The following is a 115343-nucleotide window of genomic DNA, read 5'->3' on the forward strand; positions in this document are numbered from 1 at the left end:
CACGATGTTCCTCGCGCACAGCCCTGTCGCAACGATGTCCGCGAGACTCACCTGGCCTGCCTCGTCCACGAAGAGATAATCGAGCTTCCTTTCAAGCTCCGGTCGAGCAAAGAGCCAGGCAGTGCCGCCGATGATTCCGTGATCGCCGCCGGCAACTTCGGCGTTGTCTGTCGAGTCCCGGATCACATTGCCGTTCAGACGATCATCGTTGCCGGTCGAGCGCTTGATCCCGGTGAAAGTCACGCCGCGTTCGAGCGCAACCTCCTCGACTTTCTTCAGCAGGTTGTTGATCGCCTTGTGCGACTGAGACGTAACGCCTATTCGCTTGCCATCGGCGAGCAACGACACGATCGCGTGGGCCGAAGTGAACGTCTTCCCGCTTCCCGGAGGACCCTGGATCACGAGGTGCGTGCGATCCATTCTCGCTATTGCATCGGTTGTCCCGGCAAGGAGATCGCGATCCCCCTTGAGAATCACTGAGCCCTCAAGCCGCGGAAGATCCCGGCGCAGAATACTCGTCACGGCCGGGTACTCGTCGGCGTGACCGGCGATCACAGCTTCTGAATAGCGCCTGATCGCTTCGCGCATTGCCGGGTTCGGTATGGGCCCGCTCGGAATCAGCGACGTTATGGCGCCGAAGGGAGGCTGCCCATTGCCGGCACTCAGCTCGAGCCACAATTCCGTGTCATTCAGCTCGACGATCTCGCCCGCACCCTTCCTTGTGTCGCTGCGTGCGGGTTTGTTCCCAACGCCAAGCTTGAAGTCCTGCTCGGGGAATCTGAGTCGCCAGATCTTCGACCGCCTGATCGGCCTTGGCTCACATAAGGGGTCCACCGTGAGACCACCCATGCAGTCAATGTCCTCTATCGCATCGTATGCCACATCGCAGCGCTCAAAAAACTTCCACCACTCGCTGCGCGCCTCGCGCCGGTGATACTCGAGCAGAAACCCAAGCAGCTCGCGCCACTCCCGCTCATCGCCATCCACGCCGGCTACAAGTGCTTCACGAAGTGCGAGAATCCGGGCGTCGTCATCACGACGCTTCTTTTCACGCTCGGCTTCTGCGGCGTCCTCGGCCGCCTTCTCCGCCTCCGGATCGAACCATTTAGTCCCGGCCGGGCGAAGCGAGACCAGCCAGTCGCGACAAAGGCGCGTGGAGAGACAATCGAACTCGTTGTAAACCTCGATCTGGCTCAGCAGCGAGTCGTCGCCCGTCTTGAGCCATCGCTCAAAGGCAACGATGCTGTCACCGCCGCTCGTGATCTCCTGGGTTCGCGTCTCCGCGAAGAACACTTCCAGATTCTTGAGCGAGTACGCGGGCTCGGAAGTCCTCACGGCTTCGCGCACTACCTTGTACAAGTCGACGAACTTTCGAGCGCGGAGAAGATCGTCCACCTCGTTCTCACGCGTTCCGTACGACTGCGCAAGACGCTTTATCGCGCTCTCGTGCCTGCTCGACCCTCCATACTCGCGCGCCAGACGCTTGAGCGCGGTCTGCTCGTACGACGCGTAGTGATACACGAACGCGTTGGGATACTTCTCGAGCCGCACGGTGATGAAGTCGAGCGCGTCCTCGAACGCCTTTCTTTCGGAGTCGCGGTCGCGGGCCCAGAATGCTTTATAGCGATCCTCGCCCGCCTCTTTGAAGTGAAAGCCGAAGAGGTACTCCAGCGAACCTTTCGCGGAGAAAACCGGATCGCCTTCCATGTCGAAGAAGAGGTCGCCCTCATTCGGCTCGGGAAGGCGCGCAAATCCGCGTCGCTCCAGGGGAGGCAGGACCTCGACGCGATTCTCGCCGGTGGTGCGATTCACCATCTGAAGACGTGCCTGCGAGCGGAGTCGTTCGAGTGTCGACTCCTGCATTCTTGTTATGGTGACACTAGGATCGAGGTCACCCAATGCATTGATCGTAGTGATGCCCGCGGCGCGAAGCTTCTTCGCTTGTGCACCACTGAGTGCCGCAACGAGTCGCAGGTTTCCTGTTTTGTCCCATTCGTCGTCGCATCGCTCCGACCAGTGGCAGAGCTGGCACTGAGGACATCGCTCGGCCGTCGTGACGCGCTCGTTGCCTGAAACGAAGAGATCGAATCGCTCGCGCGCGCGGTTGCAGTAGTAGAGGTAGTCGTGCAGTCTGAGCGTGACTTGAGATCCGTCGCCGAGCATCACATGTGCGTGCGTGGGACGGACGCCCTGCTCGCGCGAGATCATCTCCGAGTAAATGCAGAGCTGGACGACGTGCTTCGGTTTGGTGGACCGCGCGAGCTTGGTGTCGGCGACTTCGTATGAGTAGTCGCCGAGGTCGGAGGGTGTGTCGACCTTGAGAAGGAAGTCCGAGTATCCGTGCCAGCCGGGTGCGGTGAGCGCTCCTTGATAGATCACGTCCGCGCCGTCGCGCATGGCCTTGCGTGTCGCATCGACCATGGCTTGTATCGAAGGGTCGTGTGCGATCTCAACAACCACTCTGCCTTCGGCTTTCAGTTTCACGAGATAGAGGTGTTCGTGATCGAGGCCTTTTTCCTTGAGTATCTCGAGGTATGCGTCGTCCTCACTCGTCGGCGCCGCGAGCGCGCCGCCCATCAGCTGGAAGTCGAGGGCGGTCGCATGCGTGCAGCCGAGGAAGTTGAGGAGGTCAGTGGCGGAGTAGAGGGGATGCTTGAGGTGCAGCTTCATTCGGAGGGTGGCGGCGGGTTCGATCCGGACGTTCTGACCGGTATGCTAGTCGATGGTTCTGAGCATCCGCGATTCGCGCGGCTCGGCGAGCGTGATCGCGGTGCCTTCGCGATCGGCGCGACCTGTCCGCCCGATTCGATGGACATAGGCATCGGCCGCGGAAGGAACGTCGAAGTTGAAGATGTGCGACAGGTGACCGATGTCGAGCCCTCGTGTCGCGACGTCGGTTGCGACGAGGAGGTCGAGGCCTCCTTCGCGAAGGCGGCGCATCACGCGGTCGCGCTGCTCCTGCGACAAGCCGCCGTGTATCGTTTCCGCGCGGTAGCCTCGGGAATTCAGTGTTTCGGTGAGCTCGTCGACTTCCGTCCGTGTGCGGCAGAACACGATCGACGATGTGGAATTCTCGATGTCGAGGATTCTGCCGAGTGCCGCGGCTTTCTGCTGTCGCTGAACGATGTAGGCGACCTGTCGAATTCGCGGGAGCTTTCCCGCCTGCGTTTTCTCCGCGGCGATGCGAATGCTCACCGGATCCTTCAGGTGACGCTTCGCGATCGATCGTATGCGTGGAGGGAGAGTCGCCGAGAAGAGGGCGGTCTGGCGTGAAGCGGGAGCGGCCTCGAGAATCGCCTCGAGGTCTTCGGCGAATCCCATGTCGAGCATCTCATCGGCTTCGTCGAGGACAACGGTGCGGACGTGGCCGAGGTCGAGGGTCTTTCTGCGAACGTGGTCGAGCGCGCGGCCCGGTGTGGCGACGACGATGTCGACGCCGCGGCGGAGGACTACGAGCTGCTGATGAATGGACTGACCGCCGTAGATCGGGAGGACTCGCGCGCCGATGGATCGGCCGTACTTGTGAATGGCCTGGGCGACCTGCATCGCTAGCTCTCGTGTCGGGACCAGAATAAGTGCGCGCACGCGTTGCTTGTCGCGGCGGCGGTCGGGATCATCGGTCAGCTGTTGAATCAGTGGGAGGGCGAAGGCAGCGGTCTTTCCGGTTCCGGTAGCTGCCTGACCTAAGAGGTCTCTGCCGCCGAGGAGCGGGGGGATCGCCTCCCGCTGGATTGGAGTTGGCTCCTCGTATCCCAATGCAACGAGAGTCGCTGCTATTTGTCCGCTTACTCCAAGAGCTTCAAAGCCCTCGCTGGCCGGTAGCGCTTCACCAACCACTCCGCCCTCGTTGAACTATGATCGTCAACATAGCCGGTTCTTGGGTTTCAAGCCGCCTTAAATCGATCGTGTCGCCACTGCAGGTAATCACGGTTCGGTCTCAAGTCCTCGGATCGAGGTAGGTGAATGATCTGACCGTTCATTTCCTGGAGACCGTGTCTTAGCATCGGACCGTCGCGCTCTTCCAAAATGTCTCTGCGGATCTCGATGCGGTAATCGGGATTTATTCCTAGGATGTAGGCATCTAACGCATCGTGATGTACGCCACAAAGCGAAAGGCCGTTCGGGACCTCCGCGACGCCTCGCTCGTCCCGATCCTCAATAATGTGCGCAGCGCTCAAAAGCGGGCGATGGCGCAGCCTGCACACCGCGCATCGCTCGGCGTAAGCAGTCAGGACGAGCTCGCGAAAACGGCGCTGATGAAGGCGCACTTTCACAGCAGCGGTCGCGTACTCTCTCTGAAGTTGAACTGCGTGTCGAGGAAATAGCGATTCGGCACGGACCGCATCGGTGCCTGCCCGAACGTGAAAAGCAAGCTCAGCGGGCTCCTCGCTCTCGATGTAGCAGGGGAACACTGGATCATAAACGGCAGAAGTTAAGCCATAGAAGTAGATAATTGGGCGTTGTAGTTCCATTGCCCGCCTGAGAGCTCTATTCGTCCAATAGTTAGGATCCTCGCCCTCATATCGATACACGAAAAAGTTCGCATCAGATGCAACTTGATCGTCATATGGTCGTTCACGTCCAGCTCTTGGGACGACGGTCACAATGGTAAGTGCGGCGCCTTCTGGTCCTAACTGACGAGGACGCCAAATTCCTTTCTGGGGATTTCTGAAAGCAATTCGCTGGCCTTCAAACTCAAATCCTTCGCTGATCTGTTGGCTGCTGACAACGCCGCCGCCTTCAGTTCGAAGCCCACGAAGGCGGTCAAAGCTGGCGAGTCGGATCCGCCAATCGAGATCTAGATTCAGGTCGGCGTTCGTCACGATGAAAACCTAGGTGTCAGTTTTCAATTCTGGGAGATCGCTTTGATCGCATATAATAGAACGCATTCGCCGCGGAACATCCTGCGCCGGAAAACGGCAACACATTCGCAAATCAAAGCTGGATGAATGAGATAACATGAGGTAGTACTCATCGCTACGACTATCGGGGTAAATTGACTATCTAGCGAGCGCTAGTATCTGCCATCCTTTCTGTACTGACCATGGCACAACCGTTCTTTCGCATGCCGACGCCTGTCAGCATTGCAGCGCGGTCGTCGAGTATTACGAACTCCTTCATCAATGCGATCATTCCAGCAGTCGTGCCGACAGAAGCTGAGGTGCTCGAGGCGCTCGGCGTGCTCGGTATTGATCCGGAGAACGTTTGTTGCGCATACTGCGGCGATGGCGCCACCGAATGGGACCATCTACGGCCGCTGGTAGTCAAACAGAAACCCACAGGCTACATCTCCGAGATCGGCAACCTTATTCCCGCGTGTGGTAGATGCAATCAATCAAAAGGCAACAAATCGTGGCGCAGTTGGATCGAGAGCAACGCTCCGAGGTCACCGAAGCGCCGCGGTATTCCCAACCTAGCCGATCGAATCGCTCATATTGAGGCATACGAGAGATGGCGGGAGCCTGTCCCTCTCGACTTTGCTTCCGTCATTGAGCCAGACATTTGGGCAAAACATTGGGAGAACTGGGAACGCGTCCTTGCTGAGATGCGCGAAAGCCAGAAGCTGGCAGCGAAGATTCGAGTGCAGCTCAAGTCTTGGCATTCTACCTAAAGCGTCCGGCGAAACTCGTGCGGTAGACAGTCAGAAAAATGCCGACCGGACGTCTTTTCAGCGCGCGCCTCTCACTTCCCGCGCTCGTTTCAGCCGCCAACTCAATCGGCGCGCATCTCGCGGCAAAGCTTGGTGAGTTTGCTAGTGACGAGCGGACGTTAACCGACGAGCTGTGCGATATGTTCTGCATCTGGTCACAGTTAACCCCCAACCTTGGATCGCTTCTACCGGCCGATGCCGCTTTTCTCAGAGCTCTTCCTAAGTCCCAGTTCCGTCTAGATCTTCGGAAGACCACAGCCCCTGAGGAAGCGAACATTGGCGCGGATCTCGAACTCGCTATCACTACGCCAGCAGGAACCAAAACGGCCCTCCTGCAAGCGAAAGTGTTTGACGACGCTACTTCGTCTCTTAGGGGCAGCCGCCGAAAAGACTGGGACAAGCTCCGCACACAGCTTCGGGATGCACGGGGGATGTCGGGTGACCTCGCCTTCTTACTGCTCTATGTCCCCTCGTCCCTATTACGCGATGACTATCAAGGCTATGGGACGTGGGAACAACGTTTTCGGACAAAGAACGCTTCAACGGGCCGCAGTTCAAGGTATGGGACCATGTTTTTTCCTGTGAATGACCTTTTGGACGGTCGGGATAGATGGTATTCGCGTAGTTTCGCAAATCGTGTAAATCCTCTTAAGATTTCTCCGGCTCCGCTTTGCTTTTCTGAGGTTGTTCTTGAAATGCTGGCTTGCCGGCGAGGAAGGTGGGTTGGCGGAGGCCGAAGTCCGATGCACTACTCGGAATCGACTGTCGAGCCAGTACGCCAGTTCCCCTATCGGCGGTTGGATCTTCGCGTGGGTGAATTCGAGGATACGACGTTCGAGCGCTTTTCGGGGCAACTAGCTTAGCGCTTTATTGAGTTCACTTTCACCGGGTTAGCGTTGGGATAACCGCTTACTTAGGGGACAAACTACATTTGCGCGACTATGTTCGTTTTCCTGCGTCGGACGACGACTTTAACGCATTTCTCTCCGAGTTCCAGCAAGAATCTGATCGCGCCGCCGCGGTACTCGGTGCAGCATACGCAGATGATTTGCTGAAGACTCTCCTCATGCGTTCCTTTGTGAACGAAGGCCGCACGGTGAGGGAATTGATGCGACCTGAGAGTGCTGGCGGTACGTTCAGTTCACGAATATCGCTAGCATATGCGATTGGACTGATAAGCGAAGACGACGCGAAAGATCTGCATCGACTGCGAGAAATTCGAAATAAGTTTGCGCATCGACTTCATGGTCTCTCGTTCGAAGATCAGAGCATAGCTGCCAACTCATGGAACTTTCGCTGTATGGAGCGTGTCTTCACAAAATTTCCAAGGTTGCGAGAAGAGTATCCCCCAGACGCACGCAAGTGGTTTGACCTGGCAGTGGGGATTCTATGCTATCAACTACGCCGTAGTCTTCGTAACGCCTCACGCTTTACTTTCGTGGAGTCGCCCTTGGCGATTGAAGCGCCAGAGGTTTAACTCAGTTCCCGCGACTCTTCAATCCGTTGCCGCCTCGCATCGCTCACTTCTCTGACAACTCGCTCGCGGAACCTTAGCGTCGGGCATTAAAACCAAGCTCCTGAAAAACAAGTGAGTGAGAATTCGGTAAAGGGCTCGGAGCTATACAAAAAGCTGCCGGAGTTCGCCGCTATGCGTAGCGCCGAACTTCAGCGTTCGTTGCAACCGGTCGTCGCTTTGATCGATGCCTACGGCAAACTCGTGTCGCGAGTTGTGGTGGCACTCGGGTCCTCCAAACCAGAATCGAGACAGGCTTCGATCGTTCGGGATTTGATCGCCGACGTCTTTGATTTCCTGTATGAGTGGCGTCGCCCGCTCTTCGAGGGTCGGGCGCATGTCGCATTTCCGCTTGGGCGCCGTGCATACGAGTCGCTGTCTCTGTTGAGTGTTTGTTGTCAAGATGAAGCGTTTGCGTTGCGCTGGGACTCAGGCAGTCAGATTGGGAATAGGGAGATTCGTGAAGCTCTTGCGACACTCCCGGTGAGTGAAGAAAAAGACGGACTTCAGGAGCTTTACAAGCTGTTCAGCAAGGGCGCACACCCCAATCGGGAACTTGTCGGCGAGCGCCACCTCGGAGATGATAACGAGTACGTATTGGGATCGATTGCCGTGCCAGAACTTGTGCTTGTGGTTGATCAATCCATTACGATGGTGGACCTGTGGTTCTGGTTCGGAGCCTTGACGGGGCACGTAGCCAAGGATGCGCTCGCCAAGAGTGACCCAGGCTTTGGTCACGACTATCTCGAGGTCGCCGCCAATGCGAAGGATGTTAAGACGTGGTTGGTCGCTAGCTTTAACAACCTCCTGGAACTCCGCCAAGCTGAAATGCGCGAGGAGTTGAAGCGCCGTTCTAAATCCGGTGACCGTGGAGCTTAACGAAGCGCTTAGCTGCCGAGCGATTTATCCAAGCATGCTTCGCGCGATTGGCTGGATTCGTCTCACGTTGGCGCATGTTAACCTCGCTCGCTAAAATGCCTATCGTCTTTCCGTCGCCGTCTGTTGACGACCACCGACGCTTTCTGATCAGCTTCCTTTTTTCTGGATGTCTGATCCCAGGCCCGAAAGAGTGCGTCGAACGAGCGTACCGAGATTTCTCTCGTACGGCTAAGGGGATTACCAAAGACGATGAAGGTAAAGAAAGGAAGCGATCCGCCCATGCTCTCGTTGAGACGTTTCTGCGAGAGGCCATCAGCACTGAATGGGTGAGAGACGGTTTTGATGAGTGGCACCAGCGCTGCTGCGGCAAAATCTGCGAACACTACGCGCGAAACGGATTCGCAAATTTCCGCATCGGCCAAGCGCAGAAGTGGCTCAATATGTCCGTTAAATACATCCTCAGCCTTTCGGAGGCTGGTCTTTACTCGGCGCTTCCAAGTTCAAGTCTTCGCGATGTAGCGCATGTACCGCTAGACGACTTCATTCTTACAGTTACGGATGCCTATCTTCGAGTGCCGTTGCGATGCCCATGGAGTCAGATCTCCGAATACAACATCTACATGAATGTTCAACAATGGATCCACGGCATCTATCCAGATAGCGCTCCGATCGATATTGAGTTCCACCTCTACAATAAGGAGGCGGCGCGCCGGCGCGAAGCGCGTTCCTGACTGAGTCCGGACCCTTTCTCGCAGGCGAGATACTCGGGGTTCAGCCGTTTGCCCAAGCTGAGTGGTCGCCTTACGTTTGCTCGGATGCCAGAGGTGGGTCATAGTGTTCGTCTCAAGCGGATCTTGGAGCAGATCGAAGCAGATGAAGACGAAAAATGTCACGCGCGACCGCAGCAACCGAGCGCTCGTGTGTCGGATGTAGTGTGTAGCGTAGACGGTTTCATACTTCCGGACACGCGACGTCGGGGGGCCGTCGACTTTGCGCTCTCAAGGCGATGACGCGGCTATAGATCGCTCTCCCATCGCCGCTCCGGACTGACATGGGCCGCATTACACTATTTCCGCCGAGGAGCAGCACACGAAATGAGCCCGAAAATCACAACCCAACGTCAGGACGGTCTAGACTGATGGTGCCTCTGACTGAATCTGAGAAGAGCGAATTCCTCCGACTCCTCAGCACTGGCCAGCCGCTTCCTGAGCAATGGCGGTATCGACTCTTTCCAAGGGACTACCCTACGCAGGAAACCAGTAAAGAATACCGACTGGTTTACGATGGGAAGCTCAAGCGCGAGGAAGTGTTGGCGCAGACACCTGCAGCTCCGTGGCAATTGGTGCGAGAGTTTTGCGCTAAGCGACCGCATAATGACGGCTGGCGAAATCTGCTCGTGTGGGGCGACAACCTACTAGCCCTGCGGGAACTACTGTCCGACCAACAGGGACCGAATCACTTCGGGACACTTGGGAAAATCAAGCTCATTTACATCGATCCGCCGTTTGCAGCGAGTCGGGACTTCATGAAGGATGAGGAGAAGGCGTATCGCGACAGAGTATTCGGTGCGCAGTACATCGAGTTTCTCCGCAGGCGCCTCATCCTTCTTCGCGAACTCTTGGCGGCCGATGGTAGCATCTACGTGCACCTCGATTGGAAAAAGGGGCATTACATCAAGACCGTTTTGGATGAGCTATTCGGCGAGACGAGATTCCAGAACGAAATCGTTTGGTACTACTACAACAAGTTTCAAGGCAACGTGGATCGGTTCGCTTCCAATCACGACGTGATCTTCGCGTATAGCAAAGGCCCAGATCCGATCTTCCACAGACAGCGGGAAAAACGCGCCAGAGTTATCAGCCAAATCAAGCGAGTCTGGGACAAGGACAAGGGCTCAATCGTGAATGCGAAGGGGCCTGACGGGAAGGTCGTTTACCAGGAAGTTGACGCGCGCACCGTCGATGACGTTTGGCGGATGCCGATGATTCAACCGGCCGACCGGACACAGCGGACGGAATATCCAACGCAAAAACCGGAACAACTTCTTGAGCGCATTATCCGCGCATCGTCGAACGAAGACGATATTGTACTCGACTGTTTCGCCGGCAGCGGCACTACGGCGGCCGTGGCGGAAAAGTTGGGCCGGCGTTGGATAGCGATGGATTGCGGCAAATTGGCCATTTACACCACGCAGAAGCGTCTGTTTTCGCTCACCACTTCCATCGGAGCGGCAAAGAAAGACGACCGCACCGAAGCTGAGCGGACAGAGGATTGGAACGAGCACTTGAAAGGCGCGCCGGGCGTGCTGCTGATCACCGAGAAGGCGCGCAAAGGTGAGTGCGAAGTGACTCTGAATTTACTCCACGATCTTGCTGGTCTCGCGAAGCAGCACGAGCTCGTAAAGAAGGACGCGACCTTGTCGCTGGTCTGCCCGGTGCACAAGCTGCTGATTCCGGGGGATCGGTTGGAAGAACCTGAGGATGGCCCCGGTGTCTATTGCATCAAAGTGGAAGGGGTTGAGTTCCGCATCTCGGTCATCACGCCGAAGGACAAGGCCGAAATGGAGCAACCGGTGCCAGCGAAAGGGTTCGCGCTTTATCGCGCGGGCGTCTATGACATGGCAACGATCAAGGCGTTGCCGTGGGCGGACTACCGGCCGTTTGTCTTGAAGCTCTTTGGGGTTCGTGCGCACCAGCACGCGCGGTACGGGTTCGAGCTGGACGGTTACATCGGCACGCATTCGGCCCTCGTTTGGAATTACCCGGACCACAAGAGGTTCACGCTGGATTACGGCTATGTTGACGACATGCACCGTACGTTACGCGGCAAGCCAGGCGAGTGCTTCTACGTAATCGCCCCGGTCGTAGCGATGGCTTTCGTAGAGGACGAGGTGATGCGGGACGAGACAACGTATGTCTTTCTCAAAGTGCCGCTGTCAGTTCTCCTCCGGCTTATCGAGCGCAAGGTGCCAGCCGCTCTCATACAGCCTGCAAAGGAGGAGGACGTAAACGAAGTAATTGACGCGGTGGGATTCGACTTCATCTCGCAGCCGCAGGTAGTGTGGAAAGCTAAGAAGGAGGCCCGACCGGGTGAGCTGTTCGCAGATTACCTACTAGAGCTATCCGAGTTCCGGGCGCAGACTCTGGCAACGGATCCAGAGGATTTTCGGAATTTTGAAACGTTCTCAATGGCGATGGTCGACTTGGACTACGACGGTGAGGTGTTCCAGTTAAGCCGAGTGTTTTGGGGGGAAGACGTTCTCAAGGATGCGGGTGGATTGGAGAAGGCCGAGCGCTTGGAGTTGCGCATCGCGGAGGCGGAATTCGTAGGTAAGCAAATGATGGTGATCCTCTGCGACCGTTATGGGAACGAGAAAACTTTGTTGGTGGCAAAGACCGAGTTTGAAGGAAAACCCGCGCGGTCTAATAAGAAGGCCGGTAGAAAGGCGAGGAAAACAAAATGAGCCTCCAACTACGCATCGCCGAACAGGTGCTGAAAGTCGATGACGCGCGAGAGGCTACTGAGGCAGTCGTTCACAAATACGACGCGTTCCTTAACCTGCTCTGTCCGGACCACTATTCCTTCCAACGTGATGCCGTGCGAGAGTCGCTTCGATTTCTCGTTTCAGACAAGTATCCGGACCTCGAGCGACTTGCACGAGAAAACTGGAACGCCTACGAAGCCATTCAGCAGCGACACGAGCGCATCGACGCCTACTTCGCAAAGATGCCGCTGCGAGATAGGAAATCGGCTTCGATAGATCTGGCCACGGGCACAGGCAAGAGCTTCGTGATGTACGCGCTGGCAGCGATTGCGCTGGCCGAACGCGTAGCAGAACGAGTGTTGGTGCTCTGCCCGTCGTTGACTATCGAGGAGGCACTACTCGAGAAGTTCGTCGCATTAGCCGGCAATAGTGAGCTGGCTGGGATTATGAATGAATTGGGCGCCGCAGTCACGATTCCCGCAATCAAACGCGGCAACGAGACCATTCTATCGGGTGACATCTGTGTTGAGAACATTCACGCGGTGTACGAAAACACTGGCTCGTCCATCCGTGACAGCTTTCGGGGCCACGGTGGTCGAACGCTAGTGCTGAACGACGAGGCGCATCACTTATTCAGTCCTCCGGACCGCGCGCTAACGGAGTGGATGAAATTCCTCCAACACACGGATTTCGGCTTTCGGCTGATCGTAAACGTCACTGGGACACCGTATGTGGCCAACGACTACTTTCCGGACGTGGTGTTTCGTTATGGGCTCAAGCAGGCGGTCGCCGACAAAGTAGTCAAGAAACCGAACTACAAATTGAAAGACACCCATACAGCGCATGATTGGGAGAAGACTTACGCGATCCACCGCCAGAATAAGGAGGTCTACGGTGCGGAAGTGAAGCCAATATCCATCGTCGTAACCCAAGAAATCGCGCGTTGTGTGGAGGTGTGGCGCGAACTTGTGGACTTTCTTTGTTCCAAAGAGAGGCTTGACCACGAAGCGGCACAGAGGAAGGCAATTTGGGTGACTTCAGGAGTACCGTCGAGCGGCCCGGCCAAAGCAAGAGTAGAATCAGCCTATTCCCCACGAGAGGATAAGGATTCACCAGAAAAGCGTCGAAAGGAGAACTTGGCATCGCTGAAGCATGTGGACGATGCCAGTAGCTCCGTGGAGTGGATCGTCTCGGTAAGCATGCTAACGGAAGGCTGGGACGTGAAAAATGTTTTCCAGGTGGTGCCACACGAGTCACGAGCATTTTCGTCGAAATTGCTCATCGCGCAGGTGCTCGGCCGCGGGCTTCGAGTGCCGCCTGGGTTATCCGAACAGCCGCTGCTGACAATCAACAATCATGAAGCATGGTCGGAGGAAGTCGGCAACATGCTCAAGGAAGTGTTGGAGGTCGAGAACACGCTGTCATGGGGTTACGACCCTCGTCGGAGCAAGTTTGTCTTCCCATTGCACAATCTGAATTACGAACCGGAGCAGCGTGGCGTGGAAGTGAAGCGCGAGAAGGCACGCGCGCCAGAGGTGAACTTTCTCCCTCAAGAACGGAAAACAACGGAGTACTCGACGTTCTCGGAGACCGGGACGCTGGCAGTAGAGATACAACATCATGATCTCTACGAGATTGAGGACGCAGCGAGCCTCGTCCGCCTCTTCCTCCGGGAGAAGGACGAGGCGCTTGCACTAGCATGGCCAAAGAAGCGGCTGAAGGACCTTATTGTATCGCAGCTCAAGGCCGCTGGCCAGCATGAGGACTTCCTTAGCAAAGAGAATCTATTGCTGCTTCAACAGGGCTTTGGGCCGATGCTCCGCGAACTCGACAAGCAACATCCGCGTGTGAGCCAAACAGCAAAGAAGATCATTAAAGTCGATCTGACAACGGTGGCGAGGCAGTCGTTCTCCGAAAGCACGCTAACGGACCACGGCTCGATATGGACCGTGAGGGAAGAACCTCCTCCCTACGGCGGCCACGAACTGCACCTATGGGAGCAATATCAGCGGCTCCGTAAACAGTTCTCCGAATATGGCGATGAGGCGTCTGATCAGGCCAAGGCCATTGGTTCCAGGATTCAAGAAGTTGAGGGCGCGCGGTTCAAGCTACCGTGGAATGTGCATTTCGTCACGCACGAGCCAGAGCGAAGGTTTTCTGATCTGCTATTCGAGAACGCCAGCCTGTTTGACTCGTTCGCGAAGATGCCTAACACAGGGGGCTATGCGTTTCCGTATTCATACAAACCTGCCAAATCAGCCAAGACCCATGTGGCAAACGAGAGCTTCAACCCAGACTTTTTCATCAAAATGAAGACTGAACGCGATATCCTTGTTGTCGAGATTAAGGCGGAAGGAGACGACTCCAATCGAAATCGAGCCAAGTGCCGAGACGGCCTAAGGCACTTCGAGACTCTGAATGACCGGCTGACGAGATCGAGCGAGCCGTGGCGCTACCACTTCTACTTCCTTTCACCGGACGACTACACCAGCTTCTTCGAGCGCGTCCGGAACGGGAACTACGCCGGCTGGCGGTCTGGATTAATGCAAGAGTTGAACGCCTCAGCGTAGTAGCGTCGGTCACTACAGCGAAATAGGTAACACAACTGACAAGGACGCTTCGGCGTGGCTACGCTACTCGAAAAGACGTCTCCAATGCTCGAAGATAAGTACCATACTCAGCGTATCGAGCCGACAGTACTGCCTGAGCAGCGACGCCCACTGCTCTCGCACAAAGGGATCGTTCTTGTCCGCACCATACATCATCTCTTGATACGCCATCATCGCGCCGGTCCCCTCGTGCACGTCCTCCATAGTTCCGTTGATCTCGACAGGAGGTAGCGCCGCGTAGGGGTCGCGTGAAGCATCCGCTCGCAGTCCGGTCCACGTCTCGAACTGCTGGTGCATCGTCGCGTCCGTCTGCCAGATCGCGTCGAGCACCACTTTGATCGATGTTCGCCCTTTCATTCCCGGATGGTAGTAGTCGCGCCGAGCCCATTCGTGGAGGTCGACAATCCGCCGACCGAACACGTCGGTCATCCAATCCACCAACTCTGGAACATTTCGTCCGAATGTTTTGAGATCCGCAACGATCTGCTTGAGTGTTGTCGCTTCGAAGTGCGACCAAGTGAGCACTGAGCCCTCGTCGCCGATAGCGGCCCGGAGCGACTCAGCGAATGACTGATTCGGCCAGACGTCGACGTTGTTCAACCACTCTGCGTGCATGGGCGTGTCACCCGGTGCCGGCACAGTGTGACTGCTCCATTGGAACGTCACCAGACCGTACGGCCGCATGCCCGCATGATACGGCAGCGCGAGCCGCGAGGTCTCGAAATCGATGAAGTGCAGACGGCCGCTCATCGCCTGGAGCTTCTTGGTCAGTTCAGGCGCACCGTACACGGTATTCGCGCGCGTGTATTCGATCTGTCGCCGCTGGCGTTTGGCGTTCTCCCCGATTTCTCCGTTCGCTTTCACCAGCGCGTCTTGCGGAATGTCGAATAGCGAGGTCGTGCCGGCCTTGAACATCGTGTCGACGAGTGACTCCCGGTTTTGCGTCTTCACGGTGCCCACGGAAAATAACTCGAGCATGTGCGGGCGCGGTTCGGCGAGCGCGCCCCAGCAGTCGGCAAACCCGTTCGGCGCGCCGGGATCGTCGTGACGAAACTCACACTTCACACATTTTGACCCCCGCTCGAGACCAGCGGTGAACGACGGAAGGGAATCGTCCAATAACGCTTCGAGTTCCGTGGCGGCTCTCTCGACTTCATCACGCAACAACCCTACCTCGGCGGTCACATCGATCTCCGTAACAAGGTCGAGGTCGACGTACTGCTCGCGCGTTCCGGTGTAGCTCGCAGTGTGCAGGCGTGTGACGCCGTCGCGCCCAGTGCGGCGCACGAGCTCGAAAAGTTTCGGAATGTCATCGACGACTGCACGTTTCGTCTCGTCCAACAACACAAGGAACGGGCGGATCGTCACCCCGGGCAGCATTCGCTCGAGGATCAGCGTTTGGTAAGTGACATCCTCGATATACTCGCGCCAATCAGCGAGCACGCCAAAAGGGCGTCTGCGGGAACAAAAGACGCCAAGCTTTCCCTCGCGGAGCTCCTCAGCGTGTCGTGCCCCATCGAACAGGCTCGACTTGACCTCGATGAGCCGCACGACGTTCCCCTTCTTGTCGAGGATGTCGGCGCGCGCGTGACGCCGTCCCGCAACCAGCGTCGCCTCGAACAACGTCACCTCATCGCGCGCCAGTAACTGCGTAGTCCGCGCGAGATCGTCCGCAAGGTTGCCCCCGTAGTCGAGCTGGATCGCGTTTTGGTACTTCGCCTTCGCCAAGGCTTCAACCATATAGCCACCCTGAGCGAGGAGCGAGAGATACGGATTGCTCTCTCGACTGTCCGGATATCCATTCTCACGGAAGAACAGCTTCGCGCGGCAACTACGCGCCAGCTTGAAGTCGGATTTCGAGAGAGTACGAGAAGGCCGTTTGCCCGATTCATAGATCGCGGCCGCTCGTGATACGGAAGTCTCCATTGCCATGCCTCTTCCTAACTAGCGGTTCGTCCCGTTTGTCGATGCATAACTAGCGGGACGGTCTTGCAGCGCTGGGAAAGGGCCATGCCTTCCTCAATCACCTAGTTCTTGACGCGATGCGGAGCAGAATATCGTTTCGCTACTCCTTAAGCATCTGACGCGCCCGTTCGATGCGCTCTCTCAGCCCATCCTTGAATTGCCGGTCCTTCTTTCTTGTCGCGATATGGGCTGCGATGGCAGAACGGATGACTTCGGCAATAGGTTGCTCATCGATCCGGGCAACGGTCTCGAGTTGTTCCGCTTGTTCGGCCGAAAGTCTAATCGTGAGTGCTTTTGCAGGTTTCATAATACAATAATGGTATCTTGACTGCATGGCTGTCAAGTGTTATGGTATCATGGTATCATGATACCCCGCCTAAATGCTCTTACACATGAGGAAAGACATGCCTGATACGACACCACCCAAGCCGCCGGGCCCGCACAAGTTCAACATCCAGATTGACAGGGCTCACTTCACCGTAACGAAATCGACAATGACCGGAGTTGAGCTCCGTGCGGTTCCCGAGCCTCCCATCGGCCCGGAGCGCGATTTGTTCGAGGTCGTACCAGGTGATGCTGATCGCAAGATAGAGAATGTGGACATCGTCGAAATCACCAATGGCAAGAGGTTCTTCACGGCTCCGGGCCACATTAACCCAGGCCGAGTTGTGTAACAGGAGGGTGTCGAAGATGACTCTACCAGATTCAGATGCTGCGTACCTGTCCACGAGACAGGTGCCCCACAAAGTATCGAACGATGCCGGAATGATCTGTGTTGTTTTGCCGAGTTGGCCGTTGCCTCCTGGGTACAATCAAGAGATCGCTGATCTTCTCGTAAGGTTACAAGCTGGGTATCCCGACGTTCCCCCTGACATGTGGTGGTTTGATCCGCCCGTCCGGCTCGCAAACGGTGGGACAATTCCCGCAACTGATGTAACTGAGCAGTATTTCGGACGATCCTGGCAGCGTTGGTCAAGGCATCTTCAGCCCGGTCAGTGGAAATCTGGAATCGACGGTCTGGAGAGTTTCCTGGCCCTGATTCGACGCGAGCTCGAACGAACTGCCAGCTCGTGATCACTACCTTAGTGATACCTGAGTCAATCGCGAGTTCACTCCGTGATTTTACTCGGCTGGAAGTCGAGACGGGGGGCGTCCTGCTCGCTCGCGAGGCTTGGACGCCCTCAGGCAACCTGAGACTTCTTGCTGCCGAGTTCTGGCCGGTGCCCGAGCACGCCTACATCCGCCGGGAAGCAGACGACCTGTTGATAACATCAGATGGCTACGTCCCAGCCCTTGCTCGAGCGGAGTTTCTTGGGGCCGTGCCGATATGGCTTCACACGCACCCGGGCGGCAATTCCTCTGCATGTCCGAGTCAACATGATCTCAGAGTAGATGAGCAATTGAGCGACCTATTTCGGTTGCGCTCGGGGAGCCGCTGGTATGGGACCGCTATTCTTTCGCCAGAGGGCGAACAGCTGCGTTTTACAGGATATCTAAACAGCGGCGAAAATGGAGCTGAAATTGACAGGCTGTTGACAGTCGGGCCCAGGATCAGTTTGGCTTGGAATGAGCGGGCGGACCGCGCGCCAGTTTCCGGCATGTTCAATCGAAACGTTGCTGCGTTCGGGGGGGAAGTCCAGCGGGTGGTGCAAGACTTAAGGATTGCGGTCGTGGGTTGTGGGGGAACCGGCTCAGCGGTCGCTGAGCAGCTCGTGCGGCTTGGTTCGAGACACGTTTTGCTGATCGATCCCGATAACATCGAAGCGAGTAACATAACCCGCGTATACGGCTCAAGAGAGTCCGATGTGGGTCGGCCCAAAGTGGATGCTCTCGCTGATCACTTGAGACAAATTGCACCCGACGTCGAGATCAGCACGCTTGATACAGCGATCACATCCGAGTGGACAGCGAAGCAGCTCGCCGGATCAGACGTCGTTTTCGGGTGCACGGACGACAATGCCGGCCGGCTCGTGCTTTCTAGGCTTGCCACGTTCATGCTGATCCCCGTCATCGATGTTGGCGTAATTCTGAGCAGCGGCGTGGAAGGCCGTCTTCAGGGAATCGACGGACGCGTCACGTTACTCTATCCTGGTTCTGCGTGCCTCGTTTGTCGCGGGAGGATCGACATAGCTCGAGCAGCGAGCGAAATGCTCACTCCGGGTGAACGGCGTAGACGTGTGGATGAGGGTTACGCGCCCGCTCTAGCGGGTATTGAGCCTGCAGTCGTGTCATACACGACGTTAGTCGCCGCGTATGCGGTGGGGGAACTTCTCGAGCGCCTGATTGCCTATGGTCCCGAGCCACCGCCGAGCGAACTCATCATTCGGATCCATGACCGTGAGGTATCAGTCAACAGGCAACTGCCTCGGTCGCGACACTATTGCGATCCCCTTTCTGGAAAAATCGGATTAGGTGTAACGGAGCCGTTCTTAGAACAGGTCTGGACGTCGTGACCCGGCGCATTAGGTGGTGGGAATGGGTTCCTTTCGTTTGGCGGAAATGGCGTATTGTGCTTCAAGTCCCCACAGCGGCAGACATTCCGGATCGCTTACCGAAACGCGGGGCGGTGTTGGTACGCATGAATATCCAGCCGACTTGGTTGGCATTCGATTGTCCGTGTGGAAATGGCCATCGAGTGATGTTAAACCTTCTACCGTCACGGACACCTCGCTGGGCCATTGCGCTAGAAGCTCCGTTGACGTTGTCACCAAGCGTCGATGATGAGACAGACGCACGTCGCTGCCACTACTACCTAACTCAAGGACGAGTGGTGTGGGTCAAAAACGATGAATGGGATGGTATCTAATGCGCGCTTTGAACCCGGCATTGACGCCTGGTGAGGACTCTGCCCCCACAACAGGTATTGTTGCGCCTCCTGCGAGTAAGACGCCGCTATTTGAAGCGATTCACGCTTCTCGGTATTTGCGGCAAAGCATTATCAAGCAGATTCAAGAACGATCAGGGCGCAGGCTGATCTGTTACGTCGGGGGAACCCAGGCTCCAGTGGACCGTGACGACGTACTCGGTTTCGTTGACTTGCTTCACAATGTGGCAAACGAGGCCGACCTGGATCTTCTGATTCACACCGGGGGCGGGGATATGGATGCCGCCGAAAAGCTAATTACGATGGTTAGGAATCGAGTCGGAAATGCAATCCTACGTGTGGTCGTCCCTGACTATGCGAAAAGTGCTGGAACATTGATGGCGCTTGGAGCTGACATCATTGTGATGAGCGATCCTTCTGAGCTGGGGCCGATTGATCCTCAAATCATTCTTTCGGACGGGAACGGGAATCGGATTCAACACTCCGTTCACAGCTATCTCACGGCGTACGAGAGACATTGCGAAGTTTTGAAACAGGATCCAACCAATCAGGCATCTCGGATAATGCTGAGCAAACTTGATCCGGCGACTGTGCGCCTTTTTGAAGGAGTAATGAAACGTGCGAGAACTCTTGCAGAAGATCTGCTGAAGCGGGGAATGCATAAAGAGGGGAAGGGAAACTGGTCGAAGGCTGCCTCAAGCTTGTTGGACACGACGCGATGGCAATCACATGGACAGATGATCTCCTGGCAGGACGCACAGGATCCCGATGTTGGATTAAAGGTCGAATATCTTGAACCGCGTAACGTTGACTGGGAGGAGTTTTGGCAGCTCTACTGCCTCCAGCGTCTGGCAGTTGGCGATCGCCAGAAACTGTTCGAATCCGACTGTGTATCGATCACAATCGACAGCGCATCTGCTACGCAATTTACGGGCGCTCCTAACCCTTCTAGTCGTGTTGATAGCGACATAACCGGATGAATACGGTTCCTCGCAAGTTTGTGCGCGTTTCGACGAGTCCCGATGGGCGGGACCTCTAGAGCCCGAGATCAAGCGAACGCGACTGTTGCTCGACGCCGCTAAAGCCCGCGATCAGGCGATGGAACGCTGGACGCCGTGGAGGTTTCAATGGTGCTGCAGACGTTCTAGACGATATTCAGCTGGCGTGATGGCTGCGACGGACCTCGGCGCAGTCGTTGCCGAGCAGGCGGCCGATCTGTCCGAATGGCCGAGAAGTATAGGGGCCGACATGTATCGGGAGCGACGAAAAGTATCTATATACGCGGGCGTACAACGCGCGCCGCGGAAAGACGATCTGCGGGGGAGAAGATTTCGCCCAGCGAAAACTGAAATCGGACTTACTGCCGAACGCTGAAGGCGCACCAGGAATACACCGTCAAGACCCCAATGCGCCGTACTTGAGGGTGAAACCAAAATTCCGAACGCCGGTCAACTTTTTCGGGACTTCTCGATGATAACAATTCCGGTCACTTACCTCGTTGGGGAGCTTGAAATCGAGAAAGTCGAGGCGTTCGATGGCGTTGAAATGCCCCCGATCGAGTCACATCGAACTAATGAAGGCACGCTGCGCGCTGCTATTGCTCAGGCGCCCACCGAGTACCGAGACACTCTCAACGATCTATACAGAGAATTCGTCCGAAGTCACTTCGCTTGGTATGATGGAAAAGAGGGAGCTAATGCTGAGCCGGGGCTGAGTGGGGATTATCCCGATGCCGGAACGCTACCCGGGTTTTTTTCTAAGTCGCAGCGCTTCAACGCCGCAGGAATGGTGCTCTTAAACTGCAGGCATTATCGCCATGCCGGCGGCGGGTATGGGGTTTTACCTGCAATCCTCTCAGCCCTGATTTTGGCAGGGCTAAAGCCTCCCCGGTACCCTCTGTCTGGCGGCGGAAATAATGACCTTACGATTGCCGAGGAGGTTATGCCCGGCGGCTTCGTGGAAGGCGCGGTGCGCGAGATTAGCGTCAACGCGTATGAACGCAATGCAAAAGCACGCGGAGCATGCCTAAAGCACTACGGTTACGACTGCAAGTGTTGCGGTTTCAATTTCGAACGGTACTACGGAGAAGCGGGCAAGGAATTTATCCACGTGCACCACTTAGTTCCCCTTGGTGCCGTCAGAGAATCATACACAGTTGATCCTCTTCTCGACCTCCTGCCGGTGTGTGCAAACTGTCACGGGATTATCCACCGCTCACGCCCGGATCCGTATACAGTGGAGGATGTGAAGCTTATGCTGCAAGCTGCTGCCATGTAACGCGTTAACGTGCTTTAGGCGCGCACTCGGTTTGCCGCGCGTTCGCCACTCGAACAGCTTCAGGGCTCCCGAATTTGACCTGACACATTGTTGTGCCGTTGGAGTTACGCCGATGGGTACTCACATGGTATTCCTAAATCCAAAGGAGTTAAAGATGAGCGAGCGTTGCGTAGTCTGCGGTCAGCCGTTACCAGCCGGAGTAAGCGAGGCTGAGATGCATCGGCGGCTGGACAAGCTGGCTTCCGCAGCGGCGGAAGAGGCAGCAGCCAGTCTACGACGCGAACTGGAGCGCGGGTTCCGTATAAAGCTGTCAGCGCACGCGGCAACGATCCGCAAGCGCGCGCTCGCAGAGGCCGAAGCATCTTCCCGTCGCAAGCTTGCTGTAGCTGAGCGAAAACTGGAGGCTGCGAAGATTGCGTCCCAACGCGCTGTTGAGAAAGCAGTGCGCGAAGCCAATGTCTCATCTAATGCTCAACTCGCATCATTGCAACGCAAGCTTGAGGCGGCAGACAGTGCCGCTGAACGCGCGGCCAAGAAGGCGGCGAAGCAGGCAGCGGCAGAGACCGCGAAGCGGTCTCAGAGAGAACTCGACCTTGTGAAGGAGCGCGGCGCCAAGGAACGCGCTCAGCATGCCGCGGATACAGCTCGGCTCAAGACGAAGGTCGATGAGCTATCCCTGAAGTTGGAGCGTCAAACAAGCGAGCAAATGGGCGACATGACGGAAGCCGACGCTCTCGCCGCGCTTAAACGAGCATTTCCTCACGACGACATTCAACGCATTGGCCGAGGCGTTCGCGGCGCAGATATCCTTCAGAAGGTGATCGTGGACGGGGGTGAGGTTGGTCGAATCGTCTACGAATGCAAAAATACTTCTAGCTGGCAGAACGAATGGCTGACGAAGGCTCGCGGGTACCGTACCGAGTACCAGACTCAGTGGGTTGTGATTGCGTCCCGCTGTTTTCCACGCCGAGAAAAGTGGTTCGTGGTCGAACGCGGCGTTCCTGTGATCGAACTTCGTCTCATCGTCAGACTCGCTGAGGTGATCCGCTCCGCGGTCATCGAGATTGGATCTTTGCGTTTAACGACTGTCGGCCGCCAGGCGAAGGCTCAACAGATGTTCGAGTACGTCCTCAGTGACAATTTCGCCAGTAGCATCAAGAGCATCGCCGAGGCAATTACAGCGCTCCGCGCTCAGCAAAGTCGAGAGCGGCAGTGGCATACCGAGACATGGGCAAAGAACCTGCGCTTATACGATGAGGTTGACGGCGGGCAACGGGAGATCGCAGCTCAAGTTCGGGCCATTTCCGAGGCCCCAGCGAGAGGTGGTTTGCGAGCAATCGCCGGACTTCGATAATCCTGAGACGCATCTGAATACATTATCGCATGCTTCCAATTCTCTGACGCACGACCAACAAAGTTGGACGCCGCTCAAGGGAGTGTGCGGAACCTCAGATCAACTCTCGTCGACGCATCGCCAATGAGCTCCACTAAGGCGCATGTAGGTCGAGTTTTGGTTTTAGTCGCGCAGCTGACCGGGTCGAGCCTAGCGAGCGGACAAGCTGCTCCGAACGTCGTGTTTCTCATGTCCGACGACCACGCGATCTCGGCCTACCAGAAATACTTGAAATATGGCGCGCAGCTTCCGCGCACGCCGAATCTCGACCGCCTCGCCCGCTCCGAGATGCTGTTCGTCAACTCCTTCGTCACGAATTCCATCTGCGGGCCCGCGCGTGCGACCGTGCTCACCGGCCAGTACGGACACCTGAACGGTGTGATGACCAACACCGAATCACTGCATCCCACCACCGTCACCTTTCCGCGGCTGATGCAGGCGGGGGGATATCAGACCGCGCTCTTCGGCAAATGGCACCTCAAGACGCAGCCCGTCGGCTTCGACCGGTACGAAATCCTCGCGGGGCAGGGACCGTACTACAATCCCACCCTCTACAAATCCGCGAGCGACAGCGCTCGCTACATGGGCTACACGCTCGACATCGCCACCGGTCTGGCACTCGACTGGCTACGCAACGGCCGCGCAAAAGATCATCCCTCCTCCTGATGCTCACCTTCAACGCTCCTCCGTCCGCGAACGTGCCAGCAATTACGTGCGGGCATTGACCCGGCCAGATTGCGGCGCACTTTTCACATCCTCCGTTACTAGCGAGCAATACAGTGAATCCAACTCCGGACACACAGACGAACGTAGACTCAGTCTCCCTTCGTAGGCTCGCTCCTGCGTTTGAACGGTTTCTTGCAACGGAGGGCGTTGCGTATCGCGAGCAGCGCGCGGCGAAGGATCAGTTTTTCGCCGAGTCCTTCAATAGGGATGTCTTGCAGACGTTTGATGAAGGACGGTTGCGGGAACTCGTCTATCATTTATGGTCCTTCAACGGTTGGACCAACAAAGATTACGTCGTCGAGCAGATCCTCCAGTCTGGCCTGCCCCAGATCCGAGAGGGGTTTCGCAAGCTTGTATACGGGCCCGGGACGATTGCGGAGAGATTTGACTACATGCGCGGGAATGTGCGGAATATGGGCGCCGCATCCATCAGCGAAATACTCGCGCACCTTAACCATTCTCAATATCCGATATGGAACGCGCGCAGCCGACAGGGACTCATAGCATTGGGCGTTCCTGAGGGTGTCATACCGAAACGTCAGGCGAACGGCACGCAATACGAGCAAGCGTGTCACCTCATGCGTGCTGTACGTGCCAACGTGGCGGCTACGATTCCAAGCTGCACCGACCTTTTCGAGCTGGATCTACTTCTCTATTTCCTCTCTCGCGAGGCCGAAACACGAGCACCAGTCGCCAAAGACGAACCTCGCCCAGAGCAGCTCGATCATAGCGAGACGATAGACCTATTGATTGAACTCGGTGACGGACTCGGCTTTGAAGTCCAGAAGGAGGTTCCCATTACCGCCGGATGCAGAATCGACGTGCTTTGGAGAACGCGCGTGGCGAATCTGGGAACGATTGGCTACGCGTTCGAAGTGCATAACAAGGGGAGCAGAGACTCAGCGATTTTGAACCTGCAGCGTGTTAGACGCGACCCGTCCATTCAGAAAGTTGTGCTAGTGACCACGAGCGCAGAACTCGAAATCTTTCGTCGTGAAATTGCGTCTCTGGACGAAGGTTTCCGTCAAGCAGTCGGCTACCTCGAGCTGCCGATCGCTATCCGAGCCTTGGACCACCTACAGTCGCTGAAAGCGACGCTCAATGAGATTGGCCTGTTGCGAGCTGTCACTCGCGAGCCGAATTAGAATTCGCGTCCTGACGCGCTCCGCTACTTCAGGAAGGCGGTTCGCGTGCTATTGATACCACGGAGCAGCGGTGGTGTCGTAGTGGTAAGCGTGCTGTTCGGTGTTTTCCACGCCGCAGGAGCGCAAACGCGGCCGAATGTCGTTTTCCTCATGTCCGACGACCACTCCGCGCATGCGATCTCGGCCTACCTGAAATACGGCGCGCACCTTCCGCGCACACCGAACCTCGACCGCCTCGCACGCGCCGGGATGCTGTTCGTCAACTCCTTCGTCACGAATTCCATCTGCGGGCCGGCGCGCGCGACCGTGCTCACCGGCCAGTACGGACATCTGAACGGTGTGGTGACCAACACCGAATCGCTGCATCCCACCACCGTCACCTTTCCGCGGTTGATGCAGGCGGCGGGATACCAGACCGCGCTCTTCGGCAAATGGCACCTCAAGACGCAGCCCGTTGGGTTCGACCGATACGAAATCCTCGAAGGGCAGGGGCCTTACTACAATCCCGTTCTCTACAAAATCCGCGAGCGACAGCACTCGCTACATGGGATACACGCTCGACATCGCCACTGGTCACGCGCTGGACTGGCTGCGCAACGGCCGCGCAAAGGATCGCCCCTTCCTCCTGATGCTCACCTTCAACGCGCCGCACCGGTGGTGGGATCCGGGGCCGAATCAGCTCGCACTCTACCGCGATACGCTGTTCGCCGAGCCGCCGACGTTCTGGGATTCGGCGGGCGGACGCGCGTCGCCGGCTAAAGATCCGGAAATGAAGATCGGACTCGATCTCGTCCCGCGCGATCTCAAGCTCGCCGATCCGACGAACCTTACACATGACCAGCTGACGATTTACAAAGAGGCGTACGCGAAGGAAAACGCAGCGCTCCAAACTGCAAACCTCACCGGCGAGTTCGATTCGCTCTTCAGCGGTCAGTTCATCAATTGGGAGGGCGCGCGATGCCATAAATCGAAGTTGATGTACGGATTCCTTAGGCCAACTGCAGATGTGGTCCTCTGTCAGAGTCGGCAGTAAGATTTCTTCCCGATGCCCTCCGCACCCAAGCTACAACGCTGGACTGACCTCCTCGCCTCTCTCCTGCGCCGCCACTACGCCGCCACATTCGAGCAGCTAGCGAAAGACGTCCCTGCTTACGCGAACGAGAAGCAAGCCGACTCCGCCCGAATGCGGATGTTCGAGCGTGACAAGGACGAGCTCCGCGCACTCGGCATTGCAATCGAAACCATCCCCTTCGATGAAGGCGAATCGACCGGCTACCGCCTCGACAAGAGAGGCTTCTACCTCCCCTACCTCGTGCTTTCCACGCGAGAAGGCCGCGCGAAATCTGAACCGAGACGCATTCGCCGCGAAGGATACCGCTCACTCCCATCATTCGCCTTCCTCCCCGAAGAACTCGAAGCAATTCGCGAAGCCGCAGAGCGTGTGCGCGCACTCGGCGATCCCGAGCTGACCGCCTTCGCGGACTCGGCCATCCGCAAACTCGCGTTCGATCTTCCAATCCCTCTGGAGAAAGGTCCGCGCGAGGAGCCAATGGTCGCCTACATGGCCGTCGAGCGCTCGATCACGATGGCGGACGAATTACTCACGCGCGCACCAGAGCCCGCGATGCTTCCGATCAGTCGCTCGGTATTCGAGACAATCAACGACGCACTCACCCGCCGCAAAACGATCTCCTTCGACTACCACGCGATGGGAACGAACTCCGTCGCTCGGCGAAGCGTCGAGCCGTACGGTCTCTTCTTCCTCAGCTCAAACTGGTATCTCGCGGGGCGCGACGCCGAGAAAGCGGAGCTCCGCAACTTCCGCCTCAACCGAATCCATAATCCGGCGGTGAACACCGCGAGGCAACAGTCGGCTGACTACGCCATTCCGAACGAGTTCAACCTCCGGGAGCACGCAAGATCGAAGCAGGCATGGGAGCTCGGCGACGGAAACGCCGAAGACGCACTCGTTGATTTCAACGCGCGCACCGGTGCGGCACGCGCTGCGTCGCAGCTCGGCGTCGCGGTGGAAGGTGCGGCCGATCGCAGAAAGTTCACGGTTCGCAGAATTGACGCCTTTGCGCGATGGCTGCTCTCCTTCGGCGGCGAAGCGGTTCCGGTCGCGCCCGCGGCACTGGTGAACGAATTCGAGCGCCAGGCGCACGAGACGCGCGACATCTACGCGGGCGACAAATGACAACGTCTGCCGCCGAGCAGCTCAGTCGCATCCTCCGGATCATTCCGGAAATCGCCGACGGTGAGGAGCACGACATCTCGGCCGTCGCGCTCAGTCTCGGCATTGAGCGCGACACTCTTCTCTCCGACCTGCGAGCGATTGGCGAGCGCTACGGTCTGCCGGGCGGATTCGTCGAAGGCATGGAAATCTTCATCACCGCTACGACAATCTCGGCGAGGTCGGATCAGTTTCTTCGTCCGATGGGTCTCACGATCCCGGAGCTCAAGGCGCTGGAGCTGGGGCTTACGGTTCTCGAGCAGGAGCGTCCACCCGACGACAGGCCGGTGATCGACTCCGCGCGCCAACGGCTTCGCAAGCTGATCGCTCACCTACCTATAGAAGAGGGCGTCCACGAGATGCGGATGGCCGAGTTGGTGCCGAGTGACGGGCTACCATTCCTGGACGAGGTGCGGCGCGCGCTCAAGAATCGTCGCAAGGTGCGCATCAGCTACCGGAGCTCGGCCGCCACGGAGGCGAAGGGTCGCGTCATTCGTCCCTATGGAATGGTGGCGGCGAGCGGGATGTGGTACGTCGTCGCCTACTGCGAGGCGAGCGAAGGTCTGCGCGTGTTTCGCGCGGACCGCATCGAGGACGCGACGCTGCTTGCCGATCGCTATGAGATCCCGGCCAGCTTCTCGATTCGCGAAACCCTGCGCGAGGGGCGCGCGTTGCAAACGGACACGCCGTCGGGCGGGATGACTGTGCGCTACTCGCCCCGCGTCGCGCGGTGGATCGCCGAGCGTGAGGGAAGGGAGCTGTCGCCCGACGGGTCGCTCACCATCGAGCATCCGCTCGCCGATGCGGAGTGGGGAGTGCGGCACGTTCTGCAATACGGGCCGGAGGCGGAAGTGCTCGAACCGCAGTCGTTGCGGGAGGAGATCGTGAGGCGGCTGGGTTCTCTTGAGGGGAAATAGCTCCCGCTACGCTGCCCCTTTCTTCGGCGGTGCATGCAGGGCCCTCGCCACCAGTCGCGGATTCGTGGTAGCCACTCGCAGGAGAGCCAGCGCCGGACCTTCAGGCCTGCGACGCCCCTGCTCCCAGTTACGAAGCGTCGCTACGCTTACGCCTATCATCAGGGCGAACTCGGTTTGAGACTGACCGAGCCGGGAGCGGAGGGCTTTGACGTCAGCCGGCTTGAACTTCGTCACGCGCGCTGGCTTGAGTGTTCCGCGCCGGATTGCCCCCATCTGGCGCACACTCGCGAGCAGCTCTTCGAACGCCGCAGGTTTCACTTCAATTCCTCACGGACCAGACGTGCCAAAGTTCGAATCTCATTCGCACTGAGGTCTCCCTGTTGATTCTTGCTGTATGCGTAGAGCATGTAGAACGTTTCTTCCCGTCTCGCCCAGTAATAGATCACTCGGAGGCCGCCTCTCTGTCCTCTGCCGCTCGAAGCCCATCGCATTTTACGAACGCCGGCGGCACCCCGAATCATGGCTCCCTGCTCCGGCCTCAGCACGAGTGCCAGCTGTAGTGCCCGGTAGGCGTCATCGGTTAGATGCCGCTGCACCGTACGAGTGAACACTGGCATTTCGATGAATCGCACAGTGGACTACTACGCCACTGGCGTATAATACATAACACCGAAGCGTCGCCGGAACAATGATTCAACCGCGTTTTGCCCCTCTAGGCCGAGCCTCCAGGGCCCTCGTTTGTCGACAACAATGATTCGTTAACGCGAGCCCAGTTTTGCCATACACGCTTGCGTATTTCCTTATATTGCGGAGTTCCAACACGAGCCATGCAAATGCGCACGTTTACGGCGGTTGTGGAGCGAGACCCGGAGTCCGGTATCTACGTTGGTTACGTACCGGGATTTCCGGGCGCACACAGTCAAGGGGCGACTCCGGAAGAGCTCCAAGGCAATTTGCGAGAAGTAATCGAGATGTTGCTTGAGGACGGAGACCCGGAGCTCGACGGAGAATTCGTGGGGACGCAGACGATCCAAGTGGCGTAACGCCCTTGCCGCACATTCCCGTCCTCAAGCCCGATGAATTCCTGACGGCCTGATTGGATTGATTGTCAGACCCCCCTCATATCATTGTCTCCATACCCACGATGGAGACCTGATGAAAACCTCGGTAGTTCTCGATTACCACCTCGCAGCCGGCCGCGTCGGCTACATCGTCCGCGCGCTCCTCAAGTTCGAGGGCGATTCGACCGCGCCAACCGAGCGCATTCCGCTGAACCTCTCGCTGGTTCTCGACCGTTCCGGCTCAATGAGTGGCCACAAGCTCAGTTACGCCCGCCGGGCGGCGGCCGATCTCGTCCGCCGTCTTCGGCCGGAGGATGTGGTCAGCGTCGTGGCGTACGACGACGTTGTGACCACGGTCGCCGAGCCGCAGACTGGGGACGCGCAACGCGACCTTCCCGGTGAGATCGAAAACATCGAGTCGGGCGGCTCAACCAATCTCAGCGGTGGCTGGCTTCGCGGCCGCGAGCTCGTGGCCCGGAACGGTGGCAAAGCAATAAATCGCGTCCTTCTCATGACCGATGGACTGGCAAACGTCGGCCTCGTCCAGCCCCCTCAACTCGTCGGCCTCTGCACGAATGGTCTCGAGAACGGAATCACCACTTCCACGATCGGTTTCGGCGAGGACTATGACGAGGACCTCCTTCGCGGAATGGCGGAAGCAGGTGGTGGGCACAGTTACTACATCGAGAACCCAGATCAGGCCCCCGGTGTCTTCGAGGAAGAGATCGAAGGACTGCTCAGCCTCGCCGCGCAGAACATCGAGGTGAAGATCGCGCCCGAGCAATCGGTGGAACTCGTCAACATTCACAACAACTACCCGTCGCACGGCGCTGCCGACGGAATCACCGTCGCACTCGGCGACCTCTACGCGCGTGAGCCCAAGTCGCTCCTGATCGAGTTCTTCGTCGATGGACTTCAGGATCAGGGCACGAGAGAGATTGCACGGATCAAGGCAACCGCCGATGTACTCACTACCGGCGGCGGAGTGGAGCGGCAGGAGATCAGTGTTCCCGTTTCCGCGAGTCTCGACGGCGAAGGAGCTCCTGAGCCCGAGATCGAGCGAACGCAACTGTTGCTCGATGCAGCGAAAGCACGTGAAGAGGCGAGGGAGCGTGGACGCCGAGGAGATTTCGATGGCGCGGCTGACTTGCTGATGGAGATGAACGTCGCCTGCATGGCGTCGCCGGAGCTGGGTGCAGTCGTCGCCGAGCAAGCTGCAGATCTGTCCGCAATGGCAGACAAGTACAGGGCGCGGGACGTTTCAAGCGCTGACGAGAAGTACCTCTATCAGCGAGCCTACAACGCACGCCGCGGAAAGGCGCAGTACGAGGAGAAGATTTCGCGACAGCGCAAGAAGAAGTAACGTTAGGTCACCATGCGGCCACTAGGCATCGTCGGCATCCTCCTCATCCTCGCCGGCGCGGCGGTGCTCGCGCTCCGCGGCGTCAGCTACACGAAGGAGCGTCAATCCGTTCAAGTCGGTCCGCTCGGAATCACGGCTGAACGAAAAGGCTTCATCCCGCCGGTTGTTGGTCTCGCCGCCATCATAGTCGGCGGCGTTTTGGTGTTCAGCGCGCGCCGGCGCGGCTAATTGCCGACAAGATGGTCCCGTCTACTACAATGCGTCGTAGGTCGGCTCCCGCCTGAATGCCTTAGCACTTAACACGCGTGAGCCATGTCTTCGGATGACGATGGCCGTGAATAACACCAACGATGCTGATTACGGTCGGAAATACTTTGTAGTAAACGGCATATGGAAAATGCCGGAGTAGAGCGCGCCGAAGACGCCCATGAACGAGCGGATACTGTTCCGGTGCGTTAGAAATCAGCGAGATCGCTTCATCAGCGGCGTCGAGAAAGCGTTGTGCCGCATCAGGCGAATGCTGCAGGTACCAGGCGTAGGCGGCTTCAATCTCGCTTCGCGCGAGCTTCCGAACGCGAAGCCGGCGCACTTACCGAGGTTTTTTCGCGAGACCCTTCTTAATCTCTGACCACGAATCCCCGGCCCCAGGATCGGAGTCTGCCTCGGTCTCGCGGCGATCGAGTTCGGCCGCGAGCGCGGCGGTTATCGGTGCTGCCTTCGCGGGATCCAAACTGTCCCACAGCCGACCCATGAGTTCGATCCGCTCTTCGGCGGTCAGTTTGTCAACTGGGAGTGCGCGTGATGCCATACATCGAACTTGCCTAAGCGATTCCTGGAGCGCAACCGTCGATGCAGGCGAAGCATGTCTCGTTCACATCGCGCGGAGTGGCATGGCGTCAAATCACGCGTCCGGGCCGATGGCGCCGCCATCACGGGCGCTGCACATTCGATGGGTGCGCACACTTCGGCACCTCGCTCCGGCGCTGATCGTAACAGCAATTTGCATTTTCGGAGGCTCGAGCGCTGCGAATGGGCAGACACGCCCAAACGTCGTCTTCCTCATGTCCGACGACCACGCTGCGCATGCGATCTCGGCCTACCAGAAATACCTGAGGTACGGGGCCCACCTTTCTCGGACACCGAATCTCGACCGCCTCGCCCGCTCCGGGATGCTGTTCGTCAATTCCTTCGTCACGAATTCCATCTGCGGGCCGGCGCGCGCGACCGTGCTCACCGGCCAGTACGGACACCTGAACGGTGTGATGACCAACACCGAGTCGCTCCATCCCACCACCGTGACCTTCCCGCGGCTGATGCAGGCGGCGGGATATCAGACCGCACTCTTCGGTAAATGGCACCTCAAGACGCAGCCTGTTGGGTTCGACCGATACGAAATCCTTAGCGGTCAGGGACCGTACTACAATCCCGTTCTCTACAAATCCGCGAGCGACAGCACTCGCTACATGGGATACACTCTCGACATAGCCACCGGCCTCGCACTGGACTGGCTGCGCAACGGCCGCGCAAAGGATCGCCCCTTCCTCCTGATGCTCACCTTCAACGCCCCGCACCGGTGGTGGGATCCGGGACCGAATCAGCTCGCGCTCTACCGCGATACACTGTTCGCTGAGCCGCCAACGTTCTGGGATTCGGCGGGCGGACGCGCGTCGCCGGCGAAAGATCCGGAGATGAAGATCGGCCTCGATCTCGTCCCACGCGATCTCAAGCTCGCCGATCCGACGAATCTCACACCCGAGCAGCTCGCGACCTACAAAGGAGCTTACGCGAAAGAAAACGCCGCTCTCCGTAGCGCGAATCTTACCGGCGACGCGCTCACCAAATGGAAATACCAGCGCTTCATCGCCGACTACATGCGCGTCGTCTCCGCACTCGACGAACAGGTCGGCAAAGTCCTCGACGCACTCGATGCCGCCGGTCTCTCAAAGAACACTGTCGTCGTCTACACCTCTGACCAGGGCTTCTTCCTCGGCGACCACGGCTGGTTCGACAAGCGATGGATGTATGAGGAATCGCTGCGCACACCGCTGATCGTCCGCTGGCCGGGCGTCGTGAAGCCCGCGTCGAGCAACACGGATCTCGTGATGAATCTCGACCTGGCCGAGACGTTTCTCGAAATCGCGGGCGCAAAAGTGCCGGCATCGATGCAGGGCACCAGCATCGTCCCTCTTCTCAAGGGCAGAGCTCCAAAGAACTGGCGCGACGCGATCTACTACCAGTACTTCGAGTATCCCGGCTGGCACGCGGTGCGTCGCCAGTACGGCGTGCGCACGAAACAGCACAAGCTCATTCACTACTATGAGATAGGCGAATGGGAGCTGTTCGACCTCGCCCGCGATCCGGAGGAGCTGCGCAACCTCTATGGCGACAATAAATACGCGCCGGTCGTCACGCAGATGAAACGCAAGCTCGATGCTCTGAGGCGACAGTACGCCGTCCCCGCGAAGGATCCCTCCCCGTACTATCCGTGGGAGCTGCCGCCCGAGTATCGCCGTCGGGGAACGCCTGGAAGCACGCGAACCTCGGGCATCACGCCGCCAAACTCACACGCGGCCCACCACCCCGAATAAGGTCTGGCCCACCCATATCGCATCCAGCGCGCGCGGGTGGGCAGGGAGGTCCGTTCCCCCGTCTCCAAGGCCGTTTCTGGCCCAATCCGGCGTCCGGAAGCCGCGACCAACCACCCTCTTATTCACGCGCTTCAGTGGCGGCAGAAAAATCTCCTGTCTCAACCATGTACCGGGGCGTATTTTGTCCGCCGGACCACTCCCCCCAAGGAAATGACCGAAACACCAGAAACGCCCGAAAAGCCGTTCGAAGAACAGCTGAAGTCCTCTCTTTCCCACGCCTACGACATCGAGCGCGAGCTCGGCGGCGGAGGAATGAGCCGAGTGTTCGTGGCGACCGACCGGCTGCTCGGCCGAAAGATCGTCATCAAGCTCCTCTCACCCGAGCTCATCGAAAGCGTCAACCGCGCGCGATTCCGCCGCGAGATTCAGGTCGCCGCACAGCTTCAGCATCCCCACATCGTCACGCTCCTCTCGGCCGGCGAAGACGGTAACCTCGTTTACTACACGATGCCGTTCATCGAAGGAGAGTCCCTCAAGTCCGCTGTCGAGCAGAAAGGGCCGCTGGGGGTCAAAGAGGTGATCAGGGTTCTCTACGATGTGACCGATGCCCTTTCGTATGCGCATGCGCGGGGCGTCGTTCACCGTGACATCAAGCCGGCCAATATTCTTCGGTCGGGCGCTCATTCGCTGGTCACCGACTTCGGAGTAGCCAAAGCTCTTAATGCCGCCATGTCGTCGTCGCCAATGACCTCCACGGGAATGGCGATCGGCACTCCGGCGTACATGGCGCCTGAACAACTCGCGGGCGATCCGACGGCTGATCATCGCATCGACATTTACGCGGTCGGATTGCTTGCATACGAGCTTCTTGCGGGGAAATCGCCGTTCTGGGCGGCGACACCCATGGCACAGATGGCAGCTCTCCTGACCCTGAATCCGAAGCCGCTGAATGAGATCCGAAGCGATGTTCCGAAGAAGCTTTCGTCGGTCATCATGTCCTGCCTCGAGAAAGACCCGAACGACCGACCGCCGACAGCAGAGGCCCTGATGCACCTGCTCGACGGCATTGCGACAATGTCCGGCGAAATCAGAACGAGAGAGCACAAGGTTCCAACGGACGAGCACAAGGTCCGTGCGAAAACGCAGAAGGTTCGCACGAGAGAGGAAAAGGAGCGGGCGAAGGGGCGCACTGCCCCCGTCCCGGTCCCGGTGCCGTTCTTCGTCGAAGGCGAAGGTGAAGAGAGGCCGCCCGAAAAGAGTCGCCGCGGATTGCTGATTGGCGCACTCGCCGTGCTGCTCCTCGCGGCGACGGGTGCGGGCGCGATGCTCTTCTCGCGCAACGCGAAGAAGTCCGAGGCGGCGTCCGCCGATGGACAGAAGTCGGCCCTTGCTGCCGGACAGACGGCGGCGACGTCCGGCGCTGGGGCGGCCGGCGTGGGGGCGCCCGGGACTGCCGCATCAGGAGTCGCTGCGAACGCGCCTGCCGCTCCGCCGGTCTTTACCCGCGTCGATTCTCTCGCGATCGCCGAAGCGGTGAAAAAAGCCCTCGCTCAGGCGGCGGCGGCAGCACCGAAGGGTGCTGGTAAGACCACAATCAACACGGACTCCCTGAGGCAGGTCGCGCAGCGCCGAGCGACTGATTCCATCGCGGCCGTAAAAGTGGCGGCCGCTGCAGCTGTTGCAGCTGCTGCCCCCGTCGCAGCGCCTGCCGCGGCGCCTGTCACGCCGGTAGCCCGCGTGCCGGGGAAACAAAGGCTCGCGATAGCCGATGCCCGCGTGAGCACAGACCAACCGGAATTCAACTCATTCTCTCGCGCCCTGGTGGACGCGCTGCGCAGTGCACTCGGCGGCAAGGAAGCATTCGCCCTGGTAGACCAGGATGAAGTGCGGGGCGTTCTCGGCCGTACTTCGTCGCGCGACGAGGCGACAGGAATTCTTCAGCCCGACGCCATGGTCACATTTGGCTTCGCCGGCACTGGAGAGACGGTCACCATCAACGTCACCGTCCGGGACCTGAGAAGCGGCTCGACCTACGGGATGCGCGCGATATCCGCCAAGGTGATGCCGGCGTATCCGCAGTACTATCTCGATCCGATCGTTCAGGCTGTGGTGAAGAGGCTCGACGAATTGTCGCGCGCACCAACGATCGGCAAGCGCTGAGACGGTGGCAGGTGAGGTACGAGCAATAATCCCTGAAACCTCACCTGCGTCCTCGCAACCTCGGCTCCTTTTCGCCTCGCACCAGTGTTTTTCGCCGTTGACCTAGAGGCGCCGACTGGACAGTAGGGCGTACATTTAATTAATGTACACCCTACATTAATCAAGTGGCCGTGTCCAGCGACGACAGCAAGACGAAGGTGCGCGAGCCGGTGCAGGTGTATCTCACGTCCAGCGATCGAAAGCTCCTGCGCGAGGTTGCCGCCGCCGCGGGTCTGTCCGGTGCGGAAGTGCTCCGGCGAGGGCTTCGCCGCATGGCGGGCGAGATCCTCGGCGAGCGGAGCCCGGCAATGCAGCTCCTCGAGGAGATGAACGCGGCTGACTGGCCCGCGAGCATGCCAGGGGACGTGGCCGTCAATCACGATCGCTATCTCGCGGAGGCCTACGTCGCGCCGAGAGGAAAGCGCGGGCGCAAATAAATGGCGGGTGCGCTGTTTCTCGATACCGCCGGCTGGTTCGCGGCGCTTTCGCCGCGAGAGCAGGGGCACCAGACGGCACGAGACACATATGCCGATGCGGTGCGCCGAGGCCAGCTGCTCGTGACCACGCCACTCGTTGCGGCGGAGATGCACACACTGATCCTACGCTGGCGCGGCCCGGGCGCGGGGACGCTTTTTCTCGAAACGGTATTCGAAACCGGCTCCCACCTCGTGGTGCCACTCGACACAGAGCTGATCGAGGGCGCTATCTCGCGCTGGATTCGGCGGTTTGCCGATAAGTCTCTCTCGCTCGCCGACGCCGTGAGCTTCGAGGTGATGCGGCGCGAGCGAATTACGCGGGCGCTTACGTTCGACCGCCACTTCGCGGACGCCGATTTCGAGATTCTGAAGCCGGCCGCGCCGAAATAGATTTCCTTGACCTCCGAGATCCGCGCCGCCAGCTGCATGCCCGACTCGTGCTTCTGCGAGGCGATCAGGAGCGATGGCATCAAGCAGCCGGCGAACGCATGGTCGTCGCTCGCCTTCGTTGTAGTAGCAGTGCTGGTGTTGCTGCGATGGGCGCGCACGCCATCCGCTGGCAGAGCGACGTACCCGCTTCTGTATGCCTTCACGTTGGTTGTTGTCGGACTCGGCAGCGCGTACTTCCACGCAACTCTCAGCTTTCGCGGGCAATTCGTCGATGTGTTCGGCATGTACCTCATCGCGACGTTCGCCCTTCTATATAGTATAAGCCAGCTGCGCGCACTCTCGGGCGCTTTGTTTGTCGCGGTGTTTATCGCGGCGAACGCTGTGCTGGCAATGCTGCTCTACTGGGTGCCCGTTTACCGGCGACCAATCTTTGGGGTGCTGGTTGTCGCCGTTCTTTTCGTCGAGATTCTCATCCGCCGCAGGAGTGGGCCACGCGCCGCCACCCGGCATTTGTCGGTGGCGGCTTCGATCATGGGGCTCGCGTTCGTGATCTGGACTCTCGATTTCACACGGACCCTGTGCCGGCCGGAGAGCTGGATGCAGGGCCACGCAGTGTGGCATGTTCTGGGCGCCGCTGCAGCCTGGTATCTGTTTCGATATTACCACGAATCGAAACCCGCGACGGCGACATGATGGAAACCTGCCGATGCTCTTGCCAGTATTGGCAAGAGGATCGAAGCAGGATGCATATCACCCTCAACGCGCGGCGTCGCCGCGCAGGACCTGACCAATGCGCCCGCTCAGCATTGTCGGCTTACTCCTGATACTCGGTGGCGCGGCGATCCTGGCGCTTCGCGGAGTCAGCTACACGAAGGACCGTCACTCCGTGCAGGTCGGACCGCTGGGTATTACGACAGAGAGAAAGGGATTCATCCCTCCCGTAGTCGGCGTCGTTGCGGTAGTTCTCGGCGGAGTATTGATGTTCAGCGCGCGCCGGCGGGGGTAGCGCCGACGCGACCTCTGCTCAATGGTGCGCGTGCATCGGCGCTCGCGTGAGAAAATTCGTGCGCTCCATGCTCTCAACCTGGCCCGCGACATCCGACACGACCGTTTCAGGTAGTGAGAACTGGAAACTTCTTCGGATGCTTGCGATTCCTTCTCTTTTTTCGCACAATAGCAGAGGAGTCATCTGTGGCGAGAATCTCCAAGTCAAATGGAAGAGGAGACGACATGATGCGATTGCTGAGCAGTTCGTGGCGCGTGTGCGGATCGTCAATGTTGGCAGTTTCCCTCATGGCGTGTATGGGCCAGACCAGTGGATCGGCGCCGGCCACGACGACGACAATGGCTTCGAGCCAGACGCAACGGGACCAGGTGCTGCGGGGCCGGGCAATCGTCGCGTCGAACGCCTGCGGATTCTGTCACGGCCCGGGCAATGGAAGTCTGGCGGCGACGGGCTGGCTCACTGGCTGGACGAGCCCGCAGCAGGACTTCCCGGTCGGCGCGTTCATGACCCGGCCGCGCAACCTCACGCCCGACAGCGCCACCGGCATCGGCCGTTACAGCGACCGCCAGATCTTCAACGCCCTGCGTTTCGGTCTGCGGCCGAGCGCGACACCGGACGTCGAGATCACTTCCACCACGCCGGGGCAGGGAAATCATCCGGCGAAGCCGAACTACCTCGCTCCAACCATGCCATGGATTGCGTGGCGGCACATGCCCGATGACGACCTGCGGGCGATCGTCGCCTACCTCAAGCACGGCCTCAAGCCGGTGACCAACAAGGTGGAGGACAGCCAGGCGCCTCCCGATTTGTGGGCGAGCGTGAACACTGCCGACAAGATCGGTCCTTACCCGGCAGCGCCGTACCCGACGGCGAACGAGGCGGCCGGACAGGGAGATCAGGCGAAGGTGATGCTGGGACGAGCGCTGGTAATTACGAAGGACTGCGCCGGCTGTCATGGCGGCGGACCCAATCCGCTGGCGAAGGGTTACCTCGCAGGAATGAAAGACACGACCGACGAGTTCAAGATTGGCCCGTTCAAGACGCGGCCCCGGAATCTCACCCCTCACAACACGACCGGGCTCGGCCGCTTCAGCGAGAGGCAGATCTTCAACTCGCTTCGATTCGGTCTCCGTCCCGGAGAGACACCGGACGTGGAGATCACTTCGACCACACCGGGTCAGGGCAACTTCCCGGCTGTTCCGAAGTATCTCGCCGTGCCCATGCCGTGGCCTTCATGGCGTCACATGACTGACGATCAGCTGTGGGCGATTGCCGCGTACCTCAAGAACGGCCTCAAGCCTGTGAGCAACAAGGTCGCGGACAGCGAGGGACCGCCTGACTTCTGGGCCAGCGAGTACACGGTCGCGAAGATCGGTCCTCATCCGACGCCTCCGTTTCCGACGGCGAATGAGCGGTCGCGGTAGCGGAGGGTAGCAGTTCGCGCACCCCGCGCGTGAGGCCGGGGAACTCCTCTCCTAAATCTGGCGGTGAGGACTCCTTTCCTGAATCGGGCGGTGACCGCTCAGCGCCCGCTTTTTCTCAAGACGGACAGACGCTGGCGCGCCTGCGCTACCTTCGGCTGAAGCTCAGGATCCGCGTTCTTCCAAAGACTGACAAACCTCTCGTAGTTCAGAATCGCCTTGCCCGGATCGCCTCTAGCTTCGTAAAGCTCGCCGAGTCGGCGATGGAAATAGGCCAGGTAGTTCTGGTCAGGCCAGAACTCAGTGGATGGAAGCGCCAGATAGCGCTCCATCGTCGCTATCGCCGAATCGCGCGCGCCGGCCGCGTCATGCGCTCGTGCAATGTCTGCCAGAAAGCAGCGAATGCACGCGTTCACGGGACCATCCGGGAGGCGGTCGCCCAGCCTGAACTCCGCCAAAGCGTCCAGCGGCCGCTTCTCGGCAAGCGCAATCTCGCCCAACACGAAGTGGCTATTTGATATCTGCTGGCGCAGGAGAGCCGTATCCCTGACCTCAGCGTTCCGCTCGGCGATCAGGGCGCGGGCCCGGTCCGGACGACCCGCCAGCGCATACGAAGCGGCCACATTGAGGTATTCGCGATCCACGAGAGGCAAAGTGCGGAAAGGCACTCTGGCAAGAACGACATCGATTGTCTGCGCCCCCCGTGCCGGCTGCTCCCGGTGCCAGATGTCCATCCAGGCGCTATCCATCGCCCGTTCGTGAGGCCTGGCGGGGGCGCCGCGTGCCGCGTCCATGGCGTTGGCTTCGTCCGTCAATCGCGATGCTTCATTGATCCGGCCGCGCATGAGCGCAACGCCGCGCAGATACCAGGTGGCTCCAGCCCGGAATCCGGGCGAGGGGTCGCTCGCCCGCAGCTCAGCGGCGCGCTTCTCCAGAGAATCGAGCTGCTTCCGCGCCATGAGCATGTTGATGTCCTGGAACCTGAAGCCGGCATTCGCCGGAAAGCGACTGCGCCCCAGCGCGAGCGTGGATTCTGCCGCGGCGAACTTCCTCTGCATCAGCTGAGCGTCGAGCAGATTTGTATAGATGGTCGCACGGGCGGTGCCTGCCACGATCGCCCGCCAGTACAGCGCCTCAGCTCGGGCGAATTCCCGCCTGGTAACGAGAACATTTCCGAGATTGTTGATGGCGACGTAGTTAAGCGAATCGATCTCGAGCACCGCTTCGTATGCATCCGCACTGCGCTTGCGGTCGCGTTGTTTGCCGGACGTGAAATAGCTTCCAATGGTCAGGTAGCGCTCGACGTCGGTGAGCCGGTCGCGGTAATCGTACGCGCGGCGATAGGCCGAATCGACGCTTGCCCTCGGCATTCCCATATTGCCGAGGGCAGCGCCGAGCTTCCGGTAGGCGGCGGCAAAGGTGGTATCGATGGCGACCGCTTCACGAAACAGCTCGACCGCTCTGGGCAGGTCGGCTTCGACGTCGAACGCGCGCATGCCCGCGGCGTATTTGCGGAGCGCCTCCAGGGAGGAAGTCGTCACCTGTTCTAGCGGCGGGTTTGCGCGCACTGTCTTGAGCGACTCGCCGATCTTCCCGCGCAGCTGGCCCGAAAGCTTGTCGAGTGTAGGGAGGAGATCCTTCGGACCGTCGATGGTTTCCCGGAAAGACGCGAGGTCATCGCCGGTGGCGGCCTCCAGCAACCGCACGGTGACGACGTAACCGCCGGCGAGCGGGGTCACGCTGCCGTCCACAATTCCCTTGATGCCCTCGCGAGCAGCAATTTCACGCGCGAGCGCGAGGTCGACTCGTGAATTGCGATCGCGGCGCATCCGCCCGAGCGCATCGGCAATGCTGCTCGGCGATACGACGGACACCACCGACGACTGTCCAAGGTCGGTCCGGATGGCTTCCGTAACGATGGCGCTGAGCGAAGAATCGGCGCCGCCACCTCGGAAGTCCGTGACGAGCAACTTGTCCCGCTCCGAAAGCTTGCCCGCCGCGAGGAGCGAGCCGATGGGACCTATTCCCATCGCACGCATCACCATGAAACCGGCGACGAGTACGGCAAAGCCCGCCAAAGCGAAGGCGCCGCCAAGAGTGGTTCTGCGCCAGGTCACCCAGGGACTCGCCTTCACCGCGAGCTTCGTCATCGTCGAATGCGCGGCCGTCGACCCGCCGGGGGTCAATGCCGACTGTGTCATCGCGCGATAGGTGCCGTGATGGACGAACGCAGTGAAGAGAATCACCGGCAGCCCGAGAGCCATGACTATCAGCGCACCGGGAAAGACCCAGTCGGGCAGGCCGATGGTGATGATCGCCGCCCTGGTGAGTATCGCAACCGCGACGAACGCTGCCGCGTACAGACCGAGCATGGTGGTGAGGCGGCGCCGGCCTCCGAGAAGGATCGCCGGCATGGCGGGGTGGCCGCCTCCGCTGGTCACGGTGTCGAGAACTCTCACCAGGTCCGTCGCAGACTGCGGGCGCTGATCAGGCTCCTTCTCCAGGCATTTCATCACCACCTGCGCAAGCAGCGGCGGGAGATCGGGCCTCGAAGACTCGATTGGCTCGGGGCGCTCGAACATCAGCGCGGCGAACAGTTGTTGCGGCGTGCGGCCATGAAACGGCGGATGGCCGGCGAGCATCTCGTACGCCATCACACCGAAGGCGTAGATGTCGGCGCGGTGGTCGGAATCCGGATCCGCCGCCGCCTGCTCCGGGGCCATGTAAGCGGGAGTTCCGAGCGACGTGCCGACCTGAGTCAGCGTGCCACCGGGTGCGGACGTCTTCGACGCGGAGAGCGCTTTGGCGACACCGAAATCAGTGACCACCGCCGACCCGCCGGTGAGCAGCACGTTGTCCGGCTTGATGTCGCGATGCACGACGCCTTGATCGTGCGCGTAGGCGAGGGCCTTCGCAACGTCGCGCATGACGCCGATCGCCTCCGTTACGCCGAGCGGCCCTCCCTTCAGCAGTCGCGCACGCAGCGAGTCGCCGTCCACGAAAGGCATCGTGAAATAAGGAAGACCGCCGGTCTCGCCCGCGGCATGAACGGGGACGATGTGCGGGTGCTGGAGGCGGGCCGCGAGCGCAATCTCACGCTTGAATCGCTCGACGCTCATTCCCTCGGTGAGCTCGGGCGGAAGCAGTTTGATCACCACCCGTCTTCCAAACGCGGTTTCAGTGGCGACGAAAACGCGCGACATGCCGCCGCCGCCGAGCTCGCGCTCGATCTGGTAGGAATTACCAAGGGTTGACTGGAGCTGGTCGCGGAGCTGGTCGGCCATCGGGATTCAACTTAGAACGCGGGGCGAATAGCGGCCAGAGCCGGTCGGCCGCGAACTATGGCGGTCGTCGCACCACCTCGGCCTGAGCCTCCCTCCGGATCGAGGCGTGGTGACGGCGCCTAATGACGGTGCACGTGCACCGGCGCCGGCCGATTCTCATCCAGGCTCGCCAGGTCCCTCTGGAAAGCCGGATCCGCTGAGTCGATCGCAGGCCAACGTTCGAGGTTGTCGGGCGTAAAAGCACCAACCATCAACCCCATCGCGCCTGAGATCGCCTTGCCGGTCGGATTGTCGTACACCGCCACAACGCGATAACGACGATTCGCCGACAGGCGCAGCCCGTGCCGGCGCGTGAGGAAATTCGTGCGCTCCATGCCCTCGACCTGCCCGCCGCGCGCGCGCTTCGCCTCGAGACGCACGAGCACCTTGCCCGTCGCAACATCCTCGAGCCTGATCTCCCTGGCGTAGTCGTGCATGTGTCCGCCCATCGTGCGAACACGCCCGCCCTCAGCCAGCGTGAACTCGGCCGTAGTGCTCGACACTCCTGAGGGCATGTCGAAATTCGGCCCGTATCCGGCGCCGTTCGCGTTGAGCAGAAGCGGAAGAATGTTCTTCACACCCTTCGTTTCCGCGGGAATCCACGTCAGCGTGACACGGAGCCGAGCGCCATGGACGACTTTGCCGGTCTCGTTCATCAACATGTAGTAGAACGACATCTTCTGATCCGCATCGAGTGGAAGACCCATCGACCCGGGCAGCATCACAGGCGTCGTCTCCCTCCCGGCGGCAAAGAGTCGCTCGGCGAGCGGATACGCGAGCTGCCGCCGATCGAGATTTGCCATTCCCGCATGGTGCAGCAGCTCCCGTGGCATGAGGGCGCCAGCGGAATCAACGACATCGATGCGGTAGCCTTTCACCCAACCGGAGACCGGCCAGCGGAAGTTCACGTAAGTCTCTGCACCGTGATGCTCGTAGTTCGCAAGGACAGGAATACTCATCGGCCCGACGGTCACTGAGATCTCGTGCTTCACGGAGTCCACGCGAATCTCGATGTCGGATGCGGCATCCTTGGCGATCTCTGCGCGAGGGCCGGCTACGGCGAGCACTGCGAGAGCGAATTGGGCGAGCATTGTGACTCCGGGAACAGGTATCTGATCAGCGTTCGATCATCTGCGCGGAGTCTACCCGTCGTTGGTAAGCGGCCACATACGTACCGTGACGTAGCGCCGGGTGAAAGTGACGTACGGGCCCGATTGCGGGCTTCGACCCTCCGGTTCGGACCATCGGTTAGCGTATATTGCGACCGTGGCCGACCCACTGAAAGCACCTCGAGTCCGCCGCATTCGCGAGGGGGACGACGACGACGAGCTCCGCCGGATGCCGCCGGCGGAGCGGGTCGGTCTCATGTGGCGGCTGACCCTCGATGCCTGGGCTTTCCGCCGCGGTTTCGATGCTGAATCCGAATTTTCGCGACATACTGTCAGGGTTCGGCGTCGCGCCTCAGCGGATCGACCTGTTGACCTCAATCGAGGGGGTGGAATTCGATGATGCCTGGGCCGAGCGTGTGTCGTTCCGCATCGACGAGCTCGACGTTCCGACAATTAGTCTTCGGCACCTGATCATCAACAAAAAGGCTACTGGGCGTCCGCAGGACATCGCTGACGCGTCGAGACTATCAGCTTCCTAGCTACATCGCGGGCGGCACACGCGCGGAACGGAACGCCCACACGGCTAGTGCACCGGTGACCAGGAATGCGACGGCAGAGGCAAAGACAGGCACGCTCGCGCCGGCTACCTCCACGGGCCAACCGAGCAACGTGCGCGTCGCCTGCGCGACTGCGATAATCGCGAAAACAATTCCCGATACGAGCTCATATCTCCGCATGAGTAGCTCCTCGATGTAAAGGGCGTGATCTTTCATTATACTGGCTCACCCAGCACGATGGCCATTAGTCCTGAGCCCGCAGAGTCCTCAGTCAATCACTCATGCACGAGGCTTGAAATGAGAATACTTCGCTTCGGGAGCGTGCTGGCGCTCGTCGCTCTCGCGACTACCGCCGCCAATGCGCAAACTCAGTATGACGTCGTCATCCGCGGCGGCATGATCTACGACGGATCGGGCGGTAGGCCAATCGTCGGCGACGTCGCTCTCCGCGGGGATTCGATCGTCGCAATTCGCGCATCGATCGCCGGGCGAGGAACGAAGGAGATCAACGCGCGCGGGCTCGCGGTCGCGCCCGGATTCATCAATATGCTCAGCTGGGCGAACGAATCGCTGATACAGGACGGGCGGAGTCAGAGCGATATCCGGCAAGGCGTCACTCTCGAGGTGATGGGTGAAGGCGAATCGATGGGTCCCCTGAGCGATTCCATGAAAAAGGTGATCGTCTCCCAGCAGGGCGACATCAGGTATCCGGTGAACTGGACCACACTCGGCGGCTACCTCGACACGCTCGTCGCCAAAGGGGTCAGCACGAACGTCGCGTCGTTCGTCGGGGCTACTTCCATAAGAGAGCACGTCATCGGCTGGGACAATCGCCCGCCCACGCCGGCCGAGCTCGCGCGGATGCAGGCGCTCGTGCGCCAGGCGATGGAGGAAGGTGCGCTCGGCGTTGGATCGTCGCTCATCTATGCGCCGGCGTTCTACGCGAAGACCGACGAGCTCGTTGCACTCGTGAAAGCCGCCGCGCCGTACGGCGGGATGTACATCTCCCACATGCGGAGCGAAGGGAACCGTCTGCTCGAGGCGGTGGACGAGCTGATCACTATCGCGCGCGAAGGCGGCGTGCGCGCGGAGATCTACCATCTTAAGGCTGCTGGACAATCGAACTGGCCGAAGATGGACCGCGTACTCGCGAAGGTCGACTCAGCACGCGCGGCAGGCCTCGCGATAACCGCGGACATCTATCCATATCCCGCGGGAGCTACCGGGCTCGACGCTGCAATGCCGCCGTGGGTGCAGGAAGGCGGATACGCCGCGTGGGCGAAGCGGCTGCAGGATCCGGCAATTCGCGCGCGCGTGAAGCAGGAGATGACAACGCCCACAGATAAATGGGAGAGTCTCTATCTCGCGTCCGGCTCGCCGGACCGGATAATTCTCGTCGCGTTCAAGGCCGACTCGCTGAAGAGGTACACGGGGAAAACATTGACCGAGGTGGCGAAGATGCGCGGGACTTCGCCCGAGGAGACGGCGATGGATCTCGTCATCCGCGACGGCAGTCGCGTGGGGACGATCTACTTCCTGATGTCGGAGGAGAACATAAAGAAGGAGCTGGCCAGGCCGTGGGTCAGCGTCGGATCGGACGAAGGATCGTACGCGCCGGAGGGCGTGTTCCTCGAATCGAATCCGCATCCTCGCGCATACGGCTCATTCGCCCGCGTGCTGGGAAAGTACTCGCGCGATGAAAAAGTGATTCCGCTGGCGGAGGCGATCAGGAAGATGACGCTTCTTCCGGCGACTAATCTGCGAATCAGGCGGCGGGGAAAATTAGCGCCGGGCTACTACGGGGATGTCGTGGTGTTCGACGCAGCGAAGATCATCGATCATGCTACGTTCGAGAAGCCGCACCAGTATTCGACCGGGGTTGTGCACGTCTTCGTGAATGGAGTGCAGGTGCTGATGAACGGGGAGCACACCGGAGCAAAACCGGGCCGCGTCGTGCGCGGTCCCGGGTTCAAAGGTAAGAGCTAGGCGAACAGCTCCCGCGCGTTCTCTTTGATAGTGCCGTAGCATTCGCACGATGCGTTTTTCAATCCCGCGAAATCGACAATCGTCACTGCTCCGTAGCGGTGCGCAATGAGGCCCTGCCGCTCGAGCGCACCGACCGCAACAGTCACCCCGGGCCGTCTCACTGCCAGCATCTGCGAGAGAAATTCCTGCGTGAGATTGAATGTCGTTCTCCCGACGGCGTCGGCTGTGGTGAGAAGCCAGCGGGCGCAGCGCTGCTCAACCAGGTGTGTGCCGTTGCATGCCGCCGATTGGGTCAGCACCTCGCTTGAAAACTGCGAGTAGATGTGCAGCTGCGCCTCGAGCTTAGGCGTCTTTGCGATCATCTCGACAAAATCGTCCGCGGACATTTCCAGGAAATCACCTTCGATCTGGCACATGCCCATTGAGCGATGCGTCTTGACTCCGTGGAAAAGCGGCAGACCGACAAAACCCTCCCGGCCGACCGTCATGCCCTCCAGTGACGTACCGTCCCTGAGCACAGTGACGAGCGACGCCATTCCTGTCAGCGGGAAATAGACCTTGTCGATGGGTTCTCTGAGCTCAAAGAATTCCTGTCTCAGCGTAGCCGAGAATTGCTCGCTTCGCTCGAGGACAAGAGCGAGCTCGCTTTCCGGAAGTCTTGCGAGGAGGAGATTCAACAGGGCAGAGGCGGGTGCGTCCACCCCGTCTTCAGCGATCCGAATCATCGATCGCGTGCGGCGAGCCATTTGACCTTCTTGTAGGCGTGGCGCCAGAAGGGTCAGACTCGCTATCGTCCGTTGATATCTGGTGAAGAACTCTTATATGGACGCTACTATAAGAGTGGGAAACAGGGCAAGGCGGATCGTTCGAAGTCGAGGTAAGGGGCGATTTCGAGCCTACAAGTCGAAGTGGCCCTTATTGTGCGATGACGTACAATCAGACAGTCCAGGGATTGTACCCATGCAGCGAGGAAAGTACGACCAGTTCGCGAACGATGATGCGTTTCTCCGAACGCGACGTGACACGATCCGCGAGGACATTGCCAGGCGGCTCCGTCACATCTGCTCTCACATGTCGGACAGCGAGTTCAAGGAACTCGTGAACTCGATGGCCGACCAGAAGCTGAAGGGAGAGCGAACCAAGTCGTTGTAGCAGAGCTTCAGTAGCGCGCCGTCAACTATCTCGATCGAGTCGCTTTGCGAATGTGAGCTTGTCGTCGCCCGGTTTATAGAAATCGGGAATCGTTGAGATCAGGTGGTAGCCCGCGCGCTCGTAGAACCGGACCGTCGGCGCGTAGGTCTCCTGCGACGCGGTCTCTATGAGAAGCAGCCGTCCTCCTCTCGCCTTTGCCTCGTCCTCGGCGAGTCGTGTCAGAGCCTGACCGTGGCCTCGTCCCTGTGCTGACGGATCGACTGCAATCCAGTAAAGATCGAACGTTCCGTCGGTGAGCGGAGTAGGCCCGATGCAGATGTAGCCTTGAACGCGAGTAGCATCTTCGAGGACCCAGCACAGATAGTCGCTAGCTTCGCCCATGCTGAGCCACGCATCGATGAGCTCGAGCGCGACCGTCTGCTCCCGCGCGGAAAAATTGCCAACGCTTTCGAGAATACGAGCGACTGCTTCCCGGTCGGCTGCTTCGAGCGGTCGCGTGATTACTGGGCCGAGCAGCTTTACCGTCACGCGGGGAAGATGCGGGGAGTCGGCCAATCCCGCTACATTAACGCGACTCCCGCAATGACGGTTCCGTGCAGCAAATCCCCACCGCAACATTAGTAAGTCTTCTCATTGCCGGCGCGCTGAGCGTCACCGGCTGCGCAAACCCCGGCGTGAGTCCGGGATCGTCGCAACCGGCGAGCGACAGCGCGGCGTATGTCGCTCTGCTGGGCCAGGACACAGCCTATTTCCAATGGGTCGTGCGCCGCGGCAATGACGTCACCATGGATGTGGTCGAGCGAATACCGCGCGTTCGTCTTCTGCGCACGACGCTGAGTCAAAATCCTGACGGATCGCTCGTTTCATTCGAGAGGCGGGCGTACCTACCGTCACCGTCGGGCCTCACGGCCGCCGAGCGCGTGATCGTTCGACTTGTTGGCGACTCGACGGTCATCGAGACGACAGGGTCGGGAGCCGCCACCCGGCATGCTCCACTGGGGCGTGGGCACATCGTCGTCCCTGCATTTCTTCAGGCCAGCTATCCGGTGCTCGCGCCGTACGCGCCAAAGCGTGTCGGCGACAGCATCGTCACACGGTTGTTCTCGCTGGACTTTGGAGATCGGTCGCTCACGATCAAACGCGTTTCCGCTGACACAGTCGCGCTTCGCAGTGATATCCTCGGAACGATTCGCGTGCACGTGGACGATCAAGGGCGCGCTGCCGGATTCAGCGGTATCGGCTCGTCGATAAATACCGTGGGAAAGCGAGTGGCGTGGCTCCCGGTTGATTCGGTGCTTCAGGCGTTCGCCGCGCGCGAACGTTCGAGTGGAGTGGTGGGAACAGCGTCTCCGCGCGACACCGCGCGCGCGAACATTTCCGGCGCGACGCTGGTGGTTGACTACGGCCGCCCTGCAAAGCGCGGCCGGAAGGTGTTCGGCGGCATCGTTCCATGGAATCGTGTGTGGCGAACCGGGGCAAATCGGGCGACCCATTTCACGACCGATCGCACTCTCAGGTTCGGAGACGCGCTGCTCCCGCCGGGCCACTACACGTTGTGGACTATTCCGGCGGAGTCGGGCTGGACGCTGGTCGTCAACAACCAGACGGGGCAGTGGGGGACGGATCACGATCCGCGCTTCGACCGCTTTCGTGTGCCGATGCAGATGAAGACGCTTGCCGAGCCGGTCGAGCGGTTCACGATTGGCGTCGAACCGGGCGGTGCCGCGGGGGCCGGCGTGATCCGGATGCGATGGGATACAGTCGAGGCTAGCGTGCCGTTTACGGTAGTTCGCTGACGCGAGGGCGGAAGGCGCGCGCTTCCTCGTCATCTGCGCCCTCCGTAAGCCGCGCATCGATTATTCTGAGCGATGCCCGGTTTCTTCGTCCGCCGCCGACGCGCCCGACTTCGCGCCCGGCCGTTCCCCGCCGAGTGGCGCGCGATAATCGCGCGAAACGTATCGTCGTTTTCGCGATTGCCCCCCGCCGATCGGAAGGAGCTCGAGGGGCACATCCAGGTATTTCTCCGCGAGAAGCACTGGGAGGGATGCGGCGGGCTCGAGCTCACTGACGAGATCCGCGTCACAATCTCGGCGCAGGCGTGCATGCTCCTGCTGCGCCGCAATGCCGACTACTACCCGCGCGTGACGAGCATTCTCGTCTACCCGAGCAGCTACGTCGCGACGGAGGAGCGGCCGGTTGGCGGCGGGATGTGGTCGGATGCAGATGAGGTGCGTTACGGACATACTCAGCAGCAGCTGCGCGCTGTGGTTCTCGCCTGGGACGCGGCTCTTCACGGCTCGCGGCTGTACGGAACCGGAAACAACGTCGTGCTGCACGAGTTCGCGCATCAGCTCGATTTCGAGGACAACCTCACCGACGGAACGCCGCTCCTTCCCAGTCACCAGCAGTACGTGTCGTGGGCCCGCGTGCTCGGCGAGGAATACGAGCGGCTCAGGCGGCTCGACGATGCCGGCGAGCCGTCATTTCTCGATTCGTACGGGGCGACCAATCCCGCCGAATTCTTTGCTGTTGCTACGGAGTTCTTCTTCGAGAAGCCGGCCGAGTTCCAGCTGCGTCACCCGCTGCTCTACGCGGAGCTCGAGAAGTTCTATCGCCAGGATCCCGCCCGGGAATGGGAAGGGGCAGCGCGAGGGGGAGAGCCGCCACTGGCGAGCTGACAACTACGCGCTGGCGATGACGCGAGTGCGACGCATTCTCGCTCGCGCTCGCGGCAGTAACAAGAAACTGATACATCCCAACAAGAGGGTTTCCGTATGCGTTTATCAACTACAGTTGTAGTTCTCGCCAGCGCCGCAATGGTTGTCGCAGCTGCCGCCGAGTCGCAGCCTCCCGACATCGTTGCCCGCGAGCTCAGTCGCGTGACGGCAACTGTGACATCGCTCGGCGTCAAGTACGGCGAGCAGATCTGGCCAGGATTTCGTCCCGACACGATTCCGGTTGCCTTCGTGCTTCCCGAGCGGGGCACATTACTCGTTGGCTGGCGTGGCGCGCTTCCGAGCGGATTCGTCCCTGTGGCTGGACACGCGGGCTCGGGCTGGCGCGAAGAGCGGGCGCTCGGTGCGGCGAGCACCGGAACCGAAATTTCCGGGCGAAGGGTCGCCCAGGTCGTCGTCTCGGCGCTCGACCCGGTGGCTCTCGTGCCGCTGGTATTTCACGAGGCATTTCACGCTTTCGAGGCAGCGAGCCGGCGGCCCGGCGGGAAGTTTGGCGCCGGCGAGAATTCCGCGCTGGTATCGAGCTACCCTGTATTCGATGCCGACAACGAGACGCTGTTCGCGCTCGAGGGGCGCATTCTCGCGGCGGCGATGAATGCCACTTCGACGACCAGAAGGCGGGAGCTTGCGCAGCAGTTCGTTGGCGTCAGACGCGCGCGGCACCGAGCGCTGCCAGCCGAGATGGCGAGCTTCGACGCCGCGAGCGAGCTGAACGAAGGTCTCGCCGAGTATGCGCTCGTACGCGCGCTGATGTTGATGGGCGCGGCGGGTGAGGCCGTCAACCGTGAAGCGAATCGGAGGCTGCAGGAGCGGAAGGGCGCACTGGAGAATCTCACGGGGAATACGAACCTCTCGCTCAGGCTTCGCTTCTATCAGACGGGTCCCGCAATCGCTCTGCTCCTGGACGAGCTCGCAGGCCCGCGCTGGAAAGCGCGACTCGTCGCCGAGAACATGACGCTCCAGGATATGCTCGCTTCGGTGACGGGAGTGGACGCCGTTGCCGAGTCGGCCCGCGCGCGTGCCGGGCGAACGTTCGACCTGGCGCGTGCGCGCTCGGAGGCAAAGCAGGGAATCGCAAGGCTGCAGGCACAGCGGCGTGCGGAGGTCGACAGCATTCTTGCCATGCCGGGAATCCGCCTCGTCGTCCTATCGGATTCGCTTCCGACGCGGAACTTCAACTTCTGCGGGTTCGATCCGCAGAATACTCTTCAGGTGACGCCGACGGTGCAATTGCAAACGCGATGGTGGCGGCCATGCAGTGGAGGTCCGACGTACGCCGAATTCAACGTGCCTTCAGTCTACGATTCGGTTGCAGGCACATTGAGCGCCGTGATCGGTGAGGAGTCCGAGGTGGTCCTAACATCTGACGGACAAGCCGTGACACTGCGCGACGGGGGCAGGCTCGTGAATCTGACGAAGTTCAAGCTCGCGGCACCGAGGGCGAGTGTCGACGCGGTGCGTGCGGACGTGTGGCGTGAGGGAAAAACGATTTTCGTTCGCGCGAAGACCGCTGGATGAGGGAATGAGGGGCCCTTCAAGCGTGCGTGGAAGGTGCTTCGTCTCGGCCGCGCTCATCGTCTGGATCGCGGCAGCCTCGATGATTGTCGCGTGCAGCGAGCCGCCGCCGAAGCCGCTCCCTCCGGCTGGTCAGCTGCCACCCAACACGTTTGCGTTCGGCGTAGTTGGCGACGCGCCGTATCAGCGGAGTGAGATGCCCGCCTTCAGGCGAGTGCTCGACGACGTGAACCGGTCGGACGTGCAATGGCTGATTCACGTTGGAGACATTCAGTGGTTCCCTTGCACGGATTCGGCTTACAGAGAGAAGCTCGCCGCGATGAACACGATCAATCGCGCGGTGATCTACACACCGGGCGACAACGAGTGGACCGATTGCCATACGTACAAAGAGGGTCGGTACGAGCCGCTCGAACGCCTCGCGAGCCTCCGCAGAATTTTCTTCAGCCGTCCCACGCAGAGCCTCGGCCGGCATCCCATTGCACTCGAATCGCAGGGGCGGGATCCAGCGTTCGCCGAGTTTCCGGAGAATGCTCAGTGGATGCACGGAGGGTTTGTGTTCGCGACCATTCACGTGGTGGGCTCAGGCAATGCGAGCACGCCGTTCCGCGGGCGAACGGCCGCGAATGACGCCGAGGTGGCGCGTCGCACGCGGGCGGCGATCGTGTGGCTCGACTCTGCTTTCGCGAAAGCGCGCTCGACGTCAGCGAAAGGCGTCGTAGTGGCATTTCACGGCGACATGCATTTCGAGAATCCCCCGCGCGAGGTGGGCGAGACCAGACCTTACGCGAATCTGGTCTCCCGGCTGAGGAGGAATCTCGGCGCGTTCGGCGGCCCCGTGCTGGCGATTCACGGAGATTCGCACATTCAGCGCGTGGACCATCCTCTTGTCGACAGCGCGGGGCGAGCATACGCGAACTTCACGCGGCTTGAGACGTTCGGTGCACCGGAGATTGGTTGGGTTCGTGTGGTTGTTGATACCATCGCTGGCAGCTTCGTGAGGTACCAACCGCGCCTCATCCGGTGACCACGCTTAAAACAGTCGCGGGCGCTGCCTTCCCGGGCGGGCCGCTTTGAGGATCACGCGCACACCGATACCAATCAGGAGGACGGAGAGAGCTCCGACGAGAAGCAGCGCACCCTGCGATGGCTCATTGAAGAACATTACAGTCGAGATGACATAGACAGCCGGCAGGGCAACGCCCGCGAGGATCATCTCAAAACCGCCGAGTATATTGGCGGACCGTTGCGCCTTTCGTTTTTGCTCTTCCGTGCGCTTGTCCTGCAGCTTGAAGGTTTGCAGCCATGCGACATCCGGCATCCTGCGGGCGAGCGCGGAGAGCACGATCACCACCGAGACGATCCCCATCAGAACCATTTTGACCGATTCAGGTAGAAACGATTCAACCATTTCGCGCTCCTCCAGTCTCCAGCCAGCGAATGTTCGTCACCTGCAAAGCATCAACAGATATGACGATCGAGCCATCGACCGGGTCAGCGGGATGTTTGTGAGCATTCCGCAGTTCGTCCGCAGCTCGCAGTTCGCCGTTGCAGTTCTGATCTTCAGCGCAACAGCAACCACCGCGGCCGCGCAAACTCGGCTCTCGGTCGCGCCAGCCGTCGTACGGCCGGGCTCGATCGTTCGGCTCACTCTCACTGCGTCCGCGGCTGATCCCATTACATCCATTCGCGGAGAGATGGCCGGCGAGCAGCTGCATTTCCTCAGTCGCGACTCGGGGATCTGGCGCGCAATCGGCGGCATTCCCGTCGACGCGCGTGACAGCGTCGCCGCTCACGTGATCATCGAGCGCAGCTCAGGTAGCGCCGATACGTCGAGAGTATGGGCGAAGCTTCCGCGTCCGCCACGTCCCCGGGCGGGCGCTCGGCGGAGCAGGCCACGTCGTCTCTCCGTCGATTCCCGCTTCACACGGCCGCTCGACGCCGAGACGCGGGCGCGCATCGATCGCGAGAACGCTCGTGCGCGCGAAGTAGGTCGCCGGTCACATTCGACTCCTCACATGTGGACGACCTCATTTCTGCGCCCGCGGTCCTCCACTGTCACGAGCCGCTTCGGCACCGGCCGCTCCTTCAACGGCGTCGTGTCGAGCAGGCACCTTGGCGTCGATTTCCGCGGCGGTGTCGGCGCGCCGGTGGTTGCGGCGAACCGCGGCGTGGTCGCGCTGGTGGACAGATTCTTCCTCGCCGGGAATGTCGTGTACGTCGATCACGGCGGCGGCATCGTGACCGGATACTTTCATCTCAGCCGCACAGACATCTCCGAAGGCGAGACCGTCGAACGGGGGCAACAGATCGGCCTCGTTGGCGCGACCGGACGCGTGACCGGTCCACATCTCCATTGGACAGCTCGGTACGGGGCGCTCACCGTGAATCCACTCGATCTCGTTGCAATCCAGAGCGGATGGTACGGAGGACGATAGGAATCGCGGAATCGCGGAATCGCGCAATCGCGGATCGCGGAATCGCGGAATCGCGGTATCGCTCACCGGGCGATTATCTTTAGCGCGAAACCTTTTCGTCGTCCCTACCGGTAGTCTTCAATAATGCGCGCAACACTCAAGCAGGTCTTCGCCGAATACGGCGCAATCGCCGTTGTCCTCTACCTCGCGATTTTCACGGTCGTGATGGTCGGCGCGTACCTGGCGATTCGACTCGGCTGGACGCCGGGTAGCGTCTCGGGCCAGGCCGGGGCGTGGACTGCGGCGTACATCATCACGAAGATCACTCAGCCTTTGAGGATTGGGGCTACCGTCATGCTGACTGCCTTTATCGGCAAGATGTGGCGGAAAGGCCGCGGGCCGGACGCTACGGCGTAGCTGCGGTACCCGGCACAAGTCGACTGAGAACTACACGCGACCCGCTTATCGCTAGCCGCTTTCTGCTGCGCGCTGGTTCTCCGTCGTCAGCGCGCAGCGATTAGCGCTCAGCGTTTAGCGGGGCGCGTGTAGTTCTCAGTTCCTGGTATCTCTCAACCAGCCGGCTGGGGAACGATCCGGATGTAGGGCTTGGGCGCTTTCCATCCCTGCGGGTAGGTCTTCTTCGCATCTTCATCCGACACTGACCCGGCGATGATCACATCCTCACCGTGCTTCCAGTTCACCGGCGTCGCGACCTTGTGCTTAGCGGTGAGCTGCATCGAGTCGATCACCCGGAGAATCTCATCGAAGTTGCGGCCCGTCGTCATCGGGTACGCGAGCACGAGATTGATTTTCTTGTCCGGACCGATGACGTAAACGTTCCGCACGGTCTGATTATCAGCAGCAGTGCGGCCCTCGCAGCTGTCGCCCGCATCCTCGGGCAGCATGTCGTAGAGCTTCGAGATCTTCAGGTCGGGATCGCCGATCATCGGATAATTCGGCGCGTAGCCCTGTGTCTCCTCGATGTCCTTCGCCCAGCCCTGGTGCCGGTCGACCGGATCGACGCTGAGGCCGATGACCTTCACATTCCGCTTCTGAAAATCCGGCTCGAGCTTCGCCATGTAGCCGAGCTCGGTGGTGCAGACGGGCGTGAAGTCCTTGGGGTGGGAGAAAAGAACTCCCCATGAATCACCGAGCCAGTCGTGGAAATGAATTCGTCCTTCAGTTGTGTCGGCCTCGAAGTCCGGCGCGGTTTGTCCTATCCGGAGCGACATACTACCTCCTCTTCGTTCTGTTGCGGGGGCGGATAAGATGTCGCCTGCAACAGTGGTTCTCAAGGCACTAGAAACGGCAACCTAGAAACACTTTACCTTTTGTGATCTCAGATCCGTGACTTCCTCGGTTTGCTTTTAGCATGAGAAGGGAGCCAGAAGCGAGTTGCCACAACTGCATCTAGATACTGATCTCGGCGGTGACATAGACGACCTCTGCGCGCTGGCGATGGTCCTCGCGTGGCCGGACGTCGAGCTCGTCGGGATCACGACCGTCGCCGAGCACGGAGGCAAGCGCGCTGGCTACGCCCGGTACGCCCTGGAGCTGGCCGGCCGCGCGGACGTGCCCGTCGCCGCAGGTGCCGATGCCTCACTCGGATGCTATCGAACGTGGCCGGAGCTTCCCGAGGAAACCAATTATTGGCCTCACCCCATCGATTCGTTTCTGACGCCGCTCGACGACGCGCTCGATCTTCTCGAGCGAAGCATTGAATCGGGCGCGATTGTCGTCGGCATTGGTCCCTTCACGAATCTCGCGCTTCTCGAGCGCCGGACTCCTGGAATTCTCGAGCGCGCGAGCCTCGTGCTCATGGGTGGCTTCGTTCATCCGCCGAGGGAAGGCTACCCCACAGTGACAAACGAGATGGATTACAACGTCCAGGTCGACGTCGAGTCGTCGCGCCTTGTGCTCGAGCGAGCGTTTCCGACACTCGTTCCTCTCTCGGTAACCGTGGAGACTTTCATTGGGCGAGCCGATCTGGCACAGATTGGAAAATCAGGGCCGCTCGGTGAGCTGATTGCCGCGCAGGCCAAGGCATTTGCTAAAGACGAGGACACGCCGCCACACAAGAAGACGCTGTGGCCCGCGCTGCCGGCGGACACGATCAACTTTCAGCACGATGCGCTGGCCTGTGCGATTGCGCTCGACTGGTACAAAGGCGTGCAGATGGAAGAGCTGCCTCTGAGATTCGAGATGGAGGACGGATATCTTCGTGAGATCGTCGATCCGGGCGGGCGAGTGACAACGGTCGTCACGCGAGTCGACGGAGACGCATTCAGCAATCACTGGGTTGAGGTCATCTCAAACCTCCTTGGAGGGCTGAAATAGTCAGGTGTTTACGGGGTTCGACCCCCTTGGCGAACCCCGCTGAAACATCCCGACCCCGGTGTGCGTAAATCCGGTAAGGCACCTCTCGTGGAGGTGCCCGATTTTGCCCCGCCCCCCGCAATTCAACACTGAGAGCTCGTCATGAAACGCGCATCGTTCGTCGTCATGGGTTTCCTTCTACTCACCGGCGCTGCATCGGCTAGCGCCCAGAACCCTGGAGGCGCGCGACCCGCGGGCCCCCCAGGTCAGCCACCCGTCGCGAATGGAGAAGTTCGCGGCGCAGTCATGGATGGTGACGCCAACATCCCGGTCGCCAAGGCAACCATCGTCGTGCGCAGCAAGCGCGACTCATCCCTCGTCACCGGAACGGTAGCTCGTGACGACGGTACGTTCCGCGTCCAGGGACTGCGTCCCGGCGAGTACTATCTTCGCATCACGTCAATCGGATACGGCCCGCGCAACGAGCCGTTCACAGTCGGGGCTGCAGGCGCCGAGGCTATTGCCACAGTCAGCGTCAAGCTCAGCAAGGTCGCCGTCACCCTGACCGGTGTCGAGGTGACTGCCGCACCCCCGACCATCACCATCGAGCCCGATCGCAACAGTTACAAGGCAAAGGATGTCGCAGCGACCGCAACGAACGCGAGCGATGTGCTCGACCACGTTCCTTCGGTGGCTGTCGACGGTGACGGTAAAGTGAGCCTTCGCGGAAACGAGAACGTCGCGATTCAGATCAACGGCCGTCCGGCTCCGGTGCGCGGCGCGCAGCTTGGCTCGTACCTCAGGCAGCTTCCTGCCTCGATCGTCGAGCGCGTCGAAGTCATCCCGACCCCATCGGCTCGTGAGGATCCCGAAGGAATGGCGGGAATCATCAACATCGTTCTCAAGCAGAACGTGGATCTGGGCCTGTCGGGTGGTGTGACCGTCGGCTCGGCCGCCGCGAACGGTCGCTACAACTTCTCCGGAAACCTCGGCAATCAAAGCGGTCCGTGGACGCTGTTCACGACCTATGGCTACAACAATGACGATCGCGGCATAATCGGCATCAACGACCGCGAGAGGTACAATTCGCTGGGCGCATTGTCGAACATCACGGAGCAGGACCTCATCGGCCGCAACGTAAACGGCGGACACAATTTCTCCACGAACGTCGACTACAAGATCAACGATCGTGACGTGCTCACCAACGTGCTGTCGCTGAACTTCCGTGACTTCACGGACAACACGCGAAGCGCGTACACAGAGCTGAGCAGCTCGCGCTCGATCCTCGACCGCTACGACAGGATCAAGGATTCTGACGTGAACTCGTGGGTCGGCGATTACACGCTCGCCTGGAAGCGGACGATCGAGCCGCGGAAGCACGAGCTTTCGACCGAGCTTCGCTTCAACCGCTCGGATGACGACGACAAGACAATGCTCTGGCGGCAGCCGCCGGCTTCGTCTTCCTCGACGCGCCTCGAAGGCGAGCGGAACAACACCGATGCGTTGACTCAGACGTTCAACGGTCAGCTTGATTACACGCGCACGCTCGCCGAGCGCACGAAGCTCGAGACGGGGTTCAAGAGCACGGCACGCTGGCTCAACAGGGATTATCTCGTCGAGAAGGATGCGCTTGGCACCAACCAGTGGGTGATCAGCAACCTCAGCAACGATTTCACCTTCGACGAATACGTGCAGGCAGTATACGGCGTGCTCAGCCATGGAGTTGGAAAATGGGAGCTCCAGGGTGGACTTCGGGGTGAATACGCGACCCGCGACTTCGCTTTGAAGAAGTCGAGCGAGAACTACCCGTTCAACTACACCAGCGTTTACCCGAGTGCTGTGGCGCGTTACAAGTTCACTGACGCGACAGAGGGGAAGCTTTCGTACTCGCGCCGTGTTCGTCGCCCGGGCACGCAGGAGCTGAATCCGTTCCCGTCGTTCTTCGACGTGCAGAACGTGTTCATCGGCAATCCGAACCTGCGGCCCGAGTACACCGATGCAATCGAGCTCGGCTGGAGCCGCACTGGGGCAATGACGACGGTTCAGCTCTCACCGTTCTATCGTCGGACCACCGACGTGATGCGGGTTGACATCAACACGGCTGACGTCGTCGACGGCCGCGAGGTCACCTCGGTGAGCTTCAAGAATCTCGACAACAGCACGTCGTGGGGCTCGGACCTGAACGGGTCGCTCAAGTACAAGATGTTCAACGGATTCGCCAACTTCAGCCTGTTCAGGGTTGTGACCGATGGTGGATCGCAGTCGACGCTTTCGTCTGATGCAGTTACCTGGTCGACGCGCTGGAACGGGACGGTCACGCTGTCTCCGGCGACGACGGTTCAGGCTACCTACTTCTACCGTGCACCGGTGGACATCGAGCGTGGCCGCTTCTCCGCCCAGTACGGGACGAATTTCTCGATTCGCCAGAAGCTGATGAAGGACAAGGGTACGGTCAGCCTGAGATTCCAGGATCCGTTCAATACTATCGGGTTCAAGATCAGGGCGGGTGACGACAATCTGACTCAGATCACGGAGCGGAAGTTCGGCGTCCGCGCGACGTACCTGACGTTCCAGTACAACTTCGGCCGGCCGCCGCGGGTGAGGCAGCCGACGCAGGATCAGCAGCCGCAGGGGCAGACGGGATTCCCACCCCCATAAGCGGTTCAGGTTCTTGAATGACGAAAGCCCCGGAGAGTTTTCTCCGGGGCTTTTTCATTGGGAACCGAGAACCACACGCTACCCGCTTGTCGCTAACCGCTGTTTGCTCCGCGCCAAAAACGGTCGGGACGCTCCGTTTGCTTCCGTTGGCTGGCGCGCAGCAGTAAGCGCTCAGCGATTAGCGGGCAGCGTGTGGTTCTCAGTTTCTGGTGCCGTTACCGTGCTTTGACGCCATCCGCAGCTGGTGCCGGAGTGAAGACCTCCACCGACAGTGTGAAGGTGCGTTTCTCATGCGGTTGGAGCGCGCCGACACCCACTATCTGTCGCGATAACTCTTCACCCCGGTCATTGCGGATCGTCAGGAGCACGGAGTACTCCCACGGATCCGCAACGGGGTGATCGATTGTTCCCTCCACTTTGAGAGCGGAGAAGCTCGGGCTCTTGTGACGGCCAACGTGCGGGTCCCAGCGAAGACTCTTCTGGCAGATCGGACAAATCGTCGCGCTCTGAAGGATCGTCGCCCTGCAGTGAGGACAGGTGCGCGATTTTCCGACGGTTGCCTGAGCCGTCGAGCTCATGAGACCGCGCTTGTCTCCATTCTCAGGCGGGACGGCGTTGCGGCTTTCTCTTCCCATCCGAACTCGGCCTGTCCACGCATTCTGGATCCGGCTGCAACGGTGAGCGAGCCTGCCTTGAGATCGCCGTTCAGCACTCCGGTCTCGAGCAGCTCGACGCGCGATGCCGCGTCTACATTCCCCTCGAGCTCACCGGCAATGATGACCGCGCTCGCTCGCACGCCACCTGTTACCTTTGCGCCTTGCTCGATCGTCAGATTGCCGTCGACGTGCACATCGCCCTTGAAGCGTCCAGCGACACGAACATTTCCGGCTCCTTCGATTTTTCCTTCGATCGCCAGATTCTCGGCAATCAGTGTCTCCTTCGATTCACGCTGCGTCGAGCGTGCAGGCTGATTGTAGTTGGATGAGCCGGAAGAAAATGAATCTTCGGTTTTCGGCGGGACGCGGTCGAGCGGCACCGGTGTCGGCTCCTTCGCATTTGAGGAGGTTTGATCCTTCCAGATGGCCATGATTCCAGACTCCTTTACTTATTGTAGTGGCGCAGGTGAGCTGGTGCCTCGAGCTACGACGACAACGCGCCCCTCTTGAACGTACAACCTGTGCCGAGCTAGCTGCACTATTAGAATGGTTTGTTGCGCGCCGAGCGGTAAGACCCTCACAGCATGGAATTTACCGCAAGATAGCGGCCTCTTTCCGATGATTTCGTGGTAGCGCTGTTCTCTCTCGCCGCCCTGACGAGCGCTTTTCTGCTCTTCTGGGTCGAGCCGCTCTTTGCGAAACTCGTGCTGCCGCTGCTCGGCGGCTCGCCCGCGGTGTGGAATACCTGTCTGATGTTCTTCCAGGCGATGCTGCTCCTCGGCTACCTGTACGCGCACGTCTCCAGCCGTTATCTCGACCCGCGAAGACAGGCGCTGACGCACGTCGGCTTGCTTGCTCTCGCGTTGCTCTCGCTGCCGGTTGCCATCCCGGGAGGATGGACACCGCCCGCATCGGGCAACGTGATTCCGTGGCTGCTGCTGCTGCTTACGATCGCCGTCGGTGCTCCGTTCATGGTGCTCGCGGCTACTGCGCCTCTGCTGCAACGCTGGATGTCGAGTCTCGATCATCCGGCCGCTGAGAATCCGTACACGCTCTACGCCGCGAGCAACGCGGGGAGTCTCGTCGGTTTGCTCGCGTTTCCATTTGTGATGGAGCCCAACCTGCGCCTCGGGCAGCAGTCGCGGCTGTGGAGTGTGAGCTACGTGGCGGCGCTGGTGCTCGTTGGCGCATGCGCGTGGGTTGTGTGGAAACGATCCCGGTCGGTGGCTCCCGCACCTCTCGCGGCAGGTGAAACGAGCGAGCCCGCACGAGCACCAACCTGGCTTGATCGCGCGAGATGGATCGCGCTCTCCTTCGTACCGTCCAGTCTGCTGCTCGGCGTAACTACTTATCTGAGCACCGACGTCGCGGCAGTCCCATTGCTGTGGGTTGTCCCGCTCGCGCTCTATCTCACGACTTTCATCATCGTGTTCGCAAGGCGAAGCCGCGAGCCGATGCGTCTGGCCGCAGTCATTCACTCTCTGCTGGTGATCACGCTGATCCTGCTCGTCTTCTGGGATGAAGACCTCGATCTCGCCGAGCAGTATCTCCTTCATCTCGCGGTGTTCGCTGCCACTGCGCTCATACTCCACTCCGAGCTCGCCGCTCGTCGCCCCGCGCCGGCACATCTCACAGAGTTCTATCTCTGGATGTCGCTGGGTGGCGCACTGGGCGGTGCATTCAATGCGCTCGCTGCGCCCCTGCTGTTCGACTCGATCCGGGAGTACATGCTCGTAGTGGTGCTGGCCTGCTTCCTCAGACCGAGCTGGCGTACTCGAATCGAGGAGTTCCTGAGCCCCGCCGGTGCTCCGTCGACCTTCACGGCGCTCATCCCCGCGCTTCTGCTCGCGATCTTCTGGCGGGACGTCGAGAATCGCGAGCTCCTTGGAGTCTCCGCGAAGGTGATTCTGTCTGTCGTCGCTGCCGCTCTCACTCTCCTCCTTAGCTCCAATACGCTTCGATTTGGCGTCAGCATAGCCGCGATTGCAATCATCGGCGAGACTATGGTCCAGCGTCCGTTGCGGGCGCTTTTCACCGACAGATCCTTTTTCGGAGCGTACCGTGTCGAGCGAACGTCGGGCCCGGCGAACTTCCTGACGCACGGCACGACGATTCACGGCGCGCAGTTTCTCGATTCGACGCGAAGGCGCAAGCCGGTGACCTACTACCACCCGAATGGTCCAGTCGGGCAGCTGTTTGCGGGATTTTGGGGGGGATTACCGAACAACCAGGTCGGGGCGGTCGGTCTCGGCGCGGGCAGCGTGATCTGCTACTCGAAGCCCGGCGAGGAGTGGACGTTCTTCGAAATAGATCCCCTCGTCGAGAGGATCTCACGGAATCCGAAGTACTTCACGTTCCTGAAAGACTGTGGGAAGGTGCAGCCGAAGGTCGTGATTGGGGACGCCAGGCTGACGCTCGCACGCCAGCCTGAAAAGCGGTTCGGTCTTTTGATAGTCGACGCGTTCAGCTCCGATGCGATCCCGATTCACCTGCTGACGCGGGAAGCATTCCGCGTCTACGAGCGTGTGCTCCACGAGCGCGGTCTGCTGTTCGTGCACATCAGCAATCAGCGGCTCGATCTGGAGCCGGTTGTTGCGGCGCTCGCTGCCGATGCGGGCATGGTCGCTCTGCTCAACGACTATGCGCCGCACAAGGACGGAGACAGGGACCTGGACTACTCGGCTGACTGGGTGGTGCTGGCGCGGCGGATCGAGGACCTTGGTCCCTTGGCGAAGGACGAGCGCTGGCGGCCGCTCAAGCGCGGGGGATTCACCCGGCCGTGGACGGACGATTACTCCGATATTCTCAGCATTGTCCAGTGGTGAGCGGGGACAAGCGTGGAGCAAAGTCTACTGAGAGAGGCGCAGGTGCGAGGAGACAGGAGCCGAGGCACGCGGTGTCAGATCAGGTGCGAGAGTTTGATTCTCAAGGCTGAGGTATCGAGCGCCAGCGTCTGAGCCTTCTGCCAAACCTTGAGTTTCTTGAAATCGCTCATCAGTTGATGATGAACGCAGGCGGCCCGGAGTCCCAACCGATCCCATGCATGCAGCGGCATTTCATTGCACGTGTTTCTCTGACGCCTTACCTGCGGCCTCGCGCCTGGATCCCTCGCGCCTGTGATTCTCTCCGTTGATCCTAGGTCGATCGCGCCAAAACAGGCCCATGATCTCCGCCATTCAGTGGACCGCCGTCCGCCATCAGTTTTCGTCTGTCCCGCCCGGCGGGTCAGTTGTACCTTTGAGCCGCCGTAAGCTGTCCCACGTGCCTGCTCAAACTTCCGTCGGGCCCGTGCGCTCTCGTTCAAACCTTCCAAACGGAGCACAGCATGGCTATCAACACGCAAAAGGTATTCGTCGGAGGATTCGTCGCGGGCGTCATACTGAACATCGTCGATTACCTCGGGAATGGCGTCATCCTCGCCGACAGGATGAAGGCCGACACGGAGGCGTTCAAACCCGGGCTGAGTGACATGATGATGGAGGGGAACGCCATCGCCATGTACGTCATCTCTGATCTGGTCATCGGGCTGCTGCTCGTGTGGACCTATGCCGCGATGCGTCCCCGATTTGGCCCTGGTCCAAGAACGGCTGTGCACGCAGCGCTGCTCTTCTGGATCATCAGCGCGATTGTCGCTGCAGGATACCTCCACATGGGAGCAATGTCGGCGGCCACGTGGTGGATGTACGCGTGCTTTTGGCTCGTGGGTCTCCTCGTCGCTGCGATCGTCGGCGGGAAGTTGTACACTGAAGAAGGCAGCGCGGCCGCAGCGTAGCTCGATGGCGGTTGCTCAGGCGCGCGTGTACTCCGCGCCTGGGCGTGTGCGCAGGCGTGCCTCGTCACTGTGAATCAATTGCGATGACCTCATGACTGCGACTCAATCACTCGCCAAGGAATACTCGGCTAGCTCCGACGCCTATGCGCGTCGCTGGGCGCCGGTGATCGCACCTATGGCAAAGCCGATATTCAGCGCACTCCCTTTTGCCGGAGCACCATTGGTTCTCGACGTCGGTTCGGGCACTGGTGCAATGCTTCCCTATGTGAGAGCTGCGGCCCCGCAGGCACGCATCGTGGGACTCGACCGCGCCGAGGGAATGCTGGATATCGCGAAGGCGGCGGGATGGAGAGCAGTCGCCGTCGCTGACGGTCAGAAACTTCCCGCTCGCTCCGGCGCCGTCGATGTGGGGCTGCTCGTGTTCGTGTTGTTTCACTTTCCGGATCCCGTCGAAGCGCTGAGAGAGATGCGGCGGGCACTTCGTCCGGAAGGTCGCGTGGGAATCGTGGTATGGGGCACTGACCCTGGTGTGCCCGGCGCGTCCGTGTGGACGGAGGAGCTCGACCGCAAGGAAGCGGTGCCCGAGACGCGCGACCCGAGTGTCGTGAAGGTTCAGATCATGAACACTCCGGAGAAGCTCACGCAGGTTATTCACGCGAGCGGGCTCGAGGTCACGACGGTGTGGAGCGAGTGGTTCTGCCACGCGTTCAAGCTCGAGGAGCTCCTCAAGCTTCAGCTCGGGTGCGGTGTCGCATCGCGACGGCTGCCGAGTCTGTCCTCAAAGCGCAGGGCGAAGTGCGAGGCGCGGGTACGCGAGCGGCTCGCCGACTTCACTCCGGAGCAGCTCGAGTACCGGCCTGAGGTTCTCTTTGCGGTTGCTGGTTGAGACTACAAGCTGAGAGCTGCAGGCAAATCGTTACTTGACGGCTGCATTCTGGTAGGTCCCCATGATCTCTCCGCTCGCGAGGACGTGCCCCTCCATCTCCTTCAGGAGATCGTTCTTCGTGGGCGGCGCAACAAAAGCCAGCTCCTTGTCGAGCGCGTAAACCTTGAAGAAGTACCGGTGCCTTCCAATCGGGGGGCACGGACCTCCGTACTCTCTCTTGTCCCAGTCGTTTCGGCCGTGTGCGGCGCCACCGGGGAGACCTTTCTTCGACGCATCCTCGGGCAGACTCGATGTCGCGGCGGGAATGTTGTAGACAACCCAGTGTACGTAGACTCGCTGCGGTTTCTCGGGATCCGGTGCATCGGGGTCGTCCACGATGAGGGCGAAGCTCTTCGTTCCTGAAGGAGCGCCCGTCCAGGAGAGCGGAGGGGATGTGTCGTCACCCTCGCAGGTGCAGCGGGACGGTATTGACCCGCCCTGATCGAAAGCCGTTGATGTTACCGAGAGTCGCATTGTTTTTTCCGGGTTGAGAGCGGGAAACCGAATCAGCAAGCCGGGTGCCCAACGACCCGTTTCCCGTTGCCCGTACCAGTTGGCTGCTGCCTGTTGGCCGCTAGCCGTTCGCCGCTGCCCGTTCGCCGCTGCCGGCTACCCGTCGGCCTGCCGAAGGGGCGCGCGGGCCACGACTATCGTGATGTTGTCGCTTCCGCCGCGCGACAAGGCCAGGTCGAGAAGCTCTGACGCGGCCTTCTCCGACGACTTTACGTTGCCAAGAGCCGCGGCGATCTCCTCGTCGGTCACGTGCTTCGTCAGCCCGTCGCTGCAGAGCATCACCAGTGATCCGCGCTCGCTGATGTCCACTCGCGTTACATCGGGAAGCGCTTCGTCGGCGCCGATGGCACTCGAGAGCACGTTCCTGAACGGAGACCGCTCGAGTCGCTCGCGTGGAAGCACACCCTGGTCCACCAGATCCTGACCGATGGTCTGATCCCTCGTGAGCTGACGAAGCGCTCCATCCGCGTAGAAGTACGCCCGGCTGTCTCCAACCTGCACGACGTACATCCACGGCCAGACTGCGATGCTGAGGGTCAACGTAGTGGCCATCTGCTTTCTACCAGTTCGGTGCGCGGCCTCCGAGCGCACCCGCTCGTGCGCGTCGAGCGCGGCGGCGTTGAGAGCTGCCAGGAATTCGTCGTCCGATGCGGCGCCGGCGGCGTGGTAGCAGCGGAGAGTGGACGACACGTACCGGGTAATCGCTTCGGTTGCGAGACGGGCCGCGTCACTGCCGGAATCCGCGCCGCCCACACCGTCGGCAACAACGAGGATCGTCGCGAGTCGGGTGCCCCTGAGCGGAAGTGCTTCCGGTTGCGGCAGACTGGTGCCGTGAACCACCACCTGCGGGTGCACGGTGCAGACGAGAAAGTGATCCTGATTCTCGGCCCGGACTTTTCCACGATGCGTTATGCCGAACAGGTCGAGCTCGTCGTCAGTCGGTCTTGGCGCCTTGACCGCGATTCCGCCTGCTGGTGATTCCTGAGTTGACATCTGCGGCCTCTGGAGGCTTTGCCTGCCGTTACCATGCGGAACACTCGGGCGGTCGGCAAGGGCGGAGAAGCCTCGGGGAATGGAAAGCTGAGTAATGGATCATTTGAGAGACAGTCTGAAGTTCTACCAAGAGAGGCGCCGGTTCGAGGCGCCAGGAGCCGAGGCTCGCAGGTGTCAGGTGAGGTGCGAGAGGCTGCGAAACTCGTTGCCGTCGACGCTGCAGAGCAGCTCGATGATCTCCGAATCCCACCCGGCAACCGACTCGAGAAGCTCAAAGGCGAGAGAGCCGGACAGTACAGCATTCGCGTCAACGAGCAGTCGCGTGTGTGCTTTCGCTGGGAGGATGGGGATGCGCATGACGTTGAGCTCGTTGACTACCACTGAGGCCATCCGATGAGCAGAAAGCTGCGTCCCATTCACCCCGGGGAAGTCTTGCGACTCGATTTTCTCGACCCGCTCGGGATTTCACAGTATCGCCTCTCGCGGGTGTGGTTCGGGCACTGTCCCATTCCGTTTTCTGTCGCGAGCATTCTCCACAATGGCGACGTTCTCATGTGCGTTCACGACTGGGGCCGGAAGGAGATTGTCGGAAACGTGCGCGACAACACGCTTGCGGAGGTCTGGAATGGCGACCGCATGCGCGAGATCAGGTCACTCGTCAGCCAGCGGCGGTATGACGAGGTTGCGGCGTGTAGGAATTGCGGGCTCGTAAAGGAGGGCTGGTTCTAGCGCGGCCCCCGTTGCAGGTGACATAATCCCGGTTCAAACCAGATCTGGAGTTGGCGGGATGATTCTTGTTGCAGGCTCCACCGGTGCCCTCGGGTCGGAAATTGTGCGGCAGTTGCGGGAGCGGGGCGAATCCGTACGCGGTCTCGTGCGTGCCACCACGGCGCCCGAGAAAGTCGCGCGCCTGCAGGACATGGGCGCCGAGACTACGACCGGCAATCTCCGGGACCGCGCGTCGCTCGACGAGGCGGTTCGCGGGGCGCGCACCGTGATTTCGACAGTGTCGATCATCGGCTCCGCGCAGGAGGGGGATTCCTTCACCGATACCGACGCGGCGGGCAACATCTCGCTGATCGACGCCGCCAAGGCAGCCGGAGTGGAACACTTCATCTTTGTGTCGTTCGACGGATCGAGCTTTCCGGACACACCGCTCTTCGAGGCGAAGGTCGCGGTCGATTCGTATCTGCGCTCGAGCGGAATCGGGTACACAATCCTCCATCCTCCTCCATTCATGGAGGTGTGGCTCGGACCGATGCTTTTCGGTGATCCATCCTCCGGTCCCGTCAAGGTCTACGGCCGGGGCGATGGAAAAGTCCCATACATTTCCTCGCGCGACGTTGCCAGCGTCGTTGTTCATGCCGTGACGAAGCCGTCGGCCCGCAACAAGACAATCGCATTCGGCGGCCCCGAAGGAATCACGCAGCGCGAAGTAGTCCGCACCTTCGAGGAAGCGTATGGCAAGCCGGTCGAGGTCGCGGAGGTCCCCGAGCAGGCGCTCGAAGCGCAGTGGAAATCCGCCCGGAACCCGTTCGAGAAGACGTTCGCTGGGCTGATGCTCGGCCTCGCCCGCTTCGATGCGGATCCTCCGAGCAATCCCGACCTGCCGATCAGGACGACGGTGCGGGAGTTCGCCAGGAGCCGAGCCGGCGCAGCTTCTTAACCCGGCAGTCGAGCGACTTGTAACACGAATCAGAGGAGAGCTTCGCCAGCAGCAAACAATCCAAACCGGGGTGCACAATGACAAGCCTTATCGCGCTGTGGCTCCCAATCCTGCTGTCTGCGGTCGCTGTGTTCGCCGCAAGCTCGATGATCCACATGATGTCGCCGTGGCACAAGAACGACTATCGGAAAATTCCGAACGAAGACGAGCTTCGGAGCTCGGTCGGGACGCTGGGAATTCCGCCAGGCGACTACATGGTCCCGCGTCCGGAATCGAGAGAGGACATGCGATCTCCCGAGTTTCTCGAGAAGATGCGAACTGGCCCGAGGCTGATCATGACGGTGCTCCCCGGCGGCGATTTCTCGATGACGAAGAATCTCGTGCAGTGGTTTCTCTATTTGATCCTGATCAGCGTGTTTGCTGCGGGAATCGCCGGAAGCGCGCTCCCTCCAGGAGCGGAAGACAGACAAGTCTTTCACTTCGTCGCACTCACCGCCTTCGCGGGCTACACGCTGGCGCTGTGGCAGATGTCTGTGTGGTACGGCAGGTCGTGGGCGACGACGCTCAAGTCCACTTTCGACGGGCTCATCTACGCCCTCATCACTGCCGCGATATTCTGCTGGCTGTGGCCGTAAGGCTTCGCCTCACGCAGGGATCCCGATATACGCAGCTGAGAACGCTTAGCGTGTTGTCCTCAGCTGCAGCTGACTACCACTTCCTGGGCGCCTGATCGGGAGCATCGAACTCCTCGAACGGGAAGTCCCGGTAAATCTTCTCGAGCGCTTCCAGCAATGACCTGCCGTCGCCGTTGACACGCCTGACCGCAACGAGGTGAGAACGGAAGTACCGGCCCCGCTTGGAGGACAAATCGTCGAACCCGACCCCACCGGCGCTCGACGAGGAATGAAGGATTCGATTGCGACCCGCGTAGAGCGCAACGTGGTTGATCACGCCGTTCCGGCCGCGGAAGAGCATCAGATCACCTTCACGCAGGTTTGTCACCGAAGCTGAGACCCGCTGCCCGGCGTGCGCCATCTGCCTCGACGTGCGCGGAAGCGGAACTCCGTGCTTTCGGTAGACGTACTGGACGAAGCCGGAGCAGTCGAATCCCCTGGGAGTACTTCCTCCCCAGACGTAGGGGACACCGACGTACTTGCGACCTGTGGAGACCGCGCCCTGCGCTCGCTTGCGGGTTGATCCGCTGTTTGTGACGATGGTTCCCGCGTCCGCGACATCGCGGGCCGTCCTCAGAATCTTTGCGGCCCTGCGGATTCGGTTGACATCACTGCCGGAGATATCGATGCCGGAGATATTGATGCCGGAGATTGAGATCTGCGCGGACAGGGCAGAAGGCAGGAAGGGGAGAGAGGCGAGTACTGCGAAGCGTACCAGGCAACGTGGCATATGACGACTCCGATTTTAGGCGCCACTCGGCATAGGACGGACCGCGGCCACGCGCTCGCGCTAACATGTTGTCGCAGAACAAAATGGCTTTTTTCTTCGTCGAACGCCGCGGGCCGCTCGTCACATCACGATGACAGGGGCTGTACCTTTTCGGATACAACTGCACTGAAACGACTCGCGCGAGGTACAGATGTCACCAATTGACAAAGCCAATCTCGATTCACTGAAGACACGACTCCGCGGGCAGCTTCTATTGCCTGGCGAGCCTGGATATGACGATTCGCGTTCCGTCTGGAACGCGATGATCGACAAGCGTCCGGCCGCGATTATTCGCTGCCTGGGAGTTGCCGATGTCGTAACGGGCGTGAACTTCGCGCGCGAGCACGCGATTCCGTTGTCGATAAAAGGGGGCGGACACAACATTTCGGGGCTGGCCGTGTGTGACGACGGACTGATGCTCGACATGTCGCTCAACCGCGGAGTATTCGTCGACCGGGAGGGCGGGACAGCACGGGCGCAGGCCGGTTGCCTGCTCGGCGACGTCGATCGCGAGACACAGGTTCATGGACTCGCGGCATTGATGGGCTTTGTCTCGAATACCGGAATCGCCGGACTCACGCTCGGAGGCGGCATGGGTTACCTCACGCGGAAGTACGGATGGACGTGTGACAGCGTCCTATCGATGGAGGTCGTGACCGCGGAAGGCAAGGTTGTGACCGCAAGCGAAACCGAGAATCAGGACCTCATGTGGGCGTTGCGTGGCGGAGGAGGAAACTTCGGAGTCGTTACGAGCTTCGAGTACAAGCTGTATCCGGTTGGACCGGAGATCATCGGAGGGGCGATAGCGTGGCGCGCCGAGGATGCGCCGGCGGTTCTCGAGATGTGCCGCAAAACGATGGAGAGTGCACCGCCCGAGCTTGTGTGCGTCGGCGCGATTCGGCCGGCGCCGCCCGCGCCGTGGCTGCCCAAGGAGATCCATGGCAAACCCATCGTCGCGGTGTTCTTCTGCCACACCGGGTCCCTCGAGGATGGTGAAAAGGCTGCGGCGCCCATAAAGGCTTTCGGCTCTCCGGTGGGCGACGTCGTGATCAGGCGACCGTACGTCACCCAGCAGAGCCTGATTGACGCGACACAGCCAAAGGGCCGGCGATACTACTGGAAGTCGGAATATCTTCCAGGCTACGAGCCCGACATGCTCGCCCAATTCATAGAATGCGGCGCAAACATGCCCTCACCGCATGCCGGGATTATTCTCTTTCCAATCGGTGGGGCGCTGGCGGAGCTGCCTGACGACTATTCCGCTGTCGGCAATCGTGACGCAGCAGTGCTCCTCAATCTCACGGCGGCCTGGGAAAAGCCGGAAGACGACGGCGTAAACATCGAGTGGGCGCGGAGTGTCTGGCGCGACATGCGCCGGTTCTCGACCGGCGGAACGTACATCAACTTCCTGACGGAAGAGGAAGGTGGTGACAGAATCCAGGCGGCGTACGGTGAGAACCTGGAGAGGCTTGCCGAGGTGAAGGGGAAGTGGGATTCCGCGAATCTGCTCCGGCAAAACAAGAACATCGCGCCGAAAACCGAGGCGAGCGTGACTGCGTGACGTTGTCGAGCTGACAATCAGGGGCTGTAGAGGAGATACTGCGCGGTTAGAGCTTTGAACCGCGCCGACTCGCGGCGCCACTGCGCGAGCAATGCTGTGATGCCTCCGCGCTCGACTGAGTGGCGCAGCGAGCGTGAGCCTGAAAGTTCTTCGATGCCGTTTGCCCGCCACCGAAACTCTTTTGGGTGGCGGATGTAAATCTCGCGCAGCAGATGCGCGCCGATTTCGGCGGAGCGGAGGTCGTCGCGGCGCGTGATGATGATGCGCACCATCGGAATGCTTCGCCCGCCGTACTTCTGGCCGCGGGCGATCTGCTGTCGCGTCGATTCGAATCTCACTCCCGGAAGTTTTTTCAGATTCATCGCCTGGGCGACGGCTGGGGCGTCGGTGAGCCACGATGCGCCAACGAAATGAAACGGCGAAACAGTCCCGCGACCTTCGCTGACGTTGGTTGCCTCGAAGAAAGAGATGCCCGGATAGAGCAACGCTGCATCAGCGCTTCGGATGTTGGGTGATGGATTGACCCACGGGAGACCGGTGTCGTCCCACCACATCGAGCGGCGGTATCCTTTCATCGGCACGACAGTGACGTCCGCGCTGATTTGCTTAGTTCCCGCGAGATAAACCGCGACCTCACCTGGAGTGAGCCCATAACGCATCGGGACGTTGTGCAAGCCGGTGAAAGAGCGGTAGCGTGGCTCGATGAATCCACCCTCGATGACATCTGCGCGAATGGGATTCGGCCGATCGAGAACGATGAACCGCCTGCCCGCCTTTCTCGCCGCTTCTGCGGCGAGCGTCATGGTCCAGACGTAAGTGTACATCCGTGCGCCGACGTCCTGGATGTCGTAGATCAGAACGTCGACGGTCTCGAGCATTTGGGCCGTGGGCGCGAGAGTCTCGCCGTACAGAGAAAAGATCGGGACGCCGGTTGCGCGGTCGACAGTGGAGGCGATGCGCTCGCCACCGCCGGCCTCGCCACGAATTCCATGCTCGGGACCGAAGAGGGCAGTGAGACGAACCCCGGCCGCGCTGTGAAGGAGATCGATGGTGCTGCGTCCCTGCTCGTCGCGTCCGGTGTGGTTCGTGATCAGCCCGACGCGCTTCCCTCGGACCAGGTGAACCGAGTCCTCCAGGAGTATCGAGATTCCAAGCGTGACGCGCGGACTTGCCTGTGCCGATAATGCTCCACTCGCAATGAGCGTCGTGAATGCAGCTCCGATTGCGACGGCCCGCCGGACGCGTATTGTCGTCAAGTCTTACCGTTCTCGGCCGCGATCCACCCCCTCACGTTTTCCTCGAGAACCACCAGCGGCACCGACCCGCTGCCGAGCACCACGTCGTGGAACTTGCGGATGTCGAACTTCGATCCGAGCTCCGTCTCGGCTTCCGCCCTCAACGCGCGGATCTTCATCTGTCCAGTCTTGTAAGCAAGCGCCTGACCCGGCCATGCGATGTAGCGGTCGACTTCGTTCGTGACGTTGACAAGACTGAGCGCGCTGTTCGAGGCCAGATAGTCGATCGCCCGCTGGCGCGTCCATCCCTTCCAGTGTATGCCCGTATCGATCACGAGCCGGCACGCGCGCCACATGTCGAATGAAAGGCGGCCGAACTCGCTGTAGGGATCCTTGTAGAACCCCGCCTCCTTGCCGAGCGACTCGGAGTACAGCGCCCAGCCCTCGACGAATGCTGTCGCGCCGCTGAAGCGGCGGAAATTCGGAACGTCCGTGAGCTCCTGCTGGAGCGCGAGCTGCAGGTGGTGACCCGGAACCGCTTCGTGACTGGCAAGCGCTTCGACCTCGTACAATGGGCGGCTCTTCAGGTCATGCACGTTCACCCAGTAGGTGCCGCTGCGTGTCCCATCTCCCGAGGGCTGCTGGTAGTATGCGGTCGTTGTCCGGGGAGCGATGTAATCAGGAATGGTTTTGATCCCGTACGGCATTCGCGGCAGCTTGCCAAAAAGTCGCGGCAGCTCGCCGTCCATGAGCTTGAGAAAGTATGAGTTCTTCTCGAGCAGCTCCGTCGGAGTCTTTGCATAAAAGCGAGGGTCAGTGCGCAGGAAGGCGACGAAGCTCTTGAAGTCGCCGCTCCATTTAGCCGAGCGCATCACGGTATCCATCGCCGACCGTATGCGTGCGACCTCGCGTAATCCTGTTTCGTGAACGGCGTCCGGTGTGGCGTCGTCGAGAGTCGTGTAGTACCGCACGAGGAATTCGTAATACTTCCTGCCTTCGGGAAGCTGGCTGGCGCCGAGAGACGTGCGTGCCTTCGGCGTGTACTCCTTCTGTATGAAATCGAGGAAATCGCGGTACCCGGCGGCGACGCTGGTGGTGATTGCCTCACGTGCCGCAGCGATGAGTGCAGGACGATCTGCCTCGGGCACGGTCGAAGGGAATTCCGTGAACGGCTTCCAGAGAAGGCTCTTCGCCGGATCCGTAACGATGTGCGGTGATAGCGCCCCCTCGATGCCGTCGAGGGAGACGCGCGGCAGAACCATCCCGCGTCGCGCGCCTTCGCGCATCACCTCGATGAATCCGCCGGAGTACTTCCTGAACGCGGAGAGCCTCGTGATGTAGTTGCGGTAATCCTGCGTAGTGCGGAAAGGCAGTCGATCCGCTATCTGCGGGAAACTGGTATGGAAACCTTCGCGATTCGTGATTGGAATGAGAAAGTCGAAGAGCTCCGCGGACTGGATCGCGTCACGCAGGCTTCGCTCCATTATGTCCCGGTTGATCTGATCGGGCCGGGCGAGCGAGTCGCGTGGAATTGCACGTAGTCGCGCGAGAAATACGCGCGTGGAGTCGAGGCGTCGCGCTTCCGCGGCCAGTCCTTCGTCGGACAGGCGGTCGTTGTACCGCGTATCACCGAGGGTCGTGGAGAACACCGGCGCTTCACGCAGGGTGTTCTCCCACTGCTGCTCGAAGAGAGTCTTGAGCCGCTCAGGTGCGGGTTGCGTCGAGGCGGGGATTGCGAGAGCGAAGGTGTGTAATACGAGCGTAGCGCGGAGAGCGAAATGCATCGGAGAAGAAGTTAGGGACCGGGAAATAAGTTTGGCGGTGCGGCCACGGCTAATCTGGAAGCAAAGTGAGCCAGTCGTTACCCGAGCACCAGTCGCGCGTCCTCTAGTTAGCAGAGCTGTCTCTGCCGGCGTGCCCAGGCGCCGCACAACAATCGCTGGGTGCGTCGTCGCGGCATCCTGCCAGTACGTCGCGCTCGCGCCACAGAGAACTACTACGCACTCTACCTGATGGTCCCGTACGGCGACGAGAAGGAGCTCGCGCAGCTTCAGGACGGCTTCAGGAACCGGGCGATAGGCGGTCAGACAACTCCGCAGATGCTCGTGCGCTTCCGTCAGGATGTGATCGCGCTCAAGCCGAAGGTTGTGGTGATCCTCGCGGGAACGAACGACATCGCCGGCAATACCGGCCCGTCGACGCTCGAGATGATCGAGAACAATCTCGCTTCGATGGCCGAGCTGGCGAAGGCAAATGGGATCCGCGTCGTGCTTGCCTCAGTGCTTCCGGTTCACCTGTATGTATGGCGGCCGAGTGTGCGGCGACCGGCTCAGACCCTCGTTGCCCTGAATCAGTGGATTCGGGACTACGCGCGAAAGAACGGACATGTCTACCTCGACTATCATTCCGCGATGGCCGATGAACGGCTTGGCATGAGCGCAAATTTCTCGGGCGATGGAGTACACCCGAACGAGGCGGGATACAGAATCATGGCGCCGCTCACCGAGGCGGCGATTCGGAGGGCGCTGCGGCAAGACTAGCTGCGTGCGAGCGCCGGGTGACCGCTGAAAGCGGATGCTGTTATTCGAGCGGTCGTTTCAGCGGCATCACCGTGGCGACGACAAATCCTGGCGACCAACAAGTGATCGTCGGCGTAGTCGCTCTCACTACATAGCGGATCCTGCTTTTACGGGACGATCGCCGCTTGCTTCGCCGCTCGTATGAAAACATCAACGGGCACATTCCAGCCCGCCACTCTCGTCTTCACCTCGAGCCGCATCGCGCCGGGGATCATGGGGGTAAACTCGAAATCCGCGGTCTCTCCGGGACCGGTGAGCAGGTACGCCGCGCGCGGAGTCATTTGCGACTTCGGAAGATCGGCGCCGTCCTTCGCTACCGGGCGCCACTGTGCCCTGGTTGAATCCGTTCCCAGCGCGAATTCCACCCTCCAGTCAGGATGAATGTTGATTACGCGGATTCGATACTTGGTACCGGCCTCGAGCAGAAGGGGCTCGGGATCGCTGCTTCCGTTGACGAAGCCCCGCGTGTCCAGGCCTGGCCCCGGCTCCGGGCCGCCACCGCCCACGAGAATAATTTTGTCTTTTTCCGGGTCGAACTTTCTCGGATCGTCCAGCACCAGCAGCGCCCCGTACATCCCCGAGTTCATCTGGGTGCCCTCGTTGAGATGCGAGTGATACATGAACGTTCCCGAGCGGGGTGGCGTGAATGCCGCGATGAATGAATCGCCCGGCGCGATCGGGGCCATCACGTTCTTACCCATGCCGCTCCAGTTCGGCACGCCATCGGGGAAGCTCTCCAGCTCGATACCATGCCAGTGAACGGCGCTCGGCTCCCGTAGATGGTTGACCACCGTTATGCGGACTGGCTGGCCGCGCTTGAGAAAAAGAGTCGGACCCGGCATGGAGACCGAATCCCGCTTCGGTTCCTTGTCACCGTCCTGCAGAACGAAGCCGATCGCCGGCTTGTCCCCGAACCTCTTTGGTGCCGTCTGGAGTAAGAGCCGGAGGCGTCGGGGCGGTTCCGTCGAAACTGCGTATTTATCGCCGGGGCGCGGGTTGACGTGAATGCCGAGCACGAGGCCTGCCATTGCATGGGCGCGATGCTCCGCGTGCTCCGCCGCCTTTCCGCCGGCAGGCTTTGCCTTCGGCTCGAGAACGTTTTCGTCGGAAACGTGGAAGGCGAAGTGGCAATGGAAGATCCAGTTGCCGGGCTTCTCCGGGACCCAGGTAAAGGCCATCGTGCTTCCGACGCGCATCAGCTCGGTGTTGACGAGGCGCCTTTCAGCCATCCTGTAGATGGTGTCGGCGCTCATCATGCCGCGGCTGTTGACCGAGTAGTAGAACCCGTGCAGATGCATGGGGTGGGTGGATCCAGTCGGATTCACCCAGCGCCAGCGCACTGTGTCGCCGACGGTGAAGGTGAAGCGCTCGGTGTGCGGCCACGACTTGCCGTTGATGACGAGTACTTCGCGCTCAGGCAGCTCTACGCCGTTCACTTTTTTCGCTTCATCGAACCAGATGCCGAGCACGAATACCCGGTCGCGCGGCGATCCCGAACCTGAGCGCGGATCGATGATGAAAGCGCCGGACAGCTGACTCTCGACCGCCTTCCTGTCAGTCAGCGGATTATCCGCGGTCGTTCCCCAGTAGTAGTAGGTGCCCGGCGCACCGGCCACGAAGCGAACATTGCGTGTCCCCCGAGACTGAACGACGATTCCGTCACCGGAGGGAGCGGGCCGGGTATCGAGGCCGAGCACGCGCACGGAGTCAGTGAGCGTGTTGCGAAGGGTGATGCGCACCTCGGTTCCCTCCGGAACACGGATCAGCGGTCCCGGAGTCGACGGGGCACGTCCAGCCTCGGCGAATGCCTGGATCGGAACGGTCGCTCCATTATCGGCCTCCGGATACCACATGCCATTCCGGATATCGAGCGTGAGATCGAGAACGCCGTTCTTCAAGGTTCCCGCGGCGACCCGATTGTCGTTGGCTGCGACTCGTTCGTGGGAGGCAAGCTGCGCCGCCGCAGGGATGGGGCACAGGGAAAGAATCAGCAAGGTGCTGGCGGTGAGAATCCGCAGAGGAGGCTCTTTCTATGAGAAGCCCTCTATGATGGCAGGAATCGTCAAAAGGTCAAGAGAGATTCGGTCAGAAGCGCATACTCGCCGTAACGCGCTGGGCGTCGGCGCAATGCGCGGCGGGCCCTCCGGACCACTCTTGCGCCCGAGGTCGGGGTGATGTTCTCGTTCTGACGTCCGCGTGAGAAACGGGTGATGACGCTATTCCAGATCGGGGAGTGCGCCGCTGCCCACTGGCGGGGGTAGAGTGACGAGTGAGGCGGCGCGGGCCGTGAGCTGCCTGAACGAGTCGCGGTCACGCAGCGCATCGAAGTTGCGGTCGTGGTTGAGCTGGTGAAGGTCGGCCCAGCCGAGAGCGACTTCGGGTTGCAGTGCCTTCGGTTTGCGTGTCCGAGTGGCGCCCCAATATTATCCTCCGATCCAACGGAACGAGGACCCATGCCCGCGACGACCACACCAGTGGAGGATTACCTCGCCTCCCTCCCCGACAATCAGCGAGCCGTGCTCGAGCCGGTACGTGATACCGTTCGGAAGAACCTGCCGAAGGGCTACGAGGAGCTGATGCAGGGAAAGTTCATCACCTACGTCATCCCGCGCTCTCGCTACCCGAAGACGTACAATGGGCAGCCGCTACAGTACGCCGCGCTAGCCGCGCAAAAGAATTACTACACGCTCTACCTGATGGTCCCGTACGGCGACGAGAAGGAGCTCGCGCAGCTTCAGGACGGCTTCAGGAAAGCCGGCAAGAAGCTCGACATGGGGAAGTCGTGCATCCGCTTCAAGAAGCTCGACGACCTTCCACTGGACGTCATCGGCGAAAGCGTCGCGCGAACTTCGGTGGATGATTACATACGCGGGTACGAATCCGTGAAGCGCAAATAGACATCGGGCGGCGCTCTGACCCTCGCGACGGCAGCAGCAGACAAGGATTCTCCACAGCGCCCCGAACAGGGGCTCGTCAGAGGCATACGACGTTGGGATCTCGTCGCACTGATCATCAACAACGTCATCGGCGCGGGTATCTTCGGTCTCCCGGCCGCACTCTACCTGCTGGCAGGAACGTACAGTCTGCTGGCCTTCATCGCGTGCGCTTTCGTAATAGGAATCGTGGCGCTGGTCTTCGCGGAGATGAGCACCCGGTTCACGGAAACCGGCGGTCCGTATCTTTACGCGCGCAAGACGCTCGGCCCGCTCGTGGGCTTCGAGGTCGGGTGGCTCAACTGGATCGCACGACTCACCGGCTTTGCGGGGGTCTGTAACCTCTTCCTGATCTACCTCGCCCTCTTCGTTCCGGGCGCGAACGAAGGCGCGCTGAGGGTAGCTCTCATTGTCGCGGTCGTCGGCGTGTACACGACGATCAATCTCGTCGGCATTCGGGAGATGACGATCGTCAGCAATATCTTCGCCGTGTCGAAGCTGATTCCGCTCGTGCTGTTCATCACGATCGGCCTGTTTTTCATCGACAGCAGCCGCTTCTCATTCGCCGAGCCGCCCGATTACCAGCCGTTCTCGAAAGCGGTGCTGCTTCTCGTGTTTGCGTTCAGCTTCGAGGCGTCGATGATTCCAGCCGGCGAGGTGCGCAACCCGGCACGTGATTATCCACGGGCGCTCCTCATCAGTCTGTCCATCGTTGCCGTCGTCTATGTGCTCGTGCAAGTGGTATCGATCGGCACCCTGCCGGGTCTGGCTACTTCCGACCGGCCGCTCGCCGACGCAGCAGGAGTCTTCCTCGGAAGCACGGGCGCCTATCTGATTACGATCGGAGCGCTCATCTCCACATCGGGCACGCTGAACGCGGGCATTCTGTTCACGAGCCGGGTCCCGTTCGCGCTCGCGGAGCAGGGTCAGCTCCCGAGTGCGCTCGCAAGGATTCATCCCCGCTTCCGCACACCGCACGTCGCAATTCTTCTCTCAGCGTCGGTGATTCTCGTGCTCACGATTTTCAACACGTTCATCACCGCCGCGACAATCTCGGCGATGGTGCGCCTGTCGCTCTACATCATCACGGCGATCTGCCTGATTGTGCTCAGGAGACGCGGCGACAAGCCTGCTCCCGCATTCCAGGTACCGGGTGGGCTGTTCATTCCGGTTCTTACGATCGCCCTTTCATGCTGGCTCCTGTCCAACAGCTCAGCGCGTGAGGCGCGTGACGCAGGGCTCGCCGCCCTGGTGGGTCTCGCGTTGTACGGTCTGACCAAGCTCAGATACCGCGGGTAAATTCATCCCCCGAGTTTTTTTAGAGCGCGCTTATGAGCACTACGGACATCCCGATGTTCGCGCAGGTCAACAAGTACTTCGACAAGGCGGCGGCCTATCTCGAGCATCCGCCGGGACTTCTCGAGCAGATCAAGGAGTGCAATTCCGTCTTCCGGATCAGCTTCCCGCTGAAGCGCGATGACGGCACTATAGAGGTGATTCACGGCTGGCGAGCGCAGCACAGTGTGCACCGGCTTCCCACGAAGGGCGGGATCCGGTTCGCAGCCCATGTGGATGAGGACGAGGTCTCGGCCCTGGCAGCCTTGATGACGTACAAATGCGCACTCGTGGACGTGCCGTTCGGCGGCGCAAAGGGGGCTGTGCGCATCGACTCGAGGCATTACTCCGAAGCCGAGCTCGAGCGAATCACCCGCCGGTACACTTACGAGCTCTTCACGAAGAATCTTATCGGGCCGGGGGTGGATGTGCCCGCGCCTGACTACGGCACGGGGCCGCGGGAGATGGCGTGGATTCTCGACACGTATGCGTCGCTCTCTCCGGGGTCGATCGACGCGCTTGGATGCGTGACTGGTAAGCCCGTCACGCAGGGCGGAGTTCGAGGACGCGCCGAAAGCACCGGCCGCGGCGTTTACTTCGCGCTGCGAGAAGCGGTGTGCTTTGCCGAGGACGTCGCGCCGCTCGGCATTACGCCGGGAGTCGGAGGGAAGCGGGTAGTAGTGCAGGGGCTCGGCAACGTGGGCTACCACGCGGCGAAATTCATTCACGAAGGCGGCGGGCTTCTCGTCGCACTCGCCGAGCGCGAGGGTGCGATTTTCCGCGAGGGTGGGCTCGATCTGGAAAAAGTCATGTCGCACCGGAAGGAGACCGGGTCGATCCTCGGTTTTCCCGGGGCGCGCGACATTACGACGAGCTCGGAGGCGCTCGAGGTCGATTGCGACATTCTTGTCCCGGCAGCGCTGGAAAACCAGATCACAGGCGAGAACGTCGATCGCATCCGGGCGCGGATAATCGTCGAGGGAGCTAACGGGCCGGTGACGGCCGACGCGAGCGAGCGGCTGCTTTCGCGCGGGACGCTCATCGTTCCGGACATTTACACGAACGCGGGTGGGGTGACCGTCTCCTACTTCGAGTGGGTGAAGAACCTGTCGCACATGCGCTTCGGGCGGATGGAAAAGCGATTCACGGAGAGGACCAACGAGCGGATGCTGGAGGGCATCGAGCATCTCACCGGGCTGCATTTCCCGGCCGACGATCGCGACCGCGCGACGGCGACCGTGAATGAGGAGGAGCTCGTGAACTCCGGTCTCGAAGAAACCATGGTAGCCGCCTACGCCGAGCTACGGGCGATTCAGAAGGATCGCGGAGTGGATTTGCGGACGGCTGCTTTCATCAATGCGATTGGGAAGGTCGCGCTCGCTTATCAGGAGCGCGGAATTTTTCCCTGAGACGGCGAAATGAAGGAAGGGCTCCGATAGAATAGCGGCCGCCTCATCGTACACCCGAGCCCGCGCCTTCAGATGTCTGTCGAATCGATCGAGCAGCGCTTCACTATAGGCCGGGCCGAGACGTCGAAATGATGGATCGACGCTGGCGGCCTCGAAGGCGCGGAAGGCTGTATCGATCGCCATCGCAACGCCCTGTCCCGCGAGTGGATCGAACGCGACGGCCGCATCCCCGATAGCAATCCATCCGTCGCCGACAAAGCGCGATAACCGCGAAGGAAACGCGGGGTAGACCGCCGTCTCTATGAGCGTCGCATCAGCCTGTCTCAATGTCCGGGCAATGCTTCGCGATTTTCCGAGTGCGTGGGCCCACCACATTTCCGGGGTTGCGCCCGCCGCCTTCAGCATTTGCGAGCTGGTGTAGAGCGTGGCTACCAAGATTCCGTCCCGGCGACTGAAAGCGACCACCAGCCCACCGGGCACGATTCGACCGTGAGCATTGCACTGGCGCGGACAGGCGAATCGCCGGCGTCGAGCCAACCGACGATCGCGAAAAGATCGCCGCGGTTCGATTATCTCGAGGAGCCTTCGGGATGATTCGGTCCTTAGTGTCTCCGGTAGGTACCTCGATGCCGAAGTAGAGCCTCCACGAAATAGTAGTCAGCATACACCAACCCGACATCGATTTCGGTGCCCTGCGGACGGCCGCCTACCGCGTGCCGGAGAATTGCCCCACTCCCAGGTCGGTAATCAATGTATTGCACGGAAAGCGTCGCCAGAATTCGTTCAGCGACTCCGCGGTATCGTCGTGCTTGCTCGGGTGGTACGCTACGGGCGAGATCGAGTAACGCCGATGCGGCGATCGCCGCCGCCGATGCATCGCGTTCCACATTGGGAACGCCGGGATGCCGCATGTCCCACCACGGAACTCCATCCGGCGGCAAGTGCGCAATGAACCAGTCGGCAGTGCGCTGCGCCGCGCGAAGCAGCTCGGGATTTCCCGTGTACTTGTGCGTCGTGGCGAAGCCGTAGATCGCCCATGCCTGTCCCCGCGCCCAAACGGAGCTGTCGGAGAATCCCTGCCATGTTGCAGTTCGCTCGAGCGCGCCCGACGTGGGATCGAAGAGCGCGACGTGAGCAGTGCTTCCGTCAGCACGCACGTGCACTCGGGCCGACGTAAGCGCGTGACGCTCGGCGATAGATCGCCAGCTCGGGTCACCGCCGTGTCGCGACGCCCAGAGCAACATCTCCAGGTTCATCAGGTTGTCGACGATGACCGGATACTTCCAGGTGCTACGCGCGTCGTTCCCGCCCTCCGTATCCCAGGACTTAATGGCGCCGACACGCGGGTTGTACCGCGTCAGCAATGAGCGGCTCGCCTCGAGCACGACATCCCGGTAGTGCTGATTGCCTGTCGCCAGGAATCCGTGACCGAAGCTATTGAAGATCATGAAGCCCAGATCGTGAGTTGTCCGCACGGATTTCAGCGGCTCGAGGCCCGTCGTCCAACGCTCGGCCAGCGGCCGCCACTGTCGCTCGCCCGTGCTCTGATACATGTACCAGAGCGTTCCAGCAAAGAATCCACTCGTCCATTGACTCGCCGGCCGAAGCTCCCAGACGCCGCCTGCTCCGGCGAGTCGCGGGTAGCCGTTGGCCGGATCGAGCTGGGCGGCGCTCGAGCGGAGCCTCGCGCTGGCGAGAACGAGCGCGCGATCCAAGAGTGCTTTCCGATTCGCTGCCGTTTGCGCTGAGACGCCCGGATGGAAGAGCCGCCACCATTGAGGGACGTACCCGGAGCGATTTGCTCTCTCTGCTGCTCCGTCGAGCACGCTATCCGAATAGCTAGCGGACGCTCGGCGGAATGGCGTCAACACGACGTCTGCGGCAACGGGAGCAACATCCCCCTTCGGCCACTTGCGATCCGTGTAGTTGTACGGTGCGATGAATTTCAGCGCCTTGAGCAGATTCCCGCCGCGAGGTGACGTGTAGCTCCAGAGATCAACACCGTCGTGGCGGCTCATCTCGGCGAGCTGCGTAAAGGCGTCGAGGTTGAAGAGGCTGTAGTGCATTGGCCTCGTGCGCGCGAGCTCCGCGGGCTGCGATCCATCCGCGTTGATCTGGGAATCGATGCGCTGTTTGGCGCTCGTTGCGAGGACCGAGCGCGCAAGCTTCGTGTCTCCGACAAAAAGCGCGAGGGCCGCGACCTGCGCGTCGTACCACGTGCCGTGGTTATTGGTTTGCGCCTGCTCGTCGCGGCCATTCTTGCTCGTGCGGAGCCAGGTGAGGTAGCGCCGAGCCCAGCTCCGAAAGGCCGCCCTGTCACTCTGCGTCCAGCCTGGATACGTCTCGAGGATTCGAGCTGCATCAACGAGCTGCGCCATGTGGCGGGTGTCGATGATGCCGATTCCGCGACCTTGGGTGACGCCCGGAATTGCCTGCGCAAAGTTCAGGTTCGGATTCATTCGCGTGGCCGGCGCGATGAAAAACCCTCGCATGAGCGCGACCGCGCGGTCAACATATTTTCTCTCGCCGGTTAAGTACCAGGCGAGTGCGAGAATCTGAACCGCGTCGATGGTCCGCTGAAGGCGCAACCCATCGTGATCGATGCGAGTCTGCGGATTCATCAGGCCGTCGCGCTGGATGTACGGAAGACCGCCGGGCTTGGTGCTGTCGGGCCACCAGTAGGGTGCGAAGCTCATGTAATCATGCTTGTCGCTACTCGGCGGAATCTTCCCTTTCTGCATTACCGACAGTGGCGGCACGAGCAGAACGCTGTCGGCGGTATGTGTCAGCGCGGAGTAAGCAGGCAGGAGTTGGACATTGCCCTCGCGCACGAGACGGCGTGATTCGGCGAGCAGCTCGCCACGCGCCATAATGAGTCGCGGTGGTGACTGAGCACCCGCAAGCTGTGCAACCGCCAACCAAAGGAGCGCTGCAACTTTAGATCTCATGATCTAGTCGGCGATGACAGTCCTTCCCACAACCCGTACAGATAGGTCGCGCCGAGTGCACGGTCATGGAGACCGTAGCCCGGCCGTCCACGCTCACCCCAGATCATTCTGCCGTGATCCGGGCGCATGGGCCCGTCGAAACCGGAATCGCGCAACGCTGTCAGAACCGCCCGCATGTCCACGTCGCCGTACTCACTGGGGTGCGGTGTCTCGACGAACTTGCGGTCGCCGGTACGCTTGATGTTCCGGCAGTGGGCGAAGTGAATTCGCCCTAGCTCGCCGAAATGACGGGCCATACGCGGCAGGTCATTGTCAGGATGCGCGGCAAGCGAGCCGGTGCAGAAGGTGATTCCATTCGCGGGATGATCGACAAGGTTCAGCAGACGGTCGAAGCTGGCCGCGTTCCTGATGATGCGCGGGATCCCGAAAATGGACCACGGCGGATCGTCGGGATGAATTGCCATTTTCACTCCGGCACTGTCGGCGACAGGCACGATTCGCTCGAGGAAGTACGCGAGGTTTTCCCATAGGCGCTCTTCATCCACGTCCGAATAAGCGAGGAGCAACGATTCGAGCGTCCGCGCATCGTATGCCGTCGCCCAGCCCGGAAGGTCGCGCGTCCCCCGCGACAAATCGAAGCGCGCGAGCATGTCGTCGTCGTATGACAGCGCAGTCGACCCGTCTGGCATGGGCGTCGCGAGGTTCGTCCGCATCCAGTCGAACACCGGCATGAAATTGTAGCAGAGTACCGGTACACCGACTTCGCCCATGTTGCTGACACTCTCGGCGTAACTGTCGAGCAGTGAATCGCGCGTCGGTCGGCCGAGCTTGATGTCCTCGTGAACGGGAATGCTTTCGACGACGGCGAACCGCATTCCTGCGCTATCGATGGATTCGACAAGACGCGAGAGCTTTTCGCGCGGCCACGCCTCGCCGATGGGTACATCGTATAGCGCGCTGACGATTCCGCGTACGCCCGGAATCTGGCGAATGTTCTCGAGCGGGATGGGATCCTCGTCTCCGAACCATCGAAACGTCAGCTCCATCGCCGCTCGGCCTTTAGCGATTGCTCGCGGGGCGATCGGTCATGCCGCCGTCTCGAGAAGTGCCGGCACACGCTCGATGCGCCGCATGATCACGAACAGCAGGAACGCGGCGAACGGACTCATCAGACCGACGATGATGAAAACCGGCGTGTACGAGAAATGGTCGACGATGTACCCGGTGAGCAGCGTGAAGAGCATGCTCGCAATTCCCGCGGCTGTGCCGCCGATGCCAAACACCGAGCCGACATCCTGCTTCGGAAAACAATCCGAGGGAAGCGTGTGGACGTTTACAATCCAGCTCTGAAATCCAAAAGCGATCGCGCTGATTCCGGCGATTGCCACCGCATTGCTTCCGGCAGTGACGACCGCAGCGACTCCCAGCGGAACGAGCAGCGCACTCGTAAGCAGAACCGTCTTTCGGGCGCGGTCAACGCTCCATCCGTTGCGAATCAACAGGCTGGATACTGCTCCACCGGTAAGGTTGCCGATATCCGCGAACAGGAAGGGTATCCATGCCAGCAGTCCGATCAACGCGAGAGTGAAACCGCGCTCGCTCTTCAGGTAATTGGGAAGCCAGGAGATTAGAAACCACCAGATCGGGTCGCTGAAGAACCGAGCGGCGACCACTGCCCACACCTGCCGATGGCGAAAGAGCGAGAGCCATGGCCGGCGCGACTGTGCGGTTGTCGCATCCGCGGCTGTCTGATCGGACAGAATGTGCTGCCGCTCCGATTCCGACAGGTTTGGATGATCAGCCGGCGCACGGTAGAAGAAGAACCAGGCAATCATCACAAGCGCAGACAGCGCGGAGCCGATGAAAAACGCCTGCCTCCATCCGTAGTGCAGAGCGACATAGACGATGAGGGGCGGCGCGACCACCGCTCCGATACTCGCGCCGCTGTTGAAGATCGCCATTCCGAACGCGCGCTCGCGCACCGGGAACCATTCGGCTACGACTTTTGCGGCGCCGGGCCAATTGCCGGCTTCGCCGAGACCGAGCAAAAACCGGAACGCACTGAGCTGCACGACGCTGCGCGCAGTGGCGTGAAGCATCGACGCGATCGACCAGATCCCGACGAAGAGCATGAAGCCCATGCGGGTACCGATCTTGTCGAGCAGCTTGCCGGACAGCGCCTGCGAAATGGTGTAGCCGAGCAGAAACATCGTCACAACGCGCGAGTACGAAGCGTTGGACATACCGAACGTCTCGCGGATCGTCGGAGCTAGAACGGAAAGAGTGAGCCGGTCGATGTAATTGATGATCGTGAGCGTGCAGATCATTCCGATGATCCACCAACGCAAGCCGCGGATCTTCCGTGCTCCGGTTGTTGCAACCACTGGCGCTGTCACCGTTCGGAAGCTTCAAGAAAATCAGCGCGTGCCGGCGTGAAGCAGTCCACGAGCATCCCGTCTTCCAGCGCGCGTACTCCGTGAGGCACATCCGCAGCCGCGAAGAACGAATCCCCGGCGCGCAACGTTCGCCGCGAATCGCCCACCGTCGCTTCAAACGATCCGGCCACGACGTACGTTGCCTGGCGGTGAGGGTGATGGTGAATCGCGCCGATAGCTCCCTTTGCGAACCTCACGCGAACGAGCATCAGATCAGGGCCGTAGGAGAGAATCTGACGATCAATTCCATCGCCGATTCTCTTCCATTCACTCGCGTCGCCGTCGACGAGAGGCTCGCTGTATCCGTCAGACGAAGTAGAGGCCGCCATTGATCTCGATCGATTCACCGTTGATGTAGGAGGATGCGTCCGAAGCAAGAAAGAGCACGGCTTCGGCAACGTCCTCGGGACGACCCTCGCGTCCAATTGTGGTGCGGCCCGCCACTGCTTTGCGAATTTCAGGCGGAGTGAACGTGTCGTGGAAGGTTGTGTCGATGAGTCCGGGCGAGACGCAGTTCACACGAATGCGCCGCGGTGCGAGCTCCTTCGACAATCCACGAGTGAGAGTCAGGACCGCGCCCTTTGCGGCTGAATACGCGAGTGCTCCGCCTCCACCGCCATCACGCGCTGCAAGCGAAGCGAGGTTGACGATGGCAGAGCCTTCCCCCATGTGTTGAACGGCGGCGCGCGTGACGAGAAACACGCTGCGAAGATTCAGCGCCATCACCGCGTCCCAGAACTGCTCGTCCATCTCCTCGAGCTTCTTGCGCGCGAGCAGGCCGCCGGCGTTGTTCACGAGAATGTCGATGCGCCCGCCAAACTCTGTCGCCGCGTTGATGAGATTCTCGACGTCGGCCTGGCGTGAGACATCGGCACCGACTGCAATCGCATCTCCACCACGCGATTTGATATCGGCCTCGAGCTGCTTTGCCGCCTCGGCGCTCGAGTGATAATTGATTACGACTTTGGCGCCATTGTCAGCTAGCGCGAGACAAACCGCGCGGCCGATGTCGCGTGCACCACCTGTAACAAGTGCGACCTTTCCTTTGAGATCCACGTGCATTATTGCGCCTTTACTCCGTCGACTCTGTAGTTACCCGTCCATTGCCACGTACGCCCCGCTGCGGTTACGCGATGAGGTGCGGTTGCAGACGGAGGCCCGTTGCTGACCATGACCGTCCATCGCAGTCCCGAGGCGCCGGTGACTTCGATGACAGTTCCCTCGGATGTACTCGCAAGGGTGCGGACACCATCGATCACACCGCGCGCCTGGAGCGAGCGCTCTTCGGCCTCGCTGAAGTAGCCGTGCGGCTCGATGACCGACGCAAAGAGCTCGGTCGAGCCACGCCGCCGTACAATCACCGCCGGCTCGGAGACGAGGTTGAAATTCGGATCAGCCGCCCCGGTTCGAGCGAACAGTACCTCGGACTTTCCGCCGGCCGATGTGTTCAGTGTGTAATAGCGGTTGCCATCGAGCCACGTCATACGCAGGTGATTGTCGATCTGTCCCGACGCCTCGCGCCACAGATGCTGGTAGCCGAATGCGGAGCCGAGCGCTTCCTGACGAGTCGTGCTGGCGTCGTACTTCACATCCGTGGCGATGAGCTGCCCGCGAAAATGAATCGGGTAATCGTAGACGTGATCAGCCGAGTTCGTGAGGCGGTACAGGTCAACAAGCACGGCGTAGGCAAGGCGCGCGTCGCGAATGAGGAACATTGTTCGCTGCATTCCCACACCGGAGTACTCCCGGTTCGCTTTCGCGCTCATCACCTGCACGTTGGGACTCGATGCATCGAAGAAGTGGCGCTCGCCCCACGCTTCTTCGTCCTTGTCTTCATTCGCGTCGTTCTGCGATCGTCCATCCACGGTGACTGTGTTGTGCGCGATCGTCTGCATCGCGTATGAATCGTTTTCCGGCAGATAACGGCCGCCGAACTTCGGCTCGATGTTGATCCATCTGCTGAAGCCGTAATCCGGGACCACCTCGCGACCGCCGTCGAAGAAAATGAAATGCAGCTTGTCGAAGTGGCCGTGCCCTTCGCCGTGCACTCCGTATTTCATGAGAAGCATGGAGGCGTCTCTTCCGGCACCGGAGCGAAGAATGCCGAGTCCGCCACGCTGTCCGTCAAAGCCGTCTGTGAATTCCACACTTCCCCAGCTCATCCTCGGCACCATGCGGCTTCGAGTCATGTCGCGCGCCACGGCCAGCCCGGCGGCATTCAGAATCACTTCGTTCTGAATCGCTGCCACCCCGAGCAGATTCGGGTTGGCGCCGTAGCGCGCGTAGGCGACGTCAACTGCAAGAACTACCTCTGGAGCATCGATCGCCATGGTGCGCGAGGCGTCGTTGATTGGAGGAAACACGCCGTTTGGAAACGACGTCTGAACTGCCGAGTAGAGCGCTTTCTTCAGGATGCTGTCGCGATAGGCGTAGATGCGCGCCTTCGGTTGCCGTCGTTCGACCGCGTCGGCGAACTGGAAGAACGGCATCAGCGCGTATCTGATGTAGTACGGTCCTTCCATGTAATAGCCGTCAGGCGAAAAAAGGAGATCGAGCTGGCGCAGAAATCCACCAGTGCGATTGCGCTTCGTTCCGTAGAGAGCGCGATTCACATACGACGTGTCGCCAATCACATAGCCGAGTGTCCCGACCGATGCGGTTGCCCAGGTGCCGTGATTGTGAATGCGATCGAATTCCTTTGCCTGCGTGACCGAAAGCCAGTCCGCCATCGGTCGAAAGACATTCTTCTCGAAGCGCGCTCGCTCGGCAGCCGAGAGAACATTATAGACGCAGTCGTAGGCGATCGATGTCGCGAGGAGCCAGTTTGCCTCGTTCAGACTTTGATGGAAGATCTTGCCGGGTGCCTGATTCTTTGCGAGCGGATGCGCGCCCAGTGTCGGGTAAAGGACCGCGTACTTCTCGAGCATGTCGCGAACGAAGCGCGCGTATCGCTGGTCGCCGGTGGTCTGATAGAGAACCCCAGCGAGCTGCATCTCGCGATAATTCTGCTTGTGCCTCTCGTGCGCGTACCCGCCCGCTTCTCCGGGCTGCGGAACGTCGATTGGAGATGCGAGTGCTTTGCCAACGATAGCTTTTGCTTCGTCCAGCGAACGCTTGAGAAGAGGAAATTGCGGTGCAGCGGTTCGTATCGCTTGCGCTTCAGCCTTCGTGATGAAGACGCTCGGATGGGATTGTGCATTCGTCAGCGTCGGGACGATGAGGCCGGCGATTGCTGTTAGGAGAGACCTTCCAGCTAGCCACAGAAACACAGAAACACAGAATGTTTTCTTTGGAACAGCGCCCGATGCCTGAACTGTGGGTGCTGTTCCCCGAAAAAAGCTCTGTGTTTCTGTGTTTCTGTGGCTAGCTAAGAGATCTTTCACTGCACCGAGGGGTAGAGGAGCGCACTCCGATCACCTCGAACACGCAAGCGCGCGACAACGGCATCGTAGCTCGGATCATTCCAGACAACTCGCGCACGCCGGAAATGAATCACGAGCAACCCGGGATCGACGGCATCGATTTGCTGACCCGGCCATTTGACGCCGGTGCCGCTGTACTTCCCCAGATGGTCGATCGCGCGCCGAAGACTTCCTCCCTCGGGCGCCTGATAAGTCCACAGGTCGATGCCGAGCGAACGCCCGATCTCAGCGACTCTCGATAATGCTTCAACGTTAAAGCTCGAGTAATGCATCGAGCGAGTGCGCTCGAGCTCGATCGGCTGACTTCCGTCCGGCTTGATCTGCGAGCCAATCCTCGGCTTCGCTTCGTCGACGATGCGCCGGGCGAGCGCTGTGTCGCCGACGAACATCGCGTACGTCGCAGTCTGCGCGGCGAACCATGATCCATGGTTGTTTTTCGCGTCGTGCTCGTGCTTTCCGTTCGGGCTCGTCATCAGCCAGTCCAGATAAGCCCGAAACCATTTCTTTAGATCCTGCTCATGTTCTGCCGCCCAGCTTTTCGAGCGGCGCAACAGAGCCGACGCCTCCACGACTTCAATGAACCAGCGTGTATCGATGATTCCGCTGCCGCGCTCCGCCGGATTTCCACGCACGAGCTGTGTGTAACGCAGGTGCGGGTTCATTTTCGTCGCGGGGTCGAGGAACCAGCGGTGAAGCTGCTGCGCCGCGCGCTTCGCGTATTTCTCGTCTCCCGTGAAGTAGTACGCGAGGGCGAGTGTCTGCAGATTCCAGCCGAGCGCCGCGACGCGCGGCTGATCGAGATCGCGCTTGCTTTCGGGGTTGGTCACGCCGTCATGGCGAATGTATGGGAGCCCATCCTTCTTCGTCGAGTCGGGCCACCAGTAGGGACTCAGGCTGAAGTAATCGTGCCTATCGTTGCTCGGCGGAAGCAGCGTAGACTTGTCCGTTACGGCGACGAGTGGAGTACCAAGCGCGGCGTTCGCATCGGAGATGAGCTTGTCGTATGCCGGCATCACACGCGGATCTCGCGCTTTGACGCGTGCCTTTGTTTCCTGGAGCGCAGCGGCGCCTGGTCCTGGAACAACCAGGCGCCCGGTCACCGTCGTCTGACAGGCGGGACTCGCGTTCCAGAGGAACGCGAGTCCCGCCGCAACAGAAACAACTCTCACGCTAGTCGAGCAGCTTCACGCGGTCACTTACAGATCCCGTCTGTCCAACCAGGATTCTGCGTGAGCTCCGCATTGAGCTCGCAGGCATGAACCGGAATGGGGTACAGCTTCCATTTGTCGGCGATCGGAGCCGAGTTGAGCTTCTCCACGCTGCTCGTGAACGGACTTCGGTTGGCGGTGCTGATAATCGCCATGTTCGCTTCGACGCGCGCCTTCGCCCAGTTCCAGTTCCGCCGGTTGTCGAACAGGCCGTGCATCTCCATTGAAAACTCGTAGCGACGCTCGAGGAACAGACTGTCCTTGAACGCAGCCGCGCTCAGGCCCGCAGTAAGGTTTGGAACCTTCGCGCGCGCGCGAACCTGGTTCACGAACCCATACGCTTCTGCCGTCGGTCCGTCCGTGGCATCGATTGCTTCAGCGAGTCCCATCAGCACATCGGCGTAGCGGAGGAAGAGATAATCGGGGGCTTCAGCACCGTTGGCTGGTGCTCCAAGATCTAGATACTTGCGTACGGTCGGTCCAGTCGAGCCGTAACTGGTCGCAGCCTGAATCCCGGACGTCCATGCCCAGACCACAGTCTTTCCACTGTAAGTGATCGATGTGTTCCACGTTGCAGGTTTGCGAATGTCGGTCGCGTTGTACGAATCGTAGAACGGACGCTCGGCCTGGAACTGGTTCTGGCCACCTGGCTGGTAGATCTGTGGACTCGTGATCGGAGCGAACCACTGGCTCAGGTATCCGCCTGCGCCTGAGACGCGAACGTTCTGAATCGACCAGATGATTTCCCCGCTATGCTCGTTGGAACCGTCGAACAGACTCGCGTAGTCAGTCTCGAGCTTATAGCCCATCGTGAGCACCTGACGATACGCGGCTGCGGCCTTTGCGTAATCGCCGGCATCTCCCGCGCCGGTTGCAGCGGCTTGCAGGTACGTCTTTGCGAGCAGACTGAGTGCTGCGCCCTTGGTCGCACGGCCCCAATCGCCCCCCGGCCAGCTCGCAGGAAGAACAGCCGCGGCTTCGCTGAGATCTTTCTCGATCTGCGCGAAGGTCTCTTTCGCTGTTGCGCGCGCGAGTGATCCGCCTTCAATCGATGTCGTCGGCGTGAGCTTCAAGGGAACGCCGCCAAACAGTCCGGCAAGAATGTAATAGTGCACCGAGCGGAGGAACTTCGCCTCGGCGACAATCTGATCGCGTCTTGTTGGATCCATCTCGATCTCAGGCACACGCTCGATGACCGTGTTCGCGCGGTTGATGCCGAAGTACGCCGCCTTCCACACGCTCTCGAGATACGCGTGGTTGGAAGCGAATTGAGGGTGGTACGTGCCAATCAGACTGCGCTCATTGCCCGCGCTCAACCTGCTTGTCACCATTTCCGTCGGATACTCCACGAGCATGTACAGGTTGCGGCCCATGTAGTCGGCGTTGCCCAGGGGAGACGGCAGGTCGACGAAGGTCGCGTACGCCGCATTCACAGATGCGATCGCGTCGCCCTGGTTGCGATAAAAATTTTCGGGAGCCACGAAGTCCACGGGGGCTTCGGTGAGGAAATCCTCGCTGCAGCCGATCACTCCCACGAGGGCTGTCAGCAGCGCGATTGCTCGAATATGAGTTCTCATGGGAATCAATAGTTGATGTTCAAGCCGGCGATGATCGTCTTCGCGAGCGGATACGCACCGATGTCGATGCCGCGGTTGGTGTTGCCGACCGATTGGCCGCTGACGTCTGGATCGAACCCGGTGTAGTCGGTCCATGTAACGAGGTTCGTGCCGGTGATGTACAGCCGTGCACCGAAAAGCCATGCCGGCGCACCATACGAGAGCGTCACCGTGCGAAGGCGCAGATACGAGCCGTCTTCCAGCAGATTCGAAGAGAAGTTGTTCGGTCCAACTGTGTTCGGGTTTGCTCCAACGCGGGGATACTTCGCGTTGGGATTCTCAGGCGTCCACCGGCCCTCCCAACGGTCGCGCGAGATGTTTGCACGTGGCTCCGCTTCGGTGCGTATGCGGTTCACGTTGAGAATCTTTCCACCGTGCGAGCCCTGAAGCAGACCGGAGAGCTCAAAACGCCTCCACGTGAATGTGTTGCTGAATCCGTAATTGAAGTCAGGGGTGGGATCGCCGATGTTGGTGCGATCTTTTGCGGTGATCACTCCGTCTCCATCCAGATCCGCGAGGAGCATGTCACCGGGCTTGAACGCAGTGACGGTGAAGTTCTTGTAAGTGATTGCGTCAGCTGCAGCCTGATCCGGGATTACGCCGAGTGCCTTGAAACCGTAGAACTCGCCTATCGGCTGTCCGACTTGAATCGTCGTGCCTGGGAAGTTGTAGTCGGTGGTCAGGAGATCGGCGAACAGCCTGTCGGGGCCGCCGAGGTTGAGCACTTTGTTGCGGTTCTTCGCAAAGTTGATGTTCGTGCGCCAGCGCAGACCGTCATTGCCTCCCCGAAGGACATCGGCCTCCAGACCGACCTCGATTCCCTTGTTCTCCACCGACCCGCGATTGGCGAGAGCGCTCTCGAAACCTGACTCGAGCGGCAGGTCGATCTGAAGAAGCAGGTCTGTCGTCTTCTTCCTGTAGTAATCGACTGTGAGGTTCATGCGCTGCGCGAGCCCCAGATCGAAGCCTGCATCGAACTGATGTGTCGATTCCCACGTCAGGTCGGGATTGGCCACCGATATTGGATAGTAGCCGGATGCCGGCGAGCCGTTGAAGCTGTACGCCTGGTCGTTAAGACGCGCGAGCGACTGATACGGGCGAATCGACGGATTGCCGACCGTGCCGACCGACATTCTGAACTTGAGCTCGTCGATAATTCCATGCGAGCTGAGGAACGGCTCTTCGGAAGCGCGCCATGCAATTGCCATCGACGGGAATCCGCCGCGCTTCTTGCCTGATGCGAAGCGGGACGATCCATCGTTTCGATACGTGAGCGTCAACAAATAGCGATCGAGCAGCGAATAGTTGAGGCGGGTGAGATACGACTCCAGCGTTTGCGTTGATTGCCGCGAACCGACGCTGGGTCCACCTTCTCTCGTGCCCGAGCCGATGTCGAAGTAGCTGGTAATGTCGCTGACAAAGTTGGTGTTGGACTCGTTGTCTCCGTTCGCGTCCGTACGCTGGCGGCTGTATCCGCCAAGGAGCGTCAGAGCCTGCGATCCAAACCGTTTGTCCCAGGTGAGTGTGTTCTCGTTGACCCAGGAATACGTCGTCCCGTCGGCGCGTATTGCCTCCCCACCGACTGAGGAGCCGCGAAGTGTCGTCCGGGGATAGTAGGTGTGGCGGTAACGATTGGCGTAGTCCGCGCCCAGGCTTACTCGGAACTTGAGATCCTTCATGAGCCCGATGTCGGCAGCGAAGTTGCCGAGCATGCGCGTGTCGCCCAGGCTGTCGCTTACTTCCCGTGCGAGAGAGACGGGATTGGGTGCCGGAGCCGCATTGAGCTGCGAGCCGTACACATTGAGATCGGGATTGAGAAGTGTGTACGTGCCGTCCGGCCTGAAAACCGGAAGAATCGGTACGTACTGAAGCGCGCCGCTCACTGCTCCGGCATTGCTGTTCTGCTGGCCGGCAGTAGGCGTTGACTTGCTTCGCGCCTGACTCGCACTCACGGAACCGGAGAGCTGAACGCGTCCGAAATCCTGCGTCAGGTTGAGCCTGCTCGACAGACGCTGCAGTCCGGAGCCGACGACGATTCCATCCTGAACGTACCGGCCGAGCGACAGCGCGTATCTCGTCGACTGGTTTGTACTCGTGGCGCCCCGAACGGAGAATTGCAGATTGCTGACCGGGCCAGTGCGGAAAATCTCGTCCTGCCAATCCGTGTTGATTCCACTGGCGAGAATGCGCGATATCGTCGTGTCGGGGAACGGAACGAACGGCTGACTGGAGTTCTTGTAGTACTCGTTCGCGTACAGCATGAAGCCTTCCGAATCCAGGAGGTCGTACTTCCTGGCCAGTCTTGCAGCACCAGCGTACGACTCGATGGTGAACTGCGGCTTCGATCCGCGTCCCTGCTTCGTGGTGATGATGACCACGCCGTTGGCGCCCCGCGCACCGTAAATGGCGGTAGCCGAGGCGTCCTTCAGGATGCTGATGGATTCGATATCGCTCGGGTTGATCGTCACCAGAGGATTGGGCGGAGTTGTGCGATCGCGTCCTGCATTACCAACTGCAGAGCCTGCGATGTCATTCTCGATGGGAAATCCGTCGATGACATAGAGAGGCTCGGAGTTGCCGGTGATGGACGACGCGCCGCGGATGCGGATTGAAATCGCGCCTCCCGGCTCACTCGACGCGGTGGTCACCTGAACGCCCGGCGAAGTTCCCTGCAGCATCTGATCGATTGTCGCGATCGGGGTTTTCTCGAGCACCGCAGTGTTCACGGTGGCCACTGATCCGGTGACGTCGCTCAGCCGCTGCATGCCGTATCCAATGGAGACAACGGGATTGAGCTGCACGGCTTGCGATCTCATTGTCACGTTGAGAGTCGCGGTGGCGCCCGAGCCGACGTCAACCGTTCTCAGCACCGGAGCGTAGCCGATGCGAGTTACGCGAATCTGTTGCGGGCCCGCAGGAACTCCACCAATGCTGAACCTGCCATCGGCATCGCTTGCGGTTATGAGCGAAGTTCCGACGACGCTGATCCGCGCTCCTGTGACCGGCTGAGTTGTCTGGCTGTCAACGACCGCGCCCGCAATTCTGCCGGTCTGAGCCTGTGCGACGGCTGAGCTGGCGAGAAAAAGCGCCGCGGCGAGGCAAACACGTTTTGCCCACATCGGCATACCTCTCTGGGAAGGGATGGTGACTTGCGGCATGTTGCGCCGCGTGGTGGATGGAAACGCAGATCGCATCATGCGTGACCTGCGACGATTGCTTGCGGACCGGTTAGTTCATCCGCGGTGGAGTTGTCGGCGACAGCTTCGGTCGATTCCTCGGCAGCAGCACCAGAAGAGCGACGCACGATGAGCTGAGGCGGCAGAATCTGTCTGTTCGGAGGCTGCTCGCCGCGAAGTCGCGCAAGGACGTAGTCGACGGCCAGTGCGCCAATGCGGTCGACAGGCTGGCGAACAGTCGTCAACGGAACACGGGCGCGACCGGCGAGCTCGATGTCGTCGAGTCCAACGACAGCGATGTCATCGGGAACATTGATTCCACGATCGAGAAGCGCATCCTGAAATCCGAGCGCTCCGAGGTCATTGAAGACGAACATCGCATCAGGCGGGTCAGCGAGGCCGGCGATTCGCTCTCCGACAGCGTAACCCGACCGGTAATCGTTCCACTCGCCCTCGAACGGGTAGTCGAACTCGAGCGCGGGATCCACCGGCAGTCCGCTCTGCTCGAGTGCGCGCCGGTACCCGCGCCCGCGGAGCTCGCACATGATGCTTCCGATTCTGTCGCCGATGTAGCCGATACGGCGGCGTCCCATCGCGAGCAGATGCTGGGTGGCGAGATACCCGGCGTTGTCGAGATCCATTCCGATCCACGGTACGTCGTCGCCCTCGGTGTACGAGACCATGACGTACGGGTATCCGGCGTCGTGCAGCGCCTGAATCGGCTCGTTGATCCGATAGGTGCGGGCCATCGAGACGATGATGAGGCCGCTCGCGCCGAGGTCGCGGAAACGGCGAATCTGTTCCTCTTCGCGGTCGAGTCGGTTCGAGCTCGAAGAAAAGAGCAAACCGTAGCCGAGGGCATCCGCGCGTTGCTGGGCGGCATGTGCTACGAGCGAAAAGAAAGGACTGCTCAGATCACGAAGAACGAAGCCGAGCATTTCGCGGGCTGGGCTGCCTTCGCTTGGCGCAGGGCGAACCGCGACGAAAGTTCCGCGTCCCACTCGGCTATGAAGCACTCCTTCGCTGACGAGACCTGAGAGTGCCTTGTTGATGGTCATGATGGAGACGCCGTAGCTCACGGCGAGCTCGCGGTGCGGCGGCAGCTGAGTGCCGACGGGCATTTCCCCGGACATGATTTTCCCTCGGATGTCGAGGGCGACTTGCTGGTAGAGCGGAGTCGCCGCTCCGGGGTCGATGGCCAAAGGTGGGGACCGTTTGGGGTGAGAGCCGGGGGAGCAGGATTGTGGGAGCTTAGGTGCCCACATTGATAATGTCAATAGGGGCAATTCGAGGCCGGCCCCGCCTCCTCGGCCGCCTAACGCGAATTCTTTGTCGTGATGAGGATCACGCCGTTCGCACCCTCCGACCCGTACGCGGCCGTCGACCCAATGTCTTTCAGAACGACGATTTTCAGGATGTCGCCCGGATCGATGAAGAGCAGTCCACCGGTCCCGCTCTGCACCTTTGCCCCGTCGATGACATAGAGCGGCTCGGTGTCACCAAGAACGGTCGAAGCGCCGCGGATCCGGATTTTGATTCCGCCCGTCGGAACACGGTAGACATCCACTCCCGGAAATTTTCCGGCGAACATGTCCTCGAGACGCTGGCCTCCTTCAGACGCAGACCTCTCGGCAGTATCGGTTGAGCGCCCGCCAGCAGACGCGCATGCCTCAGATGCAAGCGCGATCACGAGGAGTCCAACGGCGAGGCGAAGACGCGGAGACGGCGACACGTTCATAAGCTCCTTCCTACTTTCGGTCGATTGTTGGCATCCACCCTCGAAGTATGTTCGCAGGTGAGTACCGCGCAAGCTCAGCTCGAGCAAGATTTCGTCGACTCGCGCTACGCACAGCGCCTGGCCCTCTCGATCCGTGCTCAAAGAATCTCGCACTCTCCGGCCCGTACCATCTCCGCGCACCGGTCGAATCGATCGCCGACATCCGGTCCCACCCTCTGGCGCCGATGTGGTCATCCATCCATGTGTCGATGAACGCGACGGCGCCGACCGCGTCGCGATCCGCGAACGGATGCCACGGCCTGCCCAGCGTCACTGATCCTGCCGCCATAGCCGGCCGCTCCTTGCGGAGACGACTGCGCAGAAAAAGAAATCCGAACGGTTGAGCCGAGCTCGTGCTCGCCGCCGTGATATATCCGTTGTTCGTTTTACTTTCCCTGTCGAGCGACACGATGTCACAATCCTCGAATACAGCCTGACCAGCGCCGAATATGAAATCCACATGGCCGGCGATGTAGCACCGATGGAAATAGTGGCGCCCCGAGTTCGCGAACATCGTATCCTGGTGCCCGAGGATCTGAACATTCACAAACGTTGCGCGATCGCTACCGAGGTCGGTCATCAGCGCCACCGCCTGCGGATTCCGGAATTTCGTGGAATCCGAATCAGGTTTTGCCGCGTTCGCCGCATAATCGAACGCATTTTCGATCGTGACGTTCTCGGCGCGGAAATCCGGCGCGACGATCCGAAGTGTAAAGCTTCCGCGCGTTCCGTATCTGCCGCCGCCGGGAGAAGGTGTGTCGGCGGCCGCGTCGTACGTGATGACCGTCGAGTCTCTGCTCTCTCCGAGCAGCGTTATGCACGGCCGGTCGACGGTGAGCTTTTCTTGATAGCGTCCTTTGCGTATGAAAATCACAGTTCGGACACCGCCGTTGGCCGTCAATCCGCTCAAGGCGGTGCCGAGGGACCGATAGTGGGGAGTGCCCGCAATTGAGTCACCGTCACGTCCCGTGTGTCGCCAATCGACTACGGCAGAATACAGTGACTGCTGCGACGCCGGACGAGTCTGGCCGAACAGATTCCCCGCCGCAAAAGCGCCAGCGACCGCGAGCGCAAAGATTGTTCGAAGCACCGGACCTGCGCTCAGTCGTTCAGCGGGTGGTAGTCGTAACTTTGATCGGAGTCGCGAGTCGCGCTGCGAAAGTGTCGAGATATGCCCACCACGATTGAGGAGTGGGGAAATCGCCACTGGCTGTCCATCCGGCGCCGATGTAGTGGACGACAGCAACACCCGAACGAGCTCGGCCGATTGCGAGGTAGTGATTGCCGGTTTCTTTCCAGTCCATCAAACGGTCTCGAGGAATGAGAACAGCCGTGCCGAGCTCGCCGTGCCCACCGTTTTTTGGGGCGACCGGTCCCCAGCCGCTGAGCCACGCCCATGTCGAGTCTCGGCTCTCGGTTCCTCGCATCCCCGGCCGCTTCACGAGACCGATGGCATAAGGGATCTCCGCCGCCTCAGCGCTTCGGAAAATGCTTTCCGCGCGATAGAGATTCTGCCCGGCGTCGATCGACACGCGCTTCGTTTCCGACACGGAGATGCCCGGTGCTTTCCACGGATCGTAGCGCAGCTCGAAGATGGCTCTCACTGGACCATTGGCGATGATCTTGTACGCTTTGAAATTGTCGGCGCGGAAAAGCGAGTCATTCCGCCAGAGGCCCGTACCACCGGCGCCAAGGGTCTCTCCGACGTCGAAGAAGTCGGCCCCCTCGCCGGTGTCGATGTGATAGGCGTCGTGTCCTTTTCCGTACCACTTCTCGACAACCAGCGCATGCACACTCTTCGGCCAGACGTCGATGCCGTTGCTCGACATTGCGGATGAAGTCTTCTTGAGCCCTTCTCCGTAAATCCTGAACGCGATCCGATCGCTCTCCCACGCGATGTCGTCGCGCGGCTCGTCGTGGCGGACGAAAACTCGCGACTTTGGCCCGGCTTTCGGCGCCGCCGCCTCGACGGAGAATTGCTGCACCTCGCGCGGCCAGAAATTCGACTGAAAGATGAGCTCGTCGGATTTCCCGTCGCCGTCGTTGTCGACAACCTGTGACACAACCTCGGCGCCATTGTCGTCGAGCACTCGAACGCCACCGGCGCGTGCATCGCGAAGCGCTGCCGTGACGCTTGACCACGGCGCCGAAACCGTCTCGTCCGTGCGCGCGATCGCGAGCGTATTCTCGGCGCGGACGGCTAGTCGAGGAGCGCGGACTCCGGTTTGACTCTGCGCGGGAGCAGCGAGCACGAAGGTCATTACCACGCCGAGTATTGTTCGCATCAGCGCAACGTCTCCACCGAAACCGGATCCATGTCGGCGTAATCCTGATTCTCTCCGCCCATCGCCCAGCAGAACGCGTAACTGCTCGTGCCGCACCCCGCATGAATGGACCATCCTGGAGACAGCGCTGCCTCTCCGTCGCGCACGAACAGAGCGCGAATCTCGGAGGGCTCGCCCATCAGATGCACGACAGCTGCGTCGGAAGGAACATCGAAGTACAGATAAATCTCACTTCGGCGCGAATGTGTATGCGGAGGCATGGTGTTCCATACGCTACCCGACTCGAGCACAGTTACTCCCATCACCAGTTGTGCACTGCGAACGCCCTCAGCGTGAATGTACCGCGCAATTCGCCGCCGATTCGCGCGCTCCGCCGAGCCGAGCTCGTTCGCCGCGGCATCGGCGGCGCGCACGAGCGTTGTCGGAAATGACGCATGCGCGGGATAGCTGATGAGATAGAAGCGCGCCGGGCGCGAGGAGTCATCGCTCGCGAACGAGACATCGCGACTGCCGCGTCCGATGTAGACACCGTCGCGGGCCGAAAGCGAATGCGTCTCACCCGCAACTGTCACTGAGCCGTTCCCCCCGATGTTGAGAACACCGAGCTCGCGGCGCTCGGTGAAATACTCTGCTCGGAGAGCTTTTGGCGTCGTCAGATCCACGGAACCGCTCACGGGCATCGCTCCGCCAACTACTGCGCGGTCGAGGTCCGTCATGTGAAGCGTGAGCTCATCGGGCTTGAAGAGGTCGGTGACAAGGAACGCGGCGCGCAGCTCGTCCGTGCCAAGGGCCTTCGCCTGACTGGAGGTCGGAAAGTATCTCATCGATGTCGAAGTCGTTTGCTTATCATCGCGCCATCCACCCGCCGTCCACTACCAGGACGTGGCCGTTCACGTAATCGGCGGCGGAGGAACAAAGAAACACCACCGCGCCTCCAATCTCCACCGGATCACCCCACCTTCGGGCGGGAATGCGCGCGAGTATCTCGGCGGACCGTTCACGATCCTCCCGGAGCGCCTTCGTATTGTCGGTCTCGAAATATCCTGGCGCGACAGCGTTCACCTGCACGCCGGACGCGGCCCATTCATTCGCCAATGCCTTGGTCAATCCCGCGATTCCATGCTTGCTTGCCGTGTAGGCGGGAACGGTGATGCCTCCGCTGAACGAGAGAAGGGAAGCGACGTTCACGATTTTTCCGCGGCGGCGCTCGAGCATCCGCTTGCCGAAATGCCTCGACAGAATGAACGCCGAATCCAGATTGGTCCGAAGGATGAGGTCCCAATCTTCAAATGTGTAATCCGCCGCCGGACGGCGGCGAATAGTGCCCGCGTTGTTGACGAGGATTCCAACTTCGCCCATGGCACTCTCAGCCTCGTTCGCCATTCGCACAGTCGCGTCGCGATCGCCGAGGTCGGCGCTGAATTCCCATGCTTGCCGCCCGAGACCGCGGATCTGCGACACCGTGTCGGCGCAGCCGCCCGGTTTGGAGCTGACGCAACCGACGTCGGCGCCCGCATCGGCTAGCGCAATCGCCATTGCGCGACCGAGCCCGCGGCTGGCGCCCGTAACCAGCGCCCTCCGGCCGTCGAGAGCAAAGCTCGACAGAGTGCTTGTCACCGTCCCAGCTCCTGCGCGGCCATGATGAACGGGCCGACACCTTTGTAGTCGTCGGCAACCACTGGCTCACTCACGTAATAAGCGTAAGACCCGTCTCGCGCCGTCCCGTCTTTTCGTAACGCGCCGCCGAGTCCCGCGACCTGACAGATGTTCGTGAGTGAAGGGCGTCCGTCCGCGCCAACCTTCACGAGGTTTGCGATGAGTCCGTCAAACCCGCGTTCAGCGATTCGCCGGTACGACGCGTCGAGGTATCCCATTCGTGCGCCCATTGCCATTGCGTAGACGAACATGCTCGACGCCGAGGCTTCCAGATAGTTGCCGGTGCGGTTGGGCTCGTCGAGCACTTGCCACCAGAGACCGGTTACTGGGTCCTGCACTCGCGCGACCGCCTGCGCGGCGTCCTTCAGCAAGCGAATGAGTGAGTCGCGATCGCGATGCTCGCGCGGGAAGTACGCGAGCGCATCGACGAGACCCATCATGTACCATCCCATCGCGCGTCCCCAGAAGCTCGCCGAGAGACCTGTTTCGCGATTGGCCCATGGCTGCGCCTTTGCCGCGTCCCAGCCGTGATACAAGAGTCCCGTGCGCGGGTCCCGGGTGTGACGCGCGACGAGAAAAAACTGCCGCGCGACGTCGTCGAACGCGGATCGCTCACCAAATTCTCTGGCGTACTCCGCATAAAAGGGTTCGGCCATGTAAAGACCGTCGAGCCACATCTGCTGCGGATAGATCTTCTTGTGCCAGAAGCCGGCCTCTGCAGTTCGCGGGTGCTGTCTGAGCTGTTGGCGCAGCGTCGCCGCCGCTTTGCGATAGCGCTCGTCGCGCGTTCGCGCGTACAGTGGAAGCAGCACACGTCCCTCGGCGATCTGATCGAGGTTGAATTCGTCGAGCTTGTACCCGGAGATGGTTCCGTCGGGCTGCACGAACTTGTCGACGTTCCGCCGCACGTACGCCCGCAACGGCTCGCTCCGGATGGATGTCGCCACTCTGTCAATCGCCAGCAGTACTACGCCGGCTGTGTAATCCCATCGCGCGTGAACCTGTGGATTGCGTGCGACAACTGCTTCCGCGAACAGTACGGACCACTGCCGGCGCGATCCTGCCTGCTCGCCGGTCTGCGCGGTCGCGTAAAGCGGCGCAAGCCAAAGAATTGCAGCGGCCAGCGATGCAGCTCGGCGGTAATGCCTCACGCTGATGCGAGCTGACCGTTGATTCGCGTGTTCGCGAGACTAAGGCCGCTGACGCGCTCGACCACGTTGGGCTTTGCAACATTCTCGAATTTGCAGTCGATCACGCGTACGTCCGCGATTGTCGAGCGCTCGAGGCCCCGGAGATACAACGCGTACTGACTCTTGCGGCTGGTGACGTTCTTCATCTCGACGTCGCGAACCACCGGTGTGAACTCGCCTTTCGCGCCTTCCTCGTAATAGAAGTCGATCGAGAGCACGGCGTCGGCAACCTGCCCGACCGTGACGTCGCGCATGTAGATGTGCTCGATCACGCCACCGCGTGCCGCGTTGTTCTTGAACCGCAGCGCGCGATCGAGATTCGGACTGTCCATTCGGCAGCGCTCGGCGAATACGTTGCGAACGCCGCCGGAGATTTCGCTGCCGATTGTCACTCCGCCATGCCCGTCGCGCATCTCGCACTCGCGAACGACGATGTTCTCGCTGGGTGTTCGAAGACGCCGCCCGTCCGCATTGCGACCGCTCTTGATTGCGATGCAGTCGTCGCCCGTGTCGAAGAAGCACTTCTCGATGAGAACATCGCGGCAGGATTCAGGATTGCAGCCGTCATTGTTGGGACCGTGAGTTTCGATCGATACACTGCGAACGGTGACGTTGCGGGAGAGAACCGGATGGATCTCCCACATCGGTGACTTCACTATCCTGACGCCCTCGATGAGAACGTTGCGGCAGAGATACGGCTGAATGAACGACGGTCGAAGGTAGCTGCCGTCCCCAAAAAGGCGGTTGGCGGGGGCGATGCCTTTCTCCGCCATCTGGAACAGTCGCGTCCGCGCTTCGTTCTGATTGGGTGCGCCCGTTTTCCATCCGAACGCAGCAGTGCCCTTCCACGGCCACCAGTGATCGTTGTCGGCCCCGCCGTCGAGAGTTCCGCGCCCGGTGACGGCGACATTTTCGCAATCGACGGCGTAGATAAGTGGCGAGTAGCCCATGACCTCGACGCCCTCGAAGCGTGTGAGCACGACCGGCAGATATTTCGCCGGATCCGGGCTGAAGGCGATGGTCGCTCCGGATTCAACGTGGAGATTCACGTTGGTTGCGAGATGAATCGCGCCGGTGGCGAAGCGGCCCGAAGGAACGACGACTCTTCCGCCGCCTGCTCGGGTGCATGCGGCAATCGCCTCGCTGAAAGCCCGGGTGCAATCGGTCTGTCCGTCGCCCCGGGCACCGAAGCTCGTCACCGGGAAATCACGGCTCGGGAATACCGGCGGCACGATTCGCTGAAGAATCGATGGGACGAGGTCCCATCCCGTGGCGCTGGAATCCGTGATGGCACGAGCGGCAGTCGCCGCGCATCCGCTGGCAATCGTCGGTGCGAGCAAAAGGCCGCCAGCGCTGACCGCGAGTTCGGCGAGAAATTCCCGACGGTTTGGTTGTCGTCCTGTCCGATCAGTCATTCGTTCTGTATAGCAGAGCAATCACTCCTGAAGGGCGCTGAGTATTCCGGCGCGCCCATGCTTCGTACTGTCTGAGCGCCAGCACCGGCGCGTACGTGTACCACGCGTAGCCCAGCCTCCGGTCCTTCAAGAGATTCCAGTCGTAGAGCTTGATTCCATTCCGGTCGCTGAAGATCGGACGATTGGTGCCGATCTCGTACATGCGTGCCCAAATCGGACCTGCGCCCGGCGAATCATGGCGCCCTGTCTGGAAATCGTAAGTGTAACCCTGGAGCTTCACCGCCTTGAGCCATTCCGCCGCGGCTTGAATTGCGAGAGCAAGACGCGCAGTAACGGGCCGCTGTCTGATCAGAAATCGCAACAGACTCGCACTCTCCTGTGCGGTGAGAGAGGTTAGCTCGTAGCTCCGCGCGCTCGTTGGCTGCAGTGACAGAGGATCGTGTTGCTGGCCCCATGCTGTGAGCTTCCCATCAACCTTCACCTGCGCATCGAGCACGCATTGAATTCCGCGCTCCGCCCCCGAGCGAGCGCGATCACGCAGCGCCGTGGGCACGAATTGTGGATTTCCGGTCGCGGCGCGTTGAAGCGTGATCAGCGTATTCATCGTTGCGTCGTCGTTGAACGTTGCTGCGTCATGGTAGCTTCCCATTAGCGGCCAGACCTGCGGCCAGCATCCGTTCGGAAACTGCGCAGCCACGAGATACTCGAGCCCGCGCAGATACGCCGCGCGAAATCGCTCGTCGGTCCGCACGCTGTCGGCCAGAACGAGAAATAGCATCTGCTCGGTGGTGGAGCTGTTGTCGATGGTCGAGATCCACTGCCACTCCGCGCTCTCGGAGAAGTAGCTCTGACCTGGTTTGCGCGGCCCCGCAGCATAGCTGACATGCTTTGACCATCCACCATTCGGTGCCTGAAAGGACAGAATCGCCTCGGCGATCGTTCGAGCGTTGTCGGTTGCGAACCACGCGCGGTTCATTGTTCGGTCAACCTCGAACGATTGCGCAAAGGGCGCGGCTACCATTCTCGTTTTTCCGGCAGATCGAAGCTCCGCCGCCATCGACGCAGTGTCGATCGCCCGCTGCGCGCGCGAGCGCTCGACGTACGAGAGCCACTCCTCCGGGTTGGCGGCGAGAGCTCTTATCCTCGTCGTAGAGAGAAGTAGCGCACTGCGCGCCGGGGCCTCGCCCGCCGCCGGCGGTGCAGGAGGCGTAGCAGGCAGGATGACCGCCGAGTTGCCCGGCCCGACCTTGGACGGCAGAGCGCATGCGAAACCTATGAGCGCGCATGCGATCAAAGCCGCGCGCCAACCGAAGCGATCAGTCACTCGAGACTTGTGCGATGTCGAGACGCTGCACTTTTGGAACGAGAAGATGGATGATGCCCAGCGCCGACACGTACGCCAGCCCGCACACAATGAAGATCGGAACGTAGTTGTTGCCGTTCGCCTCGAGCACGAGGCCCGTGACTCGCTGAAAGAGCACGCCGCCGATTGCCCCGGCGAATCCTCCGATTCCGACGACGGTTCCAACTGCCTGGCTCGGGAACATGTCGCTCGTGAGGGTGAAGATGTTCGCGGACCACCACTGGTGCGCGGCCGCGGCGACACCAACGATGCCCACGCTGAGCCAGAGTCCCTGAGCGGCGGGAGCGAAAGTCGTCGGAAGGATGAGCAGCGCGGCTATGAGCATCGCAGTCTTTCGCGCGGCATTCACGGTCCACCCGCGCTTCATGAGTGCACCGGAGAGCCAGCCACCGCCGACCGAGCCGACATCGGCCAGCAGATAAATCACCATCAGCGGTGCCCAGACCTGCGACAGCTTGATCCCATACCGTGCATCGAGAAACTTCGGCAGCCAGTAGAGATAGAACCACCAGATGGGATCGGTCATGAATTTCCCGATCGCGAATGCCCACGTCTCGCGTCGACCGAGCACGCGCGACCACTTCACATTCGCGGGAGCGTCGGGCGCGTCACTCTGGATGTAAGCCAGCTCCGCTTTACCAAGCCGCGGATGCTCTGCCGGCCGACGGTAGATGGCAAGCCAGAACGCGAGCCAGATGAATCCCAGCGACCCGATGGAAATGAATGCCGCCTGCCATCCCCAGTTGAGAGCAATCCACGGAACGACGAGCGGGGTGATGATCGCGCCGACGTTCGAGCCGGCATTGAAAATTCCGGTTGCGAGCGCGCGCTCGCGCACCGGAAACCACTCCGCGACTGTCTTGATCGACGCCGGAAAGTTTCCCGACTCGCCAACGCCGAGCGCGAGGCGCGCCAGACTGAACCCGGACACCGACCGGGCGAGAGCGTGCGCCATTGCAGAGAGGCTCCAGATCACCACCGCAATCGAGAATCCGAGGCGAGTGCCGATCCGGTCCATCAATCTTCCCGCGCCCAGATATCCGAACGCATAAGCAAGCGTGAACCACGAGACGATTGCGCCATACTCCGCCTCGGTCCACTGGATCTCGCGCTGAAGCGTCGGCGCTAGAATGCCGAGCACCTGGCGGTCCATGTAGTTGATCGTGGTGGCGAAGAAGAGGATTGCGCATATCACCCACCGGTAGCGGCCGCGTCGCTCCGCCGCATCGGGGTCGATCGATCTCACCTCCGCGACCTCAGCGCTGGACACGTCCGCTCGCTTCGCCCCTCATGAGTGCCTCGACCTCTGAGACGCTCGCGCGATTGAAATCCGCTGGAATGGAATGTTTGAGGCACGAAGCTGCCGTGGCGAACTCGAGGGCCTTCCTGTCATCCCCGTAGGTGATCAGCCCGTAAATCAAACCGGCAGCGAAGGAATCGCCCGCTCCCACGCGGTCGACAATGTGCGTGATGTCGTACTGACGGCTCGAGATCATTTCGCGGCCGTTGTGCATCACCGCCGACCAGCCGTTGTGGTCTGCGCTGTGGCTCTCGCGCAGGGTGATGACCTGCTTTTCGAGATTTGGAAATGCATCGAGGACCGACTCGGCGATTCCGCGATAGCGCTCCGTGTCGAGCGCACCGAGGTTTACGTCCACGTCGCTCTGAATGCCCAATGCCTTCTCGCAATCCTCCTCATTGGCGATGCCGACGTTCACCTTGCTGACTATGCTGCGCATGACTTCGGGTGCAGACTTCCCATATCGCCAGAGGTTCTTCCGATAGTTGTAGTCGCACGAGACTGAAACGCCGCGCTCTCGCGCGGCAGTCACGGCCTCGAGCGTGAGCTCAGCCGCGGTTGCGCTGATTGCGGGAGCGACGCCGCTCACGTGAAACCATGTAGCGCCGTCGAGAATCCTGCCCCAATCGAAATCACCAGGTTGCGCGGATGCGATCGCGGATGCTGCCCGGTCGTACAGCACCCTGGAAGGCCGCTGATTGGAGCCGGTCTCGAGGAAATAAATTCCAAGCCGGTCTCCCTTGCGACTGACCAGACTCGTATCGACTCCAAACGATCGCACGGCGGCGATTGCTGCATCGCCAAGCGCGTTTGCGGGCAGGGCGGTTACGAATGAGACGGGCAAGCCGTACTGCGCGAGCGAAACGGCGACGTTTGCCTCGGCGCCGCCGAAGGTTGCCTCGAGAAGCGGCGACTGCATGAGCCGCTCGAAGCCCGGTGATTTGAGGCGGAGCATCAGCTCGCCGAAAGTCACGACGCGAGCGCTCATTCGCTGCGCTTCTCCATCTCATCGATGGCCTTTACGGCTCCCCTCACAGCGTTCTCGATCTCCTTGAAGTCGCCCTCTGCAATCCGCTCGGCCGAGGCAACCCACGATCCTCCGCAGGCCACGACACATGGAATGCGGAGATACTCGGCGAGATTCAACAGGCCAACGCCGCCGGTCGGAATGAACTCGACGGAGGCGTACGGTGCCGAAATCGCCTTAAGGTACTTGACCCCCCCCAGCGGTTCCGCGGGGAAGAACTTGAGAATGCGAAGTCCGCGTGACATCGCCAGCTCGATCTCGGTGGGTGTCGCGACTCCCGGGAAAACCGGGATGCCGCGCTCGAGGCAGTAGTCCACGACAGCCGGGCCAAATCCCGGCGAGACTATGAACCGTGCACCGGCTTTCTCGGCTTCCATTGCCTGCTCACGAGTGAGCACAGTTCCCGCGCCAACCAGTACATCAGGACATTCCGCGACCATGCGCTCGATCGACGCACGCGCGCCAATGGTTCGAAAAGTCACTTCAGCGCAGGGAAGCCCACCGGCAGCCAGAGCGCGCCCGAGCGCCGGCGCGGCTTTGGGATCGTCGATGACGATGACCGGTACGAGCCGGAGTTGCCGCAAACGGTCGACTATCTCGTCCTTCGCTGGAGGAGATACGGGAATAGGTGTCACGTTACCCTCACTGAGTAACTCCAGCGGGAGAGCGTGCGAGAAGTTGACTCAGGGCGGAGCGAACGCCGTGTTGCAGCATCTTCGAAAGATGGATTGTGACGGCTTCGTTGAATCCAGGCAATCTGCGCAAATCATGACCCCAGAATGACTGTTCGTCACAAACTCGATCGACAAATTGCGCGATTCCGTCGCTGGCGGAAGCATCAGTCGCTCCCCAGAGATCCCGAATCCGCTGCGCGCCGTCATCAGCGGGAATCGCTTGTCGTGGTGACTGCCCGCCCTTCCCGTCATCTCCCCGCTGATAAAGCAGGAACGAAGCGAACCCGAATGACGTCAGCTCCGGAGGGCGTCCTTCGCGTCTCACGTAGTCGAGGATAGTCGGCACGACGCGTGCGCGCATCTTCGCTGTCGCCTGGAGCATGATGTCGATCAGCGCGTGCCGGATGTAGGGATTCGAGAAGCGATCGAGCACTTCCGCCGCAAACTCGCTTGCGCCGGAGGCTCCGCAGGCTGGTACGAGCTCATCGAACATCGTGCGCCGCAGAAACTCACCTATGTCGTCGTCCGTGACCGCCTCGAGCACGGTTGTCACGCCGCATTGCAGCGCCAGCGGAGCAAGAAGGGAGTGAGAGCCGTTGAGAAGCCGCACCTTTCGCAAACGATAAGGCTCGATGTCGTCAGCGATGACGACACCGGGGTCAGCAACCGCGAAGCCAAGCCGATCGCGCGCATCGCGGGGCGCTTCGATCGCAAAAAGCCGGTACGGCTCACATGCGGTGAGAAGCTCGTCGCGGTAACCGAGCATTTCCTCGAGCTCTGCGATACGCTCAAGGGCGGGCCTGCCAGGCACGATTCGATCGACAAGTGTGTTGCAGAACACAACTGCGCTGTCGAGCCACTCGAGAAAGTCGTTCCCCAGTGCCCATCGATCGGCGAGCGCAAAGACGATCTCACGCAGACGATCACCATTCTTCTCGATGAGCTCGCAGGGAATTACGGTGATCGCTCCGGCGGGGCCATACTCGGTAGCCCGCGCCCGTTCGAAGAGAAACATCGTGAGCTTCCCGGGAAATGACCGAGGAGGCGAGGCCGGGCGCTCATCTTCATCCAGTACAATCCCGACCTCGGTGGTATTCGAGAAAACGAGCTCGATGTTCGGGTCGCGAGCGAGGGCCCTCACTTCGTTCCAGTCGGCGCTCGCGCTCAAGGCGCGGCTCAGGGAGCTGATGATCCGGAATTCCCGATGCGCACGTCCGTGTTCCAGTCCCTCTACTGCAAGAGTGTAGAGTCCATCCTGCTCGTTTACGATCTCATCGCGGCCGCTCCCGGTGGACCCGATTGCGACTACCTTCCCGGAAAACGCACCAGAGCGATTCGCCGCATCGAGGAAGTACTCGATGAATCCGCGCAGAAACGCGCCGGTTCCGAATTGAGCTGCGCGCTCGGGAAGGGTCAGCAGATTCTCAGCAGGAGGCTCGATCACCTCTGACCGAAACTCCAGCGCGCTCAACGTTGATTGGCTGAGACGTCGGCGGTCGGCCACTACAGCGTGACCCCTTCCTTCCAGATGGCAATCTCGCGGTAGCCCTGCTCCTCGTTGCGGGCCAGCTTCTTTCCCGAGGCCACGTCGAGGATCAGCTGAAGCAGCTCGTCGGCCAGCTCGTCCTGGGAGCGTGATCCATCGAGCAGCGGGCCGGCGTCGAAGTCTATCCAATGCGGCTTTCTCGCCGCGATGTCGCTATTCGAGGAAATCTTGATCGTCGGCACCGGGAATCCGAGCGGCGTTCCGCGGCCCGTCGTGAAGAGCAGCACGGTTGCTCCGCTGACTGTCATCGCGGTGGAGGATACGCCATCGTTTCCCGGCGACTCGAGCAGCGAAAGACCGCCTGTCGTTGCCGCGTCGCCGTATCGCAGCACTCGCTCTACCGTTGCGCGCCCGCCTTTTTGAATTGCGCCGAGCGATTTCTCCTCGAGAGTGGTGAGCCCGCCGGCCTTGTTACCGGGCGAGGGGTTCTCATAAATGGGCTGGTCGTGACGCGTGAAGTAGTCCTTGAAGTCGTTGATCATGCCGACTGTGTCTGCAAACACCGACTCGTTGGCAGCCCGGTCGAGCAGCACCTGCTCGGCGCCGAACATTTCCGGTACCTCAGTGAGGATGACGCCGCCGCCCATTGCCGTGATTCGATCGGCGATCCGGCCAACGAGCGGATTGGCACTGATGCCGCTGAATCCATCTGAGCCACCGCACTTGTGTCCGAGAATCAGATCCGACGCCGGACATTCGTCGCGCTTGTCGTCCGCCATCCGCGCAACAAGCTCGCCGATGCCCGAGCCTCCCTCGGCGATCTCGTCCATCACGTCCTGCGTGTTGAACACTCTGAGCCGGGACCTGTCGATGTCGCCGGCAACCTGGAGAAGAGAGTCAACCTGATTGTTCTCGCAGCCCAGCCCGAGCAGCAACACGCCACCCGCATTCGGGTGACGCATGAGACCGCCGAGCACGCGCTGCGTGTTGCGCAGATCGTCGCCCAACTGGCTGCAGCCGTACGGATGCGAGAACGCGTGGACGCCGTCCACCTGCTTTCCATATCGATCGGCAGCCATTCGCGCGATGCGCTCGGCGGCGTGGTTCACGCAGCCGACTGTGTTCAATACCCAGATCTCATTCCGCGTCCCGACGCGACCGTTCGCTCGGCGATAGCCGAGGAATGTCGGTGGGTCACGATATTCGTCGTCCGCGCGGGGCGAGGGGTGATAGGCGTACTCCATCGTCCCCGACAACCGTGTCGCGAGGTTGTGCGAGTGAATCCATTCACCTGCGGTTATGTTGCTGGTCGCGCTTCCAATTGGAAACCCGTATTTGGTGACGACGTCACCAGTGGCAATCGGTACGAGCGCAACCTTGTGTCCAGCTGGAACCGGCACTTTCGCCGTGAGAGTGACACCATCCACAGTAAGGTGTTCACCGGCTTCGATGGGGGTCACAGCGACAGCAACGTTGTCGTCAGGATGAATGCGCACAACTCGAGTGCGCACGGCAACCGGCGTTGAACGCGGAGGCCGTTCGACGCCAACGGTCATGCGGCCGACTCCGCGCCCGGGCCGGACTGTCGCGCCTCCGGTGCTCGCTCGATTACGGTGTCGAGCTTGTACGCCTCACGCGCGAGATCGTAAGCCAGCGCCCGCCCCATCTCGCGCGCATCTGACATATCGATAACGTGGCGTGCGACGAGACCGGCAAGCCAGTTCGCGTCGACGCGCCGAGAGAGATCGTGTCGGGCGGGAATCGAGCAGAACGCGCGGGTATCATCGTTGAATCCAACGGTATTGTAGATGCCCGCCGTTTCCGTGATCGATTCCCGATAGCGGATCATTCCCTGGATGGAATCATGGAACCACCAGGGCGGTCCGATGCGAAGCGCCGGATAGTGACCGGCGAGCGGAGCGAGCTCGCGCGCATACGTCGATTCGTCGAGCGTGAAAACAACGAGCGTGAGTCGCGGATCGTTTCCGTAAGCGTTGAGTAATGCGGCGAGGTTGCGCGTGTACTCCGTAGAGACGGGAATGTCCGCACCCTTGTCTGGACCGAAACGATCGCTGAACGATTTGTTGTGATCGCGCAGCGCCCCGGGGTGAAGCTGCATTACCATCCCATCGTCGACGGACATGCGCGCCGACTCAACGAGCATGTGGGCCTCGAACCGGAGCTGGTCGGCGGGCGAGGCCGTACCCCGTAAGGCGCTATCGAACAACTTCTCGGCCTCAGCGTCCGAAAGTTTCTCGGTGTATGGGTCGAGCACGCCGTGATCGGTTGCGGTTGCGCCGGCCGAGCGGAAGAACGCGCGCCTTTCTTCGAGTGCGCTCACAAAGCTCGAGTACGCAGTCACGTCGAATCCAACGGCTTTTCCCAGCGCGGCGATTTCATCTGCCCATTTCGGCGACGCAAGGCGGAAAAGTGCATCGGGCCGAAACGTCGGGATGACGTTGCCGTCCCAGCCGGAGTTACGAATCGCAAGGTGATCGTCGAGCGAATCAGTTGCTGCATCGGTGGTCGCGAGAACTTCGATCCCGAACCGGTCGAAAAGCGTTCGCGGCAGAAACTCCGGCGATCGAAGCTTCCCCAGGATCTGATCGTAGATCTCGCCGGCAGTGCCACCGTCCAGCTTCACGCGAACTTCGAACAAGTCGTAAAGCTCATGATCGAGCCACGCGCCTGTTGGGGTTCCGCGGAAGAGGTACCAGTGGTCCGCGAACGTCTGCCAGACCTCGCGCGGGTCTGCATCCGCGCGAGATCCATCGCTTCGGGGAATGCCGAGGCGATCGAGCGAAACGCCGCGGGAGTAGAGCATGCGGAAGATGTAATGATCGGGAACGATCAGGAGCGCCGTCGGCTCCGGGAACGGGCGGTTCCCGGCGAGGACGACAGCGTCCACATGACCGTGCGGACACAGGAGCGGCAGTCCTCGCGTGTCGTCGTAGATCGCGCGCGCCACTCGCCTCGTCGCTGGATCGGGATCAAAAAACCGATCCTCCTCGAGCTGAAGCGGCTGGGGCAGCGATTTCGTGGTGCTCGACGATCTTGATCTCACGGCGTGTCCGAAGGACGCGGGATTATTGAGGGTACACCAACAAGTATATTCAATCAACTATGCGTCGATCCCATTTGATGATCCGGGCTGCCTTAGCGGTGTCGATTCTTGCTTGTCTGTCGCTGCCGGTCAGCGGATGCACCAACTTGCTCAGCCCACTCGATCTTCGGAAGCTCGATCAGGCGGAGTCGCGGTGGGAGTCAAAGCACATCCAGAACTACACCTTCGAGATGCGAACAGGCTGCTTCTGCCCGTCGGAGGTTAACGAGTGGGCCGTGGTGGAAGTGCGAAATGGCGAGATCGTATCGGCACGATCGCTGACAGGAACGCCGCTTACGGGATTTGGCCTGTCATCGCGAAAGACCGTGGAGCAACTTTTCGACGCCGCGCGACCGCCGTACGCGGATTGGGTTGGAGAAGTCGAATTCGATTTCGATGCCGAGCTCGGCTATCCGCTGCGCGTAAATCTCACAAGCAAGCCGAACATTGCGGACGCCGGAGCGGTGTACGAGGCTCGTAATCTCAAGCCGATTTCCCCGTAAAGCATCGTCCTCGTGACGCGATTCTGTGTTCTGGCGCTTGTGAGTGTGCTTCTGCTCGCGGGCGCGCGCTGCCGATCAGGTGGCGGAAGTACCGAGGTAGTCGCGCCACCCACACCCGCAGCAGCGCGGCGGATTGCATCGCTTCCTGAGAATCCCTGCGAGCTTCTTACGCGAGGCGAGGTATCCGTCGCAACGGGTTTGCGAGTGAGGCGCGCCCGGCGCGTGCCGGACATTGACGAGATCGTTGCCGCGGGCAGAGAGGGGCGTGCTGCTCACACCAGCACTATCTGCAGCTACGACACCGGCGGCGAGCTCGTCGCCATCACGATCATCGTGCCGCCGTTATCGGATCGAAACGCAGCTGCATACCGCTCGGCGCGGGAAGCATACTTCCGTGACTTTCCGGGTTCGGCAAAACCTGTGACGGGAATTGGTGAAGACGCGTGGCTTGCTGGAGGAACCACGCTTCACGTTCTCGCCGGACCGAACGCGCACTTCACAGTCGCGACGCGAATGGCGCAGCCAAACTCGCCGGACGTTGTAGCCAAGGTTGCGCGCGCGGTGGTCGAGCGCCTCTCTCGCTAGTCCGAAACGTTGCCAATGATTCGCCTCCTCGCGACTTGTGTTTTCCTGGTCATCGCAGCGAGACACGCCGGTGCGCAGACGCCTGCGACGCGTCCGCGTCAGCCAGACTCGACGCGGATCAAAGCGCAGCGCGCGGCGGAAGACGAGCGCCTGCGGAATGACTGGGCTTACCTGGAGAAGTTCGGGTCCGTGAACGCACGGCTTCCTGCTCCTGCGGCCGGGGAAGACCGCGTCATCTTCATGGGCAACTCGATTTTCGAAGTCTGGGCGCGGTCTTTCGGCTCCATGTTTTCCGGGAAGCCCTATATCAATCGTGGCATAGGCGGTCAGACAACGCCGCAGATGCTCGTGCGCTTTCGTCAGGATGTCATTGCGCTAAAGCCGAAAGTCGTAGTGATCCTGGCCGGGACAAACGACATTGCCGGCAACACAGGCCCGTCTACGCTCGAGATGATCGAGAACAACATCGCTTCGATGTCGGAGCTTGCGAAGGCAAACGGGATCCGGGTCGTGCTCGCGTCAGTGCTTCCCGTCTACGTGTATCCGTGGCGGCCGAGCGTGCGACAGCCGGCGCAGAAAGTCGTTGCACTGAACTCGTGGATTCGGGACTATGCGCGAAGAAACGGACACGTGTATCTCGATTATCACTCCGCAATGGCCGACCAGAGGCAGGGAATGAGAGGCGACCTGTCAGGCGATGGAGTGCACCCGAATGAGGCCGGTTACAAAATCCTGGCGCCGCTGACGCTTGCGGCGATTCAGGAAGCCTTGCGAGAATAGATCGCGACGCTTCCCGCGAAATCCTAACTCGACGTGTTTACGGCGGTGGCAGCGGACCAGTCACCGTCACTGTCGACTCGCTGATCGCCTGGCCGGTCAATCGCGTATAAATCCCCTCGCGCTCGCCGCGTCTCACGGATTCGGTGAACGTAGTACCATCAGGATTGCGCCATCGATAAGTGATGGCGCAGCTCCAGCTCGTCGGCGTGTACCGGGCGAGCCGGTCGGCCGTTACGGTAACCGTCACAGTTACGTTTCCGGCGTAGGCACCGCCGGCAACGGGCACAGACGTAATGCCCGTTCCGGGGACATTGAGATTGATCGGGGTCGGCAGGCCAGGTGCGTCGTGAACAACCTCGCACGCCACCGAGGCCGTGGTGATGTGAGTCATGTTCTCGATGCGCACCGGAACCTGAAACACGAAATCGGGTGCACTTGCCGGCGCGTGCATCGCACCGATCCCAACCGCTATCAAGGTGATCAGCATTGCTTATTCCCTCCCAATGAGAATCAGGGTCGGTGTGGTTATTCTTGCGCCTGTTGCACCAGCTGCGGCTGCGCCTGCTGCGCCGCCGACGAGAACAATTCCCGGTGTTCGCACAGTTGCTCCGGCGGTCGCCGCGCCAACCGTCGGCGTGCCCGTCGTGCCTCCGACAAGAATCAGTGCCGGCGTGGTGAGTGATGCGGCAGGCGGCGCCGCAGGTGGTGCGGGTGCAGGTGCCGGGGCTGGAGCAGGTGGAGGCGGTGGAGGCGGTGGAGGCGGTGGCGCCGGAGCCGGTGTTGCTGCGGGAGCGGGAGCTGGGCTTGGCCTGACCGGCGGCCTCGGGTCGCGGCGATCAGGGGCGGGGGACTGTCACGCGAATTATCGGCGGGGAGGAGCTCCTTCACACCAATCGCATTTGCGGTCACAGTGAAAACGACGCCGACTCCATCGTTCGTGTACGGCGCTGAAATCGTCTGCACGCCGCCGGACTTGAGACTGACGTCTGTCAAGTAGAAAGGCTTATCTCCTTTCACGGCGACAGTGACGCGGACCTTCATGTCGGGTGCGATCACCTTCGCGTCGCTGGGATCCTTGCGTCCCACCCGGGCCTGAACGACGCCTTTCGAGAAGGTGGGAACAGAAACCCCGATGTCTACTGTCGTCTGCGCGGTCTGGGCAGATGCTGTCGCGGCAGCGCCCAACGAGACTAGCAGGGGGAAGAACGGTGCGCGCACAGGTACCTCCTAGCCACTCAATTCATCCTTACGATACTGCGACACTGGGACTGATGCAACCGTAGCGCAGGCCTCAGCCGAATGCCTCCGCCAAACGTCCCAGTATCTGCAACAAATCCGGGTTTTCTTCCAGCACAGGCAGCACCGGGTCAGCACCCATTCGTTCCATCCGCTCGATAGCGGTCTTGATCGTAAAGGCGCGCGGGTCGAGTGAATCATCTACCTCGTCCCACGTGAGCGGCATCGATACCGACGCGCCTGGTAACGGTCGCACGCTGAACGGCGCAACGATGAGCTGGCCGTGCCGATTCTGGAGATAATCGAGATAAACCTTGTCGCCGCGCTTTGTCACGTGACGCGTGATTGTCGCGATATCATTCAGCCCGCGAAGAACAAGACGCGCGAGTAGTTCGCCGAGTGGCGCATCGGAAGGAGACCGGGTCGATCCTCGGTTTTCCCGGGGCGCGCGACATTACGACAAGCTCGGAGGCGCTCGAGGTGGATTGCGACATTCTCGTTCCGGCAGCGCTGGAAAACCAGATCACTGCCGAGAACGTCGATCGAATCCGTGCGAAGATAATCGTCGAGGGAGCGAACGGGCCGATCACGGCCGATGCGAGCGAGCGGCTGCTCTCGCGCGGGACGCTCATCGTCCCCGACATCTATACAAACGCCGGTGGAGTGACGGTCTCCTACTTCGAGTGGGTGAAGAATCTGTCTCACATGCGCTTCGGCCGGATGGAGAAGCGATTCACGGAGAGGACCAACGAGTGGATGCTGGAGGGCATCGAGCATCTCACCGGGCTGCATTTCCCGGCCGACGATCGCGACCGCGCGACGGCGACCGTGAATGAGGAAGAGCTCGTGAACTCCGGTCTCGAAGAAACCATGGTAGCCGCCTACGCCGAGCTACGGGCGATTCAGAAGGATCGGGGGGTGGATTTGCGGACGGCGGCTTTCATCAATGCGATTGGAAAGGTTGCGCTCGCTTATCAGGAGCGCGGGATTTTCCCATGATTCGTGCGTTGGACGCCCCGTCATGACACGCTTGTTCAACCTTGCGCGTGGATGTGCGATGCTGATCGCTGTCGCGAGCTGCAGCTCGGGCGGCGGCGGAGGCCCCGAGGCGGGTGGGCCGCCATCGCCTGTCGCGCCGCGTCGGATTGCATCCCTGCCTGAAAACCCCTGCGTGCTTCTCACACGAGGCGAAGTGTCTGTTGCAACAGGGTTGCGCGTGAGGCAGGCGCGCCGTGTGCCTGACATCGAAGA

105 protein-coding genes and 1 pseudogene (1 of these 106 running past the window's edge) are annotated in these 115343 nt (G+C 60.6%); 52 read left to right on the forward strand and 54 right to left on the reverse strand.

Annotated elements, in window-relative coordinates:
* The 3 genes from VES88_14900 to VES88_14910 form a co-directional block, all read right to left on the reverse strand.
* On the reverse strand, window positions 1–2670 hold a 2670-nt coding region (locus VES88_14900; protein HYN82774.1), incomplete at its 3' end, for a TM0106 family RecB-like putative nuclease.
* 45 nt (window positions 2671–2715) lie between these two features.
* Window positions 2716–3837, reverse strand: a complete 1122-nt coding sequence (locus tag VES88_14905; GenBank protein ID HYN82775.1) for a DEAD/DEAH box helicase — start codon at window positions 3835–3837, stop codon at window positions 2716–2718.
* 47 nt (window positions 3838–3884) lie between these two features.
* On the reverse strand, window positions 3885–4823 hold the full coding sequence (locus VES88_14910; GenBank protein HYN82776.1) for an HNH endonuclease: 939 nt from the start codon (window positions 4821–4823) through the stop codon (window positions 3885–3887).
* A gap of 242 nt (window positions 4824–5065) precedes the next feature.
* On the opposite strand from VES88_14910, the gene VES88_14915 reads away from it, so the two are divergent.
* From VES88_14915 to VES88_14935, 5 genes are all read left to right on the forward strand, one after another.
* Window positions 5066–5611 carry an HNH endonuclease gene (locus VES88_14915; GenBank protein HYN82777.1) on the forward strand — a complete coding sequence of 182 codons (546 nt, stop codon included), beginning with the start codon at window positions 5066–5068 and terminating at the stop codon, window positions 5609–5611.
* 1627 nt (window positions 5612–7238) lie between these two features.
* Window positions 7239–8042, forward strand: coding sequence for a hypothetical protein (locus VES88_14920; protein ID HYN82778.1), 804 nt, complete (start codon window positions 7239–7241; stop codon window positions 8040–8042).
* Window positions 8043–8089: 47 nt separating this feature from the next.
* Window positions 8090–8773, forward strand: a complete 684-nt coding sequence (locus tag VES88_14925) for a hypothetical protein (GenBank protein ID HYN82779.1) — start codon at window positions 8090–8092, stop codon at window positions 8771–8773.
* A 407-nt stretch (window positions 8774–9180) separates the two neighbouring features.
* Window positions 9181–11505 carry a site-specific DNA-methyltransferase gene (locus VES88_14930; GenBank protein HYN82780.1) on the forward strand — a complete coding sequence of 775 codons (2325 nt, stop codon included), beginning with the start codon at window positions 9181–9183 and terminating at the stop codon, window positions 11503–11505.
* Window positions 11502–14096 carry a DEAD/DEAH box helicase family protein gene (locus VES88_14935; protein HYN82781.1) on the forward strand — a complete coding sequence of 865 codons (2595 nt, stop codon included), beginning with the start codon at window positions 11502–11504 and terminating at the stop codon, window positions 14094–14096. The genes VES88_14930 and VES88_14935 overlap by 4 nt, the downstream gene beginning before the upstream one ends.
* Window positions 14097–14159: 63 nt before the next feature.
* Here the strand turns inward: VES88_14935 and VES88_14940 are convergent, their stop codons facing one another.
* Together VES88_14940 and VES88_14945 are read right to left on the reverse strand one after the other, a co-directional pair.
* A complete protein-coding gene (locus tag VES88_14940) occupies window positions 14160–16061 on the reverse strand; it encodes a DUF2779 domain-containing protein (GenBank protein HYN82782.1) in 1902 nt (633 codons plus the stop codon).
* A 139-nt stretch (window positions 16062–16200) separates the two neighbouring features.
* Window positions 16201–16407, reverse strand: coding sequence for a hypothetical protein (locus VES88_14945; protein HYN82783.1), 207 nt, complete (start codon window positions 16405–16407; stop codon window positions 16201–16203).
* 97 nt (window positions 16408–16504) lie between these two features.
* Between VES88_14945 and VES88_14950 the strand changes: the two genes are divergently transcribed.
* From VES88_14950 to VES88_14980, 7 genes are all read left to right on the forward strand, one after another.
* Window positions 16505–16774, forward strand: coding sequence for a multiubiquitin domain-containing protein (locus tag VES88_14950; GenBank protein HYN82784.1), 270 nt, complete (start codon window positions 16505–16507; stop codon window positions 16772–16774).
* A 924-nt stretch (window positions 16775–17698) separates the two neighbouring features.
* Window positions 17699–18553: a ThiF family adenylyltransferase gene (locus VES88_14955; GenBank protein ID HYN82785.1), complete on the forward strand. Its 855-nt coding sequence runs from the start codon at window positions 17699–17701 to the stop codon at window positions 18551–18553.
* A 352-nt stretch (window positions 18554–18905) separates the two neighbouring features.
* On the forward strand, window positions 18906–19904 hold the full coding sequence (locus VES88_14960; GenBank protein ID HYN82786.1) for a hypothetical protein: 999 nt from the start codon (window positions 18906–18908) through the stop codon (window positions 19902–19904).
* A gap of 490 nt (window positions 19905–20394) precedes the next feature.
* Entirely contained in the window at window positions 20395–21201 is an 807-nt protein-coding gene (locus tag VES88_14965; GenBank protein ID HYN82787.1) for a hypothetical protein, read from the forward strand.
* A gap of 154 nt (window positions 21202–21355) precedes the next feature.
* The gene (locus tag VES88_14970) at window positions 21356–22555 is read left to right on the forward strand and encodes a DUF2130 domain-containing protein (GenBank protein ID HYN82788.1); all 1200 of its coding nucleotides are present in this window, start codon (window positions 21356–21358) and stop codon (window positions 22553–22555) included.
* A gap of 123 nt (window positions 22556–22678) precedes the next feature.
* Complete coding sequence (locus VES88_14975) at window positions 22679–23260, forward strand: sulfatase-like hydrolase/transferase (GenBank protein HYN82789.1); 582 nt, start codon at window positions 22679–22681, stop codon at window positions 23258–23260.
* A gap of 113 nt (window positions 23261–23373) precedes the next feature.
* Entirely contained in the window at window positions 23374–24465 is a 1092-nt protein-coding gene (locus VES88_14980) for a hypothetical protein (protein HYN82790.1), read from the forward strand.
* Window positions 24466–24513: 48 nt separating this feature from the next.
* Here VES88_14980 and VES88_14985 read toward each other — a convergent pair whose 3' ends face one another.
* Window positions 24514–25002, reverse strand: a complete 489-nt coding sequence (locus VES88_14985) for a hypothetical protein (GenBank protein HYN82791.1) — start codon at window positions 25000–25002, stop codon at window positions 24514–24516.
* A 7-nt stretch (window positions 25003–25009) separates the two neighbouring features.
* On the opposite strand from VES88_14985, the gene VES88_14990 reads away from it, so the two are divergent.
* Genes VES88_14990 through VES88_15000 form a run of 3 tightly spaced genes read left to right on the forward strand, consistent with a single transcriptional unit; the run spans window position 25010 to window position 27615 of the window.
* Window positions 25010–25498: a hypothetical protein gene (locus VES88_14990; GenBank protein HYN82792.1), complete on the forward strand. Its 489-nt coding sequence runs from the start codon at window positions 25010–25012 to the stop codon at window positions 25496–25498.
* A gap of 12 nt (window positions 25499–25510) precedes the next feature.
* Window positions 25511–26662 (forward strand): WYL domain-containing protein, encoded by a 1152-nt coding sequence (locus tag VES88_14995; protein ID HYN82793.1) that lies wholly within the window; start codon window positions 25511–25513, stop codon window positions 26660–26662.
* A complete protein-coding gene (locus tag VES88_15000; GenBank protein HYN82794.1) occupies window positions 26659–27615 on the forward strand; it encodes a WYL domain-containing protein in 957 nt (318 codons plus the stop codon). The genes VES88_14995 and VES88_15000 overlap by 4 nt, the downstream gene beginning before the upstream one ends.
* Window positions 27616–27621: 6 nt before the next feature.
* On the opposite strand, the gene nadS is transcribed toward VES88_15000, so the two are convergent.
* Window positions 27622–27933, reverse strand: coding sequence for a NadS family protein (gene nadS / locus VES88_15005; protein ID HYN82795.1), 312 nt, complete (start codon window positions 27931–27933; stop codon window positions 27622–27624).
* Entirely contained in the window at window positions 27930–28232 is a 303-nt protein-coding gene (locus VES88_15010; GenBank protein HYN82796.1) for a type II toxin-antitoxin system RelE/ParE family toxin, read from the reverse strand. Before VES88_15010 ends, nadS begins: the two co-directional genes overlap by 4 nt.
* 216 nt (window positions 28233–28448) lie before the next feature.
* On the opposite strand from VES88_15010, the gene VES88_15015 reads away from it, so the two are divergent.
* The 3 genes from VES88_15015 to VES88_15025 all read left to right on the forward strand — a co-directional run bounded on the left by VES88_15015 (window position 28449) and on the right by VES88_15025 (window position 30267).
* Window positions 28449–28658, forward strand: a complete 210-nt coding sequence (locus VES88_15015; protein ID HYN82797.1) for a type II toxin-antitoxin system HicB family antitoxin — start codon at window positions 28449–28451, stop codon at window positions 28656–28658.
* A gap of 112 nt (window positions 28659–28770) precedes the next feature.
* On the forward strand, window positions 28771–30039 hold the full coding sequence (locus VES88_15020; protein ID HYN82798.1) for a VWA domain-containing protein: 1269 nt from the start codon (window positions 28771–28773) through the stop codon (window positions 30037–30039).
* Between the two features lie 12 nt (window positions 30040–30051).
* The gene (locus tag VES88_15025) at window positions 30052–30267 is read left to right on the forward strand and encodes a hypothetical protein (protein ID HYN82799.1); all 216 of its coding nucleotides are present in this window, start codon (window positions 30052–30054) and stop codon (window positions 30265–30267) included.
* 61 nt (window positions 30268–30328) lie between these two features.
* On the opposite strand, the gene VES88_15030 is transcribed toward VES88_15025, so the two are convergent.
* On the reverse strand, window positions 30329–30628 hold the full coding sequence (locus VES88_15030) for a type II toxin-antitoxin system RelE/ParE family toxin (GenBank protein ID HYN82800.1): 300 nt from the start codon (window positions 30626–30628) through the stop codon (window positions 30329–30331).
* A 301-nt stretch (window positions 30629–30929) separates the two neighbouring features.
* On the opposite strand from VES88_15030, the gene VES88_15035 reads away from it, so the two are divergent.
* The 7 genes from VES88_15035 to VES88_15065 all read left to right on the forward strand — a co-directional run bounded on the left by VES88_15035 (window position 30930) and on the right by VES88_15065 (window position 38122).
* A complete protein-coding gene (locus VES88_15035; protein HYN82801.1) occupies window positions 30930–32627 on the forward strand; it encodes a sulfatase in 1698 nt (565 codons plus the stop codon).
* A gap of 210 nt (window positions 32628–32837) precedes the next feature.
* Window positions 32838–34787, forward strand: a complete 1950-nt coding sequence (locus tag VES88_15040) for a serine/threonine-protein kinase (protein HYN82802.1) — start codon at window positions 32838–32840, stop codon at window positions 34785–34787.
* Between the two features lie 164 nt (window positions 34788–34951).
* Window positions 34952–35263 carry a hypothetical protein gene (locus VES88_15045; protein ID HYN82803.1) on the forward strand — a complete coding sequence of 104 codons (312 nt, stop codon included), beginning with the start codon at window positions 34952–34954 and terminating at the stop codon, window positions 35261–35263.
* Window positions 35264–35692, forward strand: coding sequence for a PIN domain-containing protein (locus VES88_15050; GenBank protein ID HYN82804.1), 429 nt, complete (start codon window positions 35264–35266; stop codon window positions 35690–35692).
* Window positions 35693–35728: 36 nt separating this feature from the next.
* Window positions 35729–36385, forward strand: a complete 657-nt coding sequence (locus VES88_15055) for a ceramidase domain-containing protein (GenBank protein HYN82805.1) — start codon at window positions 35729–35731, stop codon at window positions 36383–36385.
* A 97-nt stretch (window positions 36386–36482) separates the two neighbouring features.
* Window positions 36483–36698: a hypothetical protein gene (locus tag VES88_15060; protein ID HYN82806.1), complete on the forward strand. Its 216-nt coding sequence runs from the start codon at window positions 36483–36485 to the stop codon at window positions 36696–36698.
* 269 nt (window positions 36699–36967) lie between these two features.
* Window positions 36968–38122: a hypothetical protein gene (locus tag VES88_15065; protein ID HYN82807.1), complete on the forward strand. Its 1155-nt coding sequence runs from the start codon at window positions 36968–36970 to the stop codon at window positions 38120–38122.
* Between the two features lie 98 nt (window positions 38123–38220).
* Here VES88_15065 and VES88_15070 read toward each other — a convergent pair whose 3' ends face one another.
* Both VES88_15070 and VES88_15075 read right to left on the reverse strand, forming a co-directional pair.
* Window positions 38221–41403, reverse strand: coding sequence for a protein kinase (locus VES88_15070; protein HYN82808.1), 3183 nt, complete (start codon window positions 41401–41403; stop codon window positions 38221–38223).
* A 119-nt stretch (window positions 41404–41522) separates the two neighbouring features.
* Window positions 41523–42533, reverse strand: coding sequence for a hypothetical protein (locus tag VES88_15075; GenBank protein ID HYN82809.1), 1011 nt, complete (start codon window positions 42531–42533; stop codon window positions 41523–41525).
* 293 nt (window positions 42534–42826) lie between these two features.
* Here VES88_15075 and VES88_15080 point away from each other — a divergent pair, with 293 nt between their 5' ends.
* Window positions 42827–43090: a hypothetical protein gene (locus VES88_15080; GenBank protein HYN82810.1), complete on the forward strand. Its 264-nt coding sequence runs from the start codon at window positions 42827–42829 to the stop codon at window positions 43088–43090.
* Here the strand turns inward: VES88_15080 and VES88_15085 are convergent, their stop codons facing one another.
* Entirely contained in the window at window positions 43091–43324 is a 234-nt protein-coding gene (locus VES88_15085; GenBank protein HYN82811.1) for a hypothetical protein, read from the reverse strand. It lies immediately after the preceding gene.
* Window positions 43325–43405: 81 nt separating this feature from the next.
* Here VES88_15085 and VES88_15090 point away from each other — a divergent pair, with 81 nt between their 5' ends.
* On the forward strand, window positions 43406–45094 hold the full coding sequence (locus VES88_15090) for a D-aminoacylase (GenBank protein HYN82812.1): 1689 nt from the start codon (window positions 43406–43408) through the stop codon (window positions 45092–45094).
* Here VES88_15090 and VES88_15095 read toward each other — a convergent pair.
* Window positions 45091–45840, reverse strand: coding sequence for a Crp/Fnr family transcriptional regulator (locus VES88_15095; GenBank protein HYN82813.1), 750 nt, complete (start codon window positions 45838–45840; stop codon window positions 45091–45093). The genes VES88_15090 and VES88_15095 overlap by 4 nt on opposite strands.
* A gap of 214 nt (window positions 45841–46054) precedes the next feature.
* On the opposite strand from VES88_15095, the gene VES88_15100 reads away from it, so the two are divergent.
* Window positions 46055–46246, forward strand: a complete 192-nt coding sequence (locus tag VES88_15100; protein ID HYN82814.1) for a hypothetical protein — start codon at window positions 46055–46057, stop codon at window positions 46244–46246.
* Window positions 46247–46267: 21 nt separating this feature from the next.
* On the opposite strand, the gene VES88_15105 is transcribed toward VES88_15100, so the two are convergent.
* Window positions 46268–46801 carry a GNAT family N-acetyltransferase gene (locus VES88_15105; protein HYN82815.1) on the reverse strand — a complete coding sequence of 178 codons (534 nt, stop codon included), beginning with the start codon at window positions 46799–46801 and terminating at the stop codon, window positions 46268–46270.
* 38 nt (window positions 46802–46839) lie between these two features.
* On the opposite strand from VES88_15105, the gene VES88_15110 reads away from it, so the two are divergent.
* From VES88_15110 to VES88_15125, 4 genes are all read left to right on the forward strand, one after another.
* Window positions 46840–48042 carry a DUF2911 domain-containing protein gene (locus VES88_15110; protein HYN82816.1) on the forward strand — a complete coding sequence of 401 codons (1203 nt, stop codon included), beginning with the start codon at window positions 46840–46842 and terminating at the stop codon, window positions 48040–48042.
* 72 nt (window positions 48043–48114) lie between these two features.
* On the forward strand, window positions 48115–48924 hold the full coding sequence (locus VES88_15115; GenBank protein HYN82817.1) for a M90 family metallopeptidase: 810 nt from the start codon (window positions 48115–48117) through the stop codon (window positions 48922–48924).
* Between the two features lie 96 nt (window positions 48925–49020).
* Entirely contained in the window at window positions 49021–50499 is a 1479-nt protein-coding gene (locus VES88_15120) for a hypothetical protein (protein HYN82818.1), read from the forward strand.
* Between the two features lie 4 nt (window positions 50500–50503).
* Window positions 50504–51523, forward strand: a complete 1020-nt coding sequence (locus VES88_15125) for a hypothetical protein (protein ID HYN82819.1) — start codon at window positions 50504–50506, stop codon at window positions 51521–51523.
* A gap of 6 nt (window positions 51524–51529) precedes the next feature.
* On the opposite strand, the gene VES88_15130 is transcribed toward VES88_15125, so the two are convergent.
* On the reverse strand, window positions 51530–51907 hold the full coding sequence (locus VES88_15130; GenBank protein HYN82820.1) for a hypothetical protein: 378 nt from the start codon (window positions 51905–51907) through the stop codon (window positions 51530–51532).
* A gap of 97 nt (window positions 51908–52004) precedes the next feature.
* Here VES88_15130 and VES88_15135 point away from each other — a divergent pair, with 97 nt between their 5' ends.
* Together VES88_15135 and VES88_15140 are read left to right on the forward strand one after the other, a co-directional pair.
* The gene (locus tag VES88_15135; protein ID HYN82821.1) at window positions 52005–52934 is read left to right on the forward strand and encodes a M23 family metallopeptidase; all 930 of its coding nucleotides are present in this window, start codon (window positions 52005–52007) and stop codon (window positions 52932–52934) included.
* A 123-nt stretch (window positions 52935–53057) separates the two neighbouring features.
* Window positions 53058–53330, forward strand: coding sequence for a hypothetical protein (locus VES88_15140; GenBank protein ID HYN82822.1), 273 nt, complete (start codon window positions 53058–53060; stop codon window positions 53328–53330).
* Between the two features lie 152 nt (window positions 53331–53482).
* Here the strand turns inward: VES88_15140 and VES88_15145 are convergent, their stop codons facing one another.
* Window positions 53483–54145 (reverse strand): peroxiredoxin, encoded by a 663-nt coding sequence (locus tag VES88_15145; protein HYN82823.1) that lies wholly within the window; start codon window positions 54143–54145, stop codon window positions 53483–53485.
* A 163-nt stretch (window positions 54146–54308) separates the two neighbouring features.
* On the opposite strand from VES88_15145, the gene VES88_15150 reads away from it, so the two are divergent.
* Window positions 54309–55250: a nucleoside hydrolase gene (locus VES88_15150; GenBank protein HYN82824.1), complete on the forward strand. Its 942-nt coding sequence runs from the start codon at window positions 54309–54311 to the stop codon at window positions 55248–55250.
* A 141-nt stretch (window positions 55251–55391) separates the two neighbouring features.
* A complete protein-coding gene (locus VES88_15155) occupies window positions 55392–57887 on the forward strand; it encodes a TonB-dependent receptor (protein HYN82825.1) in 2496 nt (831 codons plus the stop codon).
* Window positions 57888–58102: 215 nt separating this feature from the next.
* Here the strand turns inward: VES88_15155 and VES88_15160 are convergent, their stop codons facing one another.
* Complete coding sequence (locus VES88_15160) at window positions 58103–58465, reverse strand: hypothetical protein (GenBank protein ID HYN82826.1); 363 nt, start codon at window positions 58463–58465, stop codon at window positions 58103–58105.
* Window positions 58462–58974 carry a polymer-forming cytoskeletal protein gene (locus tag VES88_15165; GenBank protein ID HYN82827.1) on the reverse strand — a complete coding sequence of 171 codons (513 nt, stop codon included), beginning with the start codon at window positions 58972–58974 and terminating at the stop codon, window positions 58462–58464. The genes VES88_15160 and VES88_15165 overlap by 4 nt, the downstream gene beginning before the upstream one ends.
* A gap of 195 nt (window positions 58975–59169) precedes the next feature.
* Here VES88_15165 and VES88_15170 point away from each other — a divergent pair, with 195 nt between their 5' ends.
* The gene (locus tag VES88_15170) at window positions 59170–61368 is read left to right on the forward strand and encodes a fused MFS/spermidine synthase (GenBank protein HYN82828.1); all 2199 of its coding nucleotides are present in this window, start codon (window positions 59170–59172) and stop codon (window positions 61366–61368) included.
* A 74-nt stretch (window positions 61369–61442) separates the two neighbouring features.
* Here the strand turns inward: VES88_15170 and VES88_15175 are convergent, their stop codons facing one another.
* Window positions 61443–61598, reverse strand: coding sequence for a hypothetical protein (locus VES88_15175; GenBank protein ID HYN82829.1), 156 nt, complete (start codon window positions 61596–61598; stop codon window positions 61443–61445).
* A 270-nt stretch (window positions 61599–61868) separates the two neighbouring features.
* Between VES88_15175 and VES88_15180 the strand changes: the two genes are divergently transcribed.
* Window positions 61869–62315, forward strand: coding sequence for a hypothetical protein (locus VES88_15180; protein HYN82830.1), 447 nt, complete (start codon window positions 61869–61871; stop codon window positions 62313–62315).
* A 91-nt stretch (window positions 62316–62406) separates the two neighbouring features.
* Window positions 62407–63201, forward strand: a complete 795-nt coding sequence (locus VES88_15185) for a class I SAM-dependent methyltransferase (GenBank protein HYN82831.1) — start codon at window positions 62407–62409, stop codon at window positions 63199–63201.
* Between the two features lie 30 nt (window positions 63202–63231).
* Here VES88_15185 and VES88_15190 read toward each other — a convergent pair whose 3' ends face one another.
* The 3 genes from VES88_15190 to VES88_15200 all read right to left on the reverse strand — a co-directional run bounded on the left by VES88_15190 (window position 63232) and on the right by VES88_15200 (window position 65127).
* Window positions 63232–63714: a YbhB/YbcL family Raf kinase inhibitor-like protein gene (locus VES88_15190; GenBank protein HYN82832.1), complete on the reverse strand. Its 483-nt coding sequence runs from the start codon at window positions 63712–63714 to the stop codon at window positions 63232–63234.
* A gap of 135 nt (window positions 63715–63849) precedes the next feature.
* Window positions 63850–64746 (reverse strand): protein phosphatase 2C domain-containing protein, encoded by an 897-nt coding sequence (locus VES88_15195; protein HYN82833.1) that lies wholly within the window; start codon window positions 64744–64746, stop codon window positions 63850–63852.
* Window positions 64747–64920: 174 nt separating this feature from the next.
* Window positions 64921–65127 carry a hypothetical protein gene (locus VES88_15200; protein ID HYN82834.1) on the reverse strand — a complete coding sequence of 69 codons (207 nt, stop codon included), beginning with the start codon at window positions 65125–65127 and terminating at the stop codon, window positions 64921–64923.
* 12 nt (window positions 65128–65139) lie between these two features.
* Here VES88_15200 and VES88_15205 point away from each other — a divergent pair, with 12 nt between their 5' ends.
* The 3 genes from VES88_15205 to VES88_15215 all read left to right on the forward strand — a co-directional run bounded on the left by VES88_15205 (window position 65140) and on the right by VES88_15215 (window position 67047).
* On the forward strand, window positions 65140–65475 hold the full coding sequence (locus tag VES88_15205; protein HYN82835.1) for an SPASM domain-containing protein: 336 nt from the start codon (window positions 65140–65142) through the stop codon (window positions 65473–65475).
* Window positions 65476–65533: 58 nt separating this feature from the next.
* Window positions 65534–66412, forward strand: coding sequence for an SDR family oxidoreductase (locus VES88_15210; protein ID HYN82836.1), 879 nt, complete (start codon window positions 65534–65536; stop codon window positions 66410–66412).
* A gap of 77 nt (window positions 66413–66489) precedes the next feature.
* Entirely contained in the window at window positions 66490–67047 is a 558-nt protein-coding gene (locus VES88_15215) for a hypothetical protein (protein HYN82837.1), read from the forward strand.
* Between the two features lie 73 nt (window positions 67048–67120).
* Here VES88_15215 and VES88_15220 read toward each other — a convergent pair whose 3' ends face one another.
* The gene (locus VES88_15220) at window positions 67121–67816 is read right to left on the reverse strand and encodes a C40 family peptidase (protein ID HYN82838.1); all 696 of its coding nucleotides are present in this window, start codon (window positions 67814–67816) and stop codon (window positions 67121–67123) included.
* Between the two features lie 190 nt (window positions 67817–68006).
* Here VES88_15220 and VES88_15225 point away from each other — a divergent pair, with 190 nt between their 5' ends.
* Entirely contained in the window at window positions 68007–69416 is a 1410-nt protein-coding gene (locus VES88_15225; protein ID HYN82839.1) for an FAD-binding oxidoreductase, read from the forward strand.
* A 17-nt stretch (window positions 69417–69433) separates the two neighbouring features.
* On the opposite strand, the gene VES88_15230 is transcribed toward VES88_15225, so the two are convergent.
* Together VES88_15230 and VES88_15235 are read right to left on the reverse strand one after the other, a co-directional pair.
* A complete protein-coding gene (locus VES88_15230) occupies window positions 69434–70672 on the reverse strand; it encodes a DUF1343 domain-containing protein (protein HYN82840.1) in 1239 nt (412 codons plus the stop codon).
* The gene (locus tag VES88_15235; protein HYN82841.1) at window positions 70669–72435 is read right to left on the reverse strand and encodes a DUF885 domain-containing protein; all 1767 of its coding nucleotides are present in this window, start codon (window positions 72433–72435) and stop codon (window positions 70669–70671) included. Before VES88_15235 ends, VES88_15230 begins: the two co-directional genes overlap by 4 nt.
* Before the next feature lie 159 nt (window positions 72436–72594).
* Here VES88_15235 and VES88_15240 point away from each other — a divergent pair, with 159 nt between their 5' ends.
* The gene (locus tag VES88_15240; protein ID HYN82842.1) at window positions 72595–73191 is read left to right on the forward strand and encodes an SGNH/GDSL hydrolase family protein; all 597 of its coding nucleotides are present in this window, start codon (window positions 72595–72597) and stop codon (window positions 73189–73191) included.
* Window positions 73192–73337: 146 nt separating this feature from the next.
* Here VES88_15240 and VES88_15245 read toward each other — a convergent pair whose 3' ends face one another.
* Window positions 73338–75224 carry a multicopper oxidase domain-containing protein gene (locus VES88_15245; GenBank protein ID HYN82843.1) on the reverse strand — a complete coding sequence of 629 codons (1887 nt, stop codon included), beginning with the start codon at window positions 75222–75224 and terminating at the stop codon, window positions 73338–73340.
* Window positions 75225–75683: 459 nt separating this feature from the next.
* On the opposite strand from VES88_15245, the gene VES88_15250 reads away from it, so the two are divergent.
* The 3 genes from VES88_15250 to VES88_15260 all read left to right on the forward strand — a co-directional run bounded on the left by VES88_15250 (window position 75684) and on the right by VES88_15260 (window position 78907).
* Window positions 75684–76127: a DUF1801 domain-containing protein gene (locus tag VES88_15250; protein HYN82844.1), complete on the forward strand. Its 444-nt coding sequence runs from the start codon at window positions 75684–75686 to the stop codon at window positions 76125–76127.
* 84 nt (window positions 76128–76211) lie between these two features.
* On the forward strand, window positions 76212–77462 hold the full coding sequence (locus VES88_15255; GenBank protein HYN82845.1) for an amino acid permease: 1251 nt from the start codon (window positions 76212–76214) through the stop codon (window positions 77460–77462).
* Window positions 77463–77494: 32 nt separating this feature from the next.
* Window positions 77495–78907: a Glu/Leu/Phe/Val dehydrogenase gene (locus VES88_15260; protein HYN82846.1), complete on the forward strand. Its 1413-nt coding sequence runs from the start codon at window positions 77495–77497 to the stop codon at window positions 78905–78907.
* On the opposite strand, the gene VES88_15265 is transcribed toward VES88_15260, so the two are convergent.
* From VES88_15265 to uxaC, 25 genes are all read right to left on the reverse strand, one after another.
* Window positions 78800–79387, reverse strand: a complete 588-nt coding sequence (locus VES88_15265) for a hypothetical protein (protein HYN82847.1) — start codon at window positions 79385–79387, stop codon at window positions 78800–78802. The two genes, VES88_15260 and VES88_15265, sit on opposite strands and share 108 nt — an antisense overlap.
* 122 nt (window positions 79388–79509) lie before the next feature.
* On the reverse strand, window positions 79510–81855 hold the full coding sequence (locus VES88_15270; protein ID HYN82848.1) for an alginate lyase family protein: 2346 nt from the start codon (window positions 81853–81855) through the stop codon (window positions 79510–79512).
* Window positions 81852–82901 carry a mannonate dehydratase gene (uxuA, locus tag VES88_15275; GenBank protein HYN82849.1) on the reverse strand — a complete coding sequence of 350 codons (1050 nt, stop codon included), beginning with the start codon at window positions 82899–82901 and terminating at the stop codon, window positions 81852–81854. The genes VES88_15270 and uxuA overlap by 4 nt, the downstream gene beginning before the upstream one ends.
* A 39-nt stretch (window positions 82902–82940) precedes the next feature.
* Window positions 82941–84251: an MFS transporter gene (locus VES88_15280; GenBank protein ID HYN82850.1), complete on the reverse strand. Its 1311-nt coding sequence runs from the start codon at window positions 84249–84251 to the stop codon at window positions 82941–82943.
* Window positions 84248–84619 carry a cupin domain-containing protein gene (locus tag VES88_15285; GenBank protein HYN82851.1) on the reverse strand — a complete coding sequence of 124 codons (372 nt, stop codon included), beginning with the start codon at window positions 84617–84619 and terminating at the stop codon, window positions 84248–84250. The genes VES88_15280 and VES88_15285 overlap by 4 nt, the downstream gene beginning before the upstream one ends.
* A complete protein-coding gene (locus VES88_15290; GenBank protein ID HYN82852.1) occupies window positions 84597–85352 on the reverse strand; it encodes a glucose 1-dehydrogenase in 756 nt (251 codons plus the stop codon). The genes VES88_15285 and VES88_15290 overlap by 23 nt, the downstream gene beginning before the upstream one ends.
* On the reverse strand, window positions 85352–87559 hold the full coding sequence (locus tag VES88_15295) for a heparinase II/III family protein (GenBank protein HYN82853.1): 2208 nt from the start codon (window positions 87557–87559) through the stop codon (window positions 85352–85354). Before VES88_15295 ends, VES88_15290 begins: the two co-directional genes overlap by 1 nt.
* 110 nt (window positions 87560–87669) lie before the next feature.
* Window positions 87670–88881: an alginate lyase family protein gene (locus VES88_15300; protein ID HYN82854.1), complete on the reverse strand. Its 1212-nt coding sequence runs from the start codon at window positions 88879–88881 to the stop codon at window positions 87670–87672.
* A gap of 23 nt (window positions 88882–88904) precedes the next feature.
* Window positions 88905–90497: a RagB/SusD family nutrient uptake outer membrane protein gene (locus tag VES88_15305; GenBank protein ID HYN82855.1), complete on the reverse strand. Its 1593-nt coding sequence runs from the start codon at window positions 90495–90497 to the stop codon at window positions 88905–88907.
* Window positions 90498–90502: 5 nt separating this feature from the next.
* On the reverse strand, window positions 90503–93655 hold the full coding sequence (locus VES88_15310; GenBank protein ID HYN82856.1) for a TonB-dependent receptor: 3153 nt from the start codon (window positions 93653–93655) through the stop codon (window positions 90503–90505).
* A gap of 74 nt (window positions 93656–93729) precedes the next feature.
* Window positions 93730–94914 carry a GntR family transcriptional regulator gene (locus VES88_15315; protein ID HYN82857.1) on the reverse strand — a complete coding sequence of 395 codons (1185 nt, stop codon included), beginning with the start codon at window positions 94912–94914 and terminating at the stop codon, window positions 93730–93732.
* Window positions 94915–95027: 113 nt separating this feature from the next.
* Window positions 95028–95450 carry a TonB-dependent receptor plug domain-containing protein gene (locus VES88_15320; GenBank protein HYN82858.1) on the reverse strand — a complete coding sequence of 141 codons (423 nt, stop codon included), beginning with the start codon at window positions 95448–95450 and terminating at the stop codon, window positions 95028–95030.
* A gap of 10 nt (window positions 95451–95460) precedes the next feature.
* Complete coding sequence (locus VES88_15325) at window positions 95461–96579, reverse strand: pectinesterase family protein (GenBank protein HYN82859.1); 1119 nt, start codon at window positions 96577–96579, stop codon at window positions 95461–95463.
* A 19-nt stretch (window positions 96580–96598) separates the two neighbouring features.
* A complete protein-coding gene (locus VES88_15330; protein ID HYN82860.1) occupies window positions 96599–97774 on the reverse strand; it encodes a DUF4861 domain-containing protein in 1176 nt (391 codons plus the stop codon).
* The gene (kduI, locus tag VES88_15335) at window positions 97774–98598 is read right to left on the reverse strand and encodes a 5-dehydro-4-deoxy-D-glucuronate isomerase (GenBank protein HYN82861.1); all 825 of its coding nucleotides are present in this window, start codon (window positions 98596–98598) and stop codon (window positions 97774–97776) included. The genes VES88_15330 and kduI overlap by 1 nt, the downstream gene beginning before the upstream one ends.
* Window positions 98599–98620: 22 nt before the next feature.
* Window positions 98621–99391 carry an SDR family NAD(P)-dependent oxidoreductase gene (locus tag VES88_15340; GenBank protein ID HYN82862.1) on the reverse strand — a complete coding sequence of 257 codons (771 nt, stop codon included), beginning with the start codon at window positions 99389–99391 and terminating at the stop codon, window positions 98621–98623.
* Complete coding sequence (locus VES88_15345) at window positions 99388–100581, reverse strand: glycoside hydrolase family 88 protein (protein ID HYN82863.1); 1194 nt, start codon at window positions 100579–100581, stop codon at window positions 99388–99390. Before VES88_15345 ends, VES88_15340 begins: the two co-directional genes overlap by 4 nt.
* Window positions 100578–102035 (reverse strand): glycoside hydrolase family 28 protein, encoded by a 1458-nt coding sequence (locus VES88_15350; GenBank protein HYN82864.1) that lies wholly within the window; start codon window positions 102033–102035, stop codon window positions 100578–100580. Before VES88_15350 ends, VES88_15345 begins: the two co-directional genes overlap by 4 nt.
* A complete protein-coding gene (gene pelA / locus VES88_15355; protein HYN82865.1) occupies window positions 102028–103359 on the reverse strand; it encodes a pectate lyase in 1332 nt (443 codons plus the stop codon). The genes VES88_15350 and pelA overlap by 8 nt, the downstream gene beginning before the upstream one ends.
* Entirely contained in the window at window positions 103352–104644 is a 1293-nt protein-coding gene (locus tag VES88_15360; GenBank protein HYN82866.1) for an MFS transporter, read from the reverse strand. Before VES88_15360 ends, pelA begins: the two co-directional genes overlap by 8 nt.
* Before the next feature lie 10 nt (window positions 104645–104654).
* Window positions 104655–105686 (reverse strand): sugar kinase, encoded by a 1032-nt coding sequence (locus tag VES88_15365; GenBank protein ID HYN82867.1) that lies wholly within the window; start codon window positions 105684–105686, stop codon window positions 104655–104657.
* Complete coding sequence (gene eda, locus VES88_15370) at window positions 105683–106360, reverse strand: bifunctional 4-hydroxy-2-oxoglutarate aldolase/2-dehydro-3-deoxy-phosphogluconate aldolase (GenBank protein ID HYN82868.1); 678 nt, start codon at window positions 106358–106360, stop codon at window positions 105683–105685. The genes VES88_15365 and eda overlap by 4 nt, the downstream gene beginning before the upstream one ends.
* A gap of 7 nt (window positions 106361–106367) precedes the next feature.
* Window positions 106368–107843 carry a tagaturonate reductase gene (locus tag VES88_15375; GenBank protein HYN82869.1) on the reverse strand — a complete coding sequence of 492 codons (1476 nt, stop codon included), beginning with the start codon at window positions 107841–107843 and terminating at the stop codon, window positions 106368–106370.
* A 59-nt stretch (window positions 107844–107902) separates the two neighbouring features.
* A complete protein-coding gene (locus tag VES88_15380) occupies window positions 107903–109441 on the reverse strand; it encodes an altronate dehydratase family protein (protein HYN82870.1) in 1539 nt (512 codons plus the stop codon).
* Window positions 109438–110949, reverse strand: coding sequence for a glucuronate isomerase (gene uxaC / locus VES88_15385; protein ID HYN82871.1), 1512 nt, complete (start codon window positions 110947–110949; stop codon window positions 109438–109440). Before uxaC ends, VES88_15380 begins: the two co-directional genes overlap by 4 nt.
* Window positions 110950–111095: 146 nt before the next feature.
* On the opposite strand from uxaC, the gene VES88_15390 reads away from it, so the two are divergent.
* Genes VES88_15390 through VES88_15400 form a run of 3 tightly spaced genes read left to right on the forward strand, consistent with a single transcriptional unit; the run spans window position 111096 to window position 112856 of the window.
* Window positions 111096–111491, forward strand: a complete 396-nt coding sequence (locus tag VES88_15390; GenBank protein ID HYN82872.1) for a DUF6174 domain-containing protein — start codon at window positions 111096–111098, stop codon at window positions 111489–111491.
* Window positions 111492–111503: 12 nt separating this feature from the next.
* On the forward strand, window positions 111504–112076 hold the full coding sequence (locus VES88_15395; GenBank protein ID HYN82873.1) for a hypothetical protein: 573 nt from the start codon (window positions 111504–111506) through the stop codon (window positions 112074–112076).
* A 15-nt stretch (window positions 112077–112091) separates the two neighbouring features.
* Window positions 112092–112856, forward strand: coding sequence for an SGNH/GDSL hydrolase family protein (locus tag VES88_15400; protein HYN82874.1), 765 nt, complete (start codon window positions 112092–112094; stop codon window positions 112854–112856).
* A gap of 37 nt (window positions 112857–112893) precedes the next feature.
* On the opposite strand, the gene VES88_15405 is transcribed toward VES88_15400, so the two are convergent.
* From VES88_15405 to VES88_15415, 3 genes and pseudogenes are all read right to left on the reverse strand, one after another.
* On the reverse strand, window positions 112894–113343 hold the full coding sequence (locus tag VES88_15405; protein ID HYN82875.1) for a hypothetical protein: 450 nt from the start codon (window positions 113341–113343) through the stop codon (window positions 112894–112896).
* A gap of 173 nt (window positions 113344–113516) precedes the next feature.
* On the reverse strand, window positions 113517–114074 hold the full coding sequence (locus VES88_15410) for a hypothetical protein (GenBank protein ID HYN82876.1): 558 nt from the start codon (window positions 114072–114074) through the stop codon (window positions 113517–113519).
* Between the two features lie 73 nt (window positions 114075–114147).
* A pseudogene (locus VES88_15415) lies at window positions 114148–114474 on the reverse strand (hypothetical protein).
* 17 nt (window positions 114475–114491) lie between these two features.
* On the opposite strand from VES88_15415, the gene VES88_15420 reads away from it, so the two are divergent.
* Window positions 114492–115091: a hypothetical protein gene (locus tag VES88_15420; protein HYN82877.1), complete on the forward strand. Its 600-nt coding sequence runs from the start codon at window positions 114492–114494 to the stop codon at window positions 115089–115091.
* A gap of 58 nt (window positions 115092–115149) precedes the next feature.
* Window positions 115150–115343, forward strand: partial view of a hypothetical protein gene (locus tag VES88_15425; protein ID HYN82878.1) — the beginning only. Its footprint extends 346 nt past the window's final position; the window shows 194 of its 540 coding nt (coding positions 1–194); it begins with the start codon at window positions 115150–115152; its stop codon lies beyond the right edge, outside the window.

Source organism: Gemmatimonadaceae bacterium (assembly GCA_035633115.1).
Taxonomy (GTDB): domain Bacteria; phylum Gemmatimonadota; class Gemmatimonadetes; order Gemmatimonadales; family Gemmatimonadaceae; genus UBA4720.

Bases quoted from the DNA above. Each gene is read 5' to 3' on its own strand.
- VES88_14915 (HYN82777.1), top strand. From the start codon at position 5,066: ATGCCGACGCCTGTCAGCATTGCAGCGCGGTCGTCGAGTATTACGAAC.
- VES88_14930 (HYN82780.1), top strand. From the start codon at position 9,181: ATGGTGCCTCTGACTGAATCTGAGAAGAGCGAATTCCTCCGACTCCTC.
- VES88_14935 (HYN82781.1), top strand. From the start codon at position 11,502: ATGAGCCTCCAACTACGCATCGCCGAACAGGTGCTGAAAGTCGATGAC.
- VES88_14940 (HYN82782.1), bottom strand. From the start codon at position 16,061: ATGGAGACTTCCGTATCACGAGCGGCCGCGATCTATGAATCGGGCAAA.
- VES88_14945 (HYN82783.1), bottom strand. From the start codon at position 16,407: ATGAAACCTGCAAAAGCACTCACGATTAGACTTTCGGCCGAACAAGCG.
- VES88_14950 (HYN82784.1), top strand. From the start codon at position 16,505: ATGCCTGATACGACACCACCCAAGCCGCCGGGCCCGCACAAGTTCAAC.
- VES88_14955 (HYN82785.1), top strand. From the start codon at position 17,699: ATGTTCAATCGAAACGTTGCTGCGTTCGGGGGGGAAGTCCAGCGGGTG.
- VES88_14960 (HYN82786.1), top strand. From the start codon at position 18,906: ATGCGCGCTTTGAACCCGGCATTGACGCCTGGTGAGGACTCTGCCCCC.
- VES88_14965 (HYN82787.1), top strand. From the start codon at position 20,395: ATGATAACAATTCCGGTCACTTACCTCGTTGGGGAGCTTGAAATCGAG.
- VES88_14970 (HYN82788.1), top strand. From the start codon at position 21,356: ATGAGCGAGCGTTGCGTAGTCTGCGGTCAGCCGTTACCAGCCGGAGTA.
- VES88_14975 (HYN82789.1), top strand. From the start codon at position 22,679: ATGAGCTCCACTAAGGCGCATGTAGGTCGAGTTTTGGTTTTAGTCGCG.
- VES88_14990 (HYN82792.1), top strand. From the start codon at position 25,010: ATGGGATACACGCTCGACATCGCCACTGGTCACGCGCTGGACTGGCTG.
- VES88_14995 (HYN82793.1), top strand. From the start codon at position 25,511: ATGCCCTCCGCACCCAAGCTACAACGCTGGACTGACCTCCTCGCCTCT.
- VES88_15000 (HYN82794.1), top strand. From the start codon at position 26,659: ATGACAACGTCTGCCGCCGAGCAGCTCAGTCGCATCCTCCGGATCATT.
- VES88_15010 (HYN82796.1), bottom strand. From the start codon at position 28,232: ATGCCAGTGTTCACTCGTACGGTGCAGCGGCATCTAACCGATGACGCC.
- VES88_15015 (HYN82797.1), top strand. From the start codon at position 28,449: ATGCGCACGTTTACGGCGGTTGTGGAGCGAGACCCGGAGTCCGGTATC.
- VES88_15020 (HYN82798.1), top strand. From the start codon at position 28,771: ATGAAAACCTCGGTAGTTCTCGATTACCACCTCGCAGCCGGCCGCGTC.
- VES88_15025 (HYN82799.1), top strand. From the start codon at position 30,052: ATGCGGCCACTAGGCATCGTCGGCATCCTCCTCATCCTCGCCGGCGCG.
- VES88_15035 (HYN82801.1), top strand. From the start codon at position 30,930: ATGGCGTCAAATCACGCGTCCGGGCCGATGGCGCCGCCATCACGGGCG.
- VES88_15040 (HYN82802.1), top strand. From the start codon at position 32,838: ATGACCGAAACACCAGAAACGCCCGAAAAGCCGTTCGAAGAACAGCTG.
- VES88_15050 (HYN82804.1), top strand. From the start codon at position 35,264: ATGGCGGGTGCGCTGTTTCTCGATACCGCCGGCTGGTTCGCGGCGCTT.
- VES88_15055 (HYN82805.1), top strand. From the start codon at position 35,729: ATGCCCGACTCGTGCTTCTGCGAGGCGATCAGGAGCGATGGCATCAAG.
- VES88_15060 (HYN82806.1), top strand. From the start codon at position 36,483: ATGCGCCCGCTCAGCATTGTCGGCTTACTCCTGATACTCGGTGGCGCG.
- VES88_15065 (HYN82807.1), top strand. From the start codon at position 36,968: ATGTTGGCAGTTTCCCTCATGGCGTGTATGGGCCAGACCAGTGGATCG.
- VES88_15070 (HYN82808.1), bottom strand. From the start codon at position 41,403: ATGGCCGACCAGCTCCGCGACCAGCTCCAGTCAACCCTTGGTAATTCC.
- VES88_15075 (HYN82809.1), bottom strand. From the start codon at position 42,533: ATGCTCGCCCAATTCGCTCTCGCAGTGCTCGCCGTAGCCGGCCCTCGC.
- VES88_15080 (HYN82810.1), top strand. From the start codon at position 42,827: ATGCCTGGGCTTTCCGCCGCGGTTTCGATGCTGAATCCGAATTTTCGC.
- VES88_15085 (HYN82811.1), bottom strand. From the start codon at position 43,324: ATGAAAGATCACGCCCTTTACATCGAGGAGCTACTCATGCGGAGATAT.
- VES88_15090 (HYN82812.1), top strand. From the start codon at position 43,406: ATGAGAATACTTCGCTTCGGGAGCGTGCTGGCGCTCGTCGCTCTCGCG.
- VES88_15095 (HYN82813.1), bottom strand. From the start codon at position 45,840: ATGGCTCGCCGCACGCGATCGATGATTCGGATCGCTGAAGACGGGGTG.
- VES88_15100 (HYN82814.1), top strand. From the start codon at position 46,055: ATGCAGCGAGGAAAGTACGACCAGTTCGCGAACGATGATGCGTTTCTC.
- VES88_15115 (HYN82817.1), top strand. From the start codon at position 48,115: ATGCCCGGTTTCTTCGTCCGCCGCCGACGCGCCCGACTTCGCGCCCGG.
- VES88_15120 (HYN82818.1), top strand. From the start codon at position 49,021: ATGCGTTTATCAACTACAGTTGTAGTTCTCGCCAGCGCCGCAATGGTT.
- VES88_15125 (HYN82819.1), top strand. From the start codon at position 50,504: ATGAGGGGCCCTTCAAGCGTGCGTGGAAGGTGCTTCGTCTCGGCCGCG.
- VES88_15130 (HYN82820.1), bottom strand. From the start codon at position 51,907: ATGGTTGAATCGTTTCTACCTGAATCGGTCAAAATGGTTCTGATGGGG.
- VES88_15140 (HYN82822.1), top strand. From the start codon at position 53,058: ATGCGCGCAACACTCAAGCAGGTCTTCGCCGAATACGGCGCAATCGCC.
- VES88_15145 (HYN82823.1), bottom strand. From the start codon at position 54,145: ATGTCGCTCCGGATAGGACAAACCGCGCCGGACTTCGAGGCCGACACA.
- VES88_15155 (HYN82825.1), top strand. From the start codon at position 55,392: ATGAAACGCGCATCGTTCGTCGTCATGGGTTTCCTTCTACTCACCGGC.
- VES88_15160 (HYN82826.1), bottom strand. From the start codon at position 58,465: ATGAGCTCGACGGCTCAGGCAACCGTCGGAAAATCGCGCACCTGTCCT.
- VES88_15165 (HYN82827.1), bottom strand. From the start codon at position 58,974: ATGGCCATCTGGAAGGATCAAACCTCCTCAAATGCGAAGGAGCCGACA.
- VES88_15175 (HYN82829.1), bottom strand. From the start codon at position 61,598: ATGCCGCTGCATGCATGGGATCGGTTGGGACTCCGGGCCGCCTGCGTT.
- VES88_15180 (HYN82830.1), top strand. From the start codon at position 61,869: ATGGCTATCAACACGCAAAAGGTATTCGTCGGAGGATTCGTCGCGGGC.
- VES88_15185 (HYN82831.1), top strand. From the start codon at position 62,407: ATGACTGCGACTCAATCACTCGCCAAGGAATACTCGGCTAGCTCCGAC.
- VES88_15190 (HYN82832.1), bottom strand. From the start codon at position 63,714: ATGCGACTCTCGGTAACATCAACGGCTTTCGATCAGGGCGGGTCAATA.
- VES88_15195 (HYN82833.1), bottom strand. From the start codon at position 64,746: ATGTCAACTCAGGAATCACCAGCAGGCGGAATCGCGGTCAAGGCGCCA.
- VES88_15205 (HYN82835.1), top strand. From the start codon at position 65,140: ATGAGCAGAAAGCTGCGTCCCATTCACCCCGGGGAAGTCTTGCGACTC.
- VES88_15210 (HYN82836.1), top strand. From the start codon at position 65,534: ATGATTCTTGTTGCAGGCTCCACCGGTGCCCTCGGGTCGGAAATTGTG.
- VES88_15215 (HYN82837.1), top strand. From the start codon at position 66,490: ATGACAAGCCTTATCGCGCTGTGGCTCCCAATCCTGCTGTCTGCGGTC.
- VES88_15220 (HYN82838.1), bottom strand. From the start codon at position 67,816: ATGCCACGTTGCCTGGTACGCTTCGCAGTACTCGCCTCTCTCCCCTTC.
- VES88_15225 (HYN82839.1), top strand. From the start codon at position 68,007: ATGTCACCAATTGACAAAGCCAATCTCGATTCACTGAAGACACGACTC.
- VES88_15235 (HYN82841.1), bottom strand. From the start codon at position 72,435: ATGCATTTCGCTCTCCGCGCTACGCTCGTATTACACACCTTCGCTCTC.
- VES88_15250 (HYN82844.1), top strand. From the start codon at position 75,684: ATGCCCGCGACGACCACACCAGTGGAGGATTACCTCGCCTCCCTCCCC.
- VES88_15260 (HYN82846.1), top strand. From the start codon at position 77,495: ATGAGCACTACGGACATCCCGATGTTCGCGCAGGTCAACAAGTACTTC.
- VES88_15270 (HYN82848.1), bottom strand. From the start codon at position 81,855: ATGAGATCTAAAGTTGCAGCGCTCCTTTGGTTGGCGGTTGCACAGCTT.
- uxuA (HYN82849.1), bottom strand. From the start codon at position 82,901: ATGGAGCTGACGTTTCGATGGTTCGGAGACGAGGATCCCATCCCGCTC.
- VES88_15285 (HYN82851.1), bottom strand. From the start codon at position 84,619: ATGGCGGCCTCTACTTCGTCTGACGGATACAGCGAGCCTCTCGTCGAC.
- VES88_15290 (HYN82852.1), bottom strand. From the start codon at position 85,352: ATGCACGTGGATCTCAAAGGAAAGGTCGCACTTGTTACAGGTGGTGCA.
- VES88_15305 (HYN82855.1), bottom strand. From the start codon at position 90,497: ATGAGAACTCATATTCGAGCAATCGCGCTGCTGACAGCCCTCGTGGGA.
- VES88_15310 (HYN82856.1), bottom strand. From the start codon at position 93,655: ATGTGGGCAAAACGTGTTTGCCTCGCCGCGGCGCTTTTTCTCGCCAGC.
- VES88_15320 (HYN82858.1), bottom strand. From the start codon at position 95,450: ATGAACGTGTCGCCGTCTCCGCGTCTTCGCCTCGCCGTTGGACTCCTC.
- VES88_15330 (HYN82860.1), bottom strand. From the start codon at position 97,774: ATGCGAACAATACTCGGCGTGGTAATGACCTTCGTGCTCGCTGCTCCC.
- kduI (HYN82861.1), bottom strand. From the start codon at position 98,598: ATGAGATACTTTCCGACCTCCAGTCAGGCGAAGGCCCTTGGCACGGAC.
- VES88_15350 (HYN82864.1), bottom strand. From the start codon at position 102,035: ATGACTGATCGGACAGGACGACAACCAAACCGTCGGGAATTTCTCGCC.
- VES88_15365 (HYN82867.1), bottom strand. From the start codon at position 105,686: ATGAGCGCTCGCGTCGTGACTTTCGGCGAGCTGATGCTCCGCCTCAAA.
- VES88_15380 (HYN82870.1), bottom strand. From the start codon at position 109,441: ATGACCGTTGGCGTCGAACGGCCTCCGCGTTCAACGCCGGTTGCCGTG.
- VES88_15400 (HYN82874.1), top strand. From the start codon at position 112,092: ATGATTCGCCTCCTCGCGACTTGTGTTTTCCTGGTCATCGCAGCGAGA.
- VES88_15405 (HYN82875.1), bottom strand. From the start codon at position 113,343: ATGCTGATCACCTTGATAGCGGTTGGGATCGGTGCGATGCACGCGCCG.